This is a genomic window from Nannocystis bainbridge (genome assembly GCF_028368995.1).
Taxonomy (GTDB): Bacteria; Myxococcota_A; Polyangia; order Nannocystales; family Nannocystaceae; genus Nannocystis; species Nannocystis bainbridge.
Map to the genome: position 1 here is coordinate 533,544 of NZ_JAQNDL010000005.1, position 115,343 is coordinate 648,886.

Here is a 115,343-nt window from a genome sequence, read left to right on the forward strand (position 1 = left end):
TCCCGAGACGTGCGTCCCGCATGGCTTGTCCGTGCAGTCGACCGGAGCAGTGCATGGCTGACCCGCGACCGGGGGGCAGAGCACAGGTTCGCCAGTGGTGGTGTCGTCGCCGGTCGTGCCGGGGAGGTCACCGGTGCCCACGGTGTCGAAGCAAGATGGATCGTCGGCCGTCGTCCGTGGTCGTGGGCGGAGACGCTGGGCCGCAAGCACACGCCCAGATCAGTAAGGAAGGCACGGAGGCTCGCATCCTCGACATGTATCACCACGAGGGTCGCCGATCCATACGCCCGATGGGTCTTTGCATGGCCCCCCGTTTCGAAGCAGGCCGCGCTCCTCGGCGGCACGCGCTCGCCTGGCGGGCGCTCCCGATCGTTCCGATCGGCGCCAAACCCTGCGCGATGTGGGCGCGCAAGCCTGACGCGCGGCGGCGCAGCGGACCCATCGACAGTATCGCGAACTGCCACCGCAGAAGCCGCTCGCGCCCGTAGGCCGCGTTCTGCGCTAGCATGTCCGCATGCCTCACCGCGCCGACCTCCCGCCTTCCCGCGCCATCGTGCCCCGGCGGATGCTCGCCGCGCTCCTGAGCCTCGTCGCATGCGACGGCTCGTCGGGCGACAGCCAGACCGACGGCGCCAGCAGCAGCACCACTACCAGTTCCACCGGCGACGGCACGACCGGCACCAGCCCCACCAGCGGCGCCGGCACTGGCGACATTCACGGCCCGACCGGCGAATGGGTCTTTCATCCCGTCGCTGGCACGATCTGCGCCAACGGCACCCCGACCGGCCTCGGCGTCAATCAGGGCACCGGCGATCGTCTGGTGATCTACATGTCCGGCGGCAGCGCCTGCCTCGACGCGGGCTGTACGATCGGCACCCCGTCGATGCGCAAGGACGGGGGCTTCGGCGCCGACGAGCTCGCCGCCTGCGTCGCTGGCGATTGCGACGGCAATGTCACCTTCCCGGCCGACAGCATCTTCGATCGCGCCGCTGCGGTGAACCCGTTCGCCGACGCCACCTTCGTCTTCATCTCGAACTGCGCCGGTGATTATTACGTCGGCGACAACGACCACGAGTTCTCGGGCTGGACCGCGCAGTTCCACGGCTCGCGCAACCAGGGCCTGTTCGCCGCCGCGCTCGCCGCCTCGTTCCCCGACGCCGCGCGCGTGGTCTTGACCGGCGGCAGCGCCGGCTCGGTCGGCGCGACGCTCAACTACTGGCAATGGGTCGAGGCCTTCCCCGGCACCCGGGTCGACCTCGTCTCCGACTCGTTCGCGCTCGTCTTCGCCGACGGGCCCGAGTGGCGCTACGACCTCCACGCCCCGCAGGTCCCGCCCGGCTGCCCCACCTGCGCCACCGACTACCGCACGGTCTACGCCTTCAACGCCGGCCTCGCCCCCGGCTCGCGGATCGCCGTGCTCGACTCGGAGAACAACTGGACCCTCGATCTCGCCACCGGCTATCAATATACACAGGGCCTCGAGGCCCTGCAGCCGCTCCTGGACGACCTGCCCGACCTCCGGTACTACATCGCCAGCGGCAACGTGCACATCCTGATGCAGCACCCGCTGGACAGCGCCGCCATCGACGTCGAGCGCGACGGCGAAGCGCCGCAGCGCCTGTCCGATTTCCTCGCGCAGATGCAGGGCGACGATCCCGCGTGGGCGAGCATGAGCTGCCTCGACCCGTGACCGCCGCCCCGAATCGTCGGTGCTACCAATCGGAGGGGGGCCCTCGCGCTCACCACCCTCCCCGACACAAATAACCGACCCGCCTCCCAAAGCGATGATTCGCGGCCCAGTGACGACCCGGCTTTCATCGTGCGAGCTGTCAACGAACCGGCCCCGCCTCGCATGTGTGCCCATGAAGGCCCTCGCCTGGCCTTTCGCCGGGGATTTTCGCCATGAGCCCCGCCGCCCGCCATCCCGAAGCTCCGGCCGGGGGCTGCCCCGATCGGGCAAACGCCAGCCTTGCGCGAGCAGGCCCCGCCATTCCGGTCTCCCGCTGCCGACGAATCATCTTTCTTCCATATAAGGAAGGTCCTGCGCCTCCGGCCCCTTCGCACGGCTCCTCGCCAAATAGCCCATGCGCGCCTTCGCGCCCGCGTTTGCGACGTCTGGAGCCACCCCGCAAATGACCGCAAGACCAGCCCGGGCGCCCATGGCCAGCCATCCGGCGTTCCGTCACCTGCCCTGCCGACGCAACCGCAACCGCTCGATCTCTTGGCAGAAGCTGTATTCTTTTTTCCGGCCGCGCTAACTTGGCCGGTGGAGTAGCGATGATTCGTCTGGTATTGCCGCTGAGCGGCTGTCTCCTCCTCGCGGGCTGCCCGTCCGATCCCATCGCCGACCCGACCGACGGCGACACGACGACGGCGACCATGAACACCACCGCCGGACCGGGGCCTGGGCCTGGGCCTGGACCTGGCACTACCGGAGACGATTCGCCCACGACCGGCGAATCGGCCGGTACCACCGAAGACGGTCAATCGACCACCGGGGGCTCGACCACCGGCGGGGTCGAGGAGCCGTTCGAGCCCGCCCCTGGCGGCATGCGGCGACTGCTGCGGCACCAGTACGTCGGCTCGATCCGCTACCTCCTCGGTGACGCCGCCGCGGGGGCAGCCGTGCCGCCCGAGGATTACTCGCTGCACGGCTTCGACGCGATCGGGGCCGCAGAGCTGTCGCTGCAAGAAAGCGCGATCGAGCAGCTCGAGACCTCCTCGCGGGCGATCGCCATCGCCGCGGTCGAGGACCGCAGCACGCTCGGCGGCCACGTCCCGTGCGTGCTCGAGGCCGAGCCCGACGACAGCTGTTTCGGCATCGTCGCCGTCGACCTCGGCCGCCTCGCCTGGCGCCGCCCGCTGATCGGGGAGGAGGTCGACGCCATGGTCGCCATCGCCAAGCAGGCGCGCGAGTGGGGCGGCGGCGAGTTCGCGACCGGCCTGCAGTACGAGCTGATGGCGCTGCTGCAATCGCCCTACTTCGTCTACCTCGTCGAGGTCGGCAAGCCCGACCCCGAGGACCCCGCCACGCGTCTCCTGACCTCGTCCGAGCTCGCCGCGCGCCTCTCCTTCTTCCTGCTCGGGCGCACCCCTGACGCCGAGTTGCTGGCCGCCGCCGAGGCCGACGCGCTCATCACCGACGACGACGTACGCGCCGCCGCCGAGGCGATGATCGCCCGCCCCGAGGCGCGCGCCACCCTCTCGATCTTCTACTCCGAGCTGTTCCAGCTGCGCGACCTGGCGACCCTCAACAAGAACAACCAGCTGTTCCCGCAGTTCACCCACGAGCTCGCGTACGCGATGAAGTACGAGACGCTGCGGCTGATCGAGGACATCGTCTGGGACCAGGACACCGACTTCCGGACCCTGCTGAGCGCCGACTACACCTTCGTCAACCCCGCGCTCGCCTCGCTCTACGGCCTGCCGCCGCCGCGCGGGCAGGGCTTCGCCAAGGTCCCGCTCGAGGAGGACCACGGCCGCGCCGGTCTCTTGGGACAGGCCAGCTTCCTGGCCCGCTTCGCCCACCCGGCCGAGACCTCGCCGACGCGCCGCGGCCAGTTCATCCGCACCAAGCTGCTGTGTGAGACCGTCCCGCCGCCGCCGCCCGGCGTCGACGCCAGCCTGCCGCCCGAGAGCCCCAACGAGCCGCAGACGATGAAGCAGAAGCTCGTCCAGCACATGGAGGACCCGAGCTGTAACGGCTGCCACGTCCAGCTCGACCCGCTGGGCTTCGCGCTCGAGAACTACGACCCGATCGGCGCCTACCGGACCCTCGACAGCGGCCTGCCGATCGACCCCAGCGCCACCATCCCCGACCTCGGCGAGGTCTTCTCCGCCCGCGACATCGCCGACCTGCTCGTCGAGGACCCGCGCGTCACCGCTTGCATCGTCAAGAACTTCGTCCGCGGCGCGCTCGGCCACCGCGAGGGTCTCGGAGAGATCCACGCGCTCGACGACCTCGAGGCCGAGCTCGAGTCCAACGACCACCGCCTGCAGCACCTGCTCGTCGAGCTGGCCGCCAGCCCCGTCTTCCGCGCCGTCGGTGCGCCCAAGTGAGACCCGTCATGAGCAACCGTCGCACCATCCCCCGTCGCACCCTCCTCCGCGGCCTCCTCGGCGGCTCCGCGGCCGTCGTCGGTCTCCCGCTGCTCGAGGCCATGCTCGATCGCCACGGCGAAGCGCTCGCCGACGGCTCGCCGCTGCCGACCCGGTTCGTCACCTGGTTCTTCGGCAACGGCGTGATCTTGCCGCGCTTCGAGCCGGCCGCCACCGGCCCCAATTACCCGCTGAGCGACCAGCTGCAGCCGCTCGCCAACGTGCGCGACTACGTCACCGTGCTGACCGGCATGCGCAACCGCTGCGAGGTGACCGTCACCCACCACGAGGGCATGACGGCCTTCAACGGCTTCACGATGACCGAGCTGAGCGGCCTGTTCTCCAAGGCCGGCGGCCCGACGATCGACCAGCTGATCGCCGCCAAGATCGGCCAGGACACCCCGGTCGCCTCGATCCACCTCGGCGTGTCCAAGCACCTCAGCGTGATGGACTCCGGCACCACCATGCACGCCCTCTCGCACAAGGGCCCCAACGAGCCGCAGTACCCGCAGTTCAACCCGCAGCAGGCGTGGACCGACCTGTTCGGCGCGTTCGCCCCGACGGCCGACGACCGCCCGTTGCGGGCCAGCATCCTCGACGCCGTCCGCGATCAGACCGCCGCGCTGCGGACCCGCCTCGGCAAGCTCGACAACCAGCGGCTCGACGCCCACCTCGACGGCGTCAGCGCGCTCGAGAAGAAGATCGAGGCCACCGCGCCGCTGTGCGCCCTGCCCGACAAGCCGACCGAGACCAACACCGACATCAACGGCGTCGAGCCGATCACCGCCGTCAACGGCGTCATGAGCGACCTGCTGGTGTACGCCTTCCAGTGCGACATCACCCGCGTCGCCAGCATGCTGTTCCACGGCGGCGCCGCCGAGACGGTCTTCTCCGAGATCGACATCTGGTCCGGCCACCACAACAACTCGCACAACCCCAACTCCGAGGAGCTGCACACCGGCATCGTCCACATCATGGGCCGCTTCGCCGACCTGCTCGAGCGGTTCAAGGCCTCCGTCGACATCGACGGCAAGAACTTGCTCGACACCTCGATCATCTACTGCAGCAGCGACTGCGCCGAGGGCTGGACCCACTCGATCCAGCGCCAGCCGATCATCCTCGCCGGCCACGGCCGCAACAAGCTCATCTACCCCGGAATCCACGTGCAGGCCGCCCCGTACCCGATGAGCGACGGTAACATCTCCGACGTCCTGCTGACCTGCCTGCAGGCGTTCGACCCGAGGGCCACGTCGATCGGCGGCGGCGCGCCGATGTCGACCACACCGATGCCCGCGATCATGGGCACCGACTTCTGAGCCGCGCGGCTGGGCTCCGCGCCGCGACCTCGTCTTCACGGCCGCTCCCGCTGCACCACGCAGCAGGAGCGGCCGCTGCCACGTCCTCGTCTTCACGGCCGCTCCCGCTGCGCTCACGCAGCAGGAGCGGCCGCTGCCGCGCCGCTCACCCGCACATCCCGCAGCCGAATGACTCGACCTCGGCGACGCACTGCCCGTCCCACTCGACGTTGCAGCAGAACCCGTCCTGCGCGCACACGCAGGCCGAGACCGCCGCGTCGTCGCACGACGGCGAGTCGTGCGGCGCGCAGCAGCCGGTGTCGACCGGCGGCTCGACGCACATGCCGCAGCCGAGCGTCTCGACCTCGGACACGCACAGCTCGTCCCACTCGACGTTGCAGCAGAACGGGTCCTGCGCGCACACGCACGCGCTGATCGCCGGGTCCTCGCACGACGGCGTGTCGAGCGGCTCGCAGCAGAGGTCTTGCGGCGCGCCGCACGTCCCGCAGGCCTGCGACTCGACCAGCGCCACGCAGGCCTCCGTCCACTGCGTGTCGCAGCAGCTCGCATCGACCTCGCAGACGCACGCCTGCACCTCGGCGTCGACGCACCCCGGGCCCTCGCCCGCCACGCAGCACTCGCCGGGCTGCGCCTCGCATAACCCGCAGCCGACCGAGTCGACCAGCTCGACGCAGCTCGCGTCCCACTGCTGCTCGCAGCACGCCGGCGCCTGCGCGCACACGCAGGCCTCGACCGCCGGCTCGTCGCAGCCGGCCCCCGCGTGGGCCTCGCAGCACAGCCCCTGCTCGACCTGACACGCCCCGCACCCTGCCTGGTCGACCATCGCCACGCACGCGTCGCTCCACGGGCCGAAGCAGCAGTCCGGCGCCATGTTGCACACGCACGCCTCGACCAGCGGATCGACGCACCCGGGGGTCGGATTGGCCTCGCAGCACTCGCCCTTCGGCGGCCCCTCGCAGAAGCCGCAGCCGAACGAGTCGACCGCCGCCACACACTCCGGCCCCCACGCGTCGATGCAGCACGTCCCCTGCAGGCCGCACACGCACGCCTCGACCCCGGGGTCGAGGCACCCGGGGGTCGGGTTCGCCTCGCAGCACTCGCCCTTCGGCGGCCCCTCGCAGAAGCCGCAGCCGAGCGAATCGACCGCCGTCACGCACTCGGGCCCCCACGCCCCGTCGCAGCAGCCGGGCAGCTGCTCGCACACGCAGCTCTCGACCGCGCCGTCGAGGCACCCGCCGCCCGCGTGCGCCTCGCAGCACTCGCCCTTCGGCGGCTCCTGGCAGGTCCCGCACGCCAGCGTATCGACGGCCGCGACGCACTCCGGCCCCCACACGCCCGCGCAGCAGTCCGGCAGCTGCGCGCACACACAGCTCTCGACAGGGTCCTCGGTGCAGCCCGGCCCGACGCCGACCTCGCAACACGGACCCTCCGGCGGCGGACACGAGCCGCACCCGAGCTCGCTCACCAGCGCCACGCAAGCGCTCGTCCACTGCCCCTGACAGCACGAAGCGTCGACCGTGCACACGCACGCCTCGATCGCCGGATCGCCGCACAGCAGCGGCTTGCAGCAGGGCGACGGCTCGACCATCGTCGTCTCGCTGGCCGAGCCCGGGCTCGTCGTCTCGGTAGTCTCCGTCGTCGTCGTCGTCGTCGTCGTCGTCTCCGCCGTCGTCGTCGTCGTCGTCGGCACGGTCGTCGTCGGCTCGCCGGTGGTGGTGCCGGGCTCCGTGGTCGATGTCGAGGTGCCGGGCTCGGTCGCCGCCGATTCGGACGAACCGTCCGACGCGCCGGTGCTCCCTGTCGACTGCGTCGCGTCGTCGGAGCAGGCGGAGAACAGCGGAGAGAATGCGACGAGCGCGAGGGTGAGCGAAGCAAAACTACGCAAGCGAAGGCTCCTGAACGCGGAGGACGGCGCCGCCGCCGTCGCGCCGCAGCATCGCAGCGCGCAGGGCAACACCATGGTCACCTATACACGAGGACCGCCCCGCATTTTACGGTTCTCGAATCCGCCATGCATCCGGCCCCGCTGCCCGACCAAGTCCCGCTCTCAGCAATGTGAGATCGCACTCGGCCTCGACCCACCCTGATTCCGCAGTCTGCCCGTCTTCCCATGCGGACCCAAGCCAATCGGATTTCTGCTTCAAACTGCTCGGACCGATGCCGGCGAATCCTTCATGAATGCTCCCGGCGCGCATCCGACCCGATGCCGACGGGCGAGCGCTCCGCCCCTCGTCGGGCTCGCCGCACGAGATCGCTGTCGACCCCCAATGATGCGACCGACGAATCGCCTCCGGATCGATGGCACCTCGGCGCGCATACGCAGCGCCTCCGACGAACCGCCGATTGCGGAAGACGTCGCCGCCGCCCCGCGCCCCCGCACAGCACCGACGAATCGCCGACTCCGAGGAACTCGCAATCGACGCTTCCCCGCGCGCCGCGGAATCACCGCCTCACGAACCGCGCCCGAGCGACTTCGGCCCCGCCGACTTCTTCGCCGCCGCGTGCGGCGGACGCTGGGCGCGCTCGACGATCGCCGCCAGGTACGAGGCCGCGCTGTCGCGTTCGGTCAGGTGCTCGCGCGCCCGCGCCACCACCGTGTCGAAGTCCGGCCGCGCGGTCGGATTCGCCGGATCGGGGTTTTGCACGGCTGCCAGGATGCTGAGCAGCAGCTCCTCGCTGCGCGCCCGCTCGCGGGCCTGGGCCCGGCGGCCGAACAGCTCGCGCACCAGCAGGATGGTGACCAGCAGCAGCACGACGCCGAGGCCGATCGCCAGCCAACCGAACAGCCCCAGCGACGCCTTCTTGTTGGGGCTGATCGAGATCCCGAGCTCGCTCATGCCATCATTGACGCCGAGCACCAATTGCTTGGACAGCGCGCGACCGAACGCGCCCACCGCCCCGCCGTCCTCGCCGCCTGCCACCGCCAGCATCGTCGGCCCCAGGTCGCGCTCGAGCACCGTGCGCAGCGCCGGGCCGAGGTTGTCCTCGACCACGCGCTGCACCGCCGGCCCGAGATCTTCGGCGACGACGTCGCCGAGCGCCGGCCCCAGCTCCTCGCGCAGGCCCTGCGCCGTCGATTGCATGAACGCCGACAGCGCGGTGCGCGTGACCCCGTCGACGAACTCGCGGGTGAGGCGGCGATTCTCCGGCCCGACCGCCCCGGCCATCACCGCCCCGACCAGGTCCTTCACGCTCTTGGTGAGCGCGGGCGACACGTCCTCGCCGACCGCCCGGCCGAGCGCGCCGCTGATCGTGCGAATGTAGCGATCGCTCGCCTCGCCGATCCGCTGCATCCGCTCCTCGTCGGTGAGGCCGTCCATCGCCCCGCCGGTGATCGACTGCGTGAGGTCGTGGACGGCCGCCTGGATCTCCGGGTCTCGCAGCAGCCGCCGCAGCCGCGCGCGGTTGTTCTCGTCGTCGAGCGCCTGGAGCGTGCCCTCGAGCCCGCCCTCGACCCCGCCGCGCGCGATCTCGCGGGCATTGTGGGCGCAGGCGGCCTGAGAGAGCACGAGGGCGCCGACGAGGCACAGGGCGCGGCGTCCAAATTGAAGGGTGGCGTGCATGCGGGGTCCAGGCTGCGCGTGCGCCCGTGAGGGCCGGGCGGACGAGCATTCTTCCGGTTCGTGCGAGTCGCGTCGGCAGCGCGCGACGCTGCTCGCCGCTGCCTCCGCCATATGATCGACCCGGCAGCGCGAGCAACCGGGCAAACGGCGACCGGCGCAGGAACCCGCCGCAGAGGCCGGTTCGCCCGCGCGCTCGCGTCCCCGTCCACCGACGCAGCCCCCGACGTGGCGCAATCCGCACAACCCGCGCGCCTCGGGGGCCCCGGGACCCGCGACGCCGGCGCGAGCTCGTCGTCCGGGGATCCGGTGCGGCTGGATTTCAGGCCGCGGACGATCCGGGCGCGGGTGGAGCTGCGGCGGAGGAAATGGGGTCCATGACGACACAGGAGCGAGCGATGGCAGGCCCACCGGCGTCGAGCAGCCTGTCGTGCAAGGACTTCGCGGCCCGGGCCGGCGTCAACCCGCGGACGCTGACGTGGTGGAGGTCGAAGCTGGCGAGAATCGGCACGGCCGGGCCTGCGCCGGCCTGCTTCGTCGAGGTGACGGAGCAGCTCGCCGCGCTGGCTGCCGCGCCACCTATCGCTATTGCGGCACGCGTGCAACCGCTCTAATTGATGCGGATCCGCGAGATCTTGCCGTCCAATCCGTTGTTGCGGATGAAGGTGACCCTCACGTACTCATCCTCGTACGTGCGCTCGAACGTGGGAACGATGTACTCCGGGGCCGGTCGCTTGACGTTGATGATGCAGAAATCGTCGGACGTCGACCCGGACGGGTCATCGTATAGACGGATCTCTGCCCCCGGCCTGACATTGAAGAATTTGGCCGAGCGGATCTCGTCATTCCTGACCGGCTTGAAGTCTTGACCCGGAGCATCCTCGACCGTCTGGATGATGTTCTGAGTGGCGTCGTTACCTTCGTAGAATGCGATGATCCCTGACATGTATCCTCTCTCCCGGGCGTCGTTTGCCCGCCCCGATAAAGACCGATCTGCATTCCCCAGTCAATGAGCGATGTCGCCCTATAGAAGTCGGATTCGGGCGTCTTTGAAGCGTTCTGCGCGACATCACGCGAAGCGGCGGAGGTCCCAATGCGACGGGTCGCACGGGTTGGTGCGTCGCTTCATTCCTGCTCGCCGTGGTTGGGAACCACGATCTCCATCACCGCGCTCGATGTGATGCAGATCGCAATTCTAGACCGGTGTCTACGGCGCAGCGCGTGCGGGGACGCCCGACCGGCGCCCCGCCGACCCAACGGACCCGTCAGCCACCGTCACCCGCTGCGGGGCGCAATGCTCGTACATGTCCTTCGGGACATCCTCGGCGCCGCGGGCGACCCGCCGGCACGCGCGCGTCAGATCGGCTCCCCGCCGTGCTACCCCTCGCGCATGAGCGAAACGACCCCCCACCCCGGTGTCCCCTCGCAGCTGTTCGTCCAGGCCTACGAGGGCACCCCCCCGTGGGACGTCGGCGCCCCGCAGGCCGCCTTCGTCGCCCTCGCCGACGGCGGCCTCATCCGTGGCGACGTGCTCGACGTCGGCTGCGGCCCTGGCGACAACGCCCTCTTCATGGCTGAGCGGGGTCACGACGTGTGGGGCGTCGACCTCGTGCCCGAGGCGATCGCGCGCGCCCAGGCCAAGGCCGGGGCGCGCGGGCTCGAAGTCCGCTTCCTCGTCCACGACGCCCTGAACCTCGCCGCGCTCGGCCGGCGCTTCGACACCCTGCTCGACTCCGGCCTCTTCCACGTGTTCGGCGACCGCGACCGCGTCCTCTACGTGCGCTCGCTGGCCGACGCCATCCAGCCCGGCGGGCTGCTCCACATCCTCTGCTTCAGCGACGAGGAGGACGCCGAGCACGGCCCGCGGCGGATCGGCCAGGCCGAGCTGCGCGACGCCTTCAAGGACGGCTGGACCGTCCGCGACATCCGCCCGGCCCGCTTCGCCAGCCTCGCGCACCCCGGCGGCGCGCGGGCCTGGTGCGCCACGATCGAGCGCGCCGGCGAGTGACGCTGTTCGCCGCGATGCCGACCGCGCGGCAGCAGGCGCGCGCGCGGCCCTGACGGCCCGCTGGGGGATTCTCGTGGCCGAACGCGACCCCGGCCCGCGAGTCGCGGCCAACCGCACGCTGCTCGCATTCTCGCCTGCGGTGATTCACCCTGGTCGCGCGCGCCCCCGGGTGTAACTTGCAGCCGCATGAAAGCCCGCTCGCTCGCCGTCACGCTCTGTACCCTCGCGCTCGGCCTCGCCTCGACCGCCGCGCACGCCTCCAACTACCCGCCCGACTACGACATGTGCAGCCTCACCGAGACGCTGTACTCGGGGCCGTTCAAGGTGATCCGCGACTTCGTCGATCCGTGGGACGAGCACTACAAGCTCACCATCGTCTACGACGGCTACCTGCGCGACAGCTACGCCGACGACCAGATCAACTTCTACGTGTCGGTCAACGGCAACAACGCCATGCTCGACGCCCTGCCCGGCGCCAACGACGACGCCTACGTGTTCCTCGACTCCGGCCCGCGCGCCTGTCACTGGTGCCCCAACGGCCCCAACCCGAACAGCTCGTGCGCCAACGTCACCTTCGACCCGTACCAGAGCGGCAAGTGGCTCTGCAGCTACCCGAGCGCCGTCGAGAACCACCTGTTCTACTGGACCCACGACGAGTTCGGCGGGCTCAACGCGTGGGACCTCGAGCTCGCGGCCGAGGCCGGGGGCCAGTGGGACAGCAACTACGGCGGCAACTTCGACCTGCGCTTCGAGCCCAACACCTGCTGGTGAATGACGGGTCCCGAAAGCGCGGTCGTGCGGCCGCCGGGCCCCACCCGCTCGCTCGCGCGCGTCCCTCGGGGCAATCACCACAGTCGCACCCACCCTCGCCGCGCGCGGGAGAATCGTCGCAGCGCCTACCCGCTTAAAGGCGGGTATACACTGCGACCATTCTTTTGCGAAGGTCCGTGCGGACCTCGCCGATGACAGCCCGCACGGACGCCGACCTCTTCCTCTTCAACGGCAACATCACGACCATGGATCCGCGGGCCCCCGCGGCCACGGCGGCGGCGATCCAGAACGGGCGATTCGTCGCCGTCGGCGACGACGCGACCATCCTGGCCCGCGCCGGCGCCGGCCCGCGCATGATCGACCTGCGCGGCCGGCGGGCGATCCCCGGCCTCATCGATTCGCACCTCCACCTCATCCGCGGCGGCCTGACCTACAACAGCGAATTGCGGTGGGACGGCGTCGCCTCGCTGTCCGAGGCGCTGCGGCGGCTGCGGGCCCAGGCCCAGATCACCCCGCCGCCGCAGTGGGTCCGCGTCGTCGGCGGCTGGTCGGAGTTTCAGTTCGCCGAGCGGCGCATGCCGACCCTCGACGAGCTCAACGCCGCCGCGCCCGACACCCCCGTGTTCGTGCTCCACCTCTATTCGCAGGCGCTGCTCAACCGCGCCGCGCTGCGGGCCGTCGGCTACACGCGCGACACGCCCGACCCGCCCGGCGGCGTCATCCAGCGCGACCGTCACGGCGAGCCGACCGGCCTGCTCGTCGCCAAGCCCAACGCCTGGATCCTCTACGCCACCCTCGCCAAAGGCCCGCGGCTCGGCCTCGACGAGCAGCGCAACAGCACGCGTCATTTCATGCGCGAGCTCAACCGCCTCGGCATCACCGGGGCGATCGACGCCGGCGGCGGCTTTCAGCAGTACCCCGAGCACTACCAGATCGTCGAGGAGCTCGCGGCCGCCCGCCAGCTCACCGTGCGGATCGCCTACAACCTGTTCACCCAGCGCCCGGGCCAGGAGCTGGCCGACTTTCAGCAGTGGGCCGACAGCGTCGCTCCCGGCCGCGGCGACGATTATTACCGCCTCAACGGCGCCGGCGAGATGCTCGTCTACTCGGCCGCCGACTTCGAGGACTTCCTCGAGCCGCGACCCGACCTCCCGCCGCACATGGAGGCCCAGCTCGGCGCCGTCGTCGAGCACCTGGTCGCCAATCGCTGGCCGTTCCGCCTGCACGCCACCTACGACGAATCGATCGCCCGCATGCTCGACGTGTTCGAGGCCGTCGATCGCAAGGTCCCCTTCGCCGGCCTGCGGTGGTTCTTCGATCACGCCGAGACCGTGTCCCCGCGCAGCATCGACCGCATCGCCGCGCTCGGCGGCGGCATCGCCATCCAGCACCGCATGGCCTACCAGGGCGAGCATTTCCTGCGCCGCTACGGCCCCGAGGCCACCAGCGACGCCCCGCCGGTGAAGCGCATGCTGGCCGCCGGCATCCCCGTCGGCGGCGGCACCGACGCCACGCGCGTCGCCAGCTACAACCCATGGGTCGGCCTCGCCTGGCTGGTCTCCGGCCGCAGCGTCGGCGGCACCGAGCTGCTCGGCCCTGGCGCCCGGCTGTCGCGCGAGCAGGCCCTGCGCCTCTACACCGCCAGCAACGGGTGGTTCTCCGGCGAGCACGGCCAGCGCGGCCTCGTCGCCGCGGGCTGCCTCGGCGACCTCGCCGTGCTGTCCGACGACTACTTCGCCGTGCCCGAGAGCCAGATCCGCGACCTCACCTCCGTGCTCACCGTGGTCGGCGGCGAAGTCGTGCACGCCAGCGGCGAGTTCGGCGGCCTCGCCCCGCCGCCGCTGCCGTTCAGCCCCGACTGGGCCCCGCCCGCGCACCACGGCGGCTACGACCCCGGCCTCGTCGCCCACGCGCTCGGCCGCCGCGCCCACGCCCATCATCACCACCACCACTTCGGCCTCGCCTGCCCCTGCGCGGTGTTCTGATCCCATGCACCTGTCCTCGCGGACATACCAGGCGCCGCCCCGCGCCTGGCCGGGGGCTCGCGCGCCCGCAGCCCGGGCCGCCGCCCTGGCGGTCGCGCTCGGCGGCCCCGGCCTCGCCCGCGCCGAGCCGGCCGGCGGTCCGAACGGACATGTCCCCGGAGACATGCCGCATAGGCCAGGTTCGTTCGCACATGCCCACAAGGACATGTCCACGAAGCCAGCCTCGCCCGCCCAGGCCGCGGGCGCCAGCGAGGCCGCCGCGCTCGCCGGGCGCGGCGCCGGACCGCCCGCAGCCCCGCCGCCGTACCGCCTGCTGCGCGCCGACGAGGACTACCGCTACCTCCGCGACCCCCGGCGCCGCGTCGACTGGCTCGATCGCCTCAAGTACGTCCCGCTCGGCCCGCGCCGGCGGGTCGCGCTCGGCTTCGGCGGTGAGGCCCGCCAGCGCCTCGACAGCTTCCGCCACCTCGACTGGGGGGCAGGCCCGCCGCGCTCGCTGTCGTGGCTGCAGCGCTATATGCTGCACGCCGAGCTGCGCGCCCCGAACTTCCGCGCCTTTGTCCAGCTCAAGAGCGCGCTCGAGCACGGCCGCCCCGGCGGCCCGCGGGACGTCGACCGCGACGACCTCGATTTCCACCAAGCCTTCGCCGAATTCGAGCACGAGCGCCCTGGCCTGCGCCTCGTCGTCCGCGCTGGCCGCCACGAGCTCGGATTCGGCTCGGGCCGGCTCGTGTCGCCGCGCGAGGGCCCCAACGTGCGCCGCAGCTTCGACGGCGTCTCGCTGATCGTCGCCGCCCGCCGCGTGCGCGCGCACCTGTTCATCACCCGCCCGGTCGCCACCCGCCCCGGCCTGTTCGACGACGGCTGGGAGCGCGGCCAGTGGTTCGCCGGCGCCCACCTCACCGTGCCCTCCCCGCTGCGCGGCGGCCAGGTCGACCTCTACGCGCTCTACCTCGACCGCCCCGGCGCCGTCTATCAGCGCGGCGCGGCCCACGAGCGGCGCCTGTCTCTCGGGACACGTTGGTTCGGCGCCGCCGGCCGGCTCGACTACAACCTCGAGGCCGTGCTGCAGACCGGCACGTTCGGCGCCGCCCCGCTGCTCGCCTGGACCCTCGCCAGCGACACCGGCGTCGCCCTGCCGCTGCCGTGGCGCCCGCGGCTCGGCGTGCGCCTCGACGTCGCCTCCGGCGATCGCGGCGGCGATCGGCCGATGGGCACCTTCTCGCCGCTGTTCCCCAAGGGCTCCTACTTCGGCGAGGACGGCACTCTCGGCCCCGCCAACTTCTACGACCTCCACCCGATGCTGTCCCTCGCGCCGCTGCAGCGCCTGAGCCTCACCTTCGACTGGGTGTGCCTGTGGCGGTACAGCCGCGCCGACGGCGTCTACAACGTCCCCGGCGAGCCGCTCGTCGCCGACCTGAACCCCGAGCGCTTCATCGGTCACCGCGCCGGCGCCAACCTCGAGGTCGAGCTCGGCCGCCACATCGGCTTCGTCGTCACCCTCGGCCGGTTCTTCCGCGGCCCCTTCCTCGCCCGCGCCGGCCGCCCGCGCGACCTCGACTTCATCGCCACCTGGCTGACCCTCAAGTTCTGACTCCTGTCATTTGCCAATCACACCAATCACCCAAGGTCCATTCATCATGCCCACCGCCACCGCCACGCCCGCCCGCTCGCTGCTCACCCCGCGCGACCACACCCTCATCCTCATCGATCACCAGCCGCAGATGGCCTTCGCCACCCGCTCGATCGACGCCGTCCTGCTGCGCAACAACGCCGCCATGGCCGCCCGCGCCGCCCGCATCTTCGAGGTCGCCACCATCCTCACCACCGTCGCCGAGAAGACCTTCTCCGGCCCGATCTTCGCCGAGATCGCCGCCGCCCAGCCCGGGCACGACATCCTCGATCGCACCACCATGAATTGCTGGGAGGACGCCAGCGTGGTCGCCCGCGTCAATCAGCTCGGCCACTCGCGGATCGTCATCGCCGGCCTGTGGACCTCCGTCTGCATCGTCGGCCCCGTGCTCTCCGCGCTCGAGCAGGGCTTCGAGGTCTACGTGATCACCGACGCTTGCGGCGACGTGTCCGAGGAGGCCCACGAGCGCGCCGTCACCCGCATGGTCCAGGCCGGCGCGCGCCCGCTGACGGCCCTGCAGTACCTGCTCGAGCTCCAGCGCGACTGGGCCCGCGGCGACACCTACGGCGCCGTCACCGGCCTCGCCGCCGAGCTGGGCGGCGCCTACGGCCTCGGGATCATCTACGCCAAGGCCATGTTCGGCGGCTCCGAAGGCGGCCACTAGGCGGCCATGAAGCTCTACCTGCTCTCTCTGGGCGTCGGCGTGCTCGTCGGCGTCCTCTACGGCGCGCTCAACGTGCGCTCGCCGGCGCCGCCGATCGTCGCCCTGCTCGGGCTGTTCGGCATGCTGCTCGGCGAGCAGGTCGGGCCGGTCGCGCGGCGCATCCTCGCCGGCCAGCCATTGACGGCCGCGTGGTTCTCCCGCGAGTGTACGCCCAAGATCACCGGCGTGACCGCGCCCGAGCCCGACCATGGCGACCCCGTTTCCCGCTGAATCACCACCCTCCGTCTCGGCCTGGGCGCCGCTGCGTCACCGCGTGTTCCGCTCGCTGTGGCTCGGCGCGCTCGGCTCCAACATCGCCTTGTGGGTGCAGAACGCCGTCGGCAGCTGGGACATGACCACCCTCGCCGACGCCCCGATCTACGTCGCCCTGCTGCAGACCATGTCCGGCGCCCCGGTCCTGCTCGTCGGCCTGCCCGCGGCCGCCTTCGCCGACCTCTTCGATCGCCGCGGTCTCCTGGTCGGCTTCGCCGCCTGGATGGCCGCCGTCTCGCTGGTCCTCGCCGCCCTCTCCTTCACCGGCGCGCTCGGCCCCGCCGCCCTGCTCGCTGCCACCTTCGCGCTCGGCCTCGGCGCCGCGCTCTCGGCCCCGCTGTGGCAATCGGTGCTGCCGTCGCAGGTCGCCGCCAGCGAGCTCGCCTCCGCCGTCACCCTCGGCGGCGTCGCCGTCAACCTCGCCCGCGCCGTCGGCCCCGCGCTCGGCGGCGTCGGCGTGGCCCTCCTCGGCAGCGGCGCCGTCTATGCCTTCAACGCCTGCCTGTTCACGCTCGTCGTCGTCCAGGTGCTGCGCTGGCGACCCGAGCGCGAGCGCCCGCCGCAGAGCCCCGAGCGGGTCGTCGGGGCCATCGTCGCCGGCCTGCGCTTCGCTGGCCACGCCCCGGTGCTGCGCGCCGTGATCGCCCGCGCCGGCGCCTTCATCGTCTGCGGCAGCGCCTTATGGGCCCTGTTGCCGGTGATCGCTCGCCGCGAGCTGCACATGAGCCCCCTGCGGTTCGGCGCCCTGCTCGGCTGCGTCGGCGCCGGCGCCCTGCTCGGCGCCGCCGTCATGCCGCGCCTGCGCGCCCGCTGGGGCCCCGATCGCCTGACCCTCGCCGCCAGCCTCGCCTACGCCGCCACCATGCTCGCGCTCGGCTTCGTGCGCAGCGAGGCCCTCCTGTACCTCTCCATGCTCGCCACGGGCGTCGCCTGGATCAGCATCATGTCGAGCCTCAACGTCGCCGCCGCCTCGGCCGCCCCCGGGTGGGTCCACGCGCGCGCGCTCGGCCTCTATTTATTGGTGTTTCAAGGCGGCCTCGCGCTCGGCAGCCTCGCCTGGGGCAGCCTCGCCGGCCTGCTCGGCCCGCCGCGCACCCTCGCCATCGCCGCCGCCGGCGTCGCTCTCGGCGCCCTCGTGACCGTGCGCTGGCGCCTCGGCGACGCTCGCCGCGAGGCCTTCGCGTCGTGGAGCGCCTGGCCCGAGCCCGTCGTGCTCGGCGCCGACCTCGACCACGAAGCCGGCCCCGTGCTCATCGTCCGCCGCCACCGCGTCCCCGCGGCCCACCGCGCCGAGTTCCTGCGGCTCTGCCAGGCGCTCGAGCACCTGCGCCGGCGCGACGGCGCCCGCGAGTGGTCGCTCTACGAGGACCTCGCCGACCCCGACCTCTTCGTCGAGACCTTCACCCTCGCCTCGTGGTCCGAGCACCTGCGCCAGCACGCCCGCGCCGTGGTCGCCGACCAATCCTTGCTCACTCGCCTCGCCGCCCTCGCCGAGGACGCCGGCGTCACCCACCTCGTCGACGCCCGCGCCCTCGCAGCCGCCCGCGCCCGCGCCCCGCAGTGAAGCTCCATCGCAGCGCGACGCGGTGCGAAGGCATCGCCCGAGAGCAGGGCGAGCCCAAGGCGGTCACCACGCATTCGTCGCAGCGAGGCCCTGTCGCGTGATGGACGGTCTGCCTCCACAAGGCCGCCGGGGTCTCCTAACGAAAGGGCCGCCAGAGATCTCGTGCTTGTCCCTCAATCGTTCTTATGGGGCCGAATAGATCCTCGAGGCGTTGAAATAATGTGTAGAACTCAAAGAAGAAGACCTCATCAGACCACGCGTTCGCTCGAGTGGTTGCGACGAGCCGGAGCTCCTTCGGTGTTGCGCCGCGGGCCAGTTCGATATGCAGACGAGGTTGGTCGAGCTTCGCCGACGAGAGCACCGCGTCCGCGACTGGCATCTCGAATTCGAAGGTCCAGTGCCTTGCCCAACTGCCATCAGGTCCGCCAATCCAGTCGGGCCAGGGGTTCAGAATGATGGGTGCGCTATCGTACCCGTCGGTGCTCATGATCCTCTCTCCCGCGCAAGGCCGAATGTGGGCTCACGACCACTCTAGCAGCCCTCAAGTGGAGCTCACTGCGACCGCGGCGGTCGAGGGGGCTGCCGCGTGCACGACCCGCCATGGGCGCCTCCCGGGCCCCACGATCAGCGAGCGATTCCACGCATCCCCCGGGCCACCGCCTCTCGCCACCTCCGAACCCGGCTTCGACCACCACCCTTGAATCATTCTCGCGCATGCGAATGGCGGAACTTGCGCGGTTCCCCGAACCATCTTCCAAGTCCTCGCCCGCCCACCCAGCGCATCCTGCGCGCTCCCGGCTCGAGCAGCCCGGTCCGCAAGTTTTACCCGCTCTCTGCAGGGACTTTCGCGAGCCCTGGCGGCCCTCGCGGTGCAAATCGCTGGTGCCCCGGGGCATCGCCCCCCGCACCTTCCGCGGCGCTCGCAGCCCGCGCCGGCGAGCAATGCCCCCGGTGCTAAGCGCGGCCGCGAGCGATTGTGAGCATTCCAGCGAGCTCGGGCACGCGAATCGGCGCGCCGTCCCCTGTGCCCGGACGCATGAACCCGCGCCCTCGCGAATGCGAGCACCGCCCCGACGATCCAGCCCACCCAGCCGGGCCCGTCGATCATGACAGCCTCGCCACGCTCCTCCCCCCGAACCCCGCGCGAACGCCCTCGTGCCCCCGCACCGCCCCTCGCGTGGGGCCGCGCGCGGTCACTGGCACTGTCTTGATCGAATATTGATACCTGACGTCGGGGACAGCCGCCGAGCGGCCTCTGCCGCGCCTGCTAGCCGAACAGCAGGCCCGCGGCCAGCATCACCGCGAAGCCCGCGAGGAAGATGTAGAAGAGGACCTGCGCCAGGTGGACCGCGAACACCGTGATGCCGCCGAAGCCGAAGAACGCAGCGGCCAGCGAGATGAGAAGGAAGATGAGCGCCCAGCGAAGCATGTCCGAATCCTCTTGAGCCACGTATTTTCGGATCGCCGACAGGCGCAACCCGGTTCGTGGGGCCCACGAGGGACACCCGTTCTTTCGCCTCCCAGGCCCATCTCCGGGCCTTTCTCCGGCTCGCGGGCGTTCGTCCGCGCACGGGGCGCGGCCGCCCGGGCTTGCCACCGACCGCGCGCCCCTCCTCTCCGATCGCCGCGAAGCGCCTCCCTTCGGCCCTCCGCGGCCGAAAACCGCCCTCGACCCCGCGCGCGGGTCCGCTGGGCGCTTCGGACCCCACGCGTGTCCGCGAAAAAAGTTGCCGTGCCCGGCATTGACATCCGTCCGGGCCCCGATCACGTCTCGATCATCACCACCGAGCGCCGGGAACAAGGTTCTCCCCGGAGCGAGGGCAGGATCCGCGGCTCGGCCTCGATCGCCGGCAAGCCGCACGGACCGCGGCGAATGACGCCCGGATTATGGAAGGAGCCGACACCATGCTGCGAGAAATCGACACCCGCGAATCGAACGGTGCACTGGTGAATGAATCGCACCGGCCGCTCACCACTTACTTCCGCGACCTCTCGGAAGCCGACGTGATGACGCGCGAGGAAGAGACCACCGCCGCGATCAAGCTCGTCCATCTCCGCCGCGGCCTGTGGACCGCGCTCCTCGACTATCCGCCCTACGCCGAGCCGATCGGCGCGCTCCTCCGCGAGCGCCTGTCGGAGGACGACTGCCCGAGCGCCGCCGTCACCGCTTATGAGAAGGCCGCGCGGACCCTCCGCGACCGCGACCTCCGCAAGCACCACGACGCCTTCGCGGCGGCCCGTGACCGCGTCGCCGGCCTCCTGCTCGCCGTCGACGTCGACACCGAGATCGCCGACATCCTCGCCGCCGACCTCACCACCCTCGAGGGTCAGCGCGGCGCCCCGACCACCCTCGCGGTCCATCCGCCGCGCCGCGGCAGCGTCCCGTTCGCCCGCTACGTCGCCGCCGTGCGCAGCAAGCAGGCCGCCTTCGTCGCCGCCCGCAACGCCTTCGTGCGCTCCAACCTGCGCCTCGTCGTCGCCCTCGCGCGCCGCTTCTTCCGCGGCAGCGTGCCCCTGCCCGACCTGATCCAGGAGGGCAACCTCGGCCTCCTCAAGGCCGTCGCCCGCTTCGACCCCGCCCGCGGCTGCCGCTTCTCGACCTACGCCGCCTGGTGGATCCGCCACGCCATCACCCGCTCGATCGCCGACAAGTCGCGCACCGTCCGCCTGCCCGTCCACATGATCGAGGCGTGCACCAAGGTCGCCCGGTCCCGCCGCGACTTCGAACTCTCCGAGCGCCGCGAGCCCACCGACGAGGAGCTCGCCGAGATCAGCGGCGTCAGCCGCGAGCGGATCGCCCGCATGGGTTGGTCGCTGATGGAGACCCCGCTCAGCCTCGCCTCCCCGGCCTCGCGCGACAGCGAGGGCACCCTCGCCGACACCGTCGCCGACCCCGACCACGTCGCCCCGTCCGACCTCATGGACCGCGACCTGCTGCAGTCACAGCTCGCCGAGGTCTTCGCCCAGCTCACCCCGCTCGAGGCCGACATCCTGCGCAAGCGCGTCGGCCTCGACGGCGAGAGCGAGATGACCCTCAAGGACATCGGCGCCGGCTACTCGCTCTCGCGCGAGCGGATCCGTCAGCTCCAGGAGGGCGCGCTCGCCAAGCTGCGCGCCGAGTTCTCGCGTCGCAGACTCATGTGACGCGCGCGGTCGGTGGCGCCGCAGCCTTCTTTCGCTTGCCCGCCGCCTCCGCGCGACGCGGGCCGAGCCCCCCGCTCGACCGCGAAACGATAACCTCGCTGCGCGTCACCGACCGATTTGTCCTGCCCCTCCCAACCCTTCACCCCTCGCGCCGCGCGGCGACCTGTCCGGAAGGACAAGTCGACCGCGCGGCTCCGTTCGCGGGGTCCCGCATCCCGCTGCGACCTGTCCCTACAGACAGGTCAGCCGCGCGGCTCCGTTCGCGGGGTCTCGCATCCCGCTGCGACCTGTCCCGAAGGACAAGTGCGCCGCGCGGCTCCGTTTGCCGTTCGCGCATCGCGGCAGCCCTCACGCGCGAGCCTTCACCGCGCCTGTCCCATGCGCCAGATTACCCCGCACGTGGGCCTCGAGCGCCGCCACCTCCGCGATCGCCGGCGCCCGCTTGCGCTTTATCAAATGCACCTGCAGCCGCGGCAGGTCGACCACCGGCACTGCCACCGTCCCGGGCGGCGTCGGGATGTACGCATTGACAACCGTCAGCCCGAGGCCGAGCGACGCGTAGTGCGTCATCAGCTCCCACCCGTCGACCTCGACCGCCACGTGCAGATCGCCGCCGAGCGCCGCCGCCAGCGTCGCCCGGTGCGTGCGCCCGGCCGGCGGCAGGATCAGCGGCCGCCCGGCCAGCGCGCGCGCGCGGATCTGTTTGCGCTGCGCCAGCGGATCGCCCGCCGGCACGATCGCCACCTGGCCGACCTCGAGCACCCGCGTGCCGTCGAGCTCCGGGTCGGCCTCGAGCAGCGACGTGAGCCCCAGGTGGGCCCGGCCGCTGCGGACCGCCTCGATCGTCGCCGGTCGGTCCTCCGTGCGCAGCGACAGCGGCCCTGACCAGCCGCGCAGCGCGTGGGCCAGCACGTAAAGCTGCAGCGCTCGCCCGGCGCTGACGACCGGCACCGTCGCCCCCTGGCCGGTCGCGCGCGCCGCGAAGCGGTCGACCGCGCCCAGCACCTCGCGCGCCAGCACCTCGACCTCCTGCCCGCGCGGCGTCAGCCGCAGCGCCCGGCCCTCGAAGCGGTAGAGCGGCCCCGCCCACCCCGCCAGCTGCTTGACCTGGGTGTGCAGCGCCGGCTGCGACAGGTGCAGGCGCGCCGCCGCGGCCGTGAAGCCGCCGGTCTCGACCACGGCGAGGAAGGCGCGGAGCCAGTCGAGGCGGACCTCCGATGTATCCATTTCTTGAATATACCCTCCAAATCCAATCGTGTACATGGATGCTCCGACGATGCACGCTCCTGCCTGTAAATCACACAGGAGAGACTATTTATGCATCGCATCGGCATCGACATCGGCCGCGTCATCATCGGCCCCGTGGTCAACGGGCGCTCCGACACCAGCTTCCTCGGCTCCGGGCTCGAGCAGGCCATGCTCACCCCGCCGGCCCCCGGCGCCTTCGCCGGGGTCGCCGACCTGGTCGCCCGCACCGGCGGCAACGCCTGGCTGGTGTCCAAGTGCGGCCCCGGCGTGCAGGCCAAGACGCGCGCCTGGCTGACCCATCACCGCTTCTGGAACGAGACCGGCATGGACCCGTCGCACCTGCGCTTCTGCCTCGCGCGCCCGGACAAGGCCGTGCACGCGCGCAAGCTCCGGCTCACCGCCATGATCGACGACCGCCTCGACGTGCTCGAGCACCTGCGGGGGATCGTCGAGCACAAGCTGCTGTTCGGCGAGCAGAAGCGCCCCGGCCCGCCGTGGACCACCCCCGTGCTCGACTGGGACGCCGTGCGCGCCTGGGCCGCCCGGCAGTGGGCCTCCGCGGCTTGAGCATCACCACCAACACAAACGGGGCGGGCTCGCCGGCGAGCCCGCCCCGTTTCGCGTCCGATTCAAACATGCCCGAAAGGACATGGTTGAAAGTTCATCCTCGATCCTGGCGCCCCGCTCACGCGAGCAGCGCCGCCGCCTCGTCGAGCGCGCGCACGCAGGCCGTCACCGCATCCTCGCCGCCGACCCACCGGATGAACTCCGCCAGGTCGTACGCGTGATGCAGCGACCCCAGCAACGAAGCCCGCGGGTCGCTCGCCGCCCGCCGCATCACCGCCGCGAACACCCGGGCCGCCTCGTCCGGCGCCACCACCTCGCGCGCGGCCCACAGCTCGTCGAACCACAGCCCCTCGCGCAGCCCCGCCGGCGTCGTCACCTTCTCGAGGGCCGCTCGCGCGATCGCCCGCCCCTCGGGCTCGCCCGCCCGGGCCGCCGCCAGCAGCAGCAGCATCTCGATCTGCTCCCGTCCGCCCGCGTGCTCGCGCACCCGCGAGAACCACACCTCGGCCTCGCCCGCGGCGTGCCAGCTATCGACCAGCACCTGCAGCGCCGCGCTGCGCAGCTCGCCCGCCTCGACCGCACACGCGCGCTCGAGGCAGCCGCGCACCATCGTCGCTGGCGGTGACGGGCGGTCCGGCGGTCCCAGCACCTGCGTCAGCCCGCCGAAGAATCGCAGCACCAGCGAATCGTCGGACCACGTCGCGCCCGTCGGCCACGCCCACGGCTCGCCGCGCGCCGCCCGATGACCACAGATCTGCCCGTGCGCGTCGGCGCGGACCACCGCGTCGGCGATCGCCGGCAGCAGCCGCTCGGCCTCGTCCGCGTGGCCGAGCGCGGCCAGCCGCACGAACAGACAGGCCCGCGCCTGGCTGAGCTGGTGCCGCCAATCGGCGGTGGCCATGCGCTCGCTGACCGCGATCGCGCGCCGCAGCTGCGCCTCGTCCATCCACGGCGCGAGGCGGGCGAAGGGCCCGGGGTCGTTGCCCGGATCGATCGGCGCCAGGGCGATCGCGGCGAACGCCGCGATCGCGCGATCGATGACCGCCGCGCGGCTCTCGGGCGCCACCGCCTCGGCCAGGGCGGACAGCCGCCAGGCGAACAACGGATCGCCCGGATCGATCGACGGCGCCTCCTCCTCCTCCGGCGCGTCGTCGCCGTCGCTGCTGTCACCGGTGAGTCGCCGCCGCAGCTCGACCGCGTACGGCCCGGGTCGATGCGGCCTGCGCTCGCGCATCCACTGGATCACCAGCGCGCCCCGCAGCATGCGTCCCATCGCCGCCGCTCGCCCCACGCCGCCCTCCACCGCCTCGCCGGCTGCCATGACGTCGCCGCGGAACCACCCGCCGATCGCCGCCGCCAGCTCGTCGCGCTCGGGCCCCCGGCACAGCGCGCGCCACTGCTCGCGCAACGCCCCCAGTTCGTCCGCATCACCCTTCACGATCGCGGCCATCGTCGACCGCCGCGCTCGCCAGCGCAAGCGTCAGGCGGCCGGCCCGCGGCGAAACACGTTCTCGCGGGCGTGCGGCCGAACGTACGCAGCGTCACCTGTCCGCGAAGAACTCGTGCGCGTCGACGTACTTGACCCCGAGCGAGCGCGCGAAGTCGCGGTCGCTGTCCATGTCGCCGACCATGACGACCCCCTCGCGCGCCAGCCCGTGGCGCTGGATCAGCGACACGCCGAGCCCCGGCAGCGGCTTGCGGCAGAAGCAGCCGGCCGGGAACGCCGGGTGCGGGCAATACATCACCTCGGCCACCGGCAGGTCGAGCAGCGCCATCGTGCGCGCGAACGCGGCCTCGACCGCCTCCTTGCTGACCGTCCCTGACGCCACCCCGCTCTGGTTCGACACGAAGAACAGCTTGTAGCCCTCGTCGACGAACCGTTGCAGCACCTCGCGCCGGTTCGGCAGCAGCTCGACGTCCTCGGGGTCGCGCGGGTAGATCTCGCCGCTCCGGGTCTTGCGCAGCGTGCCGTCGACGTCGAGCAGCAGGCCCTTGCCGGTGAATTGCGGATCGACGCGTCGTACGAACGGGACCTCCTCGACCGCGCCGAAGCCCTCGTCGACGTGCGGTGCCTCGAAGCTGGCCGCCCACTTCGCCATCGCCGCCGGCGGCGGCAGGTTGGGGTCGTCCTTCGCCAGGTCCTTCAATTCCTCGGGCCCGAGCAGCTTGCCGTAGCGCTCGAGGATTCGCAGCACCACGTTCGCGTAGGCCTCGTCGATCGGCGTGGCGAGGTAGCGGCAGCGGACCGGCACCCCGTGCGCGTGCGCCGTGCGGATCACCGCGAACCGCGACGCCCGCGTCGAATAGGTGTTGTCGAGCACCACCCGCCGCTGCCCCGCGGCCAGCAGCGCGCCGAGCTTCGGCACCAGCTCCTCGAGGCTCCCGCCGATCAGATCGCGGTTCAGCCGCGCGTAGCCGCGATCGACGTAGCGCGCCACCTCCGACGATTTGCCGGCCCCCTGCACCCCCATCATGATCACGACCTCCGGCTCGTCGCCCGGGCCCTCGCCGGTCACCAGCGCGCGCAGCCCCGCGGGCACCGTCGGCGGCGCCGTGGCGGCCAGCGCCTCGGGCGTCGGCGCGAACGAGATCTTGCTCTCGAGGTCGACGCGGTCGCGGTCGCCGAACGGGACCTTCAGCGCGCGCAGGCTCGACTCGACGCTCGCGCGCTTGGTGGCCCCGAACAGCGGCACCACCGGCGGCCCGAGGGCGACCAGGGCCGCCAGCGCCGCCTCGTGCGGCGTGACGCCGTGGCGCGCCGCGATCGGCTTGACCGCCCGGTTCTTCAGCAGGTTGGCCGTCTTCGCGTGCCCGCCGAGCGGCCGGTGGGCCAAAAACGGGACGCCGAGCTGCCGCGCCAGCGCCACCAGCCCGTCGACCCCGCTGTTGCGATCCATGACGCTGAGCTCGTTCTGGATCGCCTGCACCTTGAAGTGCCGCTCGGCCTGGCGCACCTCCGCGATCGACGTGTTCGACAGCCCGAGGTGCTCGATCTTGCCTTCCTTCTGCAGCTCGGCCAGCGCCGCCAGGCTCTCCTCGAGCGGCGTCTTCGGATCGTTGGCGTGCAGCAGCAGCATGAAGATCCGCTCGACCCCCAGCGCCTTGAGGCTGCCCTCGACCATCTTGCGCAGGTGCTCGCGGCGCCCGTTCGGCACCCACTTGCCCTTCGGCCGCGCCAGCCCGGCCTTGGTCACCACGCGGACCTGCTCACGCGGGCCGCTCCAGCCGCTCAGCGCCTTGCGCACCAGCTCCTCGCCGTAGTGCAGGTCCTTGTCGGCGAGCGCGTACGAGTCGGCGGTGTCGAGCAGCCGGATGCCCTGATCGAGGGCGAAGCGAATGACCTCGATCGCCTCGGCCTCGGCCGGTCGACCTTCCGTCGACAATCGCAGCAGACCGAGACCGAGCGGGACTTCGAGGGTACCGAGGACGCCATGGAGGGGGGTAGTGGTGCTCACGGGACCACTGGCATAACGCCGAGCGAGGGGCGGAATCAACCGCGTCCCCGTGAATTGTCGAGAGCACCCCGCCGCCGCCGTCCCCGCCGCCGGACTTGCCTCACGGCCTCCGACCCCCGAACTGCACGCCGGCTCCCGCGCTCACGAGCGAGGCCCGTCGCCGACCCACCGCCCGCGCGTCGCTAGGGCCGCGAATCACCTGTCCTCGGGGACATATGCGCCGACGACCGCGCCTTCATGACGGTCGCGGCCTCCCCTCCTTCGCCCTCACCGGCGAATGCCCTTACGCGGACGCCCCGGCCAGTGATGGCAGGCCCACGTGACGGCGTGGGCGTCGAGCGGGCTGTCGTGCAAGGACTATGCGGCCAGGGCCGGCGTCAACCCGCGGACATTGACTTGGTGGAAGTCGAAGCTGGCGAGCGTCGGCGCGGCCGGGCCAGCGCCGGTGAGCTTCGTCGAGGTGACGGAGCAGCTAACCGCGCCGGCGAGCTCAGAGGTCGCGGTGATCGCTGTTCTGTCAGCTGCGCGACTCGGTGGTGCGGGACCGGGGCTGACGGCGCACCCGCGACTTCCCGGCCACGTCGACATGATGACCGCGTGATCCCACGGCGCGGCGCGGTCGGGTGCGCACGGCGGAGCGAGGCGCGACGTCGACCACCGCGCCTGCGGGGACCGCGACGCAGATCGTGTGCTACTCGAGGGCGGTGACCACGACGCACACAGGGTTCGCAATCGCCACGGAGACGATCCTGGAGACCGACTGGAGGCGCGTCGGGATGGTCGTAGCGATCGGGACAGTGGTCCCCGCGACCGTCGGCGCGCCGTTCTGGCAGGCGTTCATGGCTGATACGGGCGGCCTCCTGAACGCGTTCCAAGCGCTCGCGCGGACGCTCTTCTTTGTCATGGGGGGGCTGATCGTCGTCTGGCTCATGGTGCCCGGGGCGACCTACATCCGGCGGACCGCGATCCGCATCGATCTGTTCGAGCACGGCGTCGAGCTGCGCGACGCCGCGGGCGCGGTGCTCGGCCAGACCGCCGACGGCAGCCTGCGGGTGACGCACGCCAACCTGCGGTCGACCAAGAGCATGCTGGGTGGTCTGCGCCTCGACCATCGCGGCGGCGCGCTGCTGATCTCGCCGAACCCGACGCTCGCGCCGTGGCCGGGTCAAGCAGCGCAGGATGGCATGTGGCACTTCGTGTCCGGCCCGATGTACGAGGGGCTGCGGCGCCTCGCCGCGTGAGCATCAGGGCGCGTGCGTCAGCTCGAGGGTCTGCCACTCGAGGTCGAGTGCCCGGCGTGCCCGGACGCTGCGCCCCGCCGCGGGCGAGTCCGCCGCTCCACAACCGCGTGGCTGTGGGCGCGACGGTCAGCACGAGCGGGTGGGAAGGAGTGACTTCGTTGTCGCGGAAAGCTCCGACGACGAGGATGTGGTGGACTTCCGCACGCTGCGCGCTCGAAGGCCGCCAAAAAATCGACCTCGCCTTTGCAACACTCGCCTGCGCGGCGGCGTGCCGCGGTGAACGATGACCCACTCCGTAGCGACCGCCGCCCTCGCGGACATGAAGTGGCTGCAACGCCTGGCCGCCGCCCTCGCACGCGACGCCGATGACGCCGCCGACCTCGTGCAGGACACACTCGTGGCTGCATGGTCCCACCCGCCGGCCGACGAGCACCAGCCGCTGCGTCCGTGGCTGGCGACCGTCCTTCGCAACCGCTTCCGCATGCAGCTGCGCACCCAGGCGCGCCGCGATCGGCGTGAGCAGTCCGGCGCGTCGACCGGGGCGACCACCACCGAGCCCGACCGGGAGTTGCTGCGCATCGAGCTGCTGCGGGTGCTCCTCCACGAGCTCGAGCAGCTCGCGCCCGAGGACCGGAAGATCCTGGTTCGTCGGTTCTTCCAGGGGGAGAGCGCGGCCGAGATCGCCCACGGGCTCGCCCTGCCCGCGGCGACCGTGCGCTCGCGCCTCCACCGCTCGCTCCAGCGGCTGCGTGCTCGACTGGACGAGCAATTCGGGGGGCGTTCGGCCTGGTGTGCCCTGGTCCTGCCCGCACCTCCCGGCGCCTCGATCCGACACGCGGGCCACAGCGGCACCATGAGCATCCCCGTGAAATTCATCCTCGGGACGGGCCTCGGTATCGTCGGTGTGGCCGGCTGGCTCGCGCTCACCGGACCATCCCCGGCACCTCCCTCCGCGGGCTCTACCGCCTCGCAACCCGTCCTGCAGCCACCGGTCGAAGGACGGGCGAGCACGGCCATCGAGCCGCGCCGTGCGGCTCGTGCAGCCATCTCCGGGTTCGTGCGCGATCGAGAGGGGGGCCCGGTCCCGGCCGCGACCGTGTGCGCGGCGTCCTCGTCGGAGGCGCTCGGCGCGTCCGAGCGGCGCGCGAGACCTTGCACGATCGCCGCGGCTGACGGCTCGTACCGCCTGGACGGCCTGCTGGCAGCGCCGCATCGGGTCACCGCCAGCGCGCCGCATTTCATCCCGCAGGCGCATCGCAGCGGCACCGGGGCCCGGGCGCGCGAGCTGGTGCTCCTGCGCTCCGGGCAGGAAGAGCACGGCATCGACATCACGCTGCTGCCCGGCGGGGTCCAGCTCGTCGGCATCGTGCGCGACCTCGGCGGCGGTGAGGTCGATGGGGCGATCCTCGAAGCGGGCGACGCAGCCGGATACTCGGGCGCGGACGGGAGGTTCTCGCTGTGGGTCCCACCGGGCGAGGTGCTTGTGACAGCGACCGCGGAGGGCTATGCGGACAGGCAAGCCTCCGGACGCGCGCCGGGATTGACGCTAGAGATCCTCATGACTCCGGAGTCGGTGTTGCTCGGCCGGGTGGTGCGTGCCGATGATGGATCGCCGGTCGCAGGCGCCGAGGTGAGCGCGCTCGACGGCGGCTGGGGTCGCAAGGGGCCGTCGTTCACCGACGCGTCCGGGAACTTCAGGATCGACGCGCTGCGACCCGGAGCCTACAAGGCGCGGGCGCTGCATGACGATGGTTATGGGGCCGGCGAGGCGCTGGTGGTGCTCGGCCTCGGTGAAACATCCGCGCCGGTCGAGGTTCGCATGCACCCGGCTTTCCTGGTCGAAGGGACAGTCGTGATCACTGGCGGAGGCAATTGCGATCGCGGCTCGGTCATCCTCTCGGACCCCCACGGCCAGCGTCACTCGCCTATCGCCCCCGACGGCCGGGTGCGGGTCCCCGGGCTGTTGCCCGGGAGTTACGAGGTGGATGTCAGGTGCGAAGGGTTCGCATCGGCGCCGAGCTACCCGCCTCTGACGATCGCCGACCGCAGCCTCCGCGAGCTGCGGTGGGAGGTCCGACCGGGCCAGACGATCCGCGGCACGGTCGTCACCACCACCCGTGGACCCTTCACTGCGATGACGGTGACGGCGAGCCCGCAAGCCGACCCGAGCCGCGCGAACGCGCAGTCGACCAGCGGACGCGCGCAGGCTGACAGCGCCGGACGATTCGAAGTCACGGGCCTGCTGCCGGGGCGCTATTCCATGCGCGTGTACGGCGGAGATCCACCGCAGCTCCTCGCGGGGCCCGAGGTCGAGGTTCGTGAGGGGCATGACCTCGACGACATCCGCATCGAGCTCCCCGCGGCCGGTGAGGTCCGCGGCGAGGTCCGCGACTTCCACGGCCGAGCCATCCCCGGTGCGCGCGTCTTGCTGCGCGGACCGACCCACGCGCAGACGACCAGCCTCGATGACGGGAGCTTCCGTCTCTCCGGCATCGCCCCCGGCGCGTACCAGGCGAGCGTGAACAAGAGCTACCAGCCGCTGCGCATGCACGGCGCAAACGACGGCGAGCAGCCGCGCGTGGCGGTCGAAGCCGGCGAGACCGCGGTCCTCGACCTCGTCGTCGAGGCCCCGGACGGGCGGATCTCCGGACGGGTCGTGGATGGCGACGCGGCAGCGCTCGACGACGTCTTCGTCGAGGTCTTGCGCGAGCCCGAGAGCGGCCCGCCCGGGGCCGCCTTGCGCGACATGCGGTGGAGCATGGACCGCGGCCTGCGGCCGCGCATGACCGACAGCGAGGGGAGATTCGAGTTCGGCGAGCTGCCTGAAGGGACCTATGCGCTCGTGGCCCACCGGCGCGGCGGCGGCGAGGGAGTGCTCGAGCGCGTGGCGCTGGGCAGCGAGGTCATCGTCAAGATCGCCGCGCCGGGCTCGCTGGTCGGGCGGGTGCGCTTGCCCGGCGGCGGCGGGCCGGAGCGATTCTCGGTGGAGCTCCGCGATGTCGCGTCCGGCTACCAGGTGCGCGACAGCTTCTTCCGCACCGACGGGACGTTCGCGTTCCCGCAGGTGCCCGCGGGCGACTTCGTGGTCGCAGTCGAGGCGCCCGAGGGCGCGGGCAAGGCCGAGGTCACGCTGGCGACGGGCCAGCGCGCGCAGGTCGAGGTCGCGCTGGCGGGACGCGTGACCGTCCGCGGCCGCGTGCTCGACCTCGACACCGGCGCCCCGGTCCCGGGGATGCGCGTGAAGTTCGGCGCGGAGGGGAGAGAGGCGTTCATCAGCTCGGCCGACCACGTCGACGAGCGCTCCGTGACCGACGCGGAGGGCCGGTTCGAAGTCGCCGACGTGCCTGTCGGCCAGGCGACGGTGATCGTGACTGCCAGGAGCTTCGGAGCGACGAGCGACCACGAGACCCTCTGGTCGCGCGCGCAGATCTCGAGCGGCAGCGTGGTCGAACTGGCGCCGCTCGAGGTGCTGCGACGCCGGCTTCAACCCGATGACGAGGCCGGTGAGCTCGGAGTGACGATGCTTCGAGACGACCCAGCGGCGGGAGCGAAGGCGGCCCGGCCGACCGTCGCATTCGTGCAGCCTGGCGGCCCGGCGGCGCGCGCCGGCCTGCGGATCGGCGACGTGATCGTCGCCGTCGACGGCCATGACGTCACCGGCGACCACGTGCATCGCTTCGACGCCCTGACGCGAGTACCCGCGGGCACCGAGCTCCGCCTCGAGCTCGCGCGAGGAGACAGCGTCACGCTGATCGCCGCACGACGATGAATCGCCGGACCGACGCGACGCGTGATCACCGGCCTCTCGCCGACGCCTTCGACTCTCCCTTCTCGAGCGCGAGCATCGTGACGCTGCGGCGCGTCTTCAGGCGGGCGTGGGCCCGCAGCGCCATGCCCGGGTGCCAGCGGTAGGCGGCGTGCAGCAGCGCCGAGTACGGGTGGACGAGCACCAGGAGACCTCCGGGCGCCAGCACGCGCATCACCTCGCGTCGCAGCGCCCGGCCGTAGCGCGAGAACGGGAACGGGGCGAGGTAGTACAGCAGCTCCGAGATCACGATCGCGTCGTACTCGCCGCTCCGCAGCCCGCGCAGCACCGTCAGCGCGTCGCCGACGTGGTCCTCGCCAGCGACCTCGACCCGCGCCCGCGCCCGCTCGACCGCCGCCGCCGAGATGTCGACCAGGCTGATCCGCTCCCCGTGGGCCCGCAGATGCCGCGCCAAAAAGCCCTCGCCGCAGCCGACGTCGAGCAAATGACGCGCACGCCGCCCCTGCAGCCCGTAGGCGGCCATCGCCCGCTTGAGCTCGTCGTAGCGGCTGGCCGCGTACCCCCACGGATCGACGCGCTCGTACTTGGCGTCGAAGAACGCCTGGCCGAAGCCGCTCTCGTTCCATAGCTGTCGCAGGTAGTGCCCGAAATCGCGGAGGTCGCCGAGGTAGACGCCGAGGAAGGTCTTGCGAGGTTGCTTCGCGGTCATCGTGCGGGGAACCTGTAAAGTGGGAGCTCGGGGGTGGATGGCAGGAAAACGCCGAGAGGTCCGCGGATGATAGGCCGAGGCGACGACCGCCGCACGGGACTCGCCTCTGGTGTTCAGGCCTCAGGCGACGCGAGGGCGTCGGAGATCGAAGCAGCGGCGGTGTCGAAGCGGAGACCATGCGCCAGGCTCTGCCGCTCCGCGTCCGCGCGATGACACCGCTCGTCTGGCTCCTGGGCGCCGCCTGCCCGCCGAATGGCACCACGACCGCGACCGAGGGCCCGGGCCCGGGCCCGACGACCGGCGATTCCGGAACGACGGCGAACCATTCGGGTGCGAGCATGGGTGGCCCCACGGGCGACCCGCCGGACACCACGGGTGACTCGGACGGCACCTGCGAGCCGACCGCTGGCGAGCCGGTCTGCAGCGCCATCCCGGTGACTCCGGGCGGCGACCTCGGGTGCGGCGGCGAGGAGCTCACGATCTCCGGCTGCGATCAGCTCGCCGGCTACGAGCTCTGCCCCAACCTCGCGGTCCACCGCCACACCGCCAGTATCCCGTGCGACGACAGCCAGCTCTGCGATCCCCGGTTCTCCTGTAGCACCGACGAGGAGTGCGGCCCCGGCGAGGCCTGCGTCTGCGACGTCACCTGGGGCGAAGACCACCCCACCCCGGGGCCATTCTCACGATACACCTCATGCGTATCGGCGCAGTGCCGTACGGACGCGGATTGCGCCTTTGGCATGCGCTGCGGGGTCGATACCCATTGTCGTGATGTCCAGGGGCTCTACTGTCACACCCCGGAGGACGGCTGCGAGGGCGACGCCGACTGCCCGGAGCGCTGCGGCTATTCGCCCGAGGAGAAGCGGTGGTTCTGCATGGGACACGTGTTCTGTGAGTGAGGGGGAGAGCATGAAGGGGCGAGCCATCGACCGAAGTCGCCATCGTCAGGCCGCCACGAGCTCGCCGCGCGCCTGGTCCGTGTTCGTCAGCGCGGCCCTCGCAGGCGCGTGCCAGCAACCGAGCGGCGTCCCGGAGACCACGGCGAGCGCCGCAACGACGACCACCGGCGCCGCGCAGACGACCGCGAACGCGTCCACCACCACGGGCGGGTCGACCGGGGCCAGCGCAACGACGACGCACGGGGGAGGCTCGAGCTCGGAGACCGAGGGCGAGTGCCCGATCCTCGAGGACCCCACGACCGGAGCGATCAACCCGCAGGTCGTCGAGGAGTGCGACGCCCTCTGCGCTCACTATCAAGAGTGCGGCTTCAAGGAGCACGCGCTCTGTCAAATGGGGTGTGTGGCCAAATTCGGGCTCGACCATCAGGACTGCTTCGAGGCGAGGAGCGCGGCGCGAAAGTGCCTGATGGCGCTGGCCTGCGAGGAGCTGGGCGAGTACCTCCAATTCAACGAGGGAGGCTCCTGCGCCCAGCTGCTCGAGGACGAGCATCAGGCGTGCACGTGTCAGACGCAGTCGGGCATGCACAGCGGGGGCGACGCGTGCACCTACAGGCTCGACTGCCCGTATGTGCCGCTTCGCAGGATGGTCTGCGGCCAGGGCACCTGCGAGTGCTACGTCGGCGATGACGTGGTAAAGACCTGCCCGCAGGGCGACACCTGCCAGGACTGGCTCGACCTGTGGGACAAGGCCGAGTCGTGCTGCTGTATGGTCCTCGGACCGAAGTAGCCGCGAAGATCGACCGGCTCACGGCGACGGCCCCTATGACGCCTCGCTCGTGCGCGTCCTGTTCACGGATGCGATGAAACGACCTCGGCCGCTCCGGCCGGCTCAGCGCGCCGGGAACAGCAGGCCGACCGCAGACCACGCGAGCACGAGGCCCGGCACCGCGAACACTGCGAAGCCGATCACGCGGAACAGCAGCTCGGCCTGGAACATGCCGACCGCGTCGTCGATGGTGGTGGCCTGGCGCTCCTGGCGGATCGGCGTGCGCGGCGTGGCGACGGCGACGATGTTGCTGGCGCGGCAATAGGCGCAGCCGACGACCAATCCGTCGTCGGCGGCCGCGAGCGGGGCCCCGCACACCCGGCAGCGCAGCGGACTGCCGGCGCGGTCCGGCGGGGTGGCGGCGAAATCGAGGGTCAGCACGCGCACGGCCCGGCGACGACAGGTGTAGAGCCCGGCGGCGATCGGCAGGGAGATCCCAAGCAGCAGCGGCGGCGCGAAAAGACCGACGAACGCGGCCCCGTCGAGCGCATCACGCCACAACAGCGCGCTGAAGATCGCCAGCGCGAGCAGCCACAGCAGCACCGGCAGTCCCGCGAGACCCAGCACCAGCGCCTGCGTCCACCCGGCGCGCGGCTGGGCGAGCAGGCGTCGCAATCTCCGGTGGTTGCGGGCGGCCAGCGCCGCCCCTCGCGAGACCTCGCGCAGGCGCGTGCGCAGCAGCTCGGGCATCGCACAGGCCGCGCCGCAGTGGCGGCACTGCACCGCCGGTGCATCGGCGGGGGCGACCGCCGCCCCGCAACCCGGGCAGCCCACGACATCGGGCGCGTCGGCAGGCCGCGGCTCCGGCGGCCTCAGAGCGGCGGGCTTCGGCTGCTCGCGCTCCATCGCTTCTGGTCTGTGCTGCTTCCTGCGCTTCTTCCCGCGCCCGCGCGCCTCGGTGAGCGCGTTCGGGTCGAACTCGGCGACCACGCCGTCGGGCAGCGGATCGAGTCCGTTGTACGCGCGCAATACGTCGAGCACCGCCGTGAAGCTCGCCAGCTCGTCGCCGCGGGCGAGCACGACGGAGCCGCCGTCACGGCTGGCGATCACGAGGCGGCGCATGAAGATGCCGTCGTCTTGGACGACGGCGCAGCGGGCCGGGTCGACGTCGGCCCACGCGAGGCGTACGCCGTCGGCCGCGCCACCGACCACGCGCAGGCCCTCCCGCGCGATGTACACGTCGGCGGGCCGCTGGGCCCACGCGTGGGCCGGGAAGCTCCACCACGCGGCGGCGAGGAACGACCCGACCAGCAGCACCAGCACCGCGACGATCCAGTGACCGGTGGCGAGCAAGGGGATCGCCGCAAGAGTTACCGTGCACGCCGCCGTCCACACACCGACGAACCCGAGGTCCTCGGCGAAGCCGTCGCCGGTGAACAGCGGGATGCGGATCGGCGGCTCCTCGAGCGACATGACGCCAGTGTAGCGGCCTTCCGCGCGCGGTCGGGGCTCCTACGTCGCGGCGCCGGGCGAGGACGCGCCGCGGCTTCCCTGCCCTCCGTCACGCCGACCGGCTGCCCCATCACCCGGTACCTCGGCGTCTTCGCCAGCCGCCATCACCACACCTCGTTCGCCCGCGCGGGCCGGCGACCGAGGCGGCTCTCGCTCGGAGCTCAGAAGCTGAAGCCGGTCGTCGGGTCGTAGGTGACGCCGTCACCCGCGACGGACCGCAGGAACCACGTCAGCATCGCGTCGAAGCTCGGATGCTCGTCGCGCACGAGGCCCTCGCGTCGCGTCCAGGAGCGCACTGCGCCGTCCGTGCAGAGCGCGTGGTAGCGGCCGAGGCATGCGTCGGGTGGATCGTAGGTCGACGCGATCGGCAGCGCGCCCTTCGGCCACGACGGTGTCGCGTCGAGGGTGGCGCGCTCGCGCAGCACCACGCGCGCCGGCAGGAACTGCAACTCACCGAAGTACGGGAAGCTGGTCTCGATCGTGTCCGCTCCGCCGAAGGCGCGCAAAAATTCGAGGTAGCCGGCCGGCGCGTGGCTCGTGGCGATGGCGTCGAGGTCGGCGGCGGTCACCGGTCGCGGCGCGAACCAGCGGCCGCGCTCACGCCCGATCCGCGCCATCGCGGGCGGGAGGAGTGCGGCCCACGGAGCGTGGAGGTCCTGCGGCACCGCGGGGGGCTTCGGGGTCGTTCGCTTGCGAGCAGCCACGCGTCGAGTGTACTGCGCGGAGACGTTCCGCGGAGACGCGCCTCTGAGGGAAGCGCGGGGTCTATTGCGGCAAATAGAACCCCGGCGCGTCCGCGGGGAGATCGAGGGACTCGGGCTGCTTCATGAGCTGCGGGTTCTTCTTCAAGCCGGTCATCTCGTGCAACGTCGGCTCGATCGTCGTGTCGGTGCCGTAGCCGCCCTCGGGCCTTCGGTCAGGGCGGAAATCGAGGCGTATCCCGTCGCTCCCTGGCAGATCGATCCGCACGGAGCGCCCACCGTAGCCTGGCCCCATGGGCTCCGAGGTGAAGGTCGTCGCGCTCTTCGTCACGACGGCGCCCTTCTCCAGCTTCCGCGTGCGGATCTCGAGCGAGCCGCTGGTGGCCTCGCGCGGGTCCACCCCGAAATCGAGGAGGATCTCGTGGCCATGGCGCACGAGGTACAGGTCGTGGTGGTCCATCTCGGCGACGGCATCCAGGGAGAGCTGATCCAGGGGTGTCCCGCCCGGCGGGTCGTTGACCTGCGTGCTCAACACCCACACCGTCTGATCGCACACGAGGACCTCGCCGCAGATCTGGCAGTCCTTCTCGATCTTCTTCGGCGCTGCTTCCTTACCGGTGGCCTCCTCCAAGACGTCGTAGGTCAGCGCGACCTTGCCGTCGCGCGCCTCGAGCTGGAGATCGTTGCTGCGCCGCCACAGCATCGGCGGACCATGCATCGAGCCGCGGCCGCCGTCGCGACGCGCCCAGTGCTTGCCCACGACCGCCTTGCGGATCTCGTCTCCCCCGAGGCGCTCGCGCGGGTAGAGGGTGGCGACGGCAGCACAGGCCTCCACCGCGGCTTCCTCGGCCCCGGGGCCTGGCGACGTGGGCGAGCACCCGGCGACGAGGTTCCATACGACGGTGGTGAGCACGACGACGCGGCGCATGAGCGCACGATACCAGACCCAGGCCGCGATCCGGCCCGCGACGAATCGCAAGAGTGCGCGGACGCATCGCCGGCGAAGCGAGGACGCCGAGCGGAATCTCGGCGGACCACGGGCGCGGCTCCGTGCTGCAGAGGCGCGACGAACTGCCCCCTGGACCCTCCGCCGGCCACTCCCTACACTCGACCGATGCGGGACGCCCTCTCTCTGTCGCTGCTGCTCGCCTGCAACTCCGCCGCGCCGCCGTCGCCCGGCTCCGCCCCTGCCGCCTCGGCAGGCGCCGACGGTGCTGCAGCGCCGGCCGGGCCGATCGAGCTGACCGCGATCGCGCAGCAGCCGAGCCGCCTGCCCGATGGTACGGAGCTCGAGGTCGTCTCCGCCGGCTACGCGCACACCAAAGACGACCGCAACCTTTCGGACTGCAGGCTCGAGGTCCGCCGCGCGGGGCAACGCGAGACGCTGTCGCTCGAGCGCGTCGACGCCCCCGCGCCGCAAGTCGCGCTCGGGTGGCGCTTCACGCTCGATTCGGTCGCCGCGTACAACCCACCTGCAAAGTGCTTTCTGACGGCCGAGCGCGCCCCCTGACGATCCCGGCCGGTCGGCGGCCACGCGTGCGTGACGAGCGTCGCCCGGGCTTCGCTGTCGACATCACCCGACGCCGAAGAGCAGCGCCCGCATGCGCGTCAAGGACTCCCAGCGGGCGCCAATCATGTCACCCAACTCAGAGGCCGTTGGGGATCACCGTGAGCGTCGCGGAGCCCTTATTGGTCAGGATGAGGTCGTCGTAACCGTCGACGTTCAGGTCGGCGACGGCGATCGCGTTGAGCCCGGGCGAGACGCCCGTGGCGACCAGGGGCGCCGCGGTGAAGGTGCCGGTGCCGGTGCCGGTCATGGGATACACGCCGCCGGCGGCCGTGGTGTAAAGGATGTAGGCGTCGAGCTTGCCGTCGCCGTTGAAGTCGCTGGCCACGACCCCCAGCGCCGAATTGGCGATCGCGCCGGCGCCGGTGGAGGATTGCACTCCGTTGGCGAAGGTGCCGTCGCCATTGCCCTTGAAGAAGTAAAGGTACGCGCCGGCGGCCCCGTTGGCGAGGATGTCGAGCTTGCCGTCGCCGTCGGCGTCGCCGAAGGCGAGGCCCGCGGTCTGGCCGTTGAGGGCGTTGGCATAGGAGACCGGGGCGGCGAACGTGCCGTCGCCCTGATTGACGAGGATCGACAGGCGCGCCGAGCTGGGGCTGGTCACCACGAGGTCGAATTGGCCGTCGCCGTCGAGGTCACGGCAGGCGATCGTCGACTGCACGCCGCCGGTCGCCGGGATGGTGATGAGCACGGGCGCGCCGAAGGTGCCGGTGCCGGTGCCGGGGATCACGCTCACCTGATTCGAGGTCACGCTGGTGGTCGCGATGTCGATCGCCCCGTCCTTGTTGAAGTCGGCGGCGCAGAGGTGGACCGAGCCCGTGGCGCCGGTGGTGAACGGCGCCGGCGCCCCGAAGGTACCGGGCGCGTCCGGGCCGAGGTTGCGATAGACGCTGAGGTTGCCCTGGATCGCCGGCAGGTTGGTCTGGCCGTCGACGGTGACGGCGTCGAGCCAGCCGTCGCCGTCGAAGTCCGCCGCGACGACCGCGTTGCTCGACAGCGGCGCGCCGGCGTAGTTGACCTCCGCCTGCACGGTGGCGTCGCCGTTGCCGCGATAGACGGAGAGCGAGCCGGAGGGGGTCATCGGCGAGCCGGACTCGGCGTTGGCGACCAAGATGTCGAGCTTGCCGTCCTTGTCGATGTCGGCGACCGCGGGGGCCAGCGGGGTGTGCGTCGCGGGCACGTCGATCGGCTCGCCGGGGACCTGGCCGACGGGCGGCGGCTTGCATTCGCCGTTGGTGCAGATATCGTTCGCCGCGCACGGATCGCCGCAGGCGTTGCAGTGGTCGGCGTCGCTCTGGAGGTTGACCTCGCAGCCGTCGACCGGGTCCGCGTTGCAATCGCCGAGGGTGCCGGTGCAGGCGTCGCAGTCGGTTCCCGTATAGGTCGGGGCGCACTCGCAGGTGTAGCCATTGATGGCGTCGGAGCAGGCGCCGCCGTTCTGGCACGGGTTCGGGGCGCAGTCGTCGATGTCGGTCTCGCAGTTCGCTCCGGTGAATCCAGGGGCGCACTCGCAGGTGTAGCCATTGATGCCATCGACGCAGGCGCCGCCGTTCTGGCAGGGGTTCGGCTCGCAGTCGTCGATGTCGGTCTCGCAGTTCGCTCCGGTGAACCCGGGGGCGCACTCGCAGGTGTAACCGTCGACGCCGCCCTCGATACAGGCGCCGTCGTTGAGGCAGGGGTTTGGAGCGCAGACGTCGGGGTCGGTCTCGTGGGTGTCGCTCGAATCGGTGACCAGCGTCGTGCTGCTCGTGCCGGTCGTCGGGTCCACGGGCTCGGTCGTGCTGGTGCTCTCGCTCGAAGCCGTGGCGTCGCTGCTGGAGGTCGTCGGGCCGTCGCAGCCGGCGCTGCTGCAGGTGCTCGAGTCCGGCGCCGTGGTCGAACCGTCGGTGGTCGTCGTCGTGGTCCCCGTCTCGGTCTCGGTCGCCGAGGTGGCGGGGGTGTCGGATCCGCAGGCCGCGCTCCCCAGTCCGAGCAGGAGCAGCAGGTATTTGTCGAAGGCACGGCTCTTGGCTTCAAAACGACGCATGACCTCGACAGGGTCACACCCGCAGTCTGCGGGGGATACGAGCAATCCCGCGCGACCTACGGCGTGTCGTCGCCACGGACGGGCCAGTCCGCCCCGGCCCGGGTGCCTGGCCCGGGCGACGCACGCGAGCAGGTGCTCCGCGTTATCGCCGCACGAGTTCCAAAAAAAATTACGCGTGACCTTGATCATCGCCCGGTAGTGCGCCGCTCCAAGATCTCCGGCCGCGGCGGCTCGGGGTCGCCCTATCCATCGCGTGATGTTATGAAGTCTGGATGATGCGTGGCCGCCTCCTGGGTCTGTGCCTGGTTGCCTGTCAGGCCGGAGCCCCGGAGGCGGAGCCCGGGGCACAGGGCGTCGCCTCGGCTGCGGATGCGTCGACCGAGGAGCGACGGCGAACGCGAGTGCTCGGGTTCTTCGACGACGTCGCCGATCGCATGGTCGAAGCCGTCCGGCAGGTGTCAGCGACGAAGCCGAAGAGCCGGGTCGCGTACGTCGAGGCGCTCGCGCTCGCCACCCCGGCGGCGATGCCGTTGCACGCCGACCTGGTCGAGAAGTGGCAGACGAACATGCTCGAGGTGGGAGCCGCGATGCTCGAGCCCGGGTTCCAGGAGGCGATGCTGAAGAACCTTCAGCCCAGGCTGGAAGCGGCGATGAAGGAGGTCGCGGCCCCGAGCCTGTCGGAGGTCGATGCCACGGACTGCACGCGGCTCGCCCGGCGACTGGTGGAGCTGGCCGGCGAGGGGCGGACGATGAAGGGCATGCTGGCCGTGCTCGCGCCCGCTTTTCTACCCTGCGCGCCGGTCCTGCCGCCCGAGGTCGCCGCCTGCCAGCCGACCGGCCGGATGTCGCTCGCGGCGTACGACGCGTGTGTCGCGGCCGAGACTCCAGCGCCCTGAGCACGTGGACCCGGGACGGAACGCGTGGGAGGCCCCTCCGCGCTCGTTGCGCCGTTGTCGCTGGACCACGAGCGCGTAGAATGCTCGGAGACCTGCATGGTTCGTGCAATCCGAATACCCGCAATCGTCGCGCTGATCGGCGCACTCGCGGGCTGTCGCACCGACGCGGGGATCCAGGCACCCGCGCGACAGCCCGCGAACATGAAGGCCACGCCGGCGCCCGCCGCTGGCGACGAGCCTGTCTCTTCGACCATGTGCAGCGATTCTGCGGCGTTCGTTCGCTACGACTGGATCCCCGGCAACGCCCTCCGCCTGCTCGCCGTGCGCTTGCAAGCGCCAGAATTGCCCCGATCGCTCGCCACGCTCGCCGGGCTGCGCTCGGGGATCTTCGTCGACGCGCCGACGCGCGCCTTCATCGGCCGCTTCGAGGCCGAGCTCCCGGCGCTACCGACAGCCCTCGAGGCGCTCGGGCTGCGTCTGGACGAGGTCGTGTTCGTGTCGACGACCACCGACCTCGAAGGCTGGGCGCTCCCTGACGGTTGTGACGGCGACGGGCTTGCTCGACTCGCGGCGATGCACGGCCTCGCGGTGCGACACAGTGAAGCGCGTGAGCCGGTGGACTTCGTCGAGCTCCCGAACCTGGGGTACACCCTGCTGCGGTCGCGCCTGGGCGGCCCGCTGTGGCTCGCGCGCACCGAGGCCGCGGGCGGCTGGCGGGCCAACCTCGGCAGCATCGTGTTCACCGGCTTCAGCGAGTGGCTCGATGCCCGCAAAGTCGACACCCTGCGCCTGTCGACCTCCGACCCGCCGCCGGCCTCGGGCTACGGCGGCATCACCCAGCGCTTCTTCGCCATCACCGGCAGCGACCTCGCGACGGCTTCGTCGCACTCGCTGGTCGCAGTGCCCGATCGGGCCCGCGATCCGAAGCCGTGACCGCTCGGGCCGCGGTGATGGAGGCAGGCGCGCTCGGCTTCGACGCGGGCGATGGGCCGGGCACGCGCATCCACCCGGATGGGTGAGCGCCGCCGACAAGCAGCGGACAGCGCGATGAATCGATGGTATGACGGGCGTCGTCGCCCATGCCTGCTGCCATCGAAGCGATCGCGCGATACATCGATCACCTCGAAGATCGGGCATGGATCGAGCGACTCGTCGAGAGACACGGTGTGCCGCAGGTGCTTCGAGGCATCTCGGAGCTGGTCGAGCACGGGGCACCCGGCCCGGCTCACAACGCCCTGACGCTCGCGCGGGACCTCGGCGTCCACGGCATCGTCGACCGGGACCTGACATCGCAGGTGCGAGCCGAGATGCCCACGCTGCTGTTCCCCGCGTTGCAGCGCGGCCTGCGAGCGACGGCGTACGCGGTCCGGGCCGGCGTCGTGTATACGATCGGCAAGCTCAGCTTCGACGATCAGGCGCAGCTCTTGCGAGACGCCTTCGAGCAGTCCCTGGATCGCGATCCGCTGCTGCTCCCGCGGATCGTCTTCGAGCTCCACTGGCTGATGCCTGGCCCGGACTGGTCCTACGTCCATCGCCTCACGGCGGCGCCGCACCGTCTGATCCGCTGGTCCGCGCTCGCAGCCGTCGAGGCCTACCCCTGCGCGCCGGGGGATGACGCGTTCGCGCAGAAGCGGCAGACGTACGAGCGTCTGGCGACGGACCCCTTCGAGCCGCTCGCCGCGGAGAGTCGCCATCGTCTGGCCGCGCTGCTGCGAGGGACCGAAGAGCACGGCTCGCACCAGCTCGTGGAGCCCGGTCTGACCTTCGAGGCCGTCGAGCTCCGCTTCACGAACACTCTGCCGCCCGCCGCGGACTACACGCTCGAGCAGCTCGATGCATTCGTCGACTCGCTGACGCCGCGCCAGCGCGACGATTGAGGCCGCATACGGCGCCCCCAGGACAGCGCCACAGTCCTTCTTGATCTTTCGCCTGCGCGAGCTCGCCGGCCCGCACGCGAGCGCACCAGACATCCTCCTTCGCGCATCCGGGTCACGTCGGACCTGGCCTCGAAGCCATGGGAATGGTCCCGCGGTCCGATCCGCGACCGACGACCTCGAAGTGCCGACTCCGGCGACCGCGATCGCCGGGCACCATTCCTCTCCTTCTATTAATTCCGATCGACCACGCCATGTTCGGGGCTCGATCGCGCCGCGCGACTCCGACCGCCGGCCGGTCTGCGGCGCGAACCCACATGTCCCGAAGTTCATGTGGCCCCCGCGCTCCTCCGGCCGATCGATCGAATCGTCATCTCCGCGGACTCATTCTCCGCGTTGACGCGTTCAGGTCGGCCCCGCGTTCGCGCCGCGCCTCGCGGTCGCGGCGTGGGTTGCTCGTATCCAATCGGTCGATCGGAGTAGAAAACAGATGGAGAAGATGAAAACCCTCGCGGCTCGTCGCGCGTACCCGTGTGCGCTTGCGACGGCCCTGTACCTCCTGGCCACCGGATGTGACGGTGGCGTCGAAGTCTCGATCCACATTACCAGCCCTGCCCCCGAGCCTCCTTGTGGCGACGGCGAGATCGGGCCCGGCGAAGAATGCGACGAAGGGGCCGAAAACGGCGACGACGCCGCCTGCAAGCTCGATTGCAGCCTCAACGTCTGCGGCGACGGCCACGTCGGTCCGGGCGAGGCCTGCGACGACGGCGACGACGACGACGACGACGAATGCAGCAACGCCTGCGCGTTCGGCCCGTCCTGCGGCGACGGCGTCGTCCAGCCTGGCGAGGCCTGCGACGACGGCAACGACATCGACGACGACGCCTGCAACAACGCCTGCGTCCTCGCCACCTGCGGCGACGGCATCGTCCAGATCGGCGAGGCCTGCGACGACGGCAACGCCGTCGACACCGACCTCTGTACCAGCGCGTGCGCGCCCGCCAGCTGCGGCGACGGCTTCATCCAGCCTGGCGAGGGCTGCGACGACGGCGACGTCAACGGCGCGGGCGCAGCCTGTCGCGCCGACTGCCAGCCCAACGTCTGCGGCGACGGCGACATCGGCCCTGGCGAGGCCTGCGACAACGGCCCGAGCAACGCCGACCACGCCGCCTGCAAGCTCGACTGCAGCCTCAATTTCTGCGGTGACGGCCACGTCGGCCCGATGGAGGGCTGCGACGACGGCAACGACATCGACGACGACGCCTGCAGCGACGCCTGCGTGGCCGCCGAGTGCGGCGACGGCGTCGTCCAGGCCACCGAGGCCTGCGACGACGGCAACGGCGACGACACCGACGCCTGCACCAGCGCCTGCACCGCGGCCGCCTGCGGCGACGGCTTCGTCCAGGCCGGCGAGGCCTGCGACGACGGCAATGACAACAGCGACGGCGGCGATTGCACGCTCGCCTGCGCCGTCGCCACCTGCGGAGACGGCCTCGTCCACGATCAGGGGGGCGGCGGCGAGCAGTGCGACGACGGCCTCGCCAACGGCCCCGGCCACGCCTGCCTCGCCGGTTGCCAGGCCAACGTCTGCGGCGACGGCGACCTCGGACCCGGCGAGGCCTGCGACGACGGCAACCTCGTCGGCGGCGACGGCTGCGGCCCGATGTGCACCCACGAGGCCTGCGGCAACGAGATCGTCGACGCCCTCGAGCAGTGCGACGACGGCATGGACGGCGACCCGGACGACGGCTGCACCGACGCGTGCATGCTCCCGAGCTGCGGCGACGGCGTCCTGCAGATCAACGCCGGCGAGCAGTGCGACGACGGCCCCGGCAACAGCGACGCCGGCGAATGCACCGCTGGGTGCACCGTCGCCACCTGCGGCGACGGCCACGTCCAGCTCGCGGTCGAGCAGTGCGACGACGGCCCCGGCAACGCCAACACCGGCGCCTGCAAGCTCGACTGCACCCTCGGCTACTGCGGCGACGGCTACGTCGGCCCCGGCGAGGCCTGCGACGACGCCGACGCCATCGACAACGACACCTGCAACAACGCGTGCAAGCTGCAGACCTGCGGCGACGGCCTCAAGCAGGGCACCGAGCCGTGCGACCTCGGCCCGCTCAACAGCAACACCGGCGCGTGCACCCTCGCCTGCACCCTCGCCGTCTGCGGCGACGGCTTCGCCCACGAGGGCGTCGAGCCGTGCGACGACGGCAACGCCAACAACACCGACGCCTGCCTGATCGGCTGCGTCGCGGCCACCTGCGGCGACGGCTTCCTGCGCGCCGGCGTCGAGGCCTGCGACGACGGCAACAACCTCGACGGCGACATGTGCAACGCCGACTGCACCCGGCCCAAGCGCGTGTTCATCACCAGCACCACCTACAGCGGCGCCATGGGCAATTACCTCGGCACAAAGAGCAGGTGCCAGACGCGCGCCACCGCGGCCGGCCTGACCGGCACCTGGGACGCCTGGATCAGCGTCGCCAGCAGCAGCCCTGTGCTCCGCTTCGTCAAGTCGACGACGCATTACGCCCGCCTCGACGGGACCGAGATCGCCCAGTCGTGGGCCGACCTCACTGACGGCAGCATCGACGCGCCGATCAACCTCGACGAATTCGGCGTCCTCGTGCCGACCGCCGGTGTGTGGACCGGCACCTCGGCCACCGGCACCCCGCTGTCCGACAACTGCAACAGTTGGTCCAACAACTTCTCCAGCGGCAAGGGATACGACGGCCGCAACGACGCCACCGACTTCAACTGGACCGCCCGCTCGCTCGGCCTGTCGAGCAACTGCTCGATCCTCCAGCGGCTGTACTGCTTCGAGCAGTGACCCTACCCGCGCCATCGACGACTCTGGAGATTTCACAGTCATGACCATGAAGCTTCACTCCGTTCATTCCCTGCGCGCGGGCCTGCTCGCGGCCGGGCTGCTGCTCGCGGCCTCCGGCTGCGACAGCGCCCTCGACGTCGCCGTCGACATCAACGTCTCCTCCGGCGGCTCCGCCGGCAGCGCCTGCGGCGACGACCAAATCGGCCCCGGCGAGCAATGCGACGACGGCCCCGAGAACGGCCCCGGCAAGGCCTGCCTCGCCGATTGCCAGACCAACGTCTGCGGCGACGGCGACATCGGCCCCGGCGAGCTGTGCGACGACGGCGACGACAACGGCTTCGACGCCCCCTGCACCGATCAATGCCAGCCGGCCGCCTGCGGCGACGGCTTCGTCGGCCCTGGCGAGACTTGCGACGACGGCAACGCCATCGACACCGACCTCTGCACCTCCGCCTGTCTGCCCGCCGCCTGCGGCGACGGCTTCCATCAATCCGCGGTCGGCGAGCAATGCGACGACGGCGGCGCCAACGGCCCCTCCGGCGCATGTCGCAGCAATTGCACGACCAACGTCTGCGGCGACGGCGACATCGGCCCCGGCGAATCATGCGACAACGGCCCGAGCAACGCCAATAACGCCGCCTGCAAGCTCGACTGCGCCCTCGGCGTGTGCGGCGACGGCCACGTCGGCCCGATGGAGGGCTGCGACGACGGCAACGCCATCGACCTCGACGCCTGCAGCAACACCTGCGTCGCCGCCACCTGCGGCGACGGCCTGGTCCAGGCCACCGAGGCCTGTGACGACGGCAACGCCAGCGACACCGACCTGTGCACCACCGCCTGCACCCCCGCCGCCTGCGGCGACGGCCACCTGCAGCCCGGCGAGGCCTGCGACGACGGCAATGACAACAGCAACGGCGGCGACTGCACCCTCGCCTGCGCGCTCGCGGCCTGCGGCGACGGCCTCCTCCACGCCCAGGGCGGCGGCGGCGAAGAATGCGACGAGGGCCTCGCCAATGGCCCCGGCCACGCCTGCCTCGCCGACTGTCAGCTCAACGTCTGCGGCGACGGCGACCTCGGCCCCGGCGAGGCCTGCGACGACGGCAACCTCACCGCCGGCGACGGCTGCAGCCCCGTATGCGCCCTCGAGGGCTGCGGCAACGGCGTCGTCGATCCGGGCGAGCCGTGCGACGACGGAGCCGACGGCGATCAGAACGACGGCTGCACCGACGCCTGCACCCTGCCGGTGTGCGGCGACGGCCTCGTCCAGCCGAGCATCGGCGAGCAGTGCGACGCCGGCCCGGGCAACAGCAACAGCGGCGCCTGCACCCTGACCTGCAAGCACGCCACCTGCGGCGACGGCCACGTGCGGCTCGCGGTCGAACAGTGCGACCAGGGCGCGGCCAACGGCAACGACAAGCCGTGCAAGCTCGACTGCACCGGCGCCGTGTGTGGCGACGGCGTGGTCGGCCCCGGCGAGGCCTGCGACGACGCCGACGAGGACGACGACGACGAGTGCACCAGCGCGTGCAAGGCCATGACCTGCGGCGACGGCGAGGTCCAGGTCGGCGAGCAGTGCGACGACGGCCCCGCCAACGACAACCTCGGCGCCTGCACCCTGTTCTGCCTCGAGGCCAGCTGCGGCGACGGCTTCCTCCAGACCGGCGAGGCCTGCGACGACGGTGACGGCGACGACGGCGACGCCTGCCGCACCAACTGCGAGGCCGCCACCTGCGGCGACGGCGTGGTGTGGGTCGGCCACGAGCAGTGCGACGACGCCAACGACGACGACACCGACGCTTGCAAGTCCGACTGCACCGTGCCGAAGCGCGTGTTCGTCACCGCCGTCACCTACAACGGCAACCTCGGCGGCCTCGTCGGCGGCAAGGCCAAGTGCCAGGCCCGCGCCGACGCGGCCGACCTCGGCGGCACCTGGGACGCGTGGTTCGGCGTCACCAACAGCTCTCCGGCGACGCGCTTCGTCAAGGCGGCCGGCGGCTATCGTCGCCTCGACGGCGTGGTCGTGGCCGACAATTGGGCCGACCTGATCGACGGCAGCCTCGACGCGCCCATCAACGTCAACGAGTTCGGCGGCCTCGCCGGCGCCCAGGGCGTGTGGACCGGCACCCTGCAGACCGGCGTGGTGACCGGCTCCCGCTGCAACGACTGGACCTACGGCGCGGCCGAGCTGTGGGGCGCGTACGAGGGTCGCACCAACCTCGTCGACGTCGGCTGGACCTACCTCGGGGCGCAGGTCCTTTGCAACCAGCAGCGCCGCCTCTACTGCTTCGAACAATGACCCGCGCGACCCAGAATCACAGGAGAATCGACATGACCCACTCTTTCATTCGTACTACTGGTATTCGCGCGGGCCTGTTCACCGGCGCCCTGCTGCTCGCGGCCGCCGGCTGCGACGCCGACGTCGGCGTCAACCTCGACGTCGAGCCCCCGAACCTCACCGGCGGCGGCAGCGGCGGCGGCAACCTCAGCGTGTGCGGCGACGGCCAGCTCGGCTACGGCGAGGAGTGCGACCTCGGCGTCGCCAACGGCCCCGGCAGCGCGTGTCGCACCAATTGCCTGCTCAACGTCTGCGGCGACCACGAGGTCGGCGCCTACGAGGAGTGCGACCTCGGCCAGGCCAACGGCGACGACAAGGCCTGCACCGCCGAGTGTCTGCTCGCCACCTGCGGCGACGGCCTGCTCGGCCCCGGCGAGCCGTGCGACGACGGCAACGGCGTCGACGGCGACGCCTGCACCAACGCCTGCACCCTGCCCGACTGCGGCGACGGCATCATCCAGGTGCTCGAGGCCTGCGACGACGGCAACACCGTCGACGACGACGCCTGCAGCAACGTCTGCGTCGCGGCCGTGTGCGGCGACGGCGACCTGCAGCCCGGCGCCGGCGAGCAGTGCGACAACGGCCCGGCCAACGGCCCCGCCGCCGCCTGTCGCGCCAATTGTCTGCTCAACACCTGCGGTGACGGCAACCTCGGCCCCGGCGAGGCCTGCGACAACGGGGTCAACAACGCCGACCACGCCGCCTGCAAGCTCGATTGCACGATCGGCGTGTGCGGCGACGGCCACGTCGGGCCGATGGAGGGCTGCGACGACGGCAACGCCGTCAACAACGACGCCTGCTCCAACGCGTGCAAGCTCCCGACCTGCGGCGACGCCATCGTCCAGGCCACCGAGGCCTGCGACGACGGCAACAAGTCCAACACCGACAACTGCACCAACACCTGCACGGCCAAGGCCTGCGGCGACGGCTACTCCCAGCCCGGCGAGAGCTGCGACCTGGGCGCCAACAACAGCAACGGCAACATCTGCACGCTCAGCTGCAAGTACGCGACCTGCGGCGACGGCCTCCTCTACAACCAGGGCAGCGGCACCGAGCAGTGCGACAACGGCCCCAACAACGGCGCCAACAAGGCCTGCCTCGCCAACTGCAAGATCAATATCTGCGGCAACGGCGATCGCGGCCCCGGCGAGGCCTGCGACGACGGCAACCTCGTCAGCGGCGACGGCTGCAGCTCGCTGTGCGCGATCGAGGCCTGCGGCAATGGCATCGTCGATCAGGGCGAGCAGTGCGACGACGGCATGGATCACGATCAGGACGACGGGTGCACCGACCTGTGCCGCTTCCCCGCGTGCGGCGACGGCTTCACCCAGGCGAGCCTCGGCGAGACCTGCGACGCCGCCAATGTCAACAGCGACAGCGGCGCGTGCACGCTGAGCTGCAAGCTCGCGACCTGCGGCGACGGCCACCTGCAGCTCGGCGTCGAGCAGTGCGACGGCGGCGACGACAACGGCGAGGACCAGCCCTGCAAGCCCGACTGCACCGGCGGCATCTGCGGCGACGGCTTCGTCTCACCGACCGAGCCGTGCGACGACGCCAACCTCGTCAACGAGGACGGCTGCACCAACGTCTGCAAGCTGCCGACCTGCGGCGACGGCTTCCTGCAGGCCGGCGAGCCGTGCGACGAGGGCGAGGCCAACGACAACGGCGGCACCTGCACCCTCGCGTGCACCCTGCCCGCCTGCGGCGACGGCTTCCTTCAGGCCGGCGAGGCCTGCGACGACGGCAACCTCGTGCAGACCGACGACTGCCTCAACAACTGCCAGCTGCCGGTGTGCGGCGACGGCTTCGTGTGGGCCGGCCACGAGACCTGCGAGGACCTCAACACCGCCGAGGCCGACGGCTGCTTCGCCTGCACCGCCGCCCGGCGCGTGTTCGTCACCAGCACCTTCTACGACGGCAACCTCGGCGGCCTCGCCGGCGCCGCCGCGAAGTGCCAGGAGCGCGCCCTCGCGGCCGGCCTCGGCGGCACCTGGGACGTCTGGCTCAGCACCGACGAGAGCACCCCGCTGGCCCGCCTGGTGCCGTCCCTCGCCGGCTACCGGCGGCGCGACAGCGTCATCGTCGCCAACACGTTCGCCGACCTGACCGACGGCACCGTCGACATCGCCATCAACGTGACCGAGACCCTGTCCTCGGTCGCGGCCTCGGACGTGTGGACCGGCACCACCTCCGCCGGCCTCCTGGCGACCCACCACTGCTCCAACTGGACGAGCAACAACGCCGCCCTGTCGGGCCGGATCGGCCGCACCAGCCTGACCAACCTCGGTTGGACCGACTCGACGGTCGGCGCCTGCAACACCGCCCGTCGCCTGTACTGCGTCGAGCTCTGAGCGCCGCGCCCGCGCGAGGCGACTGCCGGCACTCTCGGGTGACCGGCAGTTCGTCTTTCGCCGGCCGCCGGGACCGCGAAGATCATCCTCTACACGATCGACCTGCGGAGCGCCGCGAGAGCGCGCGGAGGAGCGCCTCGTCCGACGGCTGCAGACCGCTCGCGCGCTGTCGTCGCGCCCGGTGTGCCCGGATCTCGCCGAGGCTCGCGCACTCGCGGTCGAAGTCTCCGCCCTTCGTGTGTGGCGAAGGCCCGACGCGCGGGTTCGACGGCATGGGAACCCCTCGATCGATCGCCCCTGGACTTCACCTTGCCGCGCGCGTCCGCATCGCCCCGGTCCCCGAATGGTCGACCTCGCGCCTCGGCGCGACCTCTCGCCGCGAAATCACGGAGCCCGTCGGGACGATGGTGTTAGTATCCGCCGATGCTCTGTTCGCGTGCCTTGGTGGTCCTCTCATCGTTCGTCCTCTCTTCCCTCGTCGTCGCGTGTGGCGACTCCAGCTCCGGACCTACCAGTCAGGCATCCGCGAGCGAGTCCGGCGCCACGGACCCGAGCACCGGCAGCACCGCCAATCTCCCGACCAGCACCAGCAACGGCACCGACCCGACCACCGACGGTACCAACGGCAACAGCAACAGCGACGGCACCACCACCAGCACCAGCACCAGCACCACGACGACTTCGACGACCACCGTCGACCCGTCGACCACCTCGACCGAGACGACGATGGGCGTCGACACGACGACCACCACCGGCGGCTTCAAGTTCGACCTCGGCCAGCAGGCCGACGTCGACGTCGTCATGCCGGGCAAGGGCTCGTGTCGGCCGTCCGAGACCTACGGCGCCGCTGGCGGCTTCCCGAAGTACACGGACCCGGCGTTCGCCCCGTTCCTCGAGAAGTCGATCGCCATCGTCACCCACACCGTGCACAACCCGGCGCCGAACGACTTCGCGCTGACGATCGTCGACATCTCGGGCGACGCGCCGCCGCCCAACACCAACTACCTCGCGCCGCTCTACCACCACTCGAGCTGGACCTCGGCCAACCTCGGGCGGATCTTCGGCGTGACGCTCGACTCCGACGGCAACATCTACGTCGCCGCGACGACCGCCTACGGCGCCAACCCGACGCCCGCGGTGATCAAGCGCATCGACAGCGTCACCGGCGTGATCTCGACCTTCGCCACCCTGCCGAACAACGGCCCCGCGTTCGGCAACCTCAACTATGACTGCGTCAGCGAGACGATCTACGTCAGCAACTTCGAGGACGGCCGCATCTACCAGGTCGACCTGAACGGCCAGGTCGTCAGCACCTTCCACCACGCCAGCAAGACGGTGTCGATGGGCCTGCCCAACGATCCGGGCGAGCCCAACGGCGCCTACGCCCCGCTCGGCGAGCGCCCGTGGGCCGTGCAGTCCAACGCCGGCCGGCTCTACTACAGCCTGTGGGTCGAGCACAGCAACATGCCCAACCCGAACCGCGAGAACGAGGTCTGGTCGGTCGGCTACGTCGACGAGACCGGCGTCATCGACCCCAGCACCGCCAAGCTGGAGTTCTCGCTGCCGACCATCGGCGGCGGCCAGGGCTCGAGCCCGGTGTCCGACATCAGCTTCGCCCAGACCGGCTGGATGCTGGTGGCGCAGCGGACCATGATCCAGGACAACGTCACCTCGGCCCACCAGTCGACCACGTTCGAGTACGACTACCAGAACGGCCAGTGGGTGTTCCTCGGCACCACCTACGTCGTCGGCGAGCTGCTGCCCTACAGCGCCTGCGGCGGCGTCGACCACTCGTTCGAGGAGGACGGCTACGTGTGGATGACGGGCGACGCGCTCGACTTCTACACCCCCAACGTCGTCTACGGCCTGCAGGGCACGCCCTACGGCGGCGGCGGCATCGCCACCAGCACGATCATCGACCTCGACCACGAGATCGTGAACCAGGACAAGGGCATCTACGGCGACGTCGAGATCCCGATCCCCGGCGACGCGACCCCGGTGCCCCCGCCGATGTGATCGGCGCCCACGCGCCGTGAAAGACCGAGGTCCCCTCGCCGCGCGGCGACGGGGACCTCGCTCGTTTCGTCGTCCCACCGCGCCCGACGGGTCACCGCGCTCGCGCGACGATGCGGTCCCGCTCGCCGCACGACGGGGACCTCGCACGAGTCACCGCCGCGCTCGCGCGAACGGCCTCACGGGATCGTGACGGGGACCTCGATCGTGTTGTTGTCGTACACGCGCTCGTTGAGCAGCGGCAGCGCCCACTCCGGGCGCGGCTGGTTGACCGAGATCTGCAGCGTGTACTCGCCGGGCGGGACGCCGGTGACGTCGACCCACTGGCACGGCAGGCCGGCCTCGTAGTGGTCGGTGAAGCCGCGGCTGATGCCCTGATTGGCGCAGTCGAACCGCGGCAGCGCCAGCGGCCACGCCCAGCTCACGGTGTCGAGCATGCAGAACGCCTGCTTGTGCCCGGTCGCCACCACCATGTCGCCTTCCTGGTCGCGCAGCTCGTAGCGCGCGAACTCGTCGAAGTGATAGTGGTCGTGGCAGCCGCTGTAGTGGAACAGCTCGGGGTGGTTGGCGGGGATGCCCATCACCAGGTCGGCCGAGCCGATGTTCGGCATCGCCGCCGTGAACAGCATCAGTCGCCGCATGCCGAGGTCGCCGAGGCAGCCCTCGGCGACCTCGCAGGTGTCCTTGGTGGCGAGGATCTCGGTGAACAGCGGACTTATCCACGTGCCGTCGACGATCAGGTCGGGCGCGTCGCAGCCGAGCGGCCCGTTGCCGGGCGCGTCCGGGGTCGCGGGCGGGCTTGCGAAATCGAGGCCGGCGACCGGCTCGGTGCAGCGATAGACGCCGGTGTTGAGCACGCCCTGCGAGCAGCACAGCAGCGCCTCGGGGCAGGCGGCAGGGCCCGCGCCCGGATCGCACAGCCCATCGAGGCCCGACGCGCAGATCGTCGGCTCGGCGTGGGCGCGCACGATCACCGAATCGATCGCCGCCTCGAGGATCCCCGCGCCCTCGTCGGTGGCGGTGAGGCGCAGCCGCGAGCCCGCGGCCATCGGCACCCCGCACGCCCCGTACTCGCGCGGGGTCCACAGGTTCGCCGGCGCCAGCGCGTGGTCGACATCGAGCCGCTCGAGCTCGTGCGCGACGGGATTGCCCTGCGCGTCGGGCACCAGCAGCTCGACCTTCAACGCCGACAGCGCGCCGGGCTCCGACTTGTAGAAGAAGCGGTGGAGCTGCACGGTCGCGGTCGCGGCGCCCTCGAGGTCGAACTCGGGCGAGGTGACGATCGTGCTGCCGCCGGCGACGTCGGCCGCGTCGGCCAGCCCGCCCGGGTTGTGCCCGGTGAACAGGCAGTTCAGCCCCGTGGCGCACAGCTCCGGCTGCGACAGGTCGCCGGCGTGCGAGGTGCCCTCCGGGTTGCCGCGCACCCACGCGCCCGCGCCCGCGTCGCCCTCGATCTGCCACGCGAAATCGCCGTCGAACTCCTCCTCGAACACGATCCCGGTCAGGCCGTCGGACTTGGTGGTGAAGCTCCACGCCGGCCGCTTGAGCGAGACCCGCGTCGGATCGTCGGCCTCGAACGCCTGCACCTGCCACGAATAGGTGGTCTCGAAATTGAGGTCGAGCGGGCCGACGCACGGACCGGGGTAGCCGGGCTCCTCGCCGAGGATGCCGTGCGTCAGCTCGGTGTCGTCGACGAACACGCGGTAGCGCACCGCCTCGCCCTCCGGATCGACGACTGGCTCCCAGCACAGCAGGGCCGCGGTCGACACGTCGGTCGCGCCGTCGACCGGCGAGACGAGGAACGGCGGCAGCGGCAATTCGTCGACGCCGGGCGCCCCGGTGGTCGGCGGGCCCGTTCCGCTCGAGCCGGCCGAGGCCTCGCCGCTCGAGCTCTCGCCCCCGCTCGAGGAGGTCGATGCGGCCTGCGCGGTCGTCGTGTCGCCGCGGCCGCACGCGAGCAGCACGAGCGCGCCGCCCAGCGCCACGCGCCTGGAATTGCCTCGATCGCGCGAAACGCCGCTCACGCCCGCATCGTAGCCCGTCGCGCGCGGGCCGTCACCGTGCGGGCGACGTCAGGGCGGCTTCGCCCAGGCCCCGCGGCCGCACAGCAGGACGGGCCTTTCGCGCGTCCCTCGTGCGCGGACCTGCCTGCGTGAGGGCCGCCGGGCTCTTCACGTCGCGGGCTTCGACCGCGCCATGCTTCGGGCCGCACGGGACGTCACTCGAGCGCGGAGTCCCCGAGGAACTCGACGGCGGTGCGCGGGTCGACCATGGGCGCGGAGACCTGCCCGGTCATTCGCCAGATTGCGTCGACACCTGCGTATCGTCAATATGGACATACGAACACCACGGCTGCGCCTGCTCGCATCGCCGATTCGCACCTCATCCGTCAGGCTTGCGAGTCGATCCTCATGACTCGAAGGGACACATCTTTAAGAAACAATCGCAGCACGCCCTGCGCGGCGACGGTCGGTTGCCCCGCGAGCGAGGAGTCAGGGAATTCGGAAACGACGATTCCGAGCCCCCGAGGAGAGCAGGACGTCAGGCCGGCGCGCGCCGACGCTGTTGCGATTGCTCATGCTCGAGCCTTGACGGATTCTCGCCTCTGCGGCAACCCATTCGGGCTTCCGAGCCGGGGAATTGCCGCCTTGGCGCCCCGGCAATTCGCACCGTCGGTACAGATCTTGGAAGCGATTTAAATAGAGTGACTTTAAAAACTCGCGGGCCTAAGCTCGGTGAAGCTTGGATCTCGTTCGGCCGCGCTCCCCGCGTCGCCGGGGGTCCATGCATGGATTGGAGCTTGCGTGAACATCGAAACGTTCGTAGCGACCGCTCGTCGGGTGGTTCAGACCTCTTATTTGCCGATGGCCGGCGCCCTCGTGCTCGCATCGGTATACGCGACGCCGCGGATCGCCGAAGCCTACCCCGTCAAGCCGCCCTGGCGGGCGGATTCGCTGCCGGCGGACAACTTCATGATCACCAAGGGGCACGGCGGGTACAACTGCCCCGGCAATTGTGGCATCGACCTCAAGGTCTGGCGATTGGACCCCACGAGCTCGGCCTGGACGTTCCTCAAGCCGGGATCCACGGCGACGCCGACGCCGCACGAAGATCATCTCGCGTGGGGCATGCCATTGTTCTCACCGGTCGATGGTGAGGTGGTCGCCTGCTGGTGGAACATGGAGGAGGACCTGCCTGGTGGTTCGGTGGGGCCTACCAACGGCGAGCCGCTGTCATGCTTCTCGACCCCGGACGGCGGGTGTGTCGTCTCGGGCAATCACCTGATGATCCGCACCTTCGACGGTCACGTCGTCTATCTGGCGCATCTCCAGCGCGGCAGCATCCCGGCCGGGCTGTGCCCGATCCCCGGGACGGCCACGACCAACCTGACGCTGACGGCGTCGTCCGGAGAGGTGTGCAACAAGAGCGGTTGGGGGGGGATGTGGAACGGGGCGCGCCTCGATCTGCAGCCAGGATTCACCGCGTACCCTCAGGTCAAGAAGGGTGATTTCGTCGCCCGAATCGGGAGCAGCGGCGGATCGGATGCACCGCACCTCCACATGAGCGTGTACGAGTATTCGGAGGACTCAATCGTCACCAAAAACCCCTGCATTCGCGGGGAGCCGTGGGAATTCAGCGAGGCGTTCTCGCAGGAGGTCGTTTCGGGCGTCGAGCCCGACGTGAACGACTGGGACCGGCTCGAGGGCGAAGAGCTGCCGTTCGACGGCATCACCGGCTTCCACTTGTGGGGCGACCCGCTCGGGCCGCGCAACGACCACGTCTTCGTCGAGAACGGCACGATGCCCGCGGTGGCCGCCACTGCCTCCGGCGGCCTCATCGCCTACAAGAACTCCTCGAACATCCTCGAGGCGGCCGGCTTCACGATCGACCTCGCGGGCCAGATCGACCTCGGGCCCGAGGACGTGCGGTCCGGGGCCGTCGACTTCGACGTCGCGCGGATCAACCAGGTCGACCCGCACGCCGTGGTGGCGTACATCGACGGCACGACGACGCGACTGTCGCTCCTCCCGTACTTCGTCGAATCGGACGCCGACATCATCGCGGGCGGCTTGCACAGCGAGCTCAGCTCCGGCGCACAGTTGGTCCGCGCGACGGCGTCGCCGAACGACAACGGCATCGTCGTCGCCATCAAGAACAGCCTCGACGGCGTCTCGGTGGTCAACTACGAGACGACCCGGGTCGGCACCCACATCACCGTCTCGCGCGAGGCCAGCGATCTCACCTCGCCCGAGATCATCGACCTCGACGTCGCCACCATCGTGGCCGGGCGCGCGCGCAGCGAGACCACCGGCGCCTTCAAGGGCGTGGTGACGGCGGAGCGGCGCGACGACAATACGCTGTGGCTGCAGAGCTGGAAGCTCGACTCGACTGGGTCGAACCTCGACCAGATCGACGCGAAGCAGGTCACGACCCTCGTGGGCAACGTCGGCTTCGGGGTGAGCGAGGTCGACGTCACGGTGACCGGCAGCTTCGGCCGCGAGTACATCCTGGTGTCGTCGGCGCTCGACACTGGTTCGAGCAGCCTGCGGCTCCAGACCTGGGAAGTCTCGTCGCTCGGGATCCTCGGCAAGGTCGACCAGTTCGACGGCGGCGGGCCGATCTCGCACCTGTCCTCGACCCGCTCCGGCCTGCAGGACGCGCTCGTCGGCATGCGCCTCGGCACCTCCAGCCACACCCTGCTGTCGTTTCACGTGACCTCCGACGGGCTCATCCGCCGCGTCGGCACGTGGGACGGCGAGAACATCCAGGCCCTGGCGCTGGCCGGGCGCAGCTCGCAGGAGGACGCGATCGCCCTGTTCCGCACCGCCTCCGGCATGCTCGACCTGGCCCGCTACGTCACCAATTATATGTGGTCCCTCTGAATTACGAACACATGTCCTCGAGGACATGTCGATGAAAACGTGATCCCATTCCGGAGCTCGCCCGCCGAGCTCCGGACCGGTGCTTTTCGCTGACCTCGCGCCGAGGTGTGTCGATCCCGCCGCCATACGACCTGCGGCGCGCCCTCACCCGCCCTGCCCTCGACCGCGCGTCCCGGCCCCGCTACCCTCGCCGGGTGGAGCTCCACGTCCCAGCCCGACCCGCGCCCTTCCGCTTCCGCCCCCGCGCCACCGCCCTGCTCGTGATCGACATGCAGGGCGACTTCCTGCTCCCCGGCGGCTTCGGCGAGGCCCTCGGCAATGACGTGCGCGAGCTGCAGCGGACCATCGCCCCGACCCGCGCCCTCCTCGACGCCGCGCGCGCCGCCGGCCTGCTCGTCGTGCACACCCGCGAGGGCCACCGCCCCGACCTCAGTGACTGCCCGCCGGCCAAGCACGCGCAAGGCCGCGAGGGCCTGCGGATCGGCGATCCCGGCCCGCGCGGGCGGATCCTCGTGCGCGGCGAGTCCGGCTGGGACATCGTGCCCGAGCTGGCCCCGGCGCCTGGCGAGCCGCTGATCGACAAGCCCGGCAAGGGGGCCTTTCACGCCACCGACCTCGAGCTCATCCTGCGCAACCGCGGGATCGAGGCGTTGCTGGTCGTCGGCGTGACCACCGAGGTCTGCGTGCAGACCACCGTGCGCGAGGCCAACGACCGCGGCTTCCGCTGCCTCGTGCTCGCCGACTGCGTCGCCTCCTACTTCCCCGAGTTTCACCGCGTCACCCTCGACATGATCGCGGCCCAGGGCGGCATCGCCGGCTCGGTCGGTCAATCCGCCGACCTCATCGCCGCGCTCGCGGGCGCCCCCGAGGCGCTCGAGCGCACGGTGCTGCGCTTCTACGAGGAGGCGCTCAACGCCGGCCGCGACGACGCGTTCACCGAGCTGCTCGCGCCCGACGTCGCCTACGACAACCCGGCGACCGGCGTCACCCGCGGGCCCGCGGGCGTGCTCGCGGCGATCCGGGGCCTGCGCGCCGCCTTCCCCGACCTGCGCTACACCGTCGAGGAGCTGCTCGTCGACGGCGACCGCGTCGCCGCGCGCTTCACCCTCCGCGGCACCCACCACGGCCCCTTCCGCGGGCGGGCTGCGACCGGCCGCAGCGTCGAGGTCGGCGGCAGCACCCACTACCGCGTCGCCGGCGGCCAGCTCACCGAGGTCCGCGTGTTCGCCGATTTCCTCGGCTTGCTGCGGCAGATCGGCGCCGAGATCTAGACCTGTCCTTCAGGGCAGGTGATTGCCCGTGCGAACCTCGCCCTGGCCTGCGACGACTCGAGCCCGTCGCTCGCTCGCACGCGCGGATCGTGCAGGCGAAATTCGTCCGCGCCGAGACGGGCGAGGCCGGCCCACGCGCGACCACTTCGCGGACGACCTGAGCCGCGCACCCACGTATCGCCGCACGGCATCGAGCGCTCCGAATCCCCGCCGCGTCACGCCGCATTCTCGCGTGAAGTGCGCGAGGCGACCTGCAGATCGCCGGCCGCAGATCCACCGTCCAGCGCCCGCAAACACCCCTCCCCGGCTCCCTCGCGTCGCCTGCCCGCAGGGCGACGAGCGCTTCGCCTGCGGGTGCGACCCGAGCCGACTCGCGCCCGCGGCAGGCCGCGCGGCCTCTCCCCACGGCGCGGGCGTCCGCTCGCGCCGAACGATTTGCGGCCCTCTCCTTCCGCCGGGACGGTGTTACCCTCCCCGGCCATGCGTACCACCTTGATCTTCGCCGGTCTCGTGGCGCTCTGCGTCAGCCCGGCGGCGGCTTGCAAGCGGAACAGTGATTCTCGCGGTCCCGGCGACTGCGGCGGCCTGTGCGGCAAGGGTACCCACTGCGAGGCCGGTGCGTGCGTCGTCGACGGCGAGACCGACCAGCCGGTCAAGCAAGAGGTCGAGACCAACGAGATTCCGATGCGGCCGCAGATCACGTCGTGGGGCGAGTGCACCATGGAGCGTGACGAGCTGCCGAAGAAGTTCGTCCCCGTCGACGACTCGGCCGTCCCGCAATTCGACATCGAGCGCCCGCGCGTGCTCGACTGGAGCGAGGGCGAGGAGCAGCTCAACGAGCAAGTGCTCAGCGCCCACATGCGCGAGGTCGAGTACGGCATCAACGAGTGTCTGGCCGTCGCCGCCTGTTACAAGGGCGGCAGCCTCCGCGGCGGTCGCCTCGACATGGTCATCAGCCTGGTCGGAAAGACAGGCAAGGTCGACGCCGTGACCGTCACCGCCTCGAAGGACCTGCAGGTCTTCGGCATCGTCCCGTGCGTCCGCAAGGTCCTCGCCGACCACCAGTTCCCGCGCTACAACGGCCCGTCGATGACGGTGAAGTACAACATCGAGATCGGCGAAGAGTAGCGCCGACCCGGGCCTGCTAGCCCTCGGCGGCGTCGCGGCGCCGCAGCATCCACGCCGTCAGCAGCAGGCACACCAGCGTGTAGCCCGCGAGCACCGCCCACACCAGCCCGATGTGCTCCGGCGTCGGGCTGTAGTTGACCGACGCGTAGACCTCGCAAGTCAGTGGGTCGCCCGGGAACTCGCAGCGGGTCATGTCGCGCGGCTCGAGCAGCGCCGCGATCGACCCCATCGACTCCATGCCCCAGCGCGCGCCGGTCAAGTACGACAGCGGGGCCAGCACCGCCGGCAACGGCATCAGCGCCAGCGCGAACACCAATTGGGGGATCAGCGCCAGCGGCACCGTGCTCATCGCCTTGTCCGAGCTCGACACCCACGTCGAGATCAACAGCCCGAGGCCGACCCCCGACAGCGACGTCAAGAACACCGACACCAGCATCGCGCCCCACAGCCCGAGCGGCGGCTGGCGCGTCATGTCGATGAACCCGTACTCGGTCAGCGCCACATAGTCGGCCGCGAAGTCGACGCGCAGCAGCAGCAGCAGCATCAGCACCAGGCTCTGGACCGCGCACAGCCCCGCGAGCACGCCGAGCTTCGACAGCAGGTAGGCCGGGATCCGCAGGCTCGCCAGGCGCTCGCGGCGATAGATCTCCGACTCCTTGGTGATCTCGCGGACCGAGTTGATCACGCCGAACCACACCGCCACCACGCTGAGCAAGAACAGCAACAGCCGCCCATTCGTCGACGGCGACGATTGCAGCGCCGTCGGCCGGGCCGCCAGCAGCAGCACCGCCCCGATCACCGGCGCTTGCAGCAGCAAGATCAGCAGGTTCTTGCGGTCGGCCGTGATAAGCCGCAGGTAGCGGTCCGCCAGCACGCGGGTCTGGAACAACCACGACGCGTCGTCGGTCGGCGGCGGGCGGACCGGCGTGCTGGTGGCCTTGACCGGCTCGTCGGCGATGCGGAAGTGGCCCGGCGCGACCGCCTGCAGCCGCACCCCCGACACCTCGCTCTCGGTCTGCCGCTCGTACACGTAGACCCGGTACTCGTCCGAGCGGCGGAACCGGATCTCCCACAGCTCGGCCATCGTCGGCGCGCGCTTGGCCTGCGGGTTGTGCTCGTGCCACGAGCGGTACTCGGCCGCGAGCTCGCCCTGGCGCATCACCTCCGGCGGCCCGACCCGGCCCCCGAGCTTGGTGTAGATGTCGGCGAAATCGCCGCTGGTGACCCCGAACAGCGCCAGCGCCCCCGCGGGCGGCCCGTAATAGACCAGGCGTCCGCCGGCCATGAACGCCACCAGATCGCACTGCGTGATGTTGGCGGTCGCGTGGGTCACCAGCACCACCGTGCGGCCCGAGTCGGCGATGTACCGCAGCGTGTACATCATCTTCTTCTCGAGCCCCGGATCGAGCCCGCTGGTCGGCTCGTCGAGGAAGAACAGGTTGGGATCGGCGAGCAGCTCCGACGCGATCGAGACCCGCTTGCGCTGGCCGCCGGACAGCTCCGTGATCCGCTGCTGGCGCGCCTCGACCATCTCGACCTCCTCGAGCACGCGGACGATCCGCCCCTCGATCTCGGCCGCCGTCGTGTCGATCGACAGGCGCAGCCGCGCGGTGTAGCGCAGCGCCTCCTCCACCGTCAGGTTGCTGTGCAGGATGTCGTCCTGCGGCACGTAGCCGATCCCGCTGCGATAGCAGTGATAGTTCGAATACAGGTCGTCGTCGCCGACCCGCACCTGCCCGGCGTCCGGCCGGCGCACCCCGGCGAGCGCCGCCATCAGCGAGCTCTTGCCCGCGCCCGAGGCCCCGACCAGCGCCACGAACTCGCGCGGCTCGATCACCAGCGACACGTGGTCGAGGATCGCCTTGCCCGTCGAAGTCACCCGCACCAGCTCGCGGGCGTCGATCCGCATCGCCCCCTTCTGCTCGAATTGGTCGAGCGACTTGCCGGTGTAGATCAGCTTGAACGGGCCGATCTGCAGCACGTCGCCCTGCTTGAGCTCGTGCACGTGGACCCGCACCCCGTTGACGAAGGTCCCGTTGGCGCTGCCGTGATCGGTGAGCTCGTGGCCGCGGTCGAACGCGCGGAGGGTCGCGTGCCGGCGCGACACCTGCAGGCTCGGCAGCACCAGGTCGCAGGCCTCGCGGCCGATCGTCACCTGCGGCTTGTCGAGCGCGCACCGCTGCACCGGCGACGTCGGCTGGGCCTGCGCCCGCTTGCCGATGTCCTGATACGTCAAGCTGACGAAGTTGCCGGTCACCGGATCGCCGATCCGGATCACGTCGCCGTCGTTGAACGCGTGCGAGCCGACGCGCCGCCCGCGGTAGAGCAGGCCGTTGCCGCCGCCGAGATCGACGATCCGGTGGCCCTGGCGATCGGGCTCGACGCGCGCGTGGTAGAGCGCGACCCAGGCCGACTGGATCACCACCTCGTTGTCCTGCCTGCGGCCGATCCGCAGCGGACGCGCGCCCAGGCGGACATCCTGCAGTTTGCGGCCCGCCGCCTCGATCGTCAGGTAGGTCGTCGCCGAGCGGATGACGACCGTATCCTCGGGCTCGTGCACGCCGGCATCGTACCCAATGGCGCCGGCCGCAGCGCATTCCGTCGCCGCTTCGGACCGGAAAGGCGCGTCCGCCGAGCGCGAGCCGCGCGAGCGATGCCTGCTCAAGCGGACAGGTCGCGTCCTCGCCCGCCGCGCGCGATCCCGAGGTGCGGCGATCGTGTTACGCTCGGCAGCCGATGACACTGGCCACCCCGCGCCCCACTTCTCCCGGCCTCCTGCGCCGCGTGCACCTGACCGGGATGCTGGCCCTGACCCTCGCCAGCGCCGCCTGCGACGTCGACGAGATCGAGGTGTCGAGCGACAAGTCGGGCGCCTACAAGTCGGAATCGGGCGGCCGCGGCACCAAGGTCCTCACCGCCGCCGACGGCTCGACGGTGACGATCCAGCGCGACGGCACGGTCACCAAGCCTGACGGCACCAAGGTCCAGGTCAAGAAGGACGGCACGATCGTCATGTCCGACGGCAAGCGCGTGCGCGTGTTCCCCGACGGCTCACGCTCGACGCTGTCGGTCGAGCGCACCGAGTTCACCGCCGACGGCTCGATGGTCGTGGTCGCCGACGACGGCTCGCGCACGACGATCGCCCCCAACGGCACCGTCACCCGCGAGCTCCCCGGCGGCGCCCGCTCGTCGCTGACGATCGAGAAGCCCACGCCCCCCTCGGCCGCCCCGGCCCCGACCCCCGCCCCGACCCAGACCGCCACGCCCTGAGCCCCGCGCCGGGCCGGCTCGCGGGCCGCGCTCGGGGGGATGCCGCGAACTCAGCTTCACGATCTGCGAGGCGCCGCGCGACGGCCGCGAGATCGCTCGCTCCCGGAAAAGATGGCCACAAGGACATGTCCTTGTGGCCATTTCTCTTCGCACATGTCCTCGTAGGCATGTCCCACGGGCCATCTACCCTCAATCCATCCAGCGGGACCCGGACCGGGCCAGCCGCGGCGAGGCGTTCGCCGGAGGTCGTCGGAGAACCCGCTGAAATCGACGACCTCGAGCACGCAGCTCCGCCCGCGCAGCTCGCCCGCGCTCAGCGACCGCCCGTGCGCGCCTGGTCGATGCAATACACCAGCCCGTCGCGCAGGCTGGCGCGGGTCGTCAGCTTGGACAGGTCGATCCCGATCGACACCATCGTCTGCGCGATCGAGGGGCGGATGCCGGTGATGATGCAGCGCGCGCCCAGCAGCTCGGCCGCCATCACCAGCCGCAGCAGGTGCTCGGCCGTCGCGGTGTCGATGAACTCGACCCCCGTCAGATCGATGATCGTGTGGCGCGCCTTCTTCTGGATGATCGCCTCGAGCAGGCGACCCATCGTATCGGCCGCGCGTCGGCCGTCGACCGCCCCGATCAGCGGCAGGCTGAGCACGCCCTCCCAGACCTCGATGATCGGGGTCGCCAGCGCGCGGATGGCCTCCTCTTGCTGCGCGATCAGGCTCAGCTTCTCCAGCAGCTGCCTCTCCGTCTCGGCCCGCTCGTCGACCTCCTTGCGCACCCGCTCGAGCGCGACCGCGAGGTCGGCCCGGGTCGCGTCGTCGGTCGCCAGCATGTGCTCGATCCGGTCCTCCAGGCTCGCCTCCGAGGGCGTGACCACGAACTCGTCGTACGCGTCGCCGCTCGTGACCGACGCGACCTGCTCTGCCCAGCACTGCGACACCTCGAAGTGGCGCTGGAAGATGCCGGCGAACTTGCCGCCGAGGTAGCTCGCGCCCCAGCTGACCCCGAGCACCTTCTGGATGTTCGTCTCCCAGTGATGGTGCACGCGCAGCACGGCGCGGCGGGCCTTGCGATCGAGCGAGACCAGCTCCCAGCGGCCCCACCCGAACGTCGCGGCGACCTCGACCAGCGCGGCGAAGCCCGCCTCGAAGCTGGGGAACTGCGAGATGTACGCCCAATCGCCCTCGACCCCGTCGCGTCCGCCGCCGTGCAGCGCGAGGCGGAAGCGATCCGTGCCGACCATGCGCTGCAGCCCGCTGATCAGGCCCGTCAGCGTGCTCTCGGTCCAGATGAAGATCGCCGGGTTACCCGCCATGCGGATGTTGCCGCGTTCGGTGTCGTACTCAAACTCGAGTCCCCCCAGAGTCGCGCGCTCGATCATGTCGTCGCAGCGACTGAAACACTTTCCTGGCGCCGGCACCACGGAGAACTTCGACTTCGTCGCGGGCGACGAACGGCGTCTGGGCCGCGATTGCGCCCGCTTCGTCGCGCCGCCGATCGACGGCGAGCCCGGCGCCTCGTGGCGAAGCCGATACTACATTGTGGTCGGACCTCACCGTCGGAATGTGTCCATGACGATCGCGCCGCGTCACGGTCACGAGACGGCCTGATGCCAATGGTGGCGACCGCACCGCACGTGAGACCCCACGCGGCGCCGCGAGCGAACGCGTCGATACGACGACTGCCATCCGCGCCGGCCCTGCCCATCCGCGCAGCATGGCGGAGCGGACAATCGTCCGCCAACCATTCACAGCACCTGCCATCCCGGCGCTTCCATGACTCCGAGCGGCGCGAATATCGCGACCCGCCGCCGGCGCCGTCAGCGACTGCCGACCCACACGAGGCGCGAAGGCGAGCCCCACGACGGGGCGCGGCTAGTCCTGGCCCTTCGGACAGCTACGGAGCGACGACGCGGCGCCCCGGCGGGCCGGCCAGTGGAACCACGCCACGAAGTGATCGCGGATCAAGCGGGCCCCGAGATAGCGCTGGACCAGCGCCTCGCGGGCGGAGTCGAGGCCGTAGCCGTGGCTGACGATGTCGCTGCAGATCTGCAGGCCGATGCCGTGACCGTCGGTCGTGTAGCGGGTGGCGAAGATCCGGCTGAAGTCGTCGCCAAGATCGGCGAGCAGGCGGGCGCGGTGCTCCGGCGTGACCTGATTGCTGACCACCACCCGCAGGTCGGTCTCCTGCGCCTCGCCGAGCGGGAAGATGTCGACGTGCACCACCGCGTCGGAGGCGAACCGCGCCGCGTTGTTGATCAGGTTGTACATCACGCGATCGAGCGCCGCGAACTCCATGCAGCACTCCGAGACCGCCCCGTGGAACTCGCAATCCAGGTCGACCCGCACGCGCCCGGCGTCGGCGGCCCCGTAGGCGATCCCCGCCCACTTCTCGACCAGCAGCGACGCGTCGTGATCGACCGGCGCCAGGTCGACCGCGTAGCCGCTCGGGTCGAGGTCGGGCAGCGCGTTGCGCATGATCTTGAGGTGGTCGCGGACCAGGAAGAACACGCGCTCGAAGTCCTCCACCTCGGCCTCGCCGGCCTCGCACAGGTCGAGGTGCATGAGCAGCCCGCTGAGGCTGCCGCCGCGCACGTCGTGATAGACCTTGCGCACCGCCAGCGGCGTGTCCTCGGCCACCAGAGCCGCGCCCAGCCCGCGGATCTGCTCGCACAGGGTCGGGTAGTCCTGCCGCTTCAGCTCCTCGCGCACGCGGGCGAGCCCCTGCTCCGGCTCGTCGAGGCCGCCGACCAGCGCGTACAACCCCCGCAGGAAGTCGTAGATCCGCCGCACCACCGCGGCGTCGCCGGGCGCCAGGTCTTGGATCGAGGCCACGACCGTGTCTCCGACATAACGACGCGCACGCGGGCGAATATTGGCAGGGGGCGCGAGCGCGACCAGTTCCGGGCGGGTGAGCGGTGAGGCGGTTTCCATGGCCGTCTCCTCGAGACTGCTCCCCATTCCGCACGGATGCAAGGTGACGCCGAATGAGAGGACCGTCTCGTACGCGGGGTCGCGCCTCACGTGCGAGGCATGATTTCGACCTCGGGGTAAACCGCGCCAACGCCACGGCCGAGGCCGCTTGGCGGCCGTTCAGCAACCTTGGACAGATACTACGAACCTTATCTACGGCTATCACCGAATCATGCGATGATCCGCATCCGAATCACCACATGCGCAGTGCCATCATCGCAGCGGGGGCCGTCGGACCCGCGCTGCGCGCCCGTTCACGCGCCGCCGGGCCTGTCGAACCTTCGCCTCCTGTGTTCAAGGTCGGGTCGGGCTCCGCATGAGCCCGACGTGCTCCCTATATGGTGTCCGCGCCGACTTGACGCCTCGCCGGGCTGCATCCATGGTCGTAGGACCGCGGCGAAGCTGATCTCGTCGCGCCCCACGCGGAGGCTCGACCGAGCAGAGCGAGCGAAGCGCCACCCTTGAACCAGAGCCTAATCATGCAGAGAGCCGCCACCCCCTATTCGCTCCGCCTGACCTTGCGCTGCCCGCTCGTCGCGCTGGGCCAGGGGCCCCAGCGAGCATTCGACACGTTCCGCGGCGAGCTCGTGCGCGACGATGTCGTGTGCGCCGCCGCGGACGTGTACGCGGTGCGGCTCGACAGCCGCGACGCCGCCTATGCCCGGGCCGCGGCGAGCCTCGGCAGCGAATACCTGACGCGGGTGTGCGGCGAGGCGCTGACGGGCGAGGGTTACGTCCAGGACCAGATCGCCGATTGCTTCTGGCACCCGGTGACCGACGTCTACGTCATCGACGGCATCACCACCAGCTTCGCCGCCGCCGAGCGCCCGGTCCTGCTCGGGCTGTTCGTGCAGACGATCTGGGCCGCGCTCGCGCGCGACGGCGGCCTACTGTTCCTCGACGTCCCCGCGACCGAGCTGCCGTTCTGGCGCTACCTGATGGGCGCCGATCTGCAGTCCGGCTTCGTCGTCGCGGCCAGCGAATACCTGCTGCGGAGCGACGACAGCCCGCGCCCCGCCCAGCTCACCGAGCCCACCGCGCGGCCGGCGTCGCAGTGGCGAGCCGCCGCCAGCCGCAACTGAGGTCAGCCGCGCGGGCTCGCCGGCGGCCCGCAGTAGCTCCGCACCAAGTTCAGGAGCACGTCGAATTCGATCGGCTTGCGCACGAATGCGGCGACCCCCGGCGGCGCGGTCCTGGGATTCTCGGCCGACAGGATCACGACCGGCAGCGCGAGGATGCGGTCCTGATCGCGCAGGACGTCGATGACCTCCCAGTCGCCGAGGATCGGCATCATGAGGTCGACGAGGATCAGGCACGGATCGCGGTCCGACCGGCGCAAGAACGTCTGCGCCTCTTCGCCGCTCGCGGCCTCCTCGACGACGTAGCCCTCGCGTCGCAGCAGGACGGCCGAGACTCCACGAATTTCGGAGTCGTCTTCGATGATGAGAATCGTGGGCATGAGGGCCGGGAACCTAGCAGACCCGCCACGCGCGAGGACTACGGCGCCGTCGGCGCAGCCACCATGGGTCCGCGTCCTCGTCACGACCGGGGCGCGAGCCCCGCGACGCATCGACCTTGCGTCTGCGACATCTGCCAGCAAATCCGCCGCAGCATGCTAGGCTGAACGCGGATCGATGAGCGACCTCGGGCCCGAATTTTCCCCTGATGCTCGTGCCCGCCTCGCCGCGATCGTCGACGACGCCCACGACGCGATCCTGAGCCGCTCGCTCGACGGCACCATTTTGTCGTGGAACCGCGGCGCAGAGCGCCTGTTCGGCTACCTGGCGCACGAGGTGATCGGCCGCCCGGTGAGCATGCTCGTGCCGGCCGACCGCGCCGACGAGGAGGCCCAGGTGACGGCGCGGATCGGCACGGGCGAGCCGCTGCCGCCGTTCGACACCGAGCGGCGCCGCAAGGACGGCCAGCTCGCCGCCGTGGCCCTCGCCGTCTCCCCGCTCAAGGACGAAGGCGGCCGGGTCATCGGCTCCTCGATCGTCGCCCGCGAGCGCAATGATCACACCCACCGCGAGTACGACGCCGCCGCGCCGTTCAGCGGCCTGCACCACGCCAACCCCGACATGGCCGCGCTGCTGTCCGCGCTGGAGGACGAGCTGCGCAACCGCCTCCACGTCGTCACGATCTCCGCCCACCTGCTCGCCCGCAGCCCCCGCGGCGACGCATCCGCCGCCACCGCCCGCGAGCTGCTGGCCCGGCAGGCGAACGAGCTCCCGCGCCTGATCCAGCTGTTCACCGAGACCGCCGCCGGGCTCGAAGACTCGGCCCGGGGCCCCGCAGAGCCGCCCCTGGGCGCCGCCGACCTCACCGCCCCGGCCCAGCCCGAAAGCTCGCCCTAGTCCAGCCCTGGCCCTCGGGACATGTCCCCGGGGACATGTCACTGCATTCGCAGACGCCGGCGGCCGCCGCCTCCGGACAGTGTCACCACCGGACGGCGAGGCCGGACACCTGTCGTGGGCCGGACACCCCGCCGCGGCCGACGTAACCCACGAGCGAGCGGCGCTCGCAAGTGACCGGGCGTGCACGGCCTGCGCCTCGCCCACCTCCCGACAATGGCGGCACCTGCGGCGATCCGGCGCCGACGAATGGTACGAGCACACGCGGGGGTCGGGCGCCCACGGGCGCCCACGGGCGCCCACCGGGCCGCCGGCTGCGATTGGTCAATGTTCACCTCGTGGGACGGCGCCGGGGATTCGGCTACGATGCCGCGCATGCAAGTATCTCGTTCGGTCGCCTTGCTCGACGTACCTTTTCGGGTGCTCGGGCCCACGCCGCTGGCCCCGTATCGGCTCGGCGCGCGGCTCCGGTCCGCCGGTCTCCACGTGCGCGTGCAAGATCTGAAGCCCATATTGGTCGCCAAGATCGGTCGCGGCGCCTATCGCGAGCTGAGCGAGAACCACGAGGTCGGCAAATTCGGCGAGTGGTTGTTCTCTTCTTATGTGTATGGCGACGGCGCGAGCACGCGTGACGACGCCTTCTTCGACACCTACGCGTCCGACCTCGCCCCCCTGCACGTCGTCGGCGACCCGCGGCGCTGGTTGCGACGGATCCGCGACCAGATCGTCCCCGAGTTCCTGCAGGACGCCTGCACCTGCATCGAGGCCGCGGGCGTGCCCGCGGCGATCGGGTTCGCCTGCGAATCGTTCCAGACCAACGCCGCCCTCGCTCTCGGGCGCCGGCTCAAGCGCCGTCACCCGCAGCTCAAGCTGGTCCTCGGCGGCGTCGCAGTCCCCGAGGACGCGCGCTCCGGCCCGTCCTCGTCGACGCCGTGGATCGACGCCATCGCCCTCTCGAGCGAGGGCGAGCTGCTGGTCCCGCTGTTCCAGCGCCTCGTCGCCGGCTGAGCGCGCCGCCGCGGCCCGCGAGCCGGGCGCATCGACATGTCTCATGAGACAGCTTTGCGTAGCTTCCCCCGCTCGCCCCGATCGGGCACGATGATCGCCGTGCGGAAGTCCAGTCGATGGCGATTTTTCGGCCTCGCGCTGCCCTCGCTGGCCGCCTGCCCCGCGCCGGGCGGCGACCCGAGCCCCTCGTCCGCGACGAGCCCGCTGCTCCCCACGACCACCACGACCTCCACCACGACCACGACCGGCAGCGACTCGCCCGAGCCCGCTCCGACCACCTCCACGACCTCGTCGACCTCGACGACCACCAGCGAGACCAGCGACGCGACCACGAGCGACGCGGGCCTCGTCGCACTGCAGATCGATCCGCCGCAGCACCTCGTCACCGTCGCCAGCGGCTGGTCGTTTCCGGCGTCCTACAGCGTCGTCGGGCTCGACGGTCGCGGTCACATCGTCCCGGTCACCGCCGCCTGGAGCCTCGACGATCCGTCGCTCGGCACGCTCACGCGCCACGGCGGCACCTTCCAGGCCAGCAACACAGCCGCGGGGGTCGCCACGATCACCGCCAGCGCCGCCGGTCTGCAGGCCAGCGCCGAGGTCGTCGTCGAGCTCGTCGACGACCTGCCGAGCTGTCCGCCGCGTCCACCGCTGACTGACGGCGAGCCGGCGCCCGGCGCCTTCGTCAAGGTCGTCGCGCCCGAATATCAGGGCACCGGCGTCTACCACGGCCTCTATCTCCCGCCGGACTGGCAGCCCGGGCGGCGCTACCCCATGATCGTCGAATCGCCGTGCAACGAGTACGGTGATTTCACCGGCAAGGTCGACGACGCCATCCTCGGCTACCACCTCGCGGGCTGCCAGCAATTCGTCTGGTTGGTCCTGCCCTACCTCGAGAGCGGCGCCAACCTCGATTTCGGCTGGGGCGACGTACCGGCGACCGTCGCCTACTGGCAGACCAACCTCGCCCGCACCATCGACGCCTGGGGCATCGATCCGGGCGCCGTGGTCGTGTCCGGCTTCTCGCGCGGCGCCATCGGCACCAGCTTCGTCGGCCTCCACGACGACGGCATCGCCGACGCCTGGCTCGGCTTCGTCATGCACAGCCACGCCGACGTCGTCACCCCGCTCACCCCCGACGGCGGCGCCGGCTCGGCGTCGCGAATGCAGCGCGTGCGCGGCCGGGCCGCCTGGCTGTCATGGGGCGCCGCGGGCGACGGCGGTCAGCCCAACAGCCTCAAGGGCGTCGAGCTGCTGGCGTCCTTCGGCTACCCGATCACCACGCTCGCGGTCCCTGGCGTCGGCCACACCGATGCCTGGCTCGCCGACGATGTCGCCTCACGGCAGGTGGCCCAGCAATGGCTGTTCGCCACCATCGCCGCCCGCCCCGGCACGCACGCCCTCCGCGGCCGCGTGGTCGACAGCGGCGGCCACGGCGTCGCCGACGCCCAGATCGCCTCCGGCGCGCACGTCACCCGCACCGACGCCCACGGCTATTATTCGTTGCTCGGGCTGCTCCCCGGGCCGCGTGACGTCGCCTGCACGCACGCGAGCCTCACCTGCTCCGCGGATAAGTCCGTCGACATCACCGCCGCCGACGCGAGCGACATCGATTTCATCGCCGAGCGCCCCTGACGACCCGCGGGTTTCAGCCGGACGGATCGCTGCGCAGCACCTCGATCACCGCGCGCAGCGCCGGCGTCACGTGGCGACCGCTCGGCCAATAAAGGAAGCTGCCCGGGAACGGCGGGCACCAATCCTCCAGCACCCGGACCAGCCGGCCCGCCGCCACGTGGGCCGCCACGTGGCTCTCGAGCGCGTAGGCCAGGCCGACCCCCGCGAGCGCCGCCTCGACCAGCAGCAGCGGCTCGTTGGTGACCAGCGCCGAGTCCATCGCCACCGCCAGCGCGCGGCCGTCCTGCTCGAGCTCCCATTTGAAAAGCGCCCCCGACGTCTGACGATAGTTGATCGCGCGGTGCTGACGGAGCTCCTGCGGCGATTGCGGCGGCGGGTGGCGGCGCAGATATTCGGGCGACCCGACGATCGTCGCGCGGTCGTCGGGCCCGATGCGGACCGACACCATGTCTCGGTCGACCATGTAGCCGAGGCGCACCCCCGCGTCGAAGCGCTCGGCCACGATGTCGGCCAGCTTGTCGTCGGCCACGATCTCGAGCACCACCCGCGGATACCTGCGCGCCAGCTCCGGCAGGCGCGGCGCCAGCAGCCGCATCACCGCGTCGCGGTGGACCGTCAGGCGCACCGGCCCGGCCGGCTCGTCGCGCAGCTCGGCGAGCCCCGCCACGGCCGCGGCCACCCCGTCCATCGCCGGCACCAGCGTCGCCAGCAGCTGCTCGCCCGCCGCCGTCGGCGCCACGCTGCGAGTCGTGCGGTGGAGCAGTCGCAGGCCCAGCCGCTCCTCGAGCCCCGTCATCGCGTGGCTGATCGCCGACGTCGAGAGGCCCAGCCGCGACGCCGCCCGCGTGAAGCTGCGCGCCTCAGCCACCGCCACGAACACCGCCAGGTCCGGCCAGTCCTCGCGCCTCATTGTTGAGCCTCGTTCATCGACCCTTCCAGCTCCGGCTATCTACTCGACCGCGCCGGCGATGCCTAGCCTGCGGGTCCAGGAGCCTCATGCCCGAAATCCGAGCCTACGCCGCGCAATCGCCGACCAGCGGCCTCGCGCCGACCACCATCGTCCGCCGCGACCCGCGCCCCGATGACGTCGTCATCGAAGTCGCCTACTGCGGGATCTGCCACACCGACCTGTCCCAGACCCGCGACGAGTGGGGCGGCGCCACCTACCCGATGGTGCCTGGCCACGAGATCACCGGCATCGTGCGCGCCGTCGGCAGCGCCGTCACCGACCTCCCCGTCGGCGCCCGCGTCGGCGTCGGCTGCTTCGTCGACGGCGGCTGCTCCCGCGGCCACGGCGACCGCGAGCACGAGCACCAGGACCTCGACAACCTCGTGCTCACCTACAACGGCCGCGAGCACGACGGCGCCCCGACCTACGGCGGCTACGCCCAGACCATCGTGGTGAAGCGCGCCTACGTGCTCGAGATCCCCGACGCCTTGCCGCTCGACGCCGCCGCCCCGCTGCTGTGCGCCGGCATCACCCTCTACTCCCCGCTCGTCCACTGGCGGGCCGGACCGGGCCGCAAGGTCGCCATCGTCGGCCTCGGCGGCCTCGGCCACCTCGGCGTCAAGCTGGCGCGCGCCTTCGGGGCCGAGGTCACCGTCCTCAGCCGCGGCGAGGGCAAGCGGGCCGACGCCCTCGCGCTCGGCGCCCACGACTACCACGCCACCTCCGACCCGCAGACCTTCGCCCGCCTCGCCGGCCGGTTCGACCTCGTCATCATCACCGTCGGCGCCACGCTCGACTGGAACGCCTACCTGCGGCTCGTGCGACGCGAGGGCGCCCTCGTCCTGGTCGGCATGCCCGACGCGCCCGGCGAGGTCAGCGGCTTCGAGCTGCTGTCGCAGCGCCGCTCGCTGGCCGGCTCCGGCATCGGCGGCATCCCCGAGACCGCGCGCATGCTCGAGTTCTGCGCCCGCCACGGCATCACCGCCGACATCGAGACCGTCGCCATCCAGGACGTCGCCGCCGCCTACGCCCGCGTCGACCGCAGCGACGTCCGCTACCGCTTCGTCATCGACATGAAGACGCTGAGCCGCGACCCCGGCGTTTGAACCTGCGCGAACGGACATGCCCTTTCAGGCATGTCCGTTCCATCATGTCCGTTCGGACCTGTCCTTGCGGACTATCGCCGGTCGTCCGCACTCACGGCGTGAAGGCGACCTCGAGCTTGCCGCCCAGCGCCACCGCCGCGTCGACCAGCCCGTCCTTGACGCTGAAGTTCTCGACCTCGATCGCCGTGACCTCCGCGTCCACCTGCAGGCGGCCGGCCACGGCCCCGCCGAGCGCCTTCGACACCGCGTCGCTGAGCGCGGCCGCCCGCGTGTCCAGCTTCCAGCGGGCCTTGTCGGCCACCAGCTTGCGCAGCGCCGCGTACTGCGACTCCGACAGCTTCTTCAGCGCCGCGTTGTCGGTGTCGACCGTGTAGTCGAAGTTCTCGATCGCCAGCTCACGCGCCCGCGCGTCCCACTCGAGGTCGCCCTGCAGCTTGAGCTCGCCGCGGATCGCCCCGCCGACGCCGACCGCGAAGGTCAGGCGGTGCGGGTGCCGGCCCTCGAACGCGTCGACCAGCTTCACGTAGGTGATGACGATGTCGGGCGTGTTGCGGCCGTCGAGCTTGACGTTGCCGAGCCGCTTGCTCAGCTCCTCGTTCAGCTGGCTGATCGGCAGGCGCAGGCGCGACTTGAACGCGAAGCCCGGCGGGTCGGTCACCGGCTGCAGCTTCGGCAGCGGCACCGGCTTGACCGCCGGCTTGGCGCCGAGCGTCACCACCAGCTGACCGGCCAGCCCGAGGTCGACGCGCAGGGAGCCGCCGTCCATCCGCGGCTGCGACACCCCGAGCGCCGTCGGCTTGGCCACCAGCCACGCCGGCGTCGAACAAATCGCCCCGGCCTCGGGCGGGCAGCGGCCCTGCGCGAACTGCTGCAGCGACTGCGGCTGCTGCAGCCCCGCCCACAGCGTCTGCGCCTGCTTCTTCAGGTTGAGCTGCTTCTCGAACTGCGCGTCGGCCTGCGCGAGCGCCTGCTGGATCTTCGGCACCAGCTGCTTCTGCAAGTTCTTGTTGACCATCGGCGCGACCGACTCCTTGGTGATGCACACCTTGGCCAGCGCCTTGACGCACACCTGCCCGCTCGGCGCCGGCCCGAAGTCGATGTCGTCGAGCGCCGGCGCGGCCGTCACCCGGAAATCGTTCTCGATCTTGAAGTCGGCGTGGAACTTGGCCGCCACCTTCTGCGGCTCGGCCTTGGTGCCCCACGTCTCGCCCTTCGTGATCCAGATCAGCCGCTTGCCGATCTTCGTCGACGCGCGCACGTCGGCCGCGTAGCGCACGTTCACGGCCACGTCGAGGCGACCGTCGTCGAACTTGGCCTTGATCGGATCGCGCCAGATCGTGTAGCGGACCTCGATCTTGGTGGCCGACTTCGGGTCGCTGACCACCTGCCAGTCCTGCGTGATCGTCTTCTGGATCAGGCTGTCGACCTTGTTCACCGCGCCGTCGAAGTCGACGCGCAGCGGGACGACGATCTGGGTGCCGTCACGCACGCCCGGCGGCGGCTCTTCCGGCCGCGGATCGGGCCGCGGCGGCGGCTCTTGCGGCTTGGCCGGCTTGCCCGGCCCGGACGGCTTCGGCGTCGGCTTGGCGGGCTTCGGCGCCGGCTTCGGGGTCGGCTTCGGCTTCGGCTTCGAGCTCGACGGCTTCGGCTGCGGCTTCTTCGCGGGCTTCGGCTTGCCCGCCGTGCCCCTCGGCGGCGAGCTCGGCCCCGAATACGGCACGCGGACGATGGTGCAGCTGCAGAGAAATGCGAGCAGCGTCGCGAAGGTGAGCTTGGGTGTCGGGAGCATCGCGTCCTCAGACTCCGAAATCCCGGCGCGCTTCACCTCGCGCGACCCCGGACCACGGGCCGGGCGAGCATCGCCGGCGCGGCCGCGACAGGGAAGCCGGCTCGCTCCGGCGCGCGATCGCCCGCCTCTCGCGCATGCGCCCGCGCCCTCGCGCGCGACCTCGCCGGACCCCTCGGCTCGCAAATGCGAGCAGGCCCCACAAAGCCGGGCCCCGGGCCGTTCGCGCAGCCTACGCCGAGCTCGACCGCAGCGCTCGCGGGCCTCGCCTGCGGCCGATACGCGGGCGCCCACGCCTCGCAGCGCGCCAACGACCTGAGCGTGCTCACGAGGCTCTCCCGGCGCGCCGCTGCGCAGCGGAGCGATCTGCCGGCGAGTCCCCGACACCCCGCTCATCCCCGCCACCGACCCTTCGACCCTGTCTCGCGACCTGACTCATCGGCCATGCCGCGCTCGCACGCTCGACCTGTCCTGTGGGCCATGTGCGATCGAGCCTGGGGTTCTTCGCCGGCATCGTCGGCATGGGCATCATTCGCGACAAACAGCGCGAGCCCTGCGATCCTGGCGATTCATCGCAAATCGCGGCACTCGTACGAAGATCCCCGAGACGGCGCCCGCGCCGGTCCGATCGGCCCCTCGCGCTCGCGCTCGCTGCATGTGCATCGACATCCCACGCGCGTGCTTTGCGCTCACGCCATTGTCTACACCCGACGCTGCGCGGACGCGCCCTCGCCGGCCCGCGTGCGATCGTCGATATCTCCGCGCCACGCGGCGAAAGGGCCGCTCGCAACGATTTCCGCTCGCTTTTTGCGTGGCCGATGGCGCCGGCCGGGTCACGGAAGAGACATGCGTACCAAGCACAAACACCTCGCCTGGATCGCGCTCACGCTTGCCTTCGGCTTCGCTTGCGATCATGACTCCACCGAACCGCGCAAGGCGGACGCCGACGCGCTGATCCCCTGCGCCGGACCTGTCGGCCTGCAGTGCCCCGAGGGCCTCGCCTGTCGCTACGACGGCGCCGACGACTGCGACCCTGACCAGGGCGACGTCGACTGCGAGGGCCACTGCCAGGCCGAAGAGCCGGTCTCCTGCGGCGGCGTCGCCGGCTTCGACTGCCCCGGCGACCGCCCCTGCGTCGACGATCCGAGCGACGGCTGCGACCCCGACGACGGCGGCGCCGATTGCCTCGGCATCTGCGTCATGCCCCCGATCGCCCATTGCGGCGGCCCTCTCGGCGACGTCTGCCCGCTCGGCCAGCTCTGCGTCGACGATCCGAACGACGACTGCGACCCGGCCGCTGGCGGCATCGAATGCATCGGTCTTTGCGAGGACATGGAGATCCTCGAGAAGGCGCCCGCCGAGCGCTGATCGGGCCCGCGCCGACTTCAATGTCGGGTCCCACCAATCCATCGGGCCGGGTCCTCGCAATCGCAGGGGACAATCAGCGCACCTTTGCTGACCCTCGGTTACCGACCGATCCCGGCGCCGGGCGGGCGTGAGCCAGCCCCGTGCAGCGGCACACGCGGCCTCCCGCCGGCCTCTGCCGCCCCGGGACGCCGCCATCGCCGCGTGACGCCCGGTCCGCGGGCGCGGGCGCGCCCGCGTTCTGGTACGCTGGCTCCGATGAACCTGCGTCGCCTGACCCCGAGTGTCTGTCTATTGGCCCTGCTCGCGGCGTGCAGCGAACCGCAGGCCGAGAGCGCCGGCACTGGCACCACCGACGGCACCGGCGGGCCTGACAGCACCGGCACCGACCCGACGACCGGCACCTCGAGCGACGTCACCGGCCCCGAGCCCACCACCAGCACCACCGACCCCGGCACCACCGGCGACCCCGAGCCGCCGCCCGAGCCCGAGGCCTTCTCCGTGCTGCAGGACATCGTGTTTTACGACGGCTACGCCGGCACCGTCGACGAGCCCATCCCCGAGGGCGTCATTCGTCACCGCAACGACCTCGTCGCCACGCGCTTCGGCGACGACATGCTGGCCAAGATCCAGACCACCCTCACTCTCGGCGTCATCGTCGGCGCCCTGTGCGACAACTACGATCGCATCGGCGCCGTCCATCTGGCGCTGGTCCCCAAGGGCGCCCAGACCTACGATCCCGCCGAGGTCGACCGCCTCGAGGTGGCGCGCTTCATCACCCCGTTCATGGACATGAACAAGCACCCGATGACGGTGCCCTACGAGTGGCAGGCCAGCAATCTGGTGCCGATCCTCAAGGACCCGGAGCTGCTCGCCGAATACGACTTCTGGTTCGAGCTGATGATCTTCGGCGTGCCGTACGCCGCCAACGAGGAGGTCGCCGGCTGCGCTGGTCGCAACGACACCCAGCTCGGCACCCTGCTGCTCTACACCGACAGCAAGCAGCCCGCCCCGCAGTTCGACACCCTCGTCCCGGTCGCCATCGGCCAGGAGTTTAACAATTATGCCGAGGGCGCCAGCGACGAGCTCGGCACCACCCGCAAGACCGTCACCTTCGAGCTCCCGGCCGACACCGCCAACGCCCAGCTCGTGCTCATCACCTCCAACCACGGCGCCAACGCCGGCGGCGAGGAGTACATCCGCCGCGACCACTTCGTCTACCTCGACGGCAAGCTGTTGCACGTGTACAAGCCCGGCCGCCCGACCTGCGAGCCGTTCCGCGTCTACAACACCCAGCCCAACGGCATTTACGGCCCCTACAAGCAGTCCGACGAGGCGTGGCAGTCCTTCAGCAACTGGTGCCCCGGCGACGTGATCGACACTCGCATCCTCCCCTGGGGCAGCGCCAAGGCCGGCCCGCACGAGTTCGTCATCGAAGTCCCCGACGCCACCTTCGCCGACAACCAGGGCAACTTCCCGTTCTCGCTCTACGTGCAGGCCGAGTAGCCCTTCTCCGCCGAGCAACCTGTCCTTCAGGACAAATCGCAGCGCGGGCTCGCGGGCCCGGCCCCCCACGCCCCGGTGACCCGCAATCTGCGGCCAAGCGCCCGCAGGCCCGCGCCACGAGGCCCCGCCGTGGCGACGAGCATGTGCGGATGCGCCCGGCCTCGCATCGCCGATTCGCGTGTTTCGTCGCCGACCGCGAGACGCCGGCTGCCATCCTTCGCTACCATGGCCAACGTGCGCCCTCTCTACCTCGTACCGCTCACCTTCGCTGCGCTGACGGCTTGCACCTCCGACCCTGTGGCGAACGACGAGGCCGGCGACACGCAGAATACCACCAGCGGCACCGACACCACCGGTGGCACCGTGCCGACCACCAGCCTCCCTGGCACCACCAGCGACACCGGCGACACCACCGGCGAGCCGCCCACGCTCGACACCTACAAGTTCGCCGGTGGTTGCTACGCCCTGCGCAGCGGCGACCAGTACCTCGCCGCCGGCGACCCCACCACCTTCGCCTTTGCGGCCGACAAGGCCGGCGCCGCGCGCTTCACCATGCGCGCCGCCGACCTCGGCACCTACCTCTTTTACGATCAGGACGGCGGCTACCTCGTCGCCGACGACGGCCCGCTCGTGCGCCAGACCGTGCTCGAGTCCGACGTCACCCGCATCGACGACGCCTACGTGTCCGGCGCCGAATGGACGCTCGAGACCTCGCTCGCCGACTGGACGCAATACCAGCTGCGCAACCGCCGGAACGACCGCCTGCTCGGCGCCGGCGCCCTCGCCGACGACGGCCTCCCCGTCACCTTCGAGCCCGCCGAGGGTTGCAAGCCTTACCCTGAGCTCAGCCTCGACGCCACCGGCCAGATCGCCCGCACCATGTTCGACGACGGCGACCTCTACGGCATCGTCGACACCCACTCGCACATCCACTCCAACTACGCCTTCGGCGGCGGCGGCCTGTTCCACGGCGGCGCCTATCACCGCCTCGGCGTCGAGCATGCATTGCCCGATTGCTCGATCTCCCACGGCGACATGGGCCGCAAGGACTTCTTCGGCTACATCTTCGACAACTCCGGCAACGAAGAGGCCGACCTCGCCAGCCTCTTGCCCGACCTCGTCGCCAAGCAGCTCGCCGAGGACAATCACGCCACCGCCGGCTGGCCCGAGTTCACCGAATGGCCTGACGGTCCGCGGCGCTCGACCCACCAGACCCAGTACTGGATGTGGCTGCAGCGGGCCTACCTCGCCGGCCTGCGCCTGGTCGTCCAGCACGCCACCACCAACGCCATCATCTGCGACTTCATGATCGGCGAGGGCATCCAGGCCAGCCGCTACGGCTGCGACGACATGACCGCCGTCGACCGCATCATCGACGAGACCTACGCCATGGAGCGCTACATCGACGCCCAGGCGGGCGGCCCCGGGCTCGGGTGGTTCCGCGTCGTCCACACCCCCGCCGAGGCGCGCGAGGTCATCGCCGGCGGCAAGCTGGCTGTCATCCTCGGCATCGAGACCTCCAACCTGTTCGACTGCAGGATCTCCCCGCTGGCCGGCGATCCTGCCTGCGACGAGGCCTACGTCGAGGCCCAGCTCGACCATTACTACGACCTCGGCGTGCGGGCCGTCTTCCCCGTCCACAAGTACGACAACAAGTTCTCGCCCGGCGACGGCGACCGCGCCTTCATCGAGCTCGGCAACTTCGCCAACAGCGGCCACTGGTCCAACTTCACCCTCGAATGTCCTGACCCGCAGGTCGGCGGGTTCGACAGCGGCAACGTCAATTTCGGCGGCCTCAACATGCCGCGCGACGTCTATGATTCGCCCGCCCCCAATGACAACAGCAATTTCCCCGGCGCCCCGCTGACCACCACCACCAAGTACCTCGGCCAGATCCTCGAACCTGCGCTCGAGGGCCCCTACTGTCAGAACGCCAGCCTCACCCCGCTGGGCGAGCACATGATCGGTCAGATGATGGCGCGCGGCATGATCATCGAGGTCGACCACCTCCCGCAGTGGTCCTACGTCCGCGCCTACGAGCTGCTGCAGGCCGCCAGCTACCCCGCCTCCGGCAGCCACGGGCGCAACAACGGCGGCCTCCTCTACGAGCTCGGCGGCGTCTCGGCCGGCGGCTTCGGCACCTGTCGCGGCGACGCCCCCGGCACCACCGTGCAGGGCTTCAAGGACAAGATCCAGCTCATCATGGACAACGGCGGCTACCCGGCCGAGGGCTTCGGCTTCGACCTCAACGGGTTCGCCGGCGCCCGCCGCCCGCGCTTCGGCGACGGCGCCTGCCCGACCCCGCAGGCCGACCCCGTCACCTACCCCTTCAACTCGTTCGCCGGCGACATCGAGTTCACCCCGCCGGTCGTCGGCAACCGCGAGCTCGACTTCAACACCGAGGGCCTCACCCACATCGGCCTCTTGCCCGAGCTCATCGAGGACGCCCGCCGCGACGCCGTCGACGAGGCCGACCTCGAGCCGCTGTTCCGCTCGGCCGAGGGCTACATTCGCATGTGGGAGCTCGCCGAGGCCCGCGCCGCCGCCCTCGGGCGCTGACGCCTCGCCCGCGACCCGCCGTCGTCACACGTCGGCTTCGTCGCGCGACTTGACCTCGAACACGACGCTGCCGACATACACGCGATCGCCCGCGTGCAGCCCCGCGCGCGTGATCTTGCGATCGTTCACGACCACCCCGCAGGCGCTGTCGAGGTCGGTGACGATGCAATGGCCCTCGCTGTCGAACGAGAGCGAGCAAGTCCGCCGCGACAGCGTCGGATCGTGAATGACGAGGTCGCAGCCGGGCGCGCGCCCGATGACGGTGACGGCCCGCTCGAGCGCGACCGCCTCGCCGGCGAGCACCAGCCACGCGTGCTTCGGCCGGCCGTCCTGGTCCAGCGCGAAGCGCAGCGCCGGCCCGGTCTCGCCCCCCTCGCGCCCGCCCACCCCGGCCAGGTGAGCACACGCCCCGCAGCACGACGGCTCGTCAGCCACCGCTCCAGCGTAGCGAGCGCCCCGGCGCGCCGCCAGGCCGCAACATCACACAGTCCTCGAAGCCCCGCGCCACGCTCGCGGGACGCCCCGTCCCCACCTCGCGCGTCCGCGCCCCGCGCCCTCGCGCCTCGTGGTAGACGACCGCCGTGGAGCCCCGAGCACACTGTCCGCGCTGCCGACGGCCCCGGCGAGTGTGTTGGTGCGAGGCCCTCGTGCCGGTGCCCAGCAGCACCCGCGTCGTGTTCCTGCAGCACCCGCGCGAGACCAGGGTCGGCGTCAGCACCTGCCGCATGGCCCACCTTTCGCTGCCCGGCTCGCAGCTGCACGTCACCCTCGACCCCGACCGTCAGCCCGCGCTCGCCGAGCTGCTCGCCGCGCCCGACACCCACCTGCTGTTCCCCTCCGCCGACGCGGTCGACGTCGACGCCCTCGCCAGTCCACCGCGCACCCTCGTGGTCGTCGACGGCACCTGGGCCAACGCGCGCAAGCTGGTCGGCCGCAGCGCCCTGCTGCGCGCGCTCCCGCGGCTGTTCTTCCGCCCCGAGTTCACCAGCAACTATCGCATCCGCCGCGAGCCCGAGGGTCACTGCCTGTCGACCATCGAGGCCACCGCCCACGTGCTCGAGCGGCTCGAGCGGGCCCCCGGCCGCTACACGCCGATGCTGTCGGCCTTCGAGCGCATGGTCGCGATGCAGCTCGAATACGTCGCCTCCGGCGCGGGCGCGGCCCGCCACACCCGCCACAAACCGCCCCGCGCGCCCAAGCCCGCGTTCGACCACTGCGCCCCGCTGCGGGCCGCCCACGACCGATTGGTCCTGCTGCACGTCGAGCCCAACGCGTGGCCGTACCGCAGCGCCGACGCGCCGCCCGTCGAGGCCATCGAGCTGCGGGCCGTGCGGGTCGCCACCGGCGAACGCTTCACGACCCTGCTGGCCCCGCGTCAGCCCCTGTCACCGCGCGTCGCCTCCAACCTCGACCTGCCCGAGGCCACCATCCTCGCCGGCGCCCCGCTCGAGGCCACGCAGGCCGCCTGGCGCGCCTTCCTCGGCCCCGACGCGGTGCTCGGCATCTGGGGCTATCACGCCCTCTCGCTGCTGCGCATGGAGCCCGGCTGGACCCTCGCCCCCGAGCTCGACCTGCGCGCCCTGTGGCAGCGATCGATCGGCCGCGCCTCCAACCTCCCCGACGGCCAGGGCCGCGCCCCTCGCCGCCTCGCGGCGATCGAGCAGTCGCTGGCCACGCTGCTCACGAGCCCCTGACGCCAGGCGCTCGGCCCCTCACGGCTTGGGGATGTGCAGCGTCTTGCTGATCATCAACGAACCCGACAGCGCGAACATCAGCACCAGCGGGTGCAGCTGCCAGCCGAGGTCGATCGACCCGAACCACAGCGCGTCGCCGATGCGGTCGTTCCAGGTCGCCAGCGCCAGCACCACCACCAGCACCAGGCTGGTCGGGATCGGCGTGCCCTCGAAGTAGCGGACCTTGCCGTCGTCGCCGGACATCGACTCGGCCGTGACGTTGTAGCGGGCCAGGCGGCTGACGCCGCAGCACACGAAGTACGACAGCACGACCCAGTCCCACCCGCCCTGCATGCCGCACGCGTACGCCAACGCCGCCGGGGCCACGCCGAACGAGATCACGTCGGCGAGCGAGTCGAGCTCGCGGCCCAGCGACGACGACTTGCGGCGCCAGCGGGCGATCCGCCCATCCAGCGCGTCGAACAGGAACGCCAGCGGGATCAGGGCCATGCCGCGCAGCAGCTGGTGCGACTGCCCGTCCTGCAGGAAGCGCATGGCGGCGAACACCGCCCCGGTGCCGCAGAAGGCGTTGGCCAGGGTGAACCAGTCGGCCAGGTGAAACTCGCGGATCATGGAGAAGTGGCGCTTCATCGTCGTGTCTCTCGCGGTGCCGGATCAGGGTGCCCGATGTGGGCCTGAATTGCAGACCACCGCCGCGCCAGCGAGCTCGTGCGCGAAAGACCGCGAGCCGCCGGCCACAGCGGCGCCGGCCGGCCCTCCGCGTCGCCGCGCGAGCCCCGCGATGGAAGCCTGCCTGCCGCGCATATGCATCTCGGGACATGTCTATTGGAACATGTCCCGAGCGCCTCCGCGCACCGCTCACGCGGCCGAGGCCGGCGCGTGGCGGGCCAGCAGCGCCCGCCCGGCCGGCCCGATCACCGCGGTCATCGCCCGCCGGGCCACCGCCATCCGCCCGGCCGCGCCCAGGCGCCCGTGCGCGAGCATCCTTTCGGACATGTCCTTTTCGACATGTCCCAGCGACCTCCCGACGCCCACCTCCGCGGCCGCCAGCGCCGCCGCGCAGGCCGCGTAAACCGCCGGACCGCCGCGCTCCAGCGCCCACGCCACGAACCGCCAGGCCAGCTCCGCGTGGCGCAGCTCGTCGGCGGCGATCCGGGCCAGCGCCGCGCGCACTGCTGGATCCTCCGCCCGCGCCAGCGCGGCCTCGGCCTGCAGGGCGGCGAACGTCTCGCCGATGCAGCCCTCGCGCAGCGTCGCCACCGTCACCGTCACCAGGTCGTCCGCGCCCGTCAGCGCCCCCGCCAGCGGCAGCGGCGACGGCCCCCGCGGCTCGCCGCCGTACGCCCCCGCCAACCCGAAGCACAGCCGCGCGTGCGCGACCTCGTCGGCCATCGCCTGCTGCGCCGCCTCGACCAGGCTCGCCGGGGCCCCGAGCGCCAGCAGCTGCAGCGCGAAGCGGGCGAACGCGGCCACCGACGCGTGCTCGGCCAGCCCGTCCTCGAGCCACCCGGCCGCCAGCGCCGCCCGCTCGCCCGCCGACAGCCCGGCCAGCGCCGGCGCCACCGCCGAGCCCCAGTCGTCGCGCGCCAGCGGCCGCGCCGTGCGAGCTGTCTCTTCGACCAGGAAGGGCCGCCCGCAGCAGCTCGACTGCCACGAGACATTCACGCAGCACTGCCCGCGCTGCTCGAACGGCGGCGAGATCGAGGCCGGCCACAGACCGCAGTCTTCGAAGACCGGGACCTCGACCCCCGCGCACGCCCCGCTGTCGCCCATCGTGTCGCCCGTCGTGTCCCCCGTCGTCGAGTCCGCGCCGGTCGTGCCGGTCGTGTCCCCCGTCGTCGTGTCCCCGGTCGTCTCGCCCGTCGTCTCGCCCGGCAGCTCGGTGCATTCGACGGTGTCGAAGTGGTCGATCGGGCAATCCGGCGTCTCCGACGTATCGCTCGACTGCGACGTCGCCACGGTCGGATCGGTCGGATCGGTCGCCGACTCGGAGGTCTCCGGCTCCGGCGCCGTCGTCGGCTCCGTCTCCGTGATCGTCCCCGGCAGCGGCTCCGTGCTCGTCCCCGGCCCCGGGGCCGTGCTCGTCGTCGTCCCGTCGCCGGTGCTCGCCGTCGTCCCGTCGCCCGTGCTCGTCATGCCCGACGCCGAGCCCTCGGTCGCGGCGACCGGGCGCTCCGTGCACGCGCCCGCCAGCACCAGCGGCGCCATTCCGGCGGCCCGCAGCAGCACCGCCAACACCTCGGCCTCACGCAGCTTGAGAAAATCGAAGTTAGTCATTTCGCCTGCATACCACGGTGCCTCCCGGTGAGACAGACCCCGGCCGACGGGCGCTCTCGCCATATGTCCATGAAGACATGTCCCATCGACCACTTTGCGTCATGCCCTGGGGGCCATCGTCCCCTCTGCACCTGCGCACCCGGCCGTGATCTCGCAGGACACGAACCTCGACCCGGAGGCGATCGCTCCGCGCAAGGTCGTGGCTCCGGTCGAGTCGATCGACCACGACGGACGCCACCCCCACCGCACCGACGACGGGCGCGGCTCAAAGCTGACCACCGACGCCACCATCGCGGCAGCGGCAGCATACACCGCGTCGCCGCACCTGGCTCAACGATAAATGACCGAAGGGACATGTTCTCTCGAACATGTCCCTTCGGTCCACTCACGACACGCGCCGTTCGGCGCGTCGGCTCACATCGGCGGCGTGACGCCGCATTCGACGACCTCGCTGGGGACGCAGCCCTCGCAGTCCCAGCGGAAGTTGTCGAGCAGCGCGGTGCTCGTGTAGTACGAGTCGCCCATGTCGGTGATGAAGAAGCCGATCGTGATGTCGGCGCCGGGCTGGACGCCGCCCTTGGCGGTGAACCAGTCGGAGCAGGCGTGCGTCTCGAAGCCGGTGCCCGCGAGCTGCGGCTCGGCGTAGGTGTAGCCGGGGCCGTCGTAGTACGGGTCGAGCGCCGTGATCGTCAGCGGCAGGCCCTTGGTCGCGTCGTTCGGGTCGGGGATGAACGTGACGTTGCCGGTGTACGGCTCGACCGGGGGGTTGGCCTGCGGGTTGGCCGGCGTCGGGTCGACCTGCCAGGCGACCAGGAGGTCGTTGAACGACGAGTCGACGAAGGTCGGCCACTCACCCGAGCAGAACACGAAGTCGAAGGTGTAGCCGTAGGTCCCGGCCGGCACCTTGGTCTTGAACGTGAACCACAGCTTGTCGTTCGGGTCGCCGTCGGCGATCACGGTCCACTGGTGCTGCAGCGTGTCCGAGCAGTCGTTGACGCCGTCGCAGTCCTTGAACGGCATGCCGCCGCTGCCGTTCACCGGTGCCATCGGCGCCGGCATCGTGTCGGGCAGGTCGGGGTTCTGGTTGCTGCCGACGAAGCCGGCCTGCGAGTTGGCCGGCTGGACCACCACGCCGTTGCCGTTCGGCGCCGAGATCGTGCCGGTGCTGATGATCAGCATGGTGTCGCCTTCACGCGGGCTGTAGAGCAGCTTGTTCGGCGTGACGGGGTCCATGTCGTGATCGTAGGTGTAAGAGCCGAAGCCCTTGGCGATCTGCCACGACGCGTTGTCGGTCGCGTTGAAGCTCCAGTCGGTGACCTGGATCGAGTTGGCGGGCGTATCGTTGCAGATGCCGATCGCCTTGTGCGCCTGGGTCTTGTCGGCCTTGTCGGCCAGGTTCAGGGCGTTGTCGCAGACGACGTATTCGGCCGGGGCGTTGCAGGAGGCCGGGACGAAGATGGTGCAGTTGTTCTTGCAGAAGTCGCCGGGGCCGCCGTCGACCTCGTTGCCGTCGTCGCACTGCTCGCCCTCCTCGGGCACGCCGTTGCCGCACTCCGGCGGTGAGAGCGTGCAGTCCGGCTCGCAGCCGTCAGCCGGCTCCTGGTTGCCGTCGTCGCACATCTCCGGCGCCTGGACGGTGCCGTCGCCGCACTCGGGGGCCGGCGTCGAAGTCTGGCAGTCCGCGCTGCACTCGTCGCCGTCCTCGGTGTTGCCGTCGTCGCACACCTCGCCCTGCTCGACCTCGTTGTTGCCGCACTCCGGCGTCGGCACGCAGCTCGGCTCGCAACCGTCGCCCTCGACGTCATTGCCGTCGTCACACTGCTCGCCGCCCTCGACGACGCCGTCGCCGCAGACCGGCTCGGTGTCCGTCGTGGCCTCGGTGGTGGAGGACGTGCTGGTCAGCGCCTCGGTGGTCGCGGTCGTCCCGTCGGTGGCCGACTCCGAGTCCGTCCCGCTCGGGTCGGTGCTCGTCGGCACGGTGGTCTGCGTGGTCTGCGTGGTCTGGCCCGTGGTCGGCGTCTCGTCGCCGGTGGTGCTCGTGGAGGAGCCCTGGCTCTCGCTGGCCGAGGCCGTCACGTTGCCGCTGTCGCTGTTGCAGGCGGCGACCAGCAAAGTGACGAGTCCAATGCTCAATTGTCGGGTAGTCATTCGGCTGTTCCTCGTGAGGGTCATGTCGGCAGCGCGCTCGGGTGGTGCACACGATCGCGCGTCGAAATCGCACCGTACCGCACAGGATCTGCGGGGGTCTCTGCCCCCGGGAGACGAGACTCACGACGACACCGGCCCCGCGGGCCGTGACGATTCGCGTGATCGCGCAGGGAGTGGGTCGACGGATTCCGCGGCAGGTGGCCGCCCTTCGCCCCCCACGCGGCGAACGACGGCCTGGTCTCCTGCCCCTGATTCCATACGATCATGGAAACCCTGAATCACACTACCGGCGCCCGACCCGCGTCGGCGTCCGGATCTGCCATGTGAGAATTTTCGGCCCCAGCGACCAATCGCGCGATCCCCGTCGGTCACGGCCCCGCGAAAGCGAGCCGACGCTCGCGCGGCAGCGAGCTCGGATGCCGCGCGAGGCTCGCTCGCGGTGTGATCATTCCGGTCGCTGGCGACGAGCGACGATTCGCCGCCTCATCGCGCGAGCGACGGGCCTACGGCGTCTGGCACAGGTTCCACTCGGTGTTGACGCACAGCTTGCCGCCGTTCATCCCGGGGTTGGTCGCCTGCACGTCCTGGCACACCCAGTTGCTGCCCTCGATGCAGGCCTCGCCGACCTGCTTCTCGCCGCTCGAGCAGGCGGCGATGCAGATGCACTCCCCGGTGCCGAAGGTGATCGCCGTGCCGTCGGCGCAGTTCTTGGGCACGTTGGGATCGTCGCAGGCCTGGCCGAGCGTGGGGTCGCCGCTGAAGGGCGTCGAGCTGATCGAGAAATCGCCGTAGCAGGCCTCGCCGCCGGTCGACGTCGGCGTCCCGCCGCTGGGGTCGTTGGTGGCGCCGGTCGTGTCGCCGGTCGGATTCCCGCTCGGATCGCCGCTGGGATTGCCGCTCGGGCCCCCGCCGGTCTCGCTGTCCTCGCTGGTGGCGGTGGTCGAGTCGTCCGGTTCACCGCAGGCGGGCGCGAGCAGCAGCGCGGCGAGGGTCGTGAGGCGGAGGACGTTGGAGCTGTAGATCGTGGACATGGGTCGGTCTCGCTTCCGAGATGCCGGCCGAATCGCGCTGTCGCAGCCGTCGCACGACTTCGACGTTGCGCCAGCTCACATGCCCGCCCGAGCGCTCGCGCGCTGCCAACGGGAGCGAAGCGCAGCCCATGCGGCCGAAGCTGGCCCTCTGCGATCCACGGTGAACCCGGCGTCGATCGATCGCCGCATCGACCTCGACAGGCTCCCACGCCCGCCGCGCCAGCGAGGCCGCGCGCAAACTTGCCCCGCACGCATGCAGAAGTGCCCCCCGGTGCGTCCCGGCGCCGCACCCCGGCTCTTCCCCAGAGGCCCGTGCTACCGTCCTCCGCATGGCCGCCCCGCCCTGCATGCACTGCACCCGCTGCGAGCGCGACGTGGCGGTCGAGTACCAGAACTCCGCCACCGCGCGGCGCTGGTGGCGGCTCTACTTCCTGATCCCCATCTTCTTGCTGCCCGCCTCGCCGATGCTCGCCTCCGACTTCGTCGTCTGCTTGCCGCTGATGATGTCGTACATGGTCGGCATGGGCCCCGTGCTGGCCATCGTGCGCGAGGTGCCCACCTGCGCCGAATGTGGCGCGCTGATCCTGGCCGCGGAACAGAGCCACACCGCCGCGCGTACACGCGCGCCATGCGTGCCCTGATCTTCGTCCTCGCGCTCGTCGCCTGCCGCGGCGGCCACGACACACGCGCCGCGTCCGCACCCGATCGCCCGCGAGACGCCATCGCCCTCACCTACCTCGGCGTCGCCGGCTGGCAGCTCGACGCCGGGCCCGTCACGCTCCTCGTCGACCCTTACTATTCGCGGCCCGACCTCGACGGCCCGATCGTCCCCGACCCCGCGGCCATCGCCGCCCACGCGCCCCCGCGCGCCGACGCGATCGTCATCGGCCACTCGCACGTCGATCACGTCCTCGACGCCCCGGCCGTCGCCGCTGCCACCGGCGCCCGGCTGATCGGCAGCGAGAGCACCGCCCGCCTCGCGCGCGCCAGCGGCCTGCCTGCCACCCAGATCGTCGCCGTCCGCGGCCGCGAGCGGATCGCCGGCGACGGCTGGTCGGTGCAGGTCCTGCCGAGCCTCCACTCGAAGATCGGCGACGAGCACCTCGGCGGCCAGATCGCCGCCGAGCCGCAGCTGCCCATGCGATTCGCCGAATACGCCGAGGGCGGCACCTTCGCCTATCTGGTCGAGGTCGCCGGCCGCCGCGTGCTGTTCCTCGGCACCGCCAACTTCATCGAGGCCGAGCTCACCGGCCTGCGCCCCGACATCGCAGTCATCGCCACCGGCCTGCGCGAGAAGGTCGACGATTACACCTGTCGCCTGCTGCGCGCCCTGGGCCGCCCGCCCCTCGTCTACACCAATCACTTCGACGACTGGCGCGGCCCGCCCGTCGACGCCCCGCTCGACGAAGACCTCTCGGCCTTCGTCGCCGAGGTCGAGCGCTGCGCACCCGGCACCCGCGTGGTCGTCCCGCGCCATTTCGAGCGCATAGAATCGCCGTGACGTCCCCGCCCGATGGTCGGTCGGTGTCGACCTTCTTCGCCATCTGCCGCACCCCACCCGAGTCGCGCACGTCGTACCATTCGACCGTGGCGACGCTCAAGACCCTCCAGCATCTCACCATCGCCGCGGGGTTGCTGACAGGCTGCGGCGAGCGAAGCGGCTCGACGACGGACGCGGGTGATGCGATGTCATCGGCGAGCGCGACAGCGATGGAGGCCAGCACGACGACGACGACCGGTATGCTCCCGGACACCACCGCGGGGGTCACCACGACCGCTGTCACTGGGTCCGAGGACGGCTGCCTCGGCGACGCCGATTGCGCCCCCGATCAGTGTGTCGGGCCGACCGACGAGGTGTGCCCTCAGTGCCTTCCCACGGCGCTGCAGTGCGCCCATGACCTCGATTGCGCGCCCGGTGACGTGTGCATCGAGTTCCCGGAGCCGTGCTCATGTGACACCCCGTTCACCACGATATGCTCTCCCCCCTGCAACACGTCAGCCGACTGCGAAGCTGGCGGCGTGTGCGATCTCGGGAGCAAGCACTGCCTGTACGACCCCTGCGTCGGCGATGAGGACTGCCCTCCCCTGTTTGCCTGCGTCCCTGGGCTCGGCGGCGATGCCTGCCGCCGCCGCCGCTGTGACTCCGACGCCGACTGCGGGGACGCCATCTGCATCGACGGGCTCTGCCACGCCGCGCCGGGCACGTGCATCCCGGAGGTTTGACGACCGCGGGCGAGCTCCCGGGCCTGAACGTGGTGCTCCGCGCCGTCCAGGGCTCGTCGCTGCACAGCCTGCCGCGGGATCCTTCACGGAGGACGGGACGCGTCGACTTCCAGGTCGCCCCTCGACCGAGAGGGAGCCTGTGCCGGGCTAGATCTTGGAGGCGTCCTTGCGGGACAGCAGGGTTCCGTGGAGGAGCATGTGCCGGATGAACTCTGCCTCGCGAAGCTGGGTGTTTGCCTTCTCGGCAAATCGGTTCCGGAGCTCACCGGGTCCGCTCGCGCTGAGTCGGCTGCTGAGCGCCGCGCTCTCCTCAAGTGCTCGGACCGCCGCCCACAGCGCTCGCTCCATCTCTTCGCTTTGTTGCTGGACGAGGCCCTCGAGCGAGAATGTGTGGCCGACGTGGCACCGGAAGTGCTGGAACACCTCTGTCCGGGCCTCGGTGAGCACTCCCTGGCAGAGTGGGCAGGCGAGCTCGGCCGGGGCACCGGGCTCCGTGCCCTCGAGCTGCCTGACGAACTTCCCGGGAAGGTCCTCCGATGCCGCCGGCGTGGCCGCCAGACGTGTCAGAAGATCCGCCAGCTCAGGTGGAGTCGCCACGTGATCGATCTGGACCTTGCGGATGACGCTGCTCGGCATGTCGGCGGCTTTGGCGGTCTCGGGGGCCTGAACCACGCTCAGACCGCCGCGCGCCTTGATCGACATCATCCCGGCCGTCCCGCAGTCCAGGTAACCCGAGAGCACGACACCGATGACGCGAGACCCGTAGGCCGTGGACGCTGTGCGGAAGAGGGCATCGACGGCCGGTCGGTGGTTATTCTCTTTGGGCCCACGCACGACCTCCATGGAGCCGTGTCGTACGAGCAGATGATTGTCGGGTGGCGCGACGTAGATGCGCGCAGGTACGATTCGCTCGTTGTGCTCGGGGTGTCTCGCCGAAAGCCGACCACGATTATTCAGGAGCTCGGGTAGTACGCTCTTTTGGTCGGGTTGCGTGTGGATAGCGACAAAGATCGATGCCGGGAGGTCGGCCGGCAATCCGGCGACAAGGCCCATGAGAACGTCCAGGGAGCCAGCGGAGCCTCCGATCACGATGACATCATGGTTCACCGGGCCAGTATGGATCTCGACCCGGGAACAGCCAGCCGCCGTCACCGGTGCACGGAAATGCGCATTTTGCGCCACCTGTCGTTCCATCGCGGCGTCGGGCGGGCAAGCGGCGCCGATCATCAGCCTCGCCCGCCTGAGGGCAGAGCGCGTGCATCGCGGCGACGCCGCACCGTGAACGGAGATTGCCCCGAAAAGTGGATACCTTGCTCAGGCCGCTCGAGTCCGCGCCTGATGCGCGTAGAGGCTCTCCTCGTGGGCGATCGGGGTCGAGCCGGGACGGCTGTTCAGCCGAGCCCGCCGCATGGAATCGGGCGACCGCCGCGGGCATGCTGGCCGCATGTCGTGGATCTGCCGTCTGCATATTGACTGCGAGCGTGAAGCCAGCCGGGCGTCAGATGTAAGGGTCGAGATCGAAGTACTCGTGGTCTTCGTTCGAGCCGCCCTCGCCTTCGCCCAGGGTCTTCTCGGAAGCGACGAGCTCGATGCGCTCGATCCACTTGACCATCTTGAAACCCAGCTGATTCTCGGCGCGAAGCCGCAGCGGTGCGCCATAGACTGCAGACAAGGGTTCACCGATCGCGTCTTCGATGGTCTGCGTGTCGTAGTACGTCCCGCCGGCCCCGCCGCTCCAGCCCATCCAGATACGCATAAGCCCGCTCGAGCAGCACCCCATGGTAATGCTCATAGTTCCCCGCCGTCAGCGGCACCCGCTCGGCGACCTGCGCCGGGTTCCCCTCGAGCACCTCTCCGTTCGGGCGGATCGTCTGCCCGATCGACCACATGAACTCCACCAGCGGCTGGTCCGTGCCTGGCATCGTCAGCACCTCCGACCACTCCCACGTATTGCTGAACCCGCCTGTCGGCATCCCGATCGTGTGGCCCAGCGCGTTGTCGACGATCGTCGCCGCGAACTGGTCCAGGTGTGAGCCGCCGCCCGGGCCGAACAGGCACACCAGCGGCCCCGAGAAATGCACCGGCGCCGGCTGCAGCAGCCCGTCCGAATCGGCGGGCAGGTGCGCCAGCTTGAACGGTACCGCCTCGCTGAAGCTGCGGCCCGCCTGCAGCGCCGGGATCACCGAGCCCTCGAGCCACGCCAGCAGTCGGACCCCGCCGTCTTCGCTCTCGAACACCCCTGCGTCGCTCGGCCCACCTGCGACCACCTCCGCCCGCTTCTGCGCCACGAATGGCACCACCACATCGCTCAGGCGCAGGTTGCCCAGCGTCGTCTTGAACGGTCGGCTCGTCATCCGCTGGATCGCGTAGCCTCCGAGCGAGCCCCCGCGCGAGCCGGTCGCGTCGACCACCAGCGCGTGCCCCAGCAGCCGCTCCGCCTGCGCGTAGGCCATCAGCCGCTCGACATCTGCCACCAGCGTGCGGCGGAACCCCAGCCAGCGCAGCAGCACCAGCTTGCGCCCGTCCGTCGGTCGCAGCAGCTCGTACGTCTCGGTCGCGAACTCGAGCCGCATGCCCGGGTACTCCGGCCGCTGCGGCCTCTCCCAGCGTATCTCCTCCGGGGGTAGCCACGGCAGCGTCACCTCGTAGACCGCCCCGTCGGCCGCCTGCAGCCCGTACCGCACCTGCGCCGCGAAATGCTCGGGCGGCAGCAGCCCGCTGCGCACGTGCAGCTGCGCCGACACGTGCCACCAAAAATTCTCGCGCGTCGAATAGGGGTAGTACGGCTCGACCCCCGCCACGTACTCCACCAGCGGCCGCCCGTCGATCGCCACCACCCGGTCGCCGCGCCGTGGCGCCCGCAGCTCCGCGTGCGCCGCGAAGAACGAAGCGTCGAGGTCGGCCACGAACACCGACAATTCGGACCCCCCATAATCGGTAGCGAACCGCAGCGGCGCCTCGGCCTTCGCCTCCCAGCCTGGCACTCGCAACCCGCCCTCGACCGGACGGACCTTGAGGTGACGGTCCTTGCGCGCGTTGCTGATCTTCACCAGCGCGTAGAACAGCTCGACCTCCGTCCTCGCCGCCAGCAGCGCCGGCGCGAACGCCTCCATGTTCGCCCGCACGTCGAGCTCGAGCCGCTCGTTCTTGACCGGCGAGAACGCCTCGCGCCGGGCCGTCTTGTCCCAGATCTCGGCGAACAGGCGCGCCCGCTGCTCCGCGGTCCCGAGCGGCGCCGTCGCGGCCGTGGGCGCGCTCGCGAGCGCAGGCGCTGTCGGCGTCACGGTCGCGGTCCTGTCAGGCTTGCACGCCGGCGTCACGAGGCCGAGGACGATCGCCGCGGCGGCAGGAAATCGCGTCATGGCGCGGGCGAGGATAAGCCGAACGAGCGGCCGACCGCGCGCCCGCGCAACATCCGCCATGCACACCAATGTCCGCAATCCTGGCCCAGCCCGATCCACCGGCGGCCCGGCCGCCGCCTCTTGCTGCCCGCAGACACAATATCATGAGTGCAGCCGCCGGCGTCGCATTCGCGCCCCCGTGTCGCCCCACGAGCGAGATCTCGCCACCCTGCGCAGCCCGTCGAAGCACCGCGACTTCGATCGCGCGATTCACCTTCGAAGCAACCCCGACACCCCCCCCAGCGATTCACCCACTCGCAGCCCACTGGCACCACACGACCCCTCCACCCACCAAAGCATCAGCCGTATCTCCATCGGCTTCCGCCACCCGGCGTGATACCGTCTCACCCGTGACCGACCCGACCGACGGCCCTGGCATCCTCCTCGTCCCTCGCGCCGCCCAGCCGCGCGTGCGCTGGAAGAACGACGGCGGCTGGACCACCGAGCTGGCCGTGCGGCCCGAGGGCGCCGGTGAATTCGACTGGCGCGTCAGCATCGCCGAGGTCGACGCCGACTGCCGCTTCTCGCACTTTCCTGGCATCGACCGCAGCATCCTCGTGCTCGCCGGCCCCGGCTTCGATCTCCGCGTCGACGGCGAGCCTCTCGCGCAGCTGCGCCTCGGCGACCCCGCCCACCCCTTCTCCGGCGATCGCGGGGCCGCCTGCGACCTCGTCGGCGGCCCCACCCGCGACTTCAACGTCATGACCCGCCGCGGCCGCGTCCGTCACACGCTCACCCGCACCCGCGCTGCCACCCTCGAGCATCGCCCCGGCCTGACCTGGCTCGTTTACGTCGAAGGCGGCGACACCCTCGTCGCCGGCGTCCGGGCGACCGCCGGCGACTGCGTAATCTTGGAACATGTCCCCGAGGACACCTTCCCCGTCACCCTCGCCGGCGACCTCGTCCTCGTCCGCCTCGAGTATCTATGATCGGTCACACCATCACTCCGCGTGTCCTGCCGCGTCGACGGCGATGCGTGGAGCCCCGATGGTGAACACCTCACCGCCGTGCGACACGCATCGTGTGCGTGCCACACCGCTCCTCGCAATGATCGCTCTCGCGCTCGCCTGCTCCGCGCCCGCCCAGGACGCGAGCTCGCGCCCCGCCCCGACGCCCGCCGCACCGGCGCCTGCGCCCGCGCCCGAGCCTGCCGCGCAGCCCCCCGCCGAGGCCGCCGCGGTGCCCGTCCTGCCCGAGCTGCGCGAGACCAGCAATGCCTTCATGGAGGCTCTGCTCGCCGGCACGCTGATCGAGCAGTCCGGCTGCCTGCGCGTCAGCCCTGACGGCAAGGATCCCGGTCACCTGCTGATCTGGCAGCCGGGCTACACCCCGCGCCGCGCCGAGGGCCGCCTGGAGATCGTCGACAGCACCGGCAAGGTGGTCGCCCGCGTCGGTGAGCCGCTGCGCACCGGCGGCGGCCAGGCCTCCCTGACCGACTCGCTGCGCGCCCAGCTGAAGGCCCCGCTCGACCCCGCGTGCGTCGGCCCTTACTGGCTCATGGGCCAGCTGCAAGCCCCCTGAGAGCGCGCCGCCTCGGCGTGCCGCGAACATACGCCCTCGCAACTACGGCCCGGCGTATGCTCGCGCCCATGCGCGCCCCTCTCCTCGTCCTCACGCTCGCGGCTTGCGGCGCCTCGTCGACCCCCGGCGGCGCTGCACCCGACCCGAAGCCCGCGCCCGTCGATGCGCCCGCGCCCACGAGCGTCGATGTCCTGACCACCAGCGCCGGCCCCTTCGAGATCCACCCGGTGCATCACGGCACCGTGCGATTCGCCATCGGTGACAAGGTCGTGTGGGTCGACCCGTGGTCCAAGGCCGATCTGCGCGGCCCCAAAGCCGACCTCGTGCTCGTCACCGACATCCACCCCGACCACTTCGACGCCGCCGCGATCGCCAGCGTGCGCAAGGACGACGCCATCGTCGTCGCGCCCGCCGTGGTCGCCGAGCAGCTCGCCGGCGCGGTCGTGCTCGCCAACGGCGAATCGCGCGACCTCGGGTTCCTCCGCGTCGAGGCGGTGCCGATGTACAACCTCGTGCGCGGCCCCGAGCCGGGCAAGCTCTATCACGACAAGGGCCGCGGCAACGGCTACGTGCTGACGGTCGGCGACCGCCGGATCTACCTCTCGGGCGACACCGAGTGCACGCTCGAGATGCAGGCCCTGCGCGACATCGATGTCGCCTTCGTGTGCATGAACCTGCCCTACACGATGACCCCGACCGAGGCCGCCGGGTGCGTCGCCGCCTTCAAGCCGAAGGTCCTCTACCCCTATCACTACCGCGACTCCGACCTCGACGCGCTCGACGGCGCCCTGGCCGGCAGCGGCGTCGAGGTCCGCCGCCGCGCCTGGTATTGATGTCCTTCAGAACATGCTCTTCGAGACATGCCCCATGAGACATGTCCCGAAGATTTTGCGATCATTCACACACCACGCCGTCACCGTCGGCGTCGCGGTAATACGCATACTCCGGATCGCGGCCGCGGCGGTACGGCCCGGCGCCGCGGGCCTTCGCCTCCTTGCAGCTGCCGTAGTTCGGGTCGCCGCCGCTGGTCCGGGGCGCCGTCTTTTTGTCCTGCGAAACCACCGCCGGTACCTCGATCGGCCCGCCGTCGGGCGCGACCTCGTCCGGGCAGCCGCGCAGGACGTCCTGCATCGCCTCGCGCTCGTCCTCGGTGATCCACAGCCCGTACTTGGCCTTGACGGCGATCTGGCGGGCCACGTAGGCGCAGCGGTAGTCGTGGTTCGGCGGCAGCCACAGGGCAGCGTTGCTGCCGCCCTTGGCGCGATTGGCCGAGGCGTCGACCGCCAGCAGGTTGAGCGGATCGTTGGCCAGCGCGATCCGCCGCGCCGGCTGCCACGCCGCCGCGCCGGTGGCCCACGCGTCGCCGAGCGCGACCACGTGATCGATGTCGACCGCCGGCCCGCCGCCGCGCTCGAAGGCGATGTCTGCCGCGGTGTACGGATCGGCCAGCTTGCCGGCCGTGACCACGCAGGGGCGCTTGCTCGGCGCGAGTCGGACCTCGCGGAGGTCACGGCGCAGGATGTCGTCGCGCGTGTCGCAGCCGTTGTGGTCGATGTCGAGCCACGCGCGCCCGAACTGGTCGCGCGCGTAGTCGCGGCCGTCGCGCGGACGCACCGGCAGCGTCGCCAGCAGCGGCGCCGCCAGCCGCCCCGCGTCGCCAGCGTCATCCGCGACGATCGCGGCCGGCACCGCGCCGTGGCCCGCCGATCCGCCGGGATCGCAGCCGAGGCCCAGCAGAACGGCGAATACGGCGAAACGGAGGCGCGGGCGGGCGATCACCGCGGCGAATCTCGCCGAGCCGCGATCGGCCGTCCAATTTTCGGCCGAGGCCGTCGCGTCCGATATCGCCGCGCGAATCATCGCACCACGCGGCGAGCCCAATCGTGCCACCCTCGCGACGAATGCTGCGTGTCGCCGGGCGCCAGCCGCCGCGCCGCCGCGCGCCTGCAACCGCATCGCGCGCTGGCGGTGGTTGCGTTAGACTCCGCGGCGTGATTCGGCTCGTCGCGCCCCTCGCGCTGGGGCTGGCCCCGGCCGCGCCGGACGAGCTCGTGCACTGGCAGGCGCCCGCCGCCTGTCCCTCACGCGAGGCGCTGATCCGCGCCGTCGCGGCCGACCTCGGGCGCCCGCTCACGCCCGCGGACGCCGAGGCCGTGACCGCCCACGCGACCGCGCAGCGCCGGCCCGATCGCCGCTGGCAGCTCGAGCTCACGCTGACCCCGCGCGACGCCCCCGCGGTCGCGCGCACCGTCGTCGGCGAGCGCTGCGAATTACTCGTCGAGGCCGCCGCGCTGATGATCGCGGTGGCGATCGATCCGGAGCTGCTCGCCGCGCTGCCGCGAACCGCCCCGGGTGACCGCGAACTCGGCGACATCCCGCTCGAAGTCCCCGTCGTCCGCGACGCACCTGCCCCCGCCAGCTCGTCCACCCCCGCGAACACGCCCACGCTCGCCCCTGCGCCCGCGATCGCGCCCATCCTCGCCCCTGCGCCCGCGAACTCGCCTCCGCCCTTCCGCCGGCCCACGCCCGCGCTTCGTGGCACCCTCGCCGTCGCCGCCGGCCTCGACGTCGGCGCCCTGCCTGGGCCTGCGCCCGGCTTCATGGTCCGCCTCGGCCTCCTCGCCCGGCGCGTGCGCGCCGAGGTCGGCGCCGTGCACTGGCTCGAGCAATCGGCCCGCCTCGCCGGCACGGCCAGCGGCGGCGACCTGCGCCTTACCGCCGCCCAATTGCTCGCCTGCCCGCGGCTGGCGCTGCGGCGCTTCGAATTCCCGGTGTGCGCCGGCCTCGAGCTCGGGGCCATGCGCGGCCGCGGCGTCGGCGTGACGGTCCCGACGAGCGATCGCGTCGTCTGGCTGGCCCTCCTCGCCGACGCGCGCGTGCAGTACCTGCCCGTCCCCCGGCTCGCGCTCGGCCTCCAGCTCGGCCTCGCCGCCCCGCTGCTGGCCGCGCGGTTTCGCCTGCGCGACCAGGACCAGGACCTCCACCGGGCCGCGCCGGTCGCCTTTCGCGCGGTCTTTGCGATCGAGCTGCGTTTTCCCTGACAGATCGCGGCGCCTCGTTGCATGACGGGGACATCCCTCCGGTCCTCGCCCCACCGGCCGCCCTCGGCGACCCCGCCTCGCGCGCCCACGACGGCTCCCACGCCGCCGCCCTGCCGGCTGTGGCCGAGCTGTTCCGCGACCACTACGAGTTCGTGTGGCGCCTGACCGGCCGCCTCGGCGTGCCCGCGGCCGTGGTCGACGACGCCGTCCAGGACGTGTTCGTCGTCCTCCACCAGCGCCGCCACGAGTTCGCCGTGCACGGCTCGGTGCGCGCGCTCCTCTACGGCATCACCCGCCGCGTCGCCCGGCGCTACCGCGAGCGCGCCGCCCGGCACGTCGAGTTGGTCGCGGAGCCCGAGCCCGCCGGTCCCGGCCTCGACGAGGAGCTCGCGCGCCGCCAGGCCGCCGCCGTCCTGCGCGACGCCCTCGCCGGCATCGACGAGGACAAGCGCATGGCCTTCGTGCTCGCCGACATCGAGGGCATGGCGATGCCCGAGGTCGCCGAATGCCTCGAGATCAACCTCAACACCGCCTATTCGCGGGTGCGCGTGGCCAGGCAGCTGCTGCAGCGAGCGATCGCCCGCCACCACGCGCGCGACAGTCGGAGGACCCCGTGAACGAACCACTCGACGACGAGCTGCGGCGCTACGTCGCCGCCCTGCGCGAGGTCGACCGCCCCGGCGACGGCGCCCGCGCTGCCACCTGGGCCGGCATCGATGCCCGCATCGCCGAGGATCTCGCGCCGCCTCGCCCCGCCTGGCGCACCTGGCCGCTGGCCGCCCTCGCCGCCGCGGTCGTGCTCGGCGTCGGATTGGCCGCAGCCACGGCCTGGCGCGTGCGCGCCGAGGCCAACGTCGAGGCCGCCCATCAGCGCATCGACGCGCCCACCCTGCGCTCCCTCGAGAAATCCTCGCGCGAATCACCGCAGTCCGCCTCGCGGGGCCAATCACCGCACCCCGAACCGCCGGCCTCGACCTCCGGAAAACCCGAGCATTCGCCGATCGGGGCCGCGTCCGCCTCCGAATCATCCGCGGCCACCACCCCCTCCGACCCGTCCACCGCGCCGAGCGTCGGGCCCGCCGGTGATTCGCAGGACCTCGGCGCCAGCGATCCGGCAGCCGTCGAAAAAACACCCCATGCGCGATCGCCCTCCGCCGAATCGTCCGGCAATGCCCGCCCCTCCGCAGCGCGCCGCCCCGCGGACAGCCCCTCGCTGCGGCCCGAGGAGGTAGCATCCTTCCAGCGCGCCCAGGCCGCCCTCGCCGCCGGCCGCTACGACGACGCCTTGAGCGCCCTCGACGCTCACGGCCGCCGCTTCGAGCGTGGCGTGTTCGAGGAGGAGCGCCAGGTCTCGCGGGCCACCGCGCTGTGCAAGCTCGGCCGCCTGGACGACGCCGCCGACGCCCGGCGTCGCTTCTTGCGCGAGCGCCCGGGTTCGCACCTGGCCGAGCGCATGCGCCAGATCTGCCGCGACGACGAATAACATCACAGAATCATCCGCGTCCCTGCATCTCGAGGAGTGACATGACCCTTTCCCGAACGCGCCTGTCCTCCCACCTCTTCCTCTCGACCTTGATCGCCTTCGTGCTCGGCGCCTGCGACCAGAAGCCCGGCGACCTCGGGCAGATGACCGACGGCGACGACGCGCTGTGCGGCGACGGCATCGTCGCTCCCGGTCTCGAGCAGTGCGACGACGGCAACGCCCAGGACGGCGACGGCTGCACCGCCAATTGCACCCTCGAGGACTCGCCCGCCTGCGGCGACGGCATCGTCCAGCCCGGTCTCGAGCAGTGCGACGACGGCAACGCCCAGGACGGCGACGGCTGCACCGCCAATTGCACCCTCGAGGGCCAACCCGTCTGCGGCGACGGCATCGTCGATCCCGGCGAGCAGTGCGACGACGGCAACAACGCCGACGACGACGGCTGCTCTCTCACTTGCACCCTCCAGGCGAGCGTCTGCGGCGACGGCGTCCTCGCCGGTCTCGAGCAGTGCGACGACGGCAACTTCGTCGACGGCGACGGCTGCACCGCCAATTGCACCCTCGAGGGCCAGGCCGTGTGCGGTGACGGCATCGTCCAGCCGCAGAACGGCGAGCAGTGCGACGACGGCAACGCCGTCGACGGCGACGGCTGCAACAACGATTGCACCCACGATGGCAGCCTGTGCGGCGACGGCGTGATCGCTCCCGGCCTCGAGCAGTGCGACGACGGCAACAACCTCGACGGTGACGGCTGCTCCTCCATCTGCCAGCTCGAGGGCCAGTCCCCCTGCGGTGACGGCGTCCTCCAGCCCGGCGAGCAGTGCGACGACGGCAACGCCATCGACGGCGACGGCTGCACCGCCAATTGCACCCTCGAGGGCCAGGGCCTGTGCGGCGACGGCATCGTCCAGCCCGGTCTCGAGCAGTGCGACGACGGCAACGCCCAGGACGGCGACGGCTGCAACAACGATTGCACCTTCGGCGGCATCCTGTGCGGCGACGGCCTGCTCGATCCGGGCGAGCAGTGCGACGACGGCAACAACACCAGCAACGACGGCTGCTCCGCCGCCTGCCTGCTCGAGGGCCAGTCCCCCTGCGGTGACGGCGTCCTCCAGCCCGGCGAGCAGTGCGACGACGGCAACTTCGTCGACGGCGACGGCTGCACCGCCAACTGCACCCTCGAGGGCCCGCTGTCCTGCGGCGACGGCGTCGTCCAGCCGCAGAACGGCGAGCAGTGCGACGACGGCAACGTCCAGAGCGGCGACGGCTGCACCTCCACCTGCCAGCTCGAGGCCTGACCGCCGCCCGCCGATCCGTCGATCGCTGTCCAGTTAAGACGTCCCCAGAATCGCCGGCCGCGCGCGCTCGCCCGCGAGCCTCGCGGCCGATGAACCGCGCTTCAGCGGCGCCCCGCCCGGCGCCGTGTCACCTCGATGCGCACGAGGTCGCGTCCACTGCCGCATTATCATGACCCGGCGCCCTGCTTCGCGCCGTGAAATCGCCGCACGCTGACGCAGCGACAGGCGCTCGGCGATTCGCGCCGCGGCGCCTACATTGTCGGCAGTCCGGGTGCGACACCTCGTCCGCGGCTCACTTCGAAGACTGCAGACAATCGCCGGGCGGCGTGCTTCACTCCCGCCATGAGCACGTCCGGCGAGGATGGTGGGACGGCAGACGCGCACCGCGTGCCGTTCGTGCGCGTCGAGTTCGACCGCGAGCTGCGGGTCGTCGGGTGGAACGAGCGCGCCGAGCAGCAGTTCGGTCGCAGCGCCGCCGAGGCGCGCGGCCGCAGCGTCGCCGACCTCCTGCCGCTGACCGGCGGCGGCGACTGGCGCGACCTGTGGACCGAGCGCGACGACGCCGGCTCGACCCGCCTCGACCACGCGGACGGGCGCGCCTGGGAGTGGACCGCCGCCCCGGTGCGCCGGGGCGCGGAGGTCGTCGGCGTCGCCTGCTACGGCGTCGACATCACCGCGCGGATCGCCCTCGCCCGCGAGGCCGAGCTCGAGCACGTCATGCTGCGCGTCCTCGTCGACAACCTGCCGGTGGTCGTCTGTTCCTACGCGGCCGACGGCACCTACCTCTACGTCGCCGGTCAGGGCCTCGCCAACACCTCGCTGCGGCCGGAGCAGATGATCGGCCAGAACCCATTGACGATGTTCGCCGACGACGACGACGCGGTGGAGTTCATCCGCCGTGGCCTCGAGGGCACGCCGTCGCGCATGACCATCCACTCGCAGGACCGCTGGTGGGACAGCTGGCACATCCCCGCGCCGCCTGACAACCGCGCCGCGCTCGTCAGCATGTCGCTCGACGTCACCGAGGCCCACGCGCAGGAGCTCGAGCTGCGAGCCAGGCTCGATCTCATCGATCGCCAGCAACGGGTGATCCGCGAGCTCTCGACCCCGATCATCGAGGTGTGGGAGGGCGTGGTCGTCATGCCGATCATCGGCCTCGTCGACAGCATGCGCACCTCCGAGATCATGGACAGCCTGCTGCAGAGCGTCGGCCGCATGCGGGCCAGGGTCGCCATCCTCGATCTCACCGGCATCGAGGTCGTCGACACCGCGACCGCCAATCACCTGCTGGCGATGATCCGCGCGGTCCGCCTGCTCGGCGCCGAGGGCATCCTCACCGGCATCCACCCCAGCATCGCTCAGACGATCGTCACCCTCGGCGTCGACCTCACGGGCTTCCTCGTCCACGCCACCCTGCGCCAGGCGCTGAAGCACTGCCTGGCCACCGGCAAGCGCGCGTGACGGAGGCACTGACGCGCGCCCGCAACCACCGTCGCAGCGCGCCGAGCCGCTGCTTCACCCACGCGCTTGCGACCGTCGTCGTCGCAGCGCCACCAGCCCGAGCAGCGCGAGCCAATCCGGCGTCCGGCCCGTGAGTGAACAAGAGCAGCCGCCGCCGCCCTCGCTGCCGGGCGAGGTCGCGCTCGCACCGCTCGCACCGCTGCTGCTCGAGCTCGAGCTCGCGCCCGTCGAGGCCTCACCGCTCGTCGGCGCCGCCGCACCCGAGCTGGATCCGCTCGTCGCGGCCGACGTGCCAGAGGTCGTATCGCCGCTCGTCGTCGTCCCGCTGCTCGTCGTCGTCCCGCTGCTCGTCGTCGTCCCGCTGCTCGTCCCCGTCGTCGTCTCACCGCCGGTCGAATCCTCGCCGAACGACAGGCACAGCTTGCGCGTCTGGCACAGCAGATCTTCGCCGCTGCACGTGTCCCCGCGCAGGCACGGCCCGCCGTGCTCGGTCCGGGGCGGTACGTACCACTCGATCTCCCTGAAGCAGCCCTCGACCGGCTCGCAGTCCCCGCCCTTGCAGTCGGCGTCGGTCTCGCACACGAACGCGCGGCAGAACGCCGCCCCGCAGGAATACTCGACCTCGCTGCCGGGCGGGCACGCATCGGGCAGCGGCGGGACCACGTCGGCGCGGGCCACCGCCGGCGCAGCCCCGACCATCACCACCACGAGCGAGCACCAGACGACAGGCCCAAGGTTCACCCGCATCGACACCTCGCATTCACGCTATCATCCGTGGCGCCGCATGCAAAGTCGCTCGCTCGCCGCCCTGCTGCTCGCCGGGGACCTCGCGTGTGGCCCTCCCGCCCCCGAGTGTCCGCCGGCCACCGCCGTCGATCCTGCGCGCGCCCAGGCGGTCCTCGCCACGGCCCGCAGCACGCGACCCGGCCATGGGCTCGACGGCGGCGCGACGATCTGCTTCGGCGGGCACGACCGCGGCTCGGTCCTCGCCAGCGGGGCCGTCGTCATCGCCGACTCGCTCGATCGCCCGGCCGCCGCGGCCCGGCTGATCCACCTGCGCCTGCACGTCGCCGACGGCCTGCACCGATTCCCGACCCCCGGCGTCGCCTGCGAGGCGCAGATGGAAGCGGCGAGGGCCGCCGAGGCGCGGGCCATCACCGCCGAGATCGAGGCCTGCGACGAGCTCGGCTGCGCCGAGCCTCCGTACAGCTTCGCCGCCGCGGTGCTGGCCGCCGCCCCCGAGGCGCGCATCGACCTCGTGCTCGCGCGCCTGCGCGACGAGCCTGCGGCCGACGGCCTCGGCCTCATGCTCCGCAACTACCGCGCCCGCTGCGAAGCCGCGCGCTGAGCCCTGGTTCAGCGCGACGTCCTGCTAACAATCGCAGGTGTACGCCGAGATCTTGTCGTTCCACCACTCGCCGACGAACGGCACCGACCCCTGAAACGAATTCTGCGCCCCGGCGAAATCGGCGTGCTCGAACACGTTGAGCACGCAGCCCGAGCGCACCTTCACCGACGACACCACGTCGTTCCACAGGTTACCGATGAACGACACGTACGCCCCGGCCTCGACCCGCTTGGCCTCACCTTCGAAGTGCCAGTGCTCGTACATCGTCGCGCATTCGCCCCCGCGGCCGCTGACCTCGTCGAACGGCGCCACCTCCGCCACCTCCGTCTCGTCCTCGCCCGCGAGCTCCTCCGCCTCGTCGCATCCCATCAAAAAAACAATCGCACCCACCGCGCTGATGATCGCCCTTCGCATCGCTCCTCCGATCGCCGATCTCATGCCGCAGCGCCTCACCCCGGCAACCGCCCGGCAGGAGTTCTTATGACCGCTTGACGGCGACCGCCCGCGCGCGAGATCGCGGCATCGCATGTCCCCAAGGCCATGTGACTGCATTCACGGGCATTCGGCCGACATGTCTTTCAAGACAGCCTCGCTAGTCCGCCCCGACCACCACCGGCCCGCGCGCCGCCAGCTCGGCCGCCAGCTCGGCCGACACCCCCGTCCCGCTCAGCTCCAGCCGCCTCAACCGCCCGAGCCACGGCGCTTGCAGCAGCCCCTCCAGCGCCCCGCCGAGCCCCGGCGCGTGGGTGATCGCCAGCGCCTGCAGCTCGAGCGTTTGCCCGCCCAGCGCCTCCAGCAGCGCCGGCGACTCGAGCCCGCGCAGCGCCAGCTCGCGCAGCCCCGGCAGCTTCGCGCTCGACAGCGCCGCCGCCAGCTCCTCCGCTTCGCCCGCGTCCTCCGCGAGCGCCTCCGGCCCGAGCCACAGATCGACCCGCTCCAGCGCCGGAAACGGCGCCGCGATCAGGTTCGCCAGCGAATCGTCGCCCAGCTCGCCGACGTGCATCACCAGCGTACGCAGCCGCGGGTGCCCCTTCGCCGGGATAAGCGCCCACCCGCTCGCGCCGTGCAGATCGAGGCGCGTCAGCGCGGGCAGCTTCGTCAGCGCCGGCCCGACCCCCTGGCACACCCCTTCCGCCGGCGGCAGCGCGGCCGGGAACGGGCCGATGTACAGCCGCTCGAGCCCCGCCAGCCGGCTCGCGTGGCGCGTCATCAGCGGCAGCGGATCGCCCTCCTCGTACGGCGTGTCGTAAAGGTCGGCCTGCCCGGACCAATCGTCGAGGATCAGCGTGCGCAGCCGCGGCGCCGCGGGGTCGCGCAGCAGCGACTGCAGCAGCCCCGACCATCGCGCACCCACGTCCTCGACGTCCTCACCGGCGTCGCCCCGGCCGGCCACCGACACCGCCCACGCGATCCGGTCGGGCAGCGACAGCCCGTGCGCCGGGTCGTAACCATCGACCACCTGGTCGTCGAGAACTCGCAGCCCCGCGCGCGGATCGGCCATCCTTAAAATCTATCGCGCCCCGCGGCCCCGGCGCAATCCTCGACGACATCGAAGCGGAGCGCGGTGGGCCTGCCAATGACACGCGAACTCGGCCCCAGCGGCCTCGCGAGGCATCGCCCGCGCGCAATCCAATTGAAGCGTCGTCGACGCTCACTACGCCAGACGAGGCCCGGTCGTCCCGGGCAGAGGTCGTCGATTCGCCATGCTGATCGAGCTCGAAGCACAGGATTACCCGCGGGTCCGGCCGCTGTTCCGCGCCTCGTATCCCAACCTCGCCTTCGTGCATGCCGTGCTCGAGCGAGCCATCCCCGGGTGCGTATGGGCCGGGTCCGGCGAGCGTGAATTCGCGGTCGCCCTGGTCGCCACCGAGGCGCCGTTCTGCTTCGCCGCCGGCGCGGTGACCCCGGCCCTGCTCGATGAAATGCGGGCGCTGCTCGCCGACAGGCCGCCGATCAAGCTCGTGCATCCACGCGGGCTCGCCTCGGCCGCGCCGCAGCTCGGCTTCGTGGCCGCCGAGCGGGCCCAGTTCGGCCCTGGCCCCGGCGGCTACGCGCCGCGGGACCTGCGAGCGCCGCCCGGCTTCGAGCTGGCCGCCGTCGACGGCCACCTGTTCTCGCGCTTGAACTGGCGCGACCCCGTGCTCGCCATCTTCGGCTCCGTCGCCAACTACCTGCGCCACGGCTTCGGGGTCTGCCTGCTCCACGACGACCAGTTGGTCGCGGAGATCCACGGCGTGGTCGGCGGAGGGCTGTGCGAGTTCGGCTGCCACACGCGCGCCGACTATCGGCGGCGGGGCCTCTCCAGCCTCGTCCTCGGCGCCGCCTGCAAGCACGCGGTCGCGCTCGGGCTCGCCCCGTTCACGACCTTCGACGCCGGCAAGATCGAGTCCGAGGCCCTCTCGCGCAGCGCTGGCCTCCATTACGAATTTCATTACCCCATCTCTCAACGGATCTGCTGACATGCTCCTCGATACATTAACGATCTCGCTCGACAATACGCGGCGGGTCGCCCGGCTCATCGCCCCGCACGTGCGGCGCACCCCGCTGATCCGCTCCGACGCCGCGGCCAGGCTCGGCGCCGGCGACATCTTCGTGAAGTGCGAGAATCGCCAGCACACCGGCTCCTTCAAGCTGCGGGGGGCGATGAGCGCCCTCCACGGCTACCCGCTCGCGCTGCCCGACGCCTGGGCCCACATGCGGCGCCGCGGCGTGGTCACCTGCAGCTCCGGCAACTTCGCCCGGGGCCTGGCCCACGCCACCGCCCAGCTCGGCCTCGATTGCACGATCGTCGTCCCGCGATCGATCTCGGCCTTCAAATGGGGCCGGATCCTGCGCCAGAACCCCGCCGCCAGGGTGCATCGCGTCGACCACGACGCCTGGCGGCGCATGATGATCGCCGCCGAATGTCCCGAGCTCCCGGGCTACTTCCTGTCGTCCGAGAGCGACAGCCACGTCAGCCTCGGCAACGCGACCATCGCCCTCGAGATCCTCGAGGACCTGCCCGACGTCGACGCCGTCTTCGTCCCCTTCGGCGGCGGCAACCTGGCGTTCAGCGTCGCCTCCTTGCTGGCCCGCGCTCGCCCCGAGGTCAAGGTCTACGCGGTCGAGGTCTCCACCGGCGCGCCGCTGTCCGCCTCGCTGCGCGCCGACAGGCCCGTAGCCGTCGAGCACAGCCAGACCTTCGTCGACGGCATCGGCGCCAGCTTCGTCATCCCCTGGCAATTTCACCGCCTGCGCGACCTGCTCGCCGGCGTGCTCATCGTGACCCCGCGCGAGATCTCGGTCGCTATCGCCGGCCTCGCCTGTTTCGACGATCTGCGGCTCGAGGGAGCCGGCGCCGCCGCATTCGCAGCAGCGCGAAAGTATGCCCATGTCCACGGCTTTCGCCGCCCGTGCGCCGTCGCCACCGGCGGGTCCATCGCCCCCGACGTGCTGCGGACCATCCTACGAACCGTCTCGCCCGACGAGACCCTGAAGTGCGCCTAGGTGAGCCATGACGACCGAAACTCTCCCCACCATCGAACCGATCAGCCTCGCCCTCGGCGCCGCCGTCACCCGCGTCGATCTCTCGCGCGACCTCTCCGACGAAGCATTCAAGGTCATCGAGCGCGCGTTCCACCAGTACAGCGTGCTCGTCTTCCCCGGGCAAGACATCACCATCACCGACCAGATGCGCTTCGCTCGCCGCTTCGGCGAATTGGTGGTCCAGGATCACGTCTTGCCGATGACCGTCGAGGGCCACCCCGAGTGCATGGCCCTCCACAACAACGCGCAAAAGCCCCCCGGTCTCAACAGCTGGCACACCGACAACAGCGGCTGGCTCCGGCCCCCGCTCGGCACCATGCTGTACGCCAAGATCACGCCCGACCTCGGCGGCGACACCCTGTTCTCCAACATGTACACCGCCTACGAGGCGCTGTCGCGGCCGATGCAGGAGCTGCTGCTCGGCCTGTCCGCGGTGCACGACGTCAAAAAGGCGTTCGGCGCCGACTTCGCGGCGCTGCAGAACACCCTGCGGAGGACCGGCATCGACCCCGACGCCCACTTCGCGCGCTACCAGCCCGTCCCGCACCCGCTGGTGCGGACCCACCCGGGCACCGGGCGGCGGGCGCTCTACCTCTCGGGCCCCTACGTCACCCACATCGACGGCCTGTCCCGCGCCGAAAGCCAGGCGATCCTCGAATTCCTCTACCGCCACATCGAGACCCAGGAGTTCATCCATCGCCACCGGTGGCAGCGCAACGACCTGCTGCTGTGGGACAATCGTTGCGTCCAGCACCTCGCCGTCGCCGACTACTTCCCGCGCGAGCGACTGATGTACCGCCTGAACATCGCCGGCGAGCGCCCCTTCCTCGACCGCTGATTCGCCGGCGCAACGAGCTCCGGGATCCAGTCAATACCCCAAAGGACATGTCCCGAAGGACATTGACTATATTTCACTACCATCAAGGCGAATGCTGCGATTCACCGCCTGCGTCGCAGCGCCCGCCAGCCTGCCCCGATCGCCAGCACCGGCGCCAGCAGCAGCCCCTGACTTACACGCCGCGGCAGCGCTGCCAGCTCCTCCGTCCGCTGCAGCGCCGCCAGCCAGCCCTGGGCCACCGCGCCCAGCGGGCTCCGGCTCGCGCGCAGGAACACCTCCAAAAACAGATCCGACGCCCAGCGGGCGGCGGGGGACGCCTCGGAGTGCGGCAGCGCCTCGAGCCACGCGCAGTACTCCGGGCGGAGCGCGCTCAGGCGGGCGCCCTCGCGGATCAGCTCGAGGTAGCGCCGCGACGGCGTGCGCTCGCGCTGCAGACGCCTCATGGGGGCTGCGACGAACACCTCGGCGATTACCTCACGACCGTCATAGGCGATCACCTCGACCTGCTCGCGCACATAGAAGCGATCGCCGCCCTCGCTGCCGACCAGCGCCGCGAACTCGTGCGATCGCAGACGCAGCAGCAGCCCGTGGACCTCGGCCGTCGCGTCGCGGCGAATGCTCGCCATCGCCGGGTCTGCGGGCGGCACCCCGGGCATGTCGAACACCAAACGCCAGCCGCACAGCGTCCCGGGCGTCGCCTCCAGCGGTGCCAGCCCGGCCCTCGCCGAGCGCCTCTGCGGGTGCAGGTTGGAGCCGTAGGCGAAGTACCAGACATCTCCCGAGGATCGCGATCTCGTGTCGACCACTACCGATTTCACCGCCGCCCCGATGCTATCAGCTTCGTCGCAGCACGGCTCGCGCGTTTGGCGCGATAGTGCCCCCGGCGCGCGCTGCCTCGCGATCGTCGCGCGTGTATCATGTTTCAGGTGTCGCTCCACGGCTACATCACCGTCGAGGTCCTCCACGAGGGGATGAAGTCGGAGGTGCGCCGTGCGACGCGAGCTGCCGATGGTCGGCTCGTGATCCTCAAGGTCCCGCGGGCCGAGTCCGTCACTCACCAGCGGCTCGCCGAGCTGCGCCACGAGTACGACGTCGCCACCCGGCTCAAGCTCGGCGGCGTCGTCCAGGCGCTCGCGCTCGAGGAGCGAGGCCTGCCCTTCCTCGTGTTCGAGGACTTCGGCGGCCTGTCGCTGACGCAGTGCTTCCCGTCGAAGGTCGGCGTCGCCAGCTTCCTCGACATCGCCCTCCAGCTGACCGAGACCCTGGCGGCGATCCACGAGCGCGGCGTCATCCACAAGGACATCAAGCCGGCCAACATCATCCTCAACCCGCGCACCGGCGAGGTGAAGCTGACCGACTTCGCCATCGCCTCCTCGCTCGCCACCGAGTCCGTCGCGCTCGCCGCTCCCGATCGCCTGGTCGGCACGCTCGCCTACATGGCCCCGGAGCAGACCGGCCGCGTCGGCCGCGGCATCGACCAGCGCGCCGACCTCTACGCCCTCGGCGTCACCTTCTTCGAGCTGCTCACCGGCCGGCGCCCGTTCGCCCAGAGCGACGCGATGGAGCTGGTCCACGCCCACCTCGCCCGCAGCCCGCCCGAGCCTTTCGGCATCGAGCCCAGCATCGGCCGCGAGCTGTCCGCCATCGTCCTCAAGCTGATGGCCAAGAACGTCGACGAGCGCTACCGCAGCGCCCACGCGCTGCGGGCCGACCTCGAGTACGTGCGCGCCACGCTCGGCGGCGACGCCACCCCGACCGCCGCGCGGCCGCGTCCCAGCGCCGAGTTTCGCCTGCCGCAGCGGCTCTACGGCCGCGCCGACGAGCGCGCCCGCCTGCTCGCCGCCTTCGAGCACGCCGCCGCCGGCGAGCGCGGCCTGGCCCTCATCGCCGGCTGGTCGGGCACCGGCAAGTCCGCCCTCGTCCACGAGCTCCACCAGCCGATCGTCGCCCGCCGCGGCCACTTCATCGCCGGCAAGTTCGATCAGTACAACCGCCACGTCCCGTTCGCCTCGCTGCTGCAGACCCTGCGTCAGCTCGTCGAGCTGGTGCTCGCCAGCCCGCTCGCCGAGGTCGAGCGCTGGCGTCGTCGCCTCGTCGAAGCTCTCGGCGCGCACGTGGCCGTGCTCGTCGACACCCTGCCCGACCTCGCGCACGTCGTCGGCGACCAGCCCCCGCCGCCGCCGGTCTCGCCGGCCGAGGCGCAGAACCGCCTGCACCTGGCCGTGCTGCGCTTCTTCGGCGTGTTCGCCGACAAGGGCCACCCGCTCGTGGTCTTCCTCGACGACCTGCAGTGGGCCGACGCCGCCACCCTGCGCCTGCTCGTCGCCCTCCTCGGCGACCTCGACCTGCGCCACGTCCTCGTCATCGGCGCCTATCGCGACCACGAGGTCGACGCCTATCACCCGCTGCGCAAGGCCATCGCCGAGCTCGATCGCACCGGCGCGACGATCGAGCGCATCGAGCTGACCCCGCTCGCGCTCGCCGACGTCGCCGCGATCGTCGCCGACGCGCTCGCCGAGACCCCCGCCGCCGTCGCCGACCTGGCCGCCGAGGTCCACCAGCGCACCGAGGGCAACCCGCTGTTCGTGCGCGAGTTCCTGCGCGTCCTCCACGGCGACGAGCTGATCCGCTTCTCGCCCGAGCACGGCCGCTGGACCTGGGACCTCGCGGCCCTGCGCGCCGCCAGCATCCCCGACGACGTCGCCGATCTGCTGCTCGAGCGGATCCGCCGGCTCACGCCCGACGTCCGCGCCCTGCTCACCTGCGCCGCCTGCATCGGCGCCGGGTTCGACCTCGACACTCTGGCCGCCGCCGCCGGCAGCTCGAGCAGCGAGATCGGGCCCGCGCTGTGGGAGTCGATCGGCCGCGGCCTCGTCGTCCCGATCGACCCCGAGTACCGCCTGTTGCCGTACGGCCACGGCGGTCAGCTGCCCAACGTCCGCCTGCGCTTCCTCCACGACCGCGTGCGCCAGGCCGCCTACACCCTCGTCGACGCCGACGCGCGCCCGCGCATGCACCTGGCGATCGGCCGCCACCTGCTGGCCACCCTGACCTCGCGCGATCGCTCCGAGCTGCTCGCGGCCGTCTCGCACCTCAACCTCGGTCGCGCCGAGCTCACCACCGCGGACGAGCGCACCGAGCTCGCCGCGCTCGACCTCGAGGCTGGCCGGCGGGCCAAGGCCGCCACCGCCTACGACGCCGCCGTCGGGTTCTTGCGCGTCGGCGCCGAGCTGCTCGGCCCCGATCACTGGCATAGCCACTACCCCCTCATCTACGCCCTCCACCTCGAGCTCGCCGAGTGCGAGTACCTGTGCGGCGACTTCGCCCGCGCCGAGCAGGCCTTCGACGTCCTGCTCGCCCACGCCGCCTCGCGCCGCGACGCCCTCGCCGCCCGCTCGCTGCGGGTCGTCCTCTACGTCACCATCGGCCGCTCCGGTGACGCCCTCACCACCGGCGTCGAGGCCCTGCGCCTCGCCGGCCTCGCCGTGCCCGACGGCGACGACGCCCTGCGCCAGGCCGCCGCCCGCGAGCGCGACGCTCTGCAGCGCCGCCTGGACGGCGCCACGATCGCCGCCCTCGCCGCTCGCCCGCGCGCCACCGACCCCGAGTTCTGCTCGCTCATCAAGCTCGTCACCGACCTGCTCGCCCCGTCCCAGCTCAATCACCAGCCGCTGTTCGAGTACCTCTGCCTGGCGCAGATCAACCTCAGCCTCGAGCACGGCCACGCCGACGCCTCGCCCTACGGCTACCTCGTCTACGCCTTTTACCTCACCACCTCGCGCGGCGCCGTGCGCGAGGCCCACGAGTTCGGCGAGGCCGCGCTCGCCGTCAACGAGCGCCTCGGCAACCTCGACCAGGTCCCGCGCCTGAGCTTCGTGTTCGGCTCGATCCTCCACTACTACCGCCCGCTGCCCGAGGTGCTCGAGTACCTCGAGCGCGCGCGCTTCCACGGCCTCGAGACCGGCGACTACATCTTCGTCTCCTACGCCTGCTCGCACTCCGCGATCGTCCAGTTCGGCGCCGGCACCCCGCTGCGCTCGGTCGCCGCCCAGACCGACGAATACCTCCACCTCATGCAGCGCACCCGCGTCGCCTCCTCGACCGCCGCGCTGCGGGTGGTCCGGCGCCTCGTCGCCTGCCTGCAGGGCGAGACCGACGGCGCCACCAGCCTGCACGGCGACGACTTCGACGAGGACGCATTCTTCGCCGCCGCCGAGCAGGGCCGCCTGACCTTCGCCACTCTGTGGTTCTGCATCGCCAAGCTCTACCTGTGCCTGCTGTACGGTCAGCTCGACGCGGCCCAGCGGTGGATGCAGGCCGCCGAGCAGCGCCTCCTCAACTCCTCCTGGTACCTCACCACCGAGCTCGCCTTCTACTCGGCGCTGGTCCACGCCGCCCTGCTGCGCCGCGGCAGCGGCGACCTCGAGGCCTCACGGGCTCGCCTCGAAGCGCTGCGCGAGCGCTACGCGGTGTGGGCCGCCTCGTGCCCCGAGAACTTCGCCGGCAAGCTCGCGCTCATCGACGCCGAGCGGGCCGCGATCGCCGGCGACGGCCTCGCCGCGCTCACCGCCTATGACGCCGCGATCGCCGGCTCGCACCGCGCCGGCGCCATGGCCACCGAGGCGCTCGCCGCCGAGCTCGCGGGCGCGTTCCACCTCAAAGCCGGGCGCGACAGCATGGCCGCCGCCGCGCTCGCCGACGCCGAGGCCGTCTATCGCCGCTGGGGCGCCGCCCCGCGGGCCGACGCCCTGCTGGCCGCGCACGGCAACCTGTTCCGCACCTACTTGCCGCGGGCCGTCGCGCGCCCGCTGCTCATCGGCGAGTCGCTCGAGACCTCGATCGTCACCGCCACCTCGGTCGACCCGCGGCTCGACCTCTCGAGCGCGATCAAGGCCGCCGAGACCTTCGCCGTCGAGGTCGACCGCCAGGCGCTGCTGCGCAAGTTCATGGCGATCCTCGTCGAGAACGCCGGCGCCGATCGGGGCGCGCTCGCCCTCGCCACCAGCGGCGGCCTCGTCGTCGTCGCCAGCTACGCCGCCGAACACGGCGTCGTCCTCCACGACGACCTCCCGATCAGCGAGGCCGACGTGCCCGCGGGGCTCGTGCGGGTCTGTCAGCGCAGCGGCCGGGTGCTCCTGCCCGAAGACGTCGACAACAACCCCAGCCTGCTCGGCGCCTACCTGCTGCGCGTGCGCCCGCTGTCGCTCGCCTGCTTCCCGCTGCTCAGCCGCGGCCAGCGGATCGGCGCGCTCTACCTCGAGAACCGCGCGATATGGGGCGCCTTCACGCCGCACCGGCTCGAGATCCTGCGCCTCCTCACCACCCAGCTGGCGATCGCCATCGAGAACGCGCGCATGTTCACCGCCCTCGACGAGGCCCGCCGCGCCGCCGAGGAGGCCAGCGTCGCCAAGAGCCGCTTCATGCTCAACGTCAGCCACGAGCTGCGGACCCCGCTCAACTGGATCATCGGCGCCTCCGAGATGCTCGGCGACGAGGCCGCCGACGACGGCCTCGAGACCATCGCCCGCGACCTCGAGAAGATCTCGCGGGCCGGCCGCGGCCTGCTCGGCATCATCTCCGACGTCCTCGACATCACCCAGCTCGAGTCCGGCCGCCTCGTGCTCGCCGCCGCCGGCTTCCCGATCGGCGAGGTCGTCCGCGAGGTCGTCGAGGCCAACCTCGCCGAGGTCGAGCGCAATCACTCGACGCTGCGCGTCCACGTCGACCCGCCGCAATTCGAGGTCGTGCACGACCGGGCCAAGCTCGCCCAGGTGATCGGCAGCCTCGTCCGCAACGCTTCTCGCTTCACCGAGCGCGGCACCATCGACCTGCGCGTCTCCTGTCGCGGCGACCGCCTGGTCGTCGAGGTCGCCGACACCGGCATCGGCATGAGCAAGCAGCAGCGCACCAAGATCTTCGACGCCTTCAGCCAGGTCGACGACTCGCCCACCCGCAAGGTCGGCGGCATGGGCCTCGGCCTCGCCATCTGCCGCCGCCTGTGCGAGCGCATGGGCGGCACGATCTCCGTCGTCAGCGAGCTCGGCACCGGCTCGACCTTCACCATCGACCTGCCGCGCATCCTCGGCCCTGGCCGCTGAAATTTCGCGCGGTTCCGAACGAGCGCGCCCGTTCGTCGGCATTCATCGCACCTGTCCCTACGGACATCTCACCCTCGCCGCGGCCGCGACCCGAGATCGGCGTTCGGCGCGAGACCCGACCTCCCGAGCCGGCCCCGCAATTGCGGCCGTTCGCCCTCGGCCCTCGGCGTTCGCGGCTACGGACGCGCCGGATGTTCGCCTCCTCGCGGCCTCGCTAGCATCCTCGGCTCGCGTAGGAGGTTGTTGCATGACCGCTGTCTCGACCCGTGCCACGGGCATCCATCACGTCTCGATCACCGTCAATGACTACGAGCGCTCGCGGGCGTTCTACACCCGTTTGTTCGAGCTCCTCGGCGGCCAGGTCGTCATGGACGTCGTCGGCGCCCCGCACAAGCACGAGGGTTGCCGCATGATGCTGCTCGCCGCTGGCGCCTTCATGCTCGGCGTGTGGGAGGCCGCCCCCGAGCACCGCGGCCGCGCCTTCGATCGCTACAGCGTCGGCCTCCACCACTTCGCCATCGCCGTCGAGTCGCGGGCCGCGATCGACGAGGTCCACCGGCGGCTCGTCGACGCCGGCGTCGAGATCCTCGACGCGCCCGCCGAGTACCCGTACGCCCCTGGTTACTACGCCGTCTTCTTCAACGACCCCGACGGCATCAAGCTCGAGCTCGTGCACGTGTAGCCAGCCCGAACGTCCGCCCCAGCTCGTCCAGCCAGTCCGCCTCGGTGCGGCTGGCGTCGATCGTCAGCGCCGGGCTCGGCGGCGCCGACCCGGCCAGCTCGCGGACCCCGCCCGTCAGCATCAGCATCGCGCGCTCGCCCGGCGTCACCTGGCCCTCGGCGATCGCCTTGAGCACCCCGACGCCGGTGAGCAGACCTGTCTTTTCGACCACCTCGTCCGAGCCCGGCAGCCGCGAGAACTCGAACCCCGCCGCCTGCATGCGCGCCAGCAGCGGCCCGCCGTGGCGCGCAACGTCCTCCTCGGACAGCGCCAGCATCTCCCCGCCGACCTCGCGCAGCAGCGCTGCCAGGCGCGCGTACTCGCGGGACGGATCGGTGTTGTAGAGCCCTGGCTCGAGGTAGCGGTCCGGCTCCGGGCGCACGTGCTCGCGCCCCAGCGTCGGCTCGCCCGCCTGCCACGCGCGCACGATCGGCGCGTTGGCCTCCTGCTGGAACCCGAGGAACCGCGGCACCTCGCTCCGGCGCAAAAGCCCCGCCCGCCGCAGCGCCGCGAAGCATTGATAGATCCCCGCCGGCCCGAAGCCTGCGCACACCGTCTGCGCCAGACAATCGATCCGCCCCAGCGCCGCCGCGCTCTCGAGCACGAACATCGCCCGCACCGCCGACGCTGCCATTCGCCAGCGCACATCGGGCACGTGCGCCATCCCGAACCGCTCGGCGAAGCTGCGCGCGATCTGCTTGATCTCGGGCTCCGGCAGATCGACCGCGATCAGGTGCACGCCCGCGCCGAAGTGATCGGCGCGCTGCTTGTAGAGCGTGCGGCGCGGCTGGAACAGGAACGCTTCGATCCCCGCGCGCGTCGCATAGGCCGCCAGCGCCGCGCTCAGGTTGCCGCCCGACGACGCCACCACCCGCGTCACCTTCGCCCGCCGCAGCAGCGCCAGCGACAGGCACGCGTCGAGCGCCTTGTACGTGCCGGTGAACATCCGGCTCGACTCGTCGCAGACGATCACCTCGCGCTCGCCCTCGCCCGCCAGCGCGAACGTCGTCGCCCCCTCGCCATGCGAGCAGGCCTCGAGGTCCGCCAGCGTCACGTCGACCGCCGGCCCCGGCACCGCCAGCACCTTGTGATAGCGCAGCAGGAGGCTCTGCGAGGCCGCGAACCGCCGATCGATCAAGGATCGCCACTGCTCTGCCATCCCCGCACCCACCGCGCCGAGACCCATGGTCCGCGGCGCGCGTCGCCCTGTCAAACACCGCCGCTGCGCGAGCGAGATCGCGACGGCGACCTCGGCGCGCGAGGAGTCTTCTCAGGCCGCGGAGGATGACGCGACGAACCTCGCGCGCATGGCGACGCGTCGCGCCCTCCGATACGATGCTCGCCCCGGTGGTGGCACGGTGGCGCTGCTCAAGATCGAATACCGCGACCCGATCGAGCCCGTGAGCGGCCTGCTGGTGATCGATCGCCTCGTCGACGGCGTGTGTGCCGGCGGCCTGCGGATCGCCGCCGACGTCGAGGCCGACGAGATCGCCGCGCTCGCCCGCAACATGACCCGCAAGCAGGCCGCGTACGCCTTGCCGGTCGGTGGCGCCAAGGCCGGCTTGAGGATGGCCCCCGATCACCCCGCGCGCGGCGAAGTCCTGCGTCGCTTCCTCTCGACCGTCGCCCCGCTCATCGAGC

The 115,343-nt window shown here is 71.3% G+C and carries 94 protein-coding genes and 1 pseudogene (2 of these 95 cut by a window edge); 60 read left to right on the forward strand and 35 right to left on the reverse strand.

The window, feature by feature from the left end; translation table 11 throughout:
• On the reverse strand, nucleotides 1-141 hold the 5' portion of the coding sequence (locus POL25_RS42475) for a hypothetical protein (RefSeq protein ID WP_272092170.1). 519 nt of this gene lie to the left of the window's left edge; the window shows 141 of its 660 coding nt (coding positions 1-141); it begins with the start codon at nucleotides 139-141; its stop codon lies beyond the left edge, outside the window.
• Nucleotides 142-514: 373 nt separating this feature from the next.
• Here POL25_RS42475 and POL25_RS42480 point away from each other — a divergent pair, with 373 nt between their 5' ends.
• The 3 genes from POL25_RS42480 (at nucleotide 515) to POL25_RS42490 (ending at nucleotide 5,414) form a co-directional block, all read left to right on the forward strand.
• Nucleotides 515-1,690, forward strand: coding sequence for a pectin acetylesterase-family hydrolase (locus POL25_RS42480; protein ID WP_272092171.1), 1,176 nt, complete (start codon nucleotides 515-517; stop codon nucleotides 1,688-1,690).
• Between the two features lie 587 nt (nucleotides 1,691-2,277).
• A complete protein-coding gene (locus tag POL25_RS42485) occupies nucleotides 2,278-4,059 on the forward strand; it encodes a DUF1592 domain-containing protein (protein WP_272092172.1) in 1,782 nt (593 codons plus the stop codon).
• Between the two features lie 8 nt (nucleotides 4,060-4,067).
• Nucleotides 4,068-5,414, forward strand: coding sequence for a DUF1552 domain-containing protein (locus POL25_RS42490; RefSeq protein ID WP_272092173.1), 1,347 nt, complete (start codon nucleotides 4,068-4,070; stop codon nucleotides 5,412-5,414).
• Between the two features lie 145 nt (nucleotides 5,415-5,559).
• On the opposite strand, the gene POL25_RS42495 is transcribed toward POL25_RS42490, so the two are convergent.
• Entirely contained in the window at nucleotides 5,560-7,002 is a 1,443-nt protein-coding gene (locus POL25_RS42495) for a hypothetical protein (protein ID WP_272092174.1), read from the reverse strand.
• On the opposite strand from POL25_RS42495, the gene POL25_RS42500 reads away from it, so the two are divergent.
• Nucleotides 6,977-7,501, forward strand: coding sequence for a hypothetical protein (locus tag POL25_RS42500; protein WP_272092175.1), 525 nt, complete (start codon nucleotides 6,977-6,979; stop codon nucleotides 7,499-7,501). The two genes, POL25_RS42495 and POL25_RS42500, sit on opposite strands and share 26 nt — an antisense overlap.
• A gap of 363 nt (nucleotides 7,502-7,864) precedes the next feature.
• On the opposite strand, the gene POL25_RS42505 is transcribed toward POL25_RS42500, so the two are convergent.
• On the reverse strand, nucleotides 7,865-8,977 hold the full coding sequence (locus tag POL25_RS42505) for a hypothetical protein (RefSeq protein WP_272092176.1): 1,113 nt from the start codon (nucleotides 8,975-8,977) through the stop codon (nucleotides 7,865-7,867).
• A 395-nt stretch (nucleotides 8,978-9,372) separates the two neighbouring features.
• Here POL25_RS42505 and tnpA (POL25_RS42510) point away from each other — a divergent pair, with 395 nt between their 5' ends.
• A complete protein-coding gene (gene tnpA, locus POL25_RS42510; protein WP_272092177.1) occupies nucleotides 9,373-9,588 on the forward strand; it encodes an IS66 family insertion sequence element accessory protein TnpA in 216 nt (71 codons plus the stop codon).
• Here tnpA (POL25_RS42510) and POL25_RS42515 read toward each other — a convergent pair.
• Nucleotides 9,585-9,920 (reverse strand): hypothetical protein, encoded by a 336-nt coding sequence (locus POL25_RS42515; RefSeq protein WP_272092178.1) that lies wholly within the window; start codon nucleotides 9,918-9,920, stop codon nucleotides 9,585-9,587. The genes tnpA (POL25_RS42510) and POL25_RS42515 overlap by 4 nt on opposite strands.
• Before the next feature lie 444 nt (nucleotides 9,921-10,364).
• Here POL25_RS42515 and POL25_RS42520 point away from each other — a divergent pair, with 444 nt between their 5' ends.
• The 7 genes from POL25_RS42520 (at nucleotide 10,365) to POL25_RS42550 (ending at nucleotide 17,911) form a co-directional block, all read left to right on the forward strand.
• On the forward strand, nucleotides 10,365-10,982 hold the full coding sequence (locus POL25_RS42520) for a class I SAM-dependent methyltransferase (protein WP_272092179.1): 618 nt from the start codon (nucleotides 10,365-10,367) through the stop codon (nucleotides 10,980-10,982).
• 186 nt (nucleotides 10,983-11,168) lie between these two features.
• Nucleotides 11,169-11,753: a hypothetical protein gene (locus POL25_RS42525; RefSeq protein WP_272092180.1), complete on the forward strand. Its 585-nt coding sequence runs from the start codon at nucleotides 11,169-11,171 to the stop codon at nucleotides 11,751-11,753.
• A 191-nt stretch (nucleotides 11,754-11,944) separates the two neighbouring features.
• A complete protein-coding gene (locus tag POL25_RS42530; protein ID WP_272092181.1) occupies nucleotides 11,945-13,738 on the forward strand; it encodes an amidohydrolase in 1,794 nt (597 codons plus the stop codon).
• 205 nt (nucleotides 13,739-13,943) lie between these two features.
• Nucleotides 13,944-15,332, forward strand: coding sequence for an alginate export family protein (locus POL25_RS42535; protein ID WP_272092182.1), 1,389 nt, complete (start codon nucleotides 13,944-13,946; stop codon nucleotides 15,330-15,332).
• 46 nt (nucleotides 15,333-15,378) lie between these two features.
• Nucleotides 15,379-16,035: an isochorismatase family protein gene (locus POL25_RS42540; RefSeq protein WP_272092183.1), complete on the forward strand. Its 657-nt coding sequence runs from the start codon at nucleotides 15,379-15,381 to the stop codon at nucleotides 16,033-16,035.
• Between the two features lie 6 nt (nucleotides 16,036-16,041).
• Nucleotides 16,042-16,305 (forward strand): DUF1427 family protein, encoded by a 264-nt coding sequence (locus POL25_RS42545; RefSeq protein ID WP_272092184.1) that lies wholly within the window; start codon nucleotides 16,042-16,044, stop codon nucleotides 16,303-16,305.
• Entirely contained in the window at nucleotides 16,283-17,911 is a 1,629-nt protein-coding gene (locus tag POL25_RS42550) for an MFS transporter (RefSeq protein WP_272092185.1), read from the forward strand. Before POL25_RS42545 ends, POL25_RS42550 begins: the two co-directional genes overlap by 23 nt.
• A 136-nt stretch (nucleotides 17,912-18,047) precedes the next feature.
• On the opposite strand, the gene POL25_RS42555 is transcribed toward POL25_RS42550, so the two are convergent.
• Both POL25_RS42555 and POL25_RS42560 read right to left on the reverse strand, forming a co-directional pair.
• Nucleotides 18,048-18,398, reverse strand: a complete 351-nt coding sequence (locus tag POL25_RS42555; RefSeq protein WP_272092186.1) for a hypothetical protein — start codon at nucleotides 18,396-18,398, stop codon at nucleotides 18,048-18,050.
• A gap of 780 nt (nucleotides 18,399-19,178) precedes the next feature.
• Nucleotides 19,179-19,340 carry a DUF1328 domain-containing protein gene (locus tag POL25_RS42560; RefSeq protein WP_272092187.1) on the reverse strand — a complete coding sequence of 54 codons (162 nt, stop codon included), beginning with the start codon at nucleotides 19,338-19,340 and terminating at the stop codon, nucleotides 19,179-19,181.
• 476 nt (nucleotides 19,341-19,816) lie between these two features.
• Between POL25_RS42560 and POL25_RS42565 the strand changes: the two genes are divergently transcribed.
• Nucleotides 19,817-21,055: a sigma-70 family RNA polymerase sigma factor gene (locus POL25_RS42565; protein ID WP_272092188.1), complete on the forward strand. Its 1,239-nt coding sequence runs from the start codon at nucleotides 19,817-19,819 to the stop codon at nucleotides 21,053-21,055.
• 348 nt (nucleotides 21,056-21,403) lie between these two features.
• Here the strand turns inward: POL25_RS42565 and POL25_RS42570 are convergent, their stop codons facing one another.
• Nucleotides 21,404-22,282 (reverse strand): LysR family transcriptional regulator, encoded by an 879-nt coding sequence (locus tag POL25_RS42570; RefSeq protein ID WP_272092189.1) that lies wholly within the window; start codon nucleotides 22,280-22,282, stop codon nucleotides 21,404-21,406.
• A gap of 90 nt (nucleotides 22,283-22,372) precedes the next feature.
• Here POL25_RS42570 and POL25_RS42575 point away from each other — a divergent pair, with 90 nt between their 5' ends.
• Nucleotides 22,373-22,870 carry a hypothetical protein gene (locus POL25_RS42575; RefSeq protein ID WP_272092190.1) on the forward strand — a complete coding sequence of 166 codons (498 nt, stop codon included), beginning with the start codon at nucleotides 22,373-22,375 and terminating at the stop codon, nucleotides 22,868-22,870.
• Between the two features lie 118 nt (nucleotides 22,871-22,988).
• On the opposite strand, the gene POL25_RS42580 is transcribed toward POL25_RS42575, so the two are convergent.
• Nucleotides 22,989-24,320 (reverse strand): hypothetical protein, encoded by a 1,332-nt coding sequence (locus tag POL25_RS42580; protein WP_272092191.1) that lies wholly within the window; start codon nucleotides 24,318-24,320, stop codon nucleotides 22,989-22,991.
• A 91-nt stretch (nucleotides 24,321-24,411) separates the two neighbouring features.
• Complete coding sequence (locus POL25_RS42585) at nucleotides 24,412-26,325, reverse strand: aldo/keto reductase (protein ID WP_272092192.1); 1,914 nt, start codon at nucleotides 26,323-26,325, stop codon at nucleotides 24,412-24,414.
• Nucleotides 26,326-26,644: 319 nt separating this feature from the next.
• On the opposite strand from POL25_RS42585, the gene tnpA (POL25_RS45170) reads away from it, so the two are divergent.
• The 3 genes from tnpA (POL25_RS45170) to POL25_RS42595 all read left to right on the forward strand — a co-directional run bounded on the left by tnpA (POL25_RS45170) (nucleotide 26,645) and on the right by POL25_RS42595 (nucleotide 31,335).
• A complete protein-coding gene (tnpA, locus tag POL25_RS45170) occupies nucleotides 26,645-26,926 on the forward strand; it encodes an IS66 family insertion sequence element accessory protein TnpA (RefSeq protein WP_444547411.1) in 282 nt (93 codons plus the stop codon).
• A 103-nt stretch (nucleotides 26,927-27,029) separates the two neighbouring features.
• The gene (locus POL25_RS42590) at nucleotides 27,030-27,566 is read left to right on the forward strand and encodes a hypothetical protein (protein WP_272092193.1); all 537 of its coding nucleotides are present in this window, start codon (nucleotides 27,030-27,032) and stop codon (nucleotides 27,564-27,566) included.
• Nucleotides 27,567-27,849: 283 nt separating this feature from the next.
• The gene (locus POL25_RS42595; protein ID WP_272092194.1) at nucleotides 27,850-31,335 is read left to right on the forward strand and encodes a sigma-70 family RNA polymerase sigma factor; all 3,486 of its coding nucleotides are present in this window, start codon (nucleotides 27,850-27,852) and stop codon (nucleotides 31,333-31,335) included.
• Between the two features lie 25 nt (nucleotides 31,336-31,360).
• Here POL25_RS42595 and POL25_RS42600 read toward each other — a convergent pair whose 3' ends face one another.
• A complete protein-coding gene (locus POL25_RS42600) occupies nucleotides 31,361-32,041 on the reverse strand; it encodes a class I SAM-dependent methyltransferase (protein ID WP_272092195.1) in 681 nt (226 codons plus the stop codon).
• A 338-nt stretch (nucleotides 32,042-32,379) separates the two neighbouring features.
• Between POL25_RS42600 and POL25_RS42605 the strand changes: the two genes are divergently transcribed.
• Nucleotides 32,380-32,940, forward strand: coding sequence for a hypothetical protein (locus tag POL25_RS42605; protein ID WP_272092196.1), 561 nt, complete (start codon nucleotides 32,380-32,382; stop codon nucleotides 32,938-32,940).
• 10 nt (nucleotides 32,941-32,950) lie between these two features.
• Nucleotides 32,951-33,727, forward strand: coding sequence for a hypothetical protein (locus POL25_RS42610; protein WP_272092197.1), 777 nt, complete (start codon nucleotides 32,951-32,953; stop codon nucleotides 33,725-33,727).
• Between the two features lie 102 nt (nucleotides 33,728-33,829).
• Here POL25_RS42610 and POL25_RS42615 read toward each other — a convergent pair whose 3' ends face one another.
• The 3 genes from POL25_RS42615 to POL25_RS42625 form a co-directional block, all read right to left on the reverse strand.
• Nucleotides 33,830-35,179, reverse strand: a complete 1,350-nt coding sequence (locus POL25_RS42615; protein WP_272092198.1) for a hypothetical protein — start codon at nucleotides 35,177-35,179, stop codon at nucleotides 33,830-33,832.
• Nucleotides 35,180-35,379: 200 nt separating this feature from the next.
• Nucleotides 35,380-35,922 carry an SMI1/KNR4 family protein gene (locus tag POL25_RS42620; protein WP_272092199.1) on the reverse strand — a complete coding sequence of 181 codons (543 nt, stop codon included), beginning with the start codon at nucleotides 35,920-35,922 and terminating at the stop codon, nucleotides 35,380-35,382.
• Nucleotides 35,923-35,983: 61 nt separating this feature from the next.
• Nucleotides 35,984-36,847, reverse strand: a complete 864-nt coding sequence (locus POL25_RS42625; protein ID WP_272092200.1) for a hypothetical protein — start codon at nucleotides 36,845-36,847, stop codon at nucleotides 35,984-35,986.
• A 186-nt stretch (nucleotides 36,848-37,033) separates the two neighbouring features.
• Between POL25_RS42625 and POL25_RS42630 the strand changes: the two genes are divergently transcribed.
• Complete coding sequence (locus POL25_RS42630; protein ID WP_272092201.1) at nucleotides 37,034-37,429, forward strand: hypothetical protein; 396 nt, start codon at nucleotides 37,034-37,036, stop codon at nucleotides 37,427-37,429.
• A 136-nt stretch (nucleotides 37,430-37,565) separates the two neighbouring features.
• On the opposite strand, the gene POL25_RS42635 is transcribed toward POL25_RS42630, so the two are convergent.
• Nucleotides 37,566-39,509, reverse strand: coding sequence for an FG-GAP-like repeat-containing protein (locus POL25_RS42635; RefSeq protein WP_272092202.1), 1,944 nt, complete (start codon nucleotides 39,507-39,509; stop codon nucleotides 37,566-37,568).
• Between the two features lie 401 nt (nucleotides 39,510-39,910).
• On the opposite strand from POL25_RS42635, the gene POL25_RS42640 reads away from it, so the two are divergent.
• The 7 genes from POL25_RS42640 (at nucleotide 39,911) to POL25_RS42670 (ending at nucleotide 51,814) form a co-directional block, all read left to right on the forward strand.
• On the forward strand, nucleotides 39,911-40,405 hold the full coding sequence (locus POL25_RS42640) for a hypothetical protein (protein WP_272092203.1): 495 nt from the start codon (nucleotides 39,911-39,913) through the stop codon (nucleotides 40,403-40,405).
• Between the two features lie 96 nt (nucleotides 40,406-40,501).
• A complete protein-coding gene (locus POL25_RS42645) occupies nucleotides 40,502-41,338 on the forward strand; it encodes a hypothetical protein (RefSeq protein WP_272092204.1) in 837 nt (278 codons plus the stop codon).
• Between the two features lie 242 nt (nucleotides 41,339-41,580).
• Complete coding sequence (locus tag POL25_RS42650) at nucleotides 41,581-42,282, forward strand: hypothetical protein (protein WP_272092205.1); 702 nt, start codon at nucleotides 41,581-41,583, stop codon at nucleotides 42,280-42,282.
• A gap of 487 nt (nucleotides 42,283-42,769) precedes the next feature.
• On the forward strand, nucleotides 42,770-45,112 hold the full coding sequence (locus tag POL25_RS42655) for a DUF4215 domain-containing protein (protein ID WP_272092206.1): 2,343 nt from the start codon (nucleotides 42,770-42,772) through the stop codon (nucleotides 45,110-45,112).
• Between the two features lie 46 nt (nucleotides 45,113-45,158).
• The gene (locus POL25_RS42660) at nucleotides 45,159-47,408 is read left to right on the forward strand and encodes a hypothetical protein (protein WP_272092207.1); all 2,250 of its coding nucleotides are present in this window, start codon (nucleotides 45,159-45,161) and stop codon (nucleotides 47,406-47,408) included.
• A gap of 32 nt (nucleotides 47,409-47,440) precedes the next feature.
• A complete protein-coding gene (locus POL25_RS42665; protein WP_272092208.1) occupies nucleotides 47,441-49,798 on the forward strand; it encodes a DUF4215 domain-containing protein in 2,358 nt (785 codons plus the stop codon).
• Between the two features lie 423 nt (nucleotides 49,799-50,221).
• A complete protein-coding gene (locus POL25_RS42670; RefSeq protein ID WP_272092209.1) occupies nucleotides 50,222-51,814 on the forward strand; it encodes a hypothetical protein in 1,593 nt (530 codons plus the stop codon).
• Nucleotides 51,815-51,990: 176 nt separating this feature from the next.
• Here the strand turns inward: POL25_RS42670 and POL25_RS44805 are convergent, their stop codons facing one another.
• Entirely contained in the window at nucleotides 51,991-53,835 is a 1,845-nt protein-coding gene (locus POL25_RS44805) for a lysyl oxidase family protein (protein ID WP_272092210.1), read from the reverse strand.
• Nucleotides 53,836-54,615: 780 nt separating this feature from the next.
• On the opposite strand from POL25_RS44805, the gene POL25_RS42680 reads away from it, so the two are divergent.
• The 4 genes and pseudogenes from POL25_RS42680 (at nucleotide 54,616) to POL25_RS42690 (ending at nucleotide 59,093) form a co-directional block, all read left to right on the forward strand.
• Complete coding sequence (locus POL25_RS42680; protein WP_272092211.1) at nucleotides 54,616-56,694, forward strand: hypothetical protein; 2,079 nt, start codon at nucleotides 54,616-54,618, stop codon at nucleotides 56,692-56,694.
• A gap of 194 nt (nucleotides 56,695-56,888) precedes the next feature.
• Nucleotides 56,889-57,557: pseudogene (locus POL25_RS45145) on the forward strand (cysteine hydrolase family protein); the annotation flags it as partial.
• Nucleotides 57,558-57,578: 21 nt separating this feature from the next.
• Nucleotides 57,579-57,965, forward strand: coding sequence for an ester cyclase (locus POL25_RS45150; protein ID WP_373372153.1), 387 nt, complete (start codon nucleotides 57,579-57,581; stop codon nucleotides 57,963-57,965).
• Between the two features lie 480 nt (nucleotides 57,966-58,445).
• Nucleotides 58,446-59,093, forward strand: coding sequence for a hypothetical protein (locus POL25_RS42690; protein ID WP_272092213.1), 648 nt, complete (start codon nucleotides 58,446-58,448; stop codon nucleotides 59,091-59,093).
• A gap of 16 nt (nucleotides 59,094-59,109) precedes the next feature.
• Here POL25_RS42690 and POL25_RS42695 read toward each other — a convergent pair whose 3' ends face one another.
• Complete coding sequence (locus POL25_RS42695) at nucleotides 59,110-61,653, reverse strand: ATP-binding cassette domain-containing protein (protein ID WP_272092214.1); 2,544 nt, start codon at nucleotides 61,651-61,653, stop codon at nucleotides 59,110-59,112.
• Nucleotides 61,654-61,829: 176 nt separating this feature from the next.
• On the opposite strand from POL25_RS42695, the gene POL25_RS42700 reads away from it, so the two are divergent.
• Nucleotides 61,830-62,363, forward strand: coding sequence for a hypothetical protein (locus POL25_RS42700; protein ID WP_272092215.1), 534 nt, complete (start codon nucleotides 61,830-61,832; stop codon nucleotides 62,361-62,363).
• Between the two features lie 313 nt (nucleotides 62,364-62,676).
• Here POL25_RS42700 and POL25_RS42705 read toward each other — a convergent pair whose 3' ends face one another.
• Together POL25_RS42705 and POL25_RS42710 are read right to left on the reverse strand one after the other, a co-directional pair.
• Complete coding sequence (locus POL25_RS42705; RefSeq protein WP_272092216.1) at nucleotides 62,677-63,741, reverse strand: STAS domain-containing protein; 1,065 nt, start codon at nucleotides 63,739-63,741, stop codon at nucleotides 62,677-62,679.
• Nucleotides 63,742-64,234: 493 nt separating this feature from the next.
• The gene (locus POL25_RS42710) at nucleotides 64,235-65,194 is read right to left on the reverse strand and encodes an ATP-binding protein (protein WP_272092217.1); all 960 of its coding nucleotides are present in this window, start codon (nucleotides 65,192-65,194) and stop codon (nucleotides 64,235-64,237) included.
• Between the two features lie 617 nt (nucleotides 65,195-65,811).
• Here POL25_RS42710 and POL25_RS42715 point away from each other — a divergent pair.
• A complete protein-coding gene (locus tag POL25_RS42715; RefSeq protein ID WP_272092219.1) occupies nucleotides 65,812-66,414 on the forward strand; it encodes a hypothetical protein in 603 nt (200 codons plus the stop codon).
• A gap of 2 nt (nucleotides 66,415-66,416) precedes the next feature.
• Here the strand turns inward: POL25_RS42715 and POL25_RS42720 are convergent, their stop codons facing one another.
• A complete protein-coding gene (locus POL25_RS42720) occupies nucleotides 66,417-66,791 on the reverse strand; it encodes a response regulator (RefSeq protein ID WP_272092220.1) in 375 nt (124 codons plus the stop codon).
• 175 nt (nucleotides 66,792-66,966) lie between these two features.
• Here POL25_RS42720 and POL25_RS42725 point away from each other — a divergent pair, with 175 nt between their 5' ends.
• The 3 genes from POL25_RS42725 (at nucleotide 66,967) to POL25_RS42735 (ending at nucleotide 70,323) form a co-directional block, all read left to right on the forward strand.
• Nucleotides 66,967-67,686 (forward strand): PAS domain-containing protein, encoded by a 720-nt coding sequence (locus POL25_RS42725; RefSeq protein WP_272092221.1) that lies wholly within the window; start codon nucleotides 66,967-66,969, stop codon nucleotides 67,684-67,686.
• Nucleotides 67,687-68,058: 372 nt separating this feature from the next.
• Nucleotides 68,059-68,691, forward strand: coding sequence for a radical SAM protein (locus POL25_RS42730; protein WP_272092222.1), 633 nt, complete (start codon nucleotides 68,059-68,061; stop codon nucleotides 68,689-68,691).
• Nucleotides 68,692-68,790: 99 nt separating this feature from the next.
• Nucleotides 68,791-70,323 carry a carboxypeptidase-like regulatory domain-containing protein gene (locus POL25_RS42735; RefSeq protein WP_272092223.1) on the forward strand — a complete coding sequence of 511 codons (1,533 nt, stop codon included), beginning with the start codon at nucleotides 68,791-68,793 and terminating at the stop codon, nucleotides 70,321-70,323.
• A gap of 13 nt (nucleotides 70,324-70,336) precedes the next feature.
• On the opposite strand, the gene POL25_RS42740 is transcribed toward POL25_RS42735, so the two are convergent.
• Complete coding sequence (locus POL25_RS42740) at nucleotides 70,337-71,233, reverse strand: LysR family transcriptional regulator (RefSeq protein ID WP_272092224.1); 897 nt, start codon at nucleotides 71,231-71,233, stop codon at nucleotides 70,337-70,339.
• An 86-nt stretch (nucleotides 71,234-71,319) separates the two neighbouring features.
• Between POL25_RS42740 and POL25_RS42745 the strand changes: the two genes are divergently transcribed.
• Entirely contained in the window at nucleotides 71,320-72,378 is a 1,059-nt protein-coding gene (locus POL25_RS42745; RefSeq protein ID WP_272092225.1) for an NAD(P)-dependent alcohol dehydrogenase, read from the forward strand.
• 91 nt (nucleotides 72,379-72,469) lie between these two features.
• On the opposite strand, the gene POL25_RS42750 is transcribed toward POL25_RS42745, so the two are convergent.
• Nucleotides 72,470-74,167 (reverse strand): DUF4403 family protein, encoded by a 1,698-nt coding sequence (locus POL25_RS42750; RefSeq protein WP_272092226.1) that lies wholly within the window; start codon nucleotides 74,165-74,167, stop codon nucleotides 72,470-72,472.
• 843 nt (nucleotides 74,168-75,010) lie between these two features.
• Here POL25_RS42750 and POL25_RS42755 point away from each other — a divergent pair.
• From POL25_RS42755 to POL25_RS42765, 3 genes are all read left to right on the forward strand, one after another.
• Nucleotides 75,011-75,532 carry a hypothetical protein gene (locus tag POL25_RS42755; protein ID WP_272092227.1) on the forward strand — a complete coding sequence of 174 codons (522 nt, stop codon included), beginning with the start codon at nucleotides 75,011-75,013 and terminating at the stop codon, nucleotides 75,530-75,532.
• Between the two features lie 255 nt (nucleotides 75,533-75,787).
• Nucleotides 75,788-77,035 (forward strand): peptide-N-glycosidase F-related protein, encoded by a 1,248-nt coding sequence (locus POL25_RS42760; RefSeq protein WP_272092229.1) that lies wholly within the window; start codon nucleotides 75,788-75,790, stop codon nucleotides 77,033-77,035.
• A gap of 225 nt (nucleotides 77,036-77,260) precedes the next feature.
• The gene (locus POL25_RS42765; RefSeq protein WP_272092230.1) at nucleotides 77,261-79,594 is read left to right on the forward strand and encodes an amidohydrolase family protein; all 2,334 of its coding nucleotides are present in this window, start codon (nucleotides 77,261-77,263) and stop codon (nucleotides 79,592-79,594) included.
• Nucleotides 79,595-79,618: 24 nt separating this feature from the next.
• Here the strand turns inward: POL25_RS42765 and POL25_RS42770 are convergent, their stop codons facing one another.
• Complete coding sequence (locus POL25_RS42770; protein WP_272092231.1) at nucleotides 79,619-80,029, reverse strand: FHA domain-containing protein; 411 nt, start codon at nucleotides 80,027-80,029, stop codon at nucleotides 79,619-79,621.
• 146 nt (nucleotides 80,030-80,175) lie between these two features.
• Between POL25_RS42770 and POL25_RS42775 the strand changes: the two genes are divergently transcribed.
• On the forward strand, nucleotides 80,176-81,288 hold the full coding sequence (locus POL25_RS42775; protein WP_272092232.1) for a tRNA-uridine aminocarboxypropyltransferase: 1,113 nt from the start codon (nucleotides 80,176-80,178) through the stop codon (nucleotides 81,286-81,288).
• Between the two features lie 18 nt (nucleotides 81,289-81,306).
• Here POL25_RS42775 and pssA read toward each other — a convergent pair whose 3' ends face one another.
• Together pssA and POL25_RS42785 are read right to left on the reverse strand one after the other, a co-directional pair.
• On the reverse strand, nucleotides 81,307-81,918 hold the full coding sequence (gene pssA, locus POL25_RS42780) for a CDP-diacylglycerol--serine O-phosphatidyltransferase (RefSeq protein WP_272092233.1): 612 nt from the start codon (nucleotides 81,916-81,918) through the stop codon (nucleotides 81,307-81,309).
• Between the two features lie 228 nt (nucleotides 81,919-82,146).
• Nucleotides 82,147-83,565, reverse strand: a complete 1,419-nt coding sequence (locus POL25_RS42785; protein ID WP_272092234.1) for a ferritin-like domain-containing protein — start codon at nucleotides 83,563-83,565, stop codon at nucleotides 82,147-82,149.
• Between the two features lie 145 nt (nucleotides 83,566-83,710).
• On the opposite strand from POL25_RS42785, the gene POL25_RS42790 reads away from it, so the two are divergent.
• Nucleotides 83,711-83,905, forward strand: coding sequence for a hypothetical protein (locus POL25_RS42790; RefSeq protein ID WP_272092235.1), 195 nt, complete (start codon nucleotides 83,711-83,713; stop codon nucleotides 83,903-83,905).
• Between the two features lie 74 nt (nucleotides 83,906-83,979).
• On the opposite strand, the gene POL25_RS42795 is transcribed toward POL25_RS42790, so the two are convergent.
• Both POL25_RS42795 and POL25_RS42800 read right to left on the reverse strand, forming a co-directional pair.
• A complete protein-coding gene (locus POL25_RS42795) occupies nucleotides 83,980-85,713 on the reverse strand; it encodes a DUF4215 domain-containing protein (protein WP_272092236.1) in 1,734 nt (577 codons plus the stop codon).
• 503 nt (nucleotides 85,714-86,216) lie between these two features.
• The gene (locus tag POL25_RS42800; protein ID WP_272092237.1) at nucleotides 86,217-86,744 is read right to left on the reverse strand and encodes a hypothetical protein; all 528 of its coding nucleotides are present in this window, start codon (nucleotides 86,742-86,744) and stop codon (nucleotides 86,217-86,219) included.
• A 329-nt stretch (nucleotides 86,745-87,073) separates the two neighbouring features.
• On the opposite strand from POL25_RS42800, the gene POL25_RS42805 reads away from it, so the two are divergent.
• From POL25_RS42805 to POL25_RS42815, 3 genes are all read left to right on the forward strand, one after another.
• The gene (locus tag POL25_RS42805) at nucleotides 87,074-87,385 is read left to right on the forward strand and encodes a hypothetical protein (RefSeq protein ID WP_272092238.1); all 312 of its coding nucleotides are present in this window, start codon (nucleotides 87,074-87,076) and stop codon (nucleotides 87,383-87,385) included.
• Nucleotides 87,373-88,245, forward strand: a complete 873-nt coding sequence (locus POL25_RS42810) for an MBL fold metallo-hydrolase (protein WP_272092239.1) — start codon at nucleotides 87,373-87,375, stop codon at nucleotides 88,243-88,245. The genes POL25_RS42805 and POL25_RS42810 overlap by 13 nt, the downstream gene beginning before the upstream one ends.
• An 86-nt stretch (nucleotides 88,246-88,331) precedes the next feature.
• Complete coding sequence (locus POL25_RS42815; protein WP_272092240.1) at nucleotides 88,332-88,967, forward strand: hypothetical protein; 636 nt, start codon at nucleotides 88,332-88,334, stop codon at nucleotides 88,965-88,967.
• Between the two features lie 147 nt (nucleotides 88,968-89,114).
• Here the strand turns inward: POL25_RS42815 and POL25_RS42820 are convergent, their stop codons facing one another.
• The 3 genes from POL25_RS42820 to POL25_RS42830 form a co-directional block, all read right to left on the reverse strand.
• Nucleotides 89,115-90,194 carry a chemotaxis protein CheB gene (locus tag POL25_RS42820; RefSeq protein WP_272092241.1) on the reverse strand — a complete coding sequence of 360 codons (1,080 nt, stop codon included), beginning with the start codon at nucleotides 90,192-90,194 and terminating at the stop codon, nucleotides 89,115-89,117.
• Nucleotides 90,195-90,465: 271 nt separating this feature from the next.
• Complete coding sequence (locus POL25_RS42825; protein WP_272092242.1) at nucleotides 90,466-90,711, reverse strand: molybdopterin-dependent oxidoreductase; 246 nt, start codon at nucleotides 90,709-90,711, stop codon at nucleotides 90,466-90,468.
• A complete protein-coding gene (locus POL25_RS42830) occupies nucleotides 90,644-92,329 on the reverse strand; it encodes a hypothetical protein (RefSeq protein ID WP_272092243.1) in 1,686 nt (561 codons plus the stop codon). The genes POL25_RS42825 and POL25_RS42830 overlap by 68 nt, the downstream gene beginning before the upstream one ends.
• A 389-nt stretch (nucleotides 92,330-92,718) precedes the next feature.
• Between POL25_RS42830 and POL25_RS42835 the strand changes: the two genes are divergently transcribed.
• The 3 genes from POL25_RS42835 to POL25_RS42845 all read left to right on the forward strand — a co-directional run bounded on the left by POL25_RS42835 (nucleotide 92,719) and on the right by POL25_RS42845 (nucleotide 94,722).
• Nucleotides 92,719-93,297: a HutD/Ves family protein gene (locus tag POL25_RS42835; protein ID WP_272092244.1), complete on the forward strand. Its 579-nt coding sequence runs from the start codon at nucleotides 92,719-92,721 to the stop codon at nucleotides 93,295-93,297.
• A 118-nt stretch (nucleotides 93,298-93,415) separates the two neighbouring features.
• A complete protein-coding gene (locus tag POL25_RS42840; RefSeq protein ID WP_272092245.1) occupies nucleotides 93,416-93,889 on the forward strand; it encodes a hypothetical protein in 474 nt (157 codons plus the stop codon).
• Nucleotides 93,890-93,957: 68 nt separating this feature from the next.
• Complete coding sequence (locus tag POL25_RS42845) at nucleotides 93,958-94,722, forward strand: MBL fold metallo-hydrolase (RefSeq protein ID WP_272092246.1); 765 nt, start codon at nucleotides 93,958-93,960, stop codon at nucleotides 94,720-94,722.
• A gap of 61 nt (nucleotides 94,723-94,783) precedes the next feature.
• On the opposite strand, the gene POL25_RS42850 is transcribed toward POL25_RS42845, so the two are convergent.
• On the reverse strand, nucleotides 94,784-95,668 hold the full coding sequence (locus POL25_RS42850; protein WP_272092247.1) for a GmrSD restriction endonuclease domain-containing protein: 885 nt from the start codon (nucleotides 95,666-95,668) through the stop codon (nucleotides 94,784-94,786).
• Between the two features lie 212 nt (nucleotides 95,669-95,880).
• Here POL25_RS42850 and POL25_RS42855 point away from each other — a divergent pair, with 212 nt between their 5' ends.
• The 5 genes from POL25_RS42855 to POL25_RS42875 all read left to right on the forward strand — a co-directional run bounded on the left by POL25_RS42855 (nucleotide 95,881) and on the right by POL25_RS42875 (nucleotide 101,172).
• A complete protein-coding gene (locus POL25_RS42855) occupies nucleotides 95,881-96,930 on the forward strand; it encodes a hypothetical protein (protein WP_272092248.1) in 1,050 nt (349 codons plus the stop codon).
• A 17-nt stretch (nucleotides 96,931-96,947) separates the two neighbouring features.
• Entirely contained in the window at nucleotides 96,948-97,547 is a 600-nt protein-coding gene (locus tag POL25_RS42860; protein ID WP_272092249.1) for an RNA polymerase sigma factor, read from the forward strand.
• Nucleotides 97,544-98,413 (forward strand): hypothetical protein, encoded by an 870-nt coding sequence (locus POL25_RS42865; protein WP_272092250.1) that lies wholly within the window; start codon nucleotides 97,544-97,546, stop codon nucleotides 98,411-98,413. The genes POL25_RS42860 and POL25_RS42865 overlap by 4 nt, the downstream gene beginning before the upstream one ends.
• Nucleotides 98,414-98,454: 41 nt before the next feature.
• Nucleotides 98,455-99,711, forward strand: a complete 1,257-nt coding sequence (locus tag POL25_RS42870) for a DUF4215 domain-containing protein (protein WP_272092251.1) — start codon at nucleotides 98,455-98,457, stop codon at nucleotides 99,709-99,711.
• Nucleotides 99,712-100,053: 342 nt separating this feature from the next.
• Nucleotides 100,054-101,172, forward strand: a complete 1,119-nt coding sequence (locus POL25_RS42875; RefSeq protein WP_272092252.1) for a PAS domain-containing protein — start codon at nucleotides 100,054-100,056, stop codon at nucleotides 101,170-101,172.
• Between the two features lie 54 nt (nucleotides 101,173-101,226).
• Here POL25_RS42875 and POL25_RS42880 read toward each other — a convergent pair whose 3' ends face one another.
• Nucleotides 101,227-101,919, reverse strand: coding sequence for a hypothetical protein (locus POL25_RS42880; protein WP_272092253.1), 693 nt, complete (start codon nucleotides 101,917-101,919; stop codon nucleotides 101,227-101,229).
• A 37-nt stretch (nucleotides 101,920-101,956) separates the two neighbouring features.
• On the opposite strand from POL25_RS42880, the gene POL25_RS42885 reads away from it, so the two are divergent.
• Nucleotides 101,957-102,520, forward strand: a complete 564-nt coding sequence (locus POL25_RS42885) for a hypothetical protein (RefSeq protein WP_272092254.1) — start codon at nucleotides 101,957-101,959, stop codon at nucleotides 102,518-102,520.
• Between the two features lie 24 nt (nucleotides 102,521-102,544).
• Here the strand turns inward: POL25_RS42885 and POL25_RS42890 are convergent, their stop codons facing one another.
• Together POL25_RS42890 and POL25_RS42895 are read right to left on the reverse strand one after the other, a co-directional pair.
• Complete coding sequence (locus tag POL25_RS42890; protein ID WP_272092255.1) at nucleotides 102,545-102,910, reverse strand: beta/gamma crystallin family protein; 366 nt, start codon at nucleotides 102,908-102,910, stop codon at nucleotides 102,545-102,547.
• Nucleotides 102,911-103,112: 202 nt separating this feature from the next.
• On the reverse strand, nucleotides 103,113-104,021 hold the full coding sequence (locus POL25_RS42895) for a hypothetical protein (RefSeq protein ID WP_272092256.1): 909 nt from the start codon (nucleotides 104,019-104,021) through the stop codon (nucleotides 103,113-103,115).
• Between the two features lie 202 nt (nucleotides 104,022-104,223).
• On the opposite strand from POL25_RS42895, the gene POL25_RS42900 reads away from it, so the two are divergent.
• From POL25_RS42900 to POL25_RS42910, 3 genes are read left to right on the forward strand one after another with little or no spacing between them, the layout of a single operon-like run.
• Entirely contained in the window at nucleotides 104,224-104,979 is a 756-nt protein-coding gene (locus POL25_RS42900) for a GNAT family N-acetyltransferase (RefSeq protein ID WP_272092257.1), read from the forward strand.
• 1 nt (nucleotide 104,980) lies between these two features.
• Nucleotides 104,981-106,006, forward strand: a complete 1,026-nt coding sequence (locus POL25_RS42905) for a threonine ammonia-lyase (RefSeq protein ID WP_272092258.1) — start codon at nucleotides 104,981-104,983, stop codon at nucleotides 106,004-106,006.
• 7 nt (nucleotides 106,007-106,013) lie between these two features.
• A complete protein-coding gene (locus POL25_RS42910; RefSeq protein ID WP_272092259.1) occupies nucleotides 106,014-106,883 on the forward strand; it encodes a TauD/TfdA dioxygenase family protein in 870 nt (289 codons plus the stop codon).
• Between the two features lie 101 nt (nucleotides 106,884-106,984).
• On the opposite strand, the gene POL25_RS42915 is transcribed toward POL25_RS42910, so the two are convergent.
• Nucleotides 106,985-107,701: a gamma-glutamylcyclotransferase family protein gene (locus POL25_RS42915; protein WP_272092260.1), complete on the reverse strand. Its 717-nt coding sequence runs from the start codon at nucleotides 107,699-107,701 to the stop codon at nucleotides 106,985-106,987.
• Nucleotides 107,702-107,809: 108 nt separating this feature from the next.
• Between POL25_RS42915 and POL25_RS42920 the strand changes: the two genes are divergently transcribed.
• Both POL25_RS42920 and POL25_RS42925 read left to right on the forward strand, forming a co-directional pair.
• Complete coding sequence (locus POL25_RS42920) at nucleotides 107,810-112,981, forward strand: sensor histidine kinase (RefSeq protein WP_272092262.1); 5,172 nt, start codon at nucleotides 107,810-107,812, stop codon at nucleotides 112,979-112,981.
• Between the two features lie 247 nt (nucleotides 112,982-113,228).
• Entirely contained in the window at nucleotides 113,229-113,663 is a 435-nt protein-coding gene (locus POL25_RS42925) for a VOC family protein (protein WP_272092263.1), read from the forward strand.
• Here POL25_RS42925 and POL25_RS42930 read toward each other — a convergent pair.
• Nucleotides 113,638-114,861: a pyridoxal-phosphate dependent enzyme gene (locus tag POL25_RS42930; protein WP_272092264.1), complete on the reverse strand. Its 1,224-nt coding sequence runs from the start codon at nucleotides 114,859-114,861 to the stop codon at nucleotides 113,638-113,640. The genes POL25_RS42925 and POL25_RS42930 overlap by 26 nt on opposite strands.
• 148 nt (nucleotides 114,862-115,009) lie before the next feature.
• Here POL25_RS42930 and POL25_RS42935 point away from each other — a divergent pair, with 148 nt between their 5' ends.
• Nucleotides 115,010-115,343, forward strand: partial view of a Glu/Leu/Phe/Val dehydrogenase dimerization domain-containing protein gene (locus tag POL25_RS42935; protein ID WP_272092265.1) — the beginning only. It continues 815 nt past the right edge of the window; 334 of the gene's 1,149 nt are visible here — the first part of the coding sequence; it begins with the start codon at nucleotides 115,010-115,012; the stop codon falls past the right edge of the window.

Bases quoted from the DNA above. Each gene is read 5' to 3' on its own strand.
- POL25_RS42610 (WP_272092197.1), top strand. From the start codon at position 32,951: ATGAAGGGGCGAGCCATCGACCGAAGTCGCCATCGTCAGGCCGCCACG.
- POL25_RS42490 (WP_272092173.1), top strand. From the start codon at position 4,068: ATGAGCAACCGTCGCACCATCCCCCGTCGCACCCTCCTCCGCGGCCTC.
- POL25_RS42740 (WP_272092224.1), bottom strand. From the start codon at position 71,233: ATGAGGCGCGAGGACTGGCCGGACCTGGCGGTGTTCGTGGCGGTGGCT.
- POL25_RS42535 (WP_272092182.1), top strand. From the start codon at position 13,944: ATGTCCACGAAGCCAGCCTCGCCCGCCCAGGCCGCGGGCGCCAGCGAG.
- POL25_RS42795 (WP_272092236.1), bottom strand. From the start codon at position 85,713: ATGACTACCCGACAATTGAGCATTGGACTCGTCACTTTGCTGGTCGCC.
- POL25_RS42690 (WP_272092213.1), top strand. From the start codon at position 58,446: ATGCGTACCACCTTGATCTTCGCCGGTCTCGTGGCGCTCTGCGTCAGC.
- POL25_RS42900 (WP_272092257.1), top strand. From the start codon at position 104,224: ATGCTGATCGAGCTCGAAGCACAGGATTACCCGCGGGTCCGGCCGCTG.
- POL25_RS42700 (WP_272092215.1), top strand. From the start codon at position 61,830: ATGACACTGGCCACCCCGCGCCCCACTTCTCCCGGCCTCCTGCGCCGC.
- POL25_RS42730 (WP_272092222.1), top strand. From the start codon at position 68,059: ATGCAAGTATCTCGTTCGGTCGCCTTGCTCGACGTACCTTTTCGGGTG.
- POL25_RS42905 (WP_272092258.1), top strand. From the start codon at position 104,981: ATGCTCCTCGATACATTAACGATCTCGCTCGACAATACGCGGCGGGTC.
- POL25_RS42925 (WP_272092263.1), top strand. From the start codon at position 113,229: ATGACCGCTGTCTCGACCCGTGCCACGGGCATCCATCACGTCTCGATC.
- POL25_RS42645 (WP_272092204.1), top strand. From the start codon at position 40,502: ATGGTTCGTGCAATCCGAATACCCGCAATCGTCGCGCTGATCGGCGCA.
- POL25_RS42605 (WP_272092196.1), top strand. From the start codon at position 32,380: ATGGGTGGCCCCACGGGCGACCCGCCGGACACCACGGGTGACTCGGAC.
- POL25_RS42800 (WP_272092237.1), bottom strand. From the start codon at position 86,744: ATGTCCACGATCTACAGCTCCAACGTCCTCCGCCTCACGACCCTCGCC.
- POL25_RS42885 (WP_272092254.1), top strand. From the start codon at position 101,957: ATGCAAAGTCGCTCGCTCGCCGCCCTGCTGCTCGCCGGGGACCTCGCG.
- tnpA (WP_272092177.1), top strand. From the start codon at position 9,373: ATGGCAGGCCCACCGGCGTCGAGCAGCCTGTCGTGCAAGGACTTCGCG.
- POL25_RS42765 (WP_272092230.1), top strand. From the start codon at position 77,261: ATGGCCAACGTGCGCCCTCTCTACCTCGTACCGCTCACCTTCGCTGCG.
- POL25_RS42550 (WP_272092185.1), top strand. From the start codon at position 16,283: ATGGCGACCCCGTTTCCCGCTGAATCACCACCCTCCGTCTCGGCCTGG.
- POL25_RS42520 (WP_272092179.1), top strand. From the start codon at position 10,365: ATGAGCGAAACGACCCCCCACCCCGGTGTCCCCTCGCAGCTGTTCGTC.
- POL25_RS42575 (WP_272092190.1), top strand. From the start codon at position 22,373: ATGCATCGCATCGGCATCGACATCGGCCGCGTCATCATCGGCCCCGTG.
- POL25_RS42880 (WP_272092253.1), bottom strand. From the start codon at position 101,919: ATGCGGGTGAACCTTGGGCCTGTCGTCTGGTGCTCGCTCGTGGTGGTG.
- POL25_RS42875 (WP_272092252.1), top strand. From the start codon at position 100,054: ATGAGCACGTCCGGCGAGGATGGTGGGACGGCAGACGCGCACCGCGTG.
- POL25_RS42660 (WP_272092207.1), top strand. From the start codon at position 45,159: ATGAAGCTTCACTCCGTTCATTCCCTGCGCGCGGGCCTGCTCGCGGCC.
- POL25_RS42755 (WP_272092227.1), top strand. From the start codon at position 75,011: ATGCGTACCAAGCACAAACACCTCGCCTGGATCGCGCTCACGCTTGCC.
- POL25_RS42715 (WP_272092219.1), top strand. From the start codon at position 65,812: ATGCAGAGAGCCGCCACCCCCTATTCGCTCCGCCTGACCTTGCGCTGC.
- POL25_RS42530 (WP_272092181.1), top strand. From the start codon at position 11,945: ATGACAGCCCGCACGGACGCCGACCTCTTCCTCTTCAACGGCAACATC.
- POL25_RS42870 (WP_272092251.1), top strand. From the start codon at position 98,455: ATGACCCTTTCCCGAACGCGCCTGTCCTCCCACCTCTTCCTCTCGACC.
- POL25_RS42580 (WP_272092191.1), bottom strand. From the start codon at position 24,320: ATGGCCGCGATCGTGAAGGGTGATGCGGACGAACTGGGGGCGTTGCGC.
- POL25_RS42565 (WP_272092188.1), top strand. From the start codon at position 19,817: ATGCTGCGAGAAATCGACACCCGCGAATCGAACGGTGCACTGGTGAAT.
- POL25_RS42840 (WP_272092245.1), top strand. From the start codon at position 93,416: ATGATCGCTCTCGCGCTCGCCTGCTCCGCGCCCGCCCAGGACGCGAGC.
- POL25_RS42820 (WP_272092241.1), bottom strand. From the start codon at position 90,194: ATGATCGGCGCCGCTTGCCCGCCCGACGCCGCGATGGAACGACAGGTG.
- POL25_RS42560 (WP_272092187.1), bottom strand. From the start codon at position 19,340: ATGCTTCGCTGGGCGCTCATCTTCCTTCTCATCTCGCTGGCCGCTGCG.
- POL25_RS42930 (WP_272092264.1), bottom strand. From the start codon at position 114,861: ATGGCAGAGCAGTGGCGATCCTTGATCGATCGGCGGTTCGCGGCCTCG.
- POL25_RS42515 (WP_272092178.1), bottom strand. From the start codon at position 9,920: ATGTCAGGGATCATCGCATTCTACGAAGGTAACGACGCCACTCAGAAC.
- POL25_RS42495 (WP_272092174.1), bottom strand. From the start codon at position 7,002: ATGGTCGAGCCGTCGCCCTGCTGCAAGCCGCTGCTGTGCGGCGATCCG.
- POL25_RS42625 (WP_272092200.1), bottom strand. From the start codon at position 36,847: ATGCGCCGCGTCGTCGTGCTCACCACCGTCGTATGGAACCTCGTCGCC.
- POL25_RS42895 (WP_272092256.1), bottom strand. From the start codon at position 104,021: ATGGCCGATCCGCGCGCGGGGCTGCGAGTTCTCGACGACCAGGTGGTC.
- POL25_RS42600 (WP_272092195.1), bottom strand. From the start codon at position 32,041: ATGACCGCGAAGCAACCTCGCAAGACCTTCCTCGGCGTCTACCTCGGC.
- POL25_RS42825 (WP_272092242.1), bottom strand. From the start codon at position 90,711: ATGGGCTGGAGCGGCGGGGCCGGCGGGACGTACTACGACACGCAGACC.
- POL25_RS42805 (WP_272092238.1), top strand. From the start codon at position 87,074: ATGGCCGCCCCGCCCTGCATGCACTGCACCCGCTGCGAGCGCGACGTG.
- POL25_RS42655 (WP_272092206.1), top strand. From the start codon at position 42,770: ATGGAGAAGATGAAAACCCTCGCGGCTCGTCGCGCGTACCCGTGTGCG.
- POL25_RS42485 (WP_272092172.1), top strand. From the start codon at position 2,278: ATGATTCGTCTGGTATTGCCGCTGAGCGGCTGTCTCCTCCTCGCGGGC.
- POL25_RS42705 (WP_272092216.1), bottom strand. From the start codon at position 63,741: ATGATCGAGCGCGCGACTCTGGGGGGACTCGAGTTTGAGTACGACACC.
- pssA (WP_272092233.1), bottom strand. From the start codon at position 81,918: ATGAAGCGCCACTTCTCCATGATCCGCGAGTTTCACCTGGCCGACTGG.
- POL25_RS42555 (WP_272092186.1), bottom strand. From the start codon at position 18,398: ATGAGCACCGACGGGTACGATAGCGCACCCATCATTCTGAACCCCTGG.
- POL25_RS42630 (WP_272092201.1), top strand. From the start codon at position 37,034: ATGCGGGACGCCCTCTCTCTGTCGCTGCTGCTCGCCTGCAACTCCGCC.
- POL25_RS42910 (WP_272092259.1), top strand. From the start codon at position 106,014: ATGACGACCGAAACTCTCCCCACCATCGAACCGATCAGCCTCGCCCTC.
- POL25_RS42745 (WP_272092225.1), top strand. From the start codon at position 71,320: ATGCCCGAAATCCGAGCCTACGCCGCGCAATCGCCGACCAGCGGCCTC.
- POL25_RS42810 (WP_272092239.1), top strand. From the start codon at position 87,373: ATGCGTGCCCTGATCTTCGTCCTCGCGCTCGTCGCCTGCCGCGGCGGC.
- POL25_RS42545 (WP_272092184.1), top strand. From the start codon at position 16,042: ATGAAGCTCTACCTGCTCTCTCTGGGCGTCGGCGTGCTCGTCGGCGTC.
- POL25_RS42595 (WP_272092194.1), top strand. From the start codon at position 27,850: ATGACCCACTCCGTAGCGACCGCCGCCCTCGCGGACATGAAGTGGCTG.
- POL25_RS42785 (WP_272092234.1), bottom strand. From the start codon at position 83,565: ATGACTAACTTCGATTTTCTCAAGCTGCGTGAGGCCGAGGTGTTGGCG.
- POL25_RS42505 (WP_272092176.1), bottom strand. From the start codon at position 8,977: ATGCACGCCACCCTTCAATTTGGACGCCGCGCCCTGTGCCTCGTCGGC.
- POL25_RS42540 (WP_272092183.1), top strand. From the start codon at position 15,379: ATGCCCACCGCCACCGCCACGCCCGCCCGCTCGCTGCTCACCCCGCGC.
- POL25_RS42725 (WP_272092221.1), top strand. From the start codon at position 66,967: ATGAGCGACCTCGGGCCCGAATTTTCCCCTGATGCTCGTGCCCGCCTC.
- POL25_RS42845 (WP_272092246.1), top strand. From the start codon at position 93,958: ATGCGCGCCCCTCTCCTCGTCCTCACGCTCGCGGCTTGCGGCGCCTCG.
- POL25_RS42665 (WP_272092208.1), top strand. From the start codon at position 47,441: ATGACCCACTCTTTCATTCGTACTACTGGTATTCGCGCGGGCCTGTTC.
- POL25_RS42670 (WP_272092209.1), top strand. From the start codon at position 50,222: ATGCTCTGTTCGCGTGCCTTGGTGGTCCTCTCATCGTTCGTCCTCTCT.
- POL25_RS42615 (WP_272092198.1), bottom strand. From the start codon at position 35,179: ATGTCGCTCGAGGAGCCGCCGATCCGCATCCCGCTGTTCACCGGCGAC.
- POL25_RS42525 (WP_272092180.1), top strand. From the start codon at position 11,169: ATGAAAGCCCGCTCGCTCGCCGTCACGCTCTGTACCCTCGCGCTCGGC.
- POL25_RS42635 (WP_272092202.1), bottom strand. From the start codon at position 39,509: ATGCGTCGTTTTGAAGCCAAGAGCCGTGCCTTCGACAAATACCTGCTG.
- POL25_RS42830 (WP_272092243.1), bottom strand. From the start codon at position 92,329: ATGACGCGATTTCCTGCCGCCGCGGCGATCGTCCTCGGCCTCGTGACG.
- POL25_RS42480 (WP_272092171.1), top strand. From the start codon at position 515: ATGCCTCACCGCGCCGACCTCCCGCCTTCCCGCGCCATCGTGCCCCGG.
- POL25_RS42720 (WP_272092220.1), bottom strand. From the start codon at position 66,791: ATGCCCACGATTCTCATCATCGAAGACGACTCCGAAATTCGTGGAGTC.
- POL25_RS42760 (WP_272092229.1), top strand. From the start codon at position 75,788: ATGAACCTGCGTCGCCTGACCCCGAGTGTCTGTCTATTGGCCCTGCTC.
- POL25_RS42570 (WP_272092189.1), bottom strand. From the start codon at position 22,282: ATGGATACATCGGAGGTCCGCCTCGACTGGCTCCGCGCCTTCCTCGCC.
- POL25_RS42750 (WP_272092226.1), bottom strand. From the start codon at position 74,167: ATGCTCCCGACACCCAAGCTCACCTTCGCGACGCTGCTCGCATTTCTC.